This window comes from Streptomyces sp. NPDC052109, assembly GCF_040680195.1.
In the GTDB taxonomy this organism is placed as follows: domain Bacteria; phylum Actinomycetota; class Actinomycetes; order Streptomycetales; family Streptomycetaceae; genus Streptomyces.
This window is the reverse complement of sequence record NZ_JBFAWF010000007.1, coordinates 1-106686: the sequence shown is the minus strand read 5'-3', so window position 1 is coordinate 106686 and position 106686 is coordinate 1. Positions and strand designations below refer to the sequence as shown.

Sequence of the window (106686 nt, the reverse complement as noted above, 5' to 3'; positions counted from 1 at the left end):
CGTCGGGGAACAACGGCGGTAACCAGAACAACCAGGCGTCGGGGAACAACGGCGGTAACCAGAACAACCAGGCGTCGGGGAACACTGGGGGTAACCAGAACAACCAGGCGTCGGGGAACACCGGCGGTAACCAGAACAACCAGGCGTCCGGCCGTGGTGGTGTGAACCAGAACAACCAGGCGTCCGGCCGTGGTGGTGTGAACCAGAACAACCAGGCGTCCGGCCGTGGTGGCGGTAACCAGAACAACCAGGCGTCGGGCAGGACTGGCGGTAACCAGAACAACCAGGCGTCGGGCCGTCGTGGTGGTGTGAACCAGAACAACCAGGCGTCGGGCAGAACTGGCGGTAACCAGAACAACCAGGCGTCGGGCAGGACTGGTGTGAACCAGAACAACCAGGCGTCGGGCAGGACTGGTGTGAACCAGAACAACCAGGCGTCCGGGAGGTAGCGGCCTCTGCGCCGACCCGCTTCGGCAAAGCGAACTCGCCACGCAGGACAGTGGCGAGTTCGCGGGCGCAGGTCCGAGCACGCACGCCGCGGGTCACAATCGGTGGGTTACATCGGTCCGGCCGTACCCCCGCACCCGTCGCAGTTCGCAGACCTAACGTCCGCCTCCGCGGGGTGACTGCTGCTGCAGTCCGGCCACGAGCCGGCACAGCCGCTGTGTGGGACGGAGTCCCAACTCGTTGCGCAGACGTCGGGCATAGCGTTCGAAGTGGTCCAGTGCCTCGGACAGGTTGCCTTCCGCGAGGTGGGCACGGATCAACGAGACCTGGCTGGTCTCCCGCAGTGGATCTGCCTGCACAGCCGTATGAGCGGCCGTCACCGCGCCGGCGAACTGCTCGGCGTCGATGAGTTCTCCCGCCAGTTTCTCCAGGGCGTGGAGCCGGAGCTGGTGCCATGTCTCCGCTTCCAGCAAGGCCCACTCGTCGTACCACCCGGGCAGCAGGTCGGCGGAGAGCTGGTCCACGGTGGCCGCGTTGAGGACGAGGTCCTCGGCCGGCACGCGGGGGTCGAGTATGCGTTGGGCCAGCGACCGGGCGTGGTACAGGTCGACGGTGACCTCCCGCGCGAGGCGCACCTCGCCGGGAGAGACGTCCAGCGCCTTCCGGCCGACGTCGTGCAGACGGGTCAGCGCCGCCCGAAGGTTCGTGTGCGCCTTCTGCTCGGAGGCTTCTGGCCAAAGGCTTCCGGCGATCAAGGCTCGGGGGACGGAGGCGCGGTGATTGAGCGCGATGAAGGCCAGAAGTCGCTTGGAGCCGACTGGGGCTGTCACCGGGACATCGTCGACAACGAGGTCGAAACCACCAAGGAGAGCTATGCGTACGGATGGCCGGCTCTTCGCGGTCTCAGAAAGGGCAGCGAGATCATCTGAGCTCATAGCTGTGTGATCGCTCGGGATCGGTCGAACCGGGCGCCCGCGGACTGGCGGCGCCGCAATCGCCTAAGGATCCGCGATCCTCACACCTCCCAACAGGACCATGCTGCTCCGCCCGCCGGGGATTGTCTAACCGTCGCCACACGCGTGCGGTGCCCGTGAGCCGACGGCGTCTGACCAGGGAAGACCACCGGGGTTTACGATCCGCAACCGCACCGTCACGGGTTGTCTCCCCCTGCGGAAAGGCCCCGTGCCCCTCGCCGCACCCACCCATCACCGCCCAGCGGCAACGAAGCACCTCGGCTCGTACGGCGGTTCGCCGGGCCGGGCGTGCCCGAAAGCCCCGGGTGACGAAAACGGAAACACACGACGGGCCGACACGCCGGCGGCCTTCTCGGCCGCGAGGAGTGAGCAGCCCGTCGGGCGGGCCGTGAGCGTCGTAGCCGTGGGAGAGGCACGTGGGGGAGGGCCTGCCCCAGTGCCAAACTTGCCTTCCTGGTCACACTCGAACGGGGCGGAGAACATGACGGTGTGGGGGCTGGTCGTCGAGACGACCAGGAGTGTCGGCGAGCGGAAGCACATCGAGGCCGACGTGGTCGCGCACGTCCACGGAACCCGGGCCGAGGCGCTCGCGGAGTTGGAGCGGCGGGCTCGGAGCTATTCGCCCGAGCATCCCAGAAGCCCCAGGCGCCGTCGGCTTCTTCGGGACGGCGACGGGTTCCTGCTCGTCGTCGACGGGATGTGGCAGTCGTTCGCCACCCGGTTCACGGTGGCCGAACTGCTGGAGGACTCAGCCGCGCCCGTCGCCGTCCCGGCACCCGCGCGGGAAACGAGTGAGTCTGCCGCGCCGCAGGACGAGCCGGTCGGGCAGGACGAACCGGCCGGGTGGTACGACGACGGAGTGCCGGTCAAGCCGGCGTGGTGGGGACGCGACGACCTGCCGTGAGCGCTGGTCACGGACGTGACCAGCGCCTCCGCGGTGTCTCCCGACCGCCCCGGTCGGCGCCGCCCCGGCGGGTGCGGGCATCGGCGTGGCGGCCTCGGGCGAGGAACTGCCGGTCCTCATCTCTCGACGGCCCTGGTCATCCTCGACTCGGACTGCAGGCCCGTTCGTGCACCGTCGGCAGTGTCCGGCACAGGGGCGCCCCGTGACCGATTGAGGCATGGCTGACCAACTCCCGTTCCTCCTACGATGGAAGCCACCGTCGGGGGAGGGTGGACGTGACGAACAGCACGCCGCAGGGGGCCGGGCGCCGGCTGGAGAACGCGATCGCCTGGGCGGTCCGGAACCTGGACGGGGTCGTCGCCATCGGCGTCGCCCTCGTCGTCGGGCTCATGGACGTCCTCAACCAGAACATGGACGACAACATCGTCTCCGGCGCCACCCTGCTCGTCCTCGCGGCGCTCGTGTACGGCACGCTCACCGAGCGCCGCCGGCGGGTCGCCGACATCCGCGCCGCGACCGCGGGGACCGGCCGCGCCATCGAGGACCTGGCGATGGTGCGCACGCTCTCCGGCGCCGAGGTCGCGCTCGCGCACGAGCGGGCCCGGCGCGCCACCACCCGCTGGGTGTTCAAGGGCGGCACCGGCACCTATCTGCGCGCCGTGACCCTCCCCGAGTGCGTGCTGGAGGCACAGCGGCAGCGGCGCTCCCTCAGCATGAAGATCGACATCATCAACCCGGCCGACGACCACGCGTGCGCCGCCTACGCCCGCTTCCGCAGTACCTTCGGCTCCGGCGGCGACTTCGGCGAGTGGACCGTCCAGCGCACCCGCAAGGAGGCGTACGCGACCGTCGTCGCCGCGAGCTGGCACCGGCAGCGACTGGACACCCTGGAGATCGACGTCCACCTGTCCTCGGTCGCACCGGCCCTGCGTTTCGACCTCTCCGACACGTGCCTCATCATCACCCAGGACGACCCCAGCCGGGTCAGCCTCTACGTGGCGCGGGACCGGCCCCTCTACGACTACTACGTCACCGAGCTGCACCAGAGCCGCGAGCAGGCCGTCAAGCTCGACCTGCGCGAGGCCGTCCCGCTCGCCGACGAGCCGACCGTGGACGAGGTCAGACGCCTGCTGGACCGGCTCGGCCTGCCACTGCCGCCGAGCTTCACCGACCGTGACGTCGGCGACATCATCGACAAGGCGCTGCGCGCGGAGAACCCGTACCGCAGGTGAGCGTCGTGTTCCGGCCAAGGGGGGAAGGAACATGGACTACCCGGCCCTGGAACGGGCCGCCCGGCGACACGCCACCGCCGAGCTGTTACGGCACGCCGTGTCGGAACTGGACCGGATCGTCTCCGGCAGCCGCGCCCTGCGCGCGGTACGGCACCCGCTCGGTTTCGTCTGCCTGCCGGTCCTGCGCGACGGCACGGACGGCGTCTGCGTCCACGTCTTCGGCACACCGGAGGCCGAACCGGACCGGACCGTGCCCCAGGTGCACTGCCACAGCTGGGACCTGACCAGCACCGTGCTGTACGGACGGCTGGACAACCGGCGCATGGACGTCGACGACGAGACCGGAGACCCCACCCACCGCGTCTTCGAGGTGCTCAGCGATCCGTCCGGCGTCGACGAACTCCGGCCCACCGAGCGCCTGGTGCGCTGTCGGGCCGGCGCCGAACAGACCAGCGCCCGGGGCCAGAGCTATGCCCTCCCGGCGGGTGAATTCCACACCAGCGTGGTGCCGGACGGCCGCCCCACCGCCACCCTGGTCCTGGGCCGGACCCTGCCCGGCCGGCCGGACCTCTCCCTGGGGCCGCTGTCCACCCCGGGACACCGCATGGTCCGCCGGACGTGCGACGCGACCCAGACCGCCCGGATCGCTCGGGCCGCCCTCAGGAGGATCCATGAGCCCGAACCGTGACCACTGGTCCTCCGAGCGCCGTACGGCCGTGGCCGCCGCCGAGGAGGCCGGAGCGCTGCTGCGGTCCCGCTTCCCGGACGGCTTCGCCGCCCGGCAGAAGGGCGAACTCGGCGACGTCGTCACCGACTTGGACGTGGCGGCCGAACAACTGGTGGTCGGCCGGATCCGCGAGCGCTTCCCGCACGACCGGATCCTCGCCGAGGAGGCGGGGGAACTCGCCGGGGACGGCGGCGGCCGAACCTGGCTGGTCGATCCGCTCGACGGCAGCAACAACGTGGTGATCGGGCTCGCCGTCTACGTCGTCGGGATCGCGCTGTGCGTCGACGACACGCCGGTGGTGGGGGTCGTCCACGATCCGATGACCGGCCGTACCTGGTCCGCGCTGCGCGGTGGTGGGGCCCATGGCCCGGGCGGACGGCTCCCCTCCAGTGCCGTCGGCCGTCCGCTCTCCTCGGCCGGCCCCCTGCTGGCCTGGACCCAGGGCCACGGCGTCTCCCGCGACGACGCCGTGGCCTGCGCCCTGAGGCACACCCTCGAACTCCGCTCCCGGCGCCTGCTCCAGCTCTGGGCACCCCTGGTGGCGTGGGCGATGCTGGCCCGTGGCGACATCGACGGCTTCGTGGGCTACCGCGCGGAGGCGATCGACCTCCCCGCGGGTGCGTTGCTCGCCCGCGAGGCCGGTATCGCCCTACGGCACCTCGACGGCGCCGAGTTCGGGGGCGGGTTCGGCGGTCCCGACACCGGGCGCTCGTTCGTCGCCGGGCGCCCGGAGCTGCTCCCGGACCTTCTCGACCTGGTCAGCCCTTTCTCTCCCGGCACCGGGGACAGGCGCACGGCGGAAACCGTCCCGACAGGTCGAGCGGTGCCGCGTTCTTCGGCGGACGGTACGTCACCTTCGGCCCCCACGTCCGACCACCGTCCCGGGAGACCCTCAGCGTGAGGTACACCCCGACGAAGCCGTCTTCCTGGTCTTGCATGCCAACGCCTTTCACTTTCCGTGGCGATTCATGCACAGAGTGATGTGGCGGAAAGTACCTTCGGTAGATGACCGAGCGTGACAACCGGGTCTGCACCAGGGGGAGTTGCACAGGTGGCCATCGAGGACAATCCGCGTTCGCGGTTGGAGTACGGGCAGGAGCTGAAGCGGAGGAGGGAGGCGGCGGGGCTCACCCAGGAGGAACTGAGCCAACGTGTCGTGATGTCCCGCACGCACATCGCCCACATCGAGGCGGGGCGCCGACGGCCGGACGTGGAGGACGCGCGGCGGTTGGACCGGGAGCTGGGCGGGGACGGGTTCTTCGTACGGTTCCTGCCGACGCTGGATGGCAAGCAGGTGGCCGAGCACTTCGCGGAGGCGCTGGAGTTCGAAGGGCAAGCGATTGAGATCCGGGAGTACGCTCCCAAGTTGGTGCCCGGCATTCTTCAGACACCGGCGTACGCCCGTGAGGTGCTCAGTTCGGGTGCCTCTCCCAAGACGGCCGAGGAACGTGACGAGCTTCTCGCCACACGGCTCGGGCGCGCTCGCATCCTGGACAACTTCCGCTCACCCAAGGTGTGGACGCTGCTTGACGAGGCGGTCCTGCGTCGGAAGATCGGCGGTGCGGAGGTGATGTGCGAGCAGCTCCGTCACATTGCGAGTTTGGGGGAGAGCCTCCGCATCCGCGTGCACGTTCTGCCCTTCTCGGTCGGCTACCACGCCCTGCTGGAGGGCTTTGTCTCGCTCATGTGGTTCGAGGATCTCCCGCCCACTGCCTATGCGGAGGGCTTGAAGTCCGGCCGGATACTGGAACTCCCGTCCGTGGTCCGCGAATGCCAGGTGGCTTACGATCACGCGTTGGGCGACGCGCTGTCGCACCGTAAGTCCCTGGCGCTGATCAGGTCGGTTGCGGAGGATTACGAGCATGAAAGAACTGACAGGTTGGCGTAAGTCGAGCTACAGCGGCGGCAGCAGCGGCGACTGCCTCGAAGTGAACGACACCCCCGCCCCCACTCACGTCCCCGTCCGCGACAGCAAGCACCCCACCGGCCCCACCGTCGTCTTCACGGCACCGGCCTGGTCGGCGTTCGTCGGTGCCGTGAAGGCGAACTAGCGCGTCAAAGCCAGCGCAGCCACTGCCGCCCCCACCGCGCACGCGGCCAGTACCGCACCGGTCCCCGTCAACCGGGTGACCGGCACCCGGACCCCGTACGCGTGGCAGCGCTCGTACCACAGCAGCGTCGCCAGGGACGCCCACGGCGTGATCACCGGCCCGGCGTTCGTACCCACGAGCAGGGCCAGGAGCTGGTCGTGGTTGCCCAGGGGAACCGCCGCCTCGCCGGCCAGGTACACCGGGAGGTTGTTGAGGGCGTTGGACAGACCGCCGCCGACCGCCGCCGCGCGGAACATGCCGAGCGCGCCGCCGTCGGCTCCCACCGCCGAGGCCAGCAGGTGGTGCAGCCCGTGCGCGTCGAACGTCTCGACCACCAGGAACATGCCGGGCACCATCACCAGCAGCTGCCAGGGGACGAGCGACACGCGGATCGCGGACCGGTCGCGGACCGCGAACGCCGCCACGGCGACCAGCGCCGCCGTCCCGGACGCCATCCACAGCGGTACGTCGGCCACCAGGATGGCGAGGAGGAAGCCGCCGCAGGCCAGCGCGCACGCGCGGAAGAGCACCGGGTCGGCAGGCCGGTGCACGGCGGGCGGCGCATAGCGGTCGGCGGCATCCGCACGGACGTCGTCCGCACGCGCCGCGCCCGGCCCCGACACCGGCACGGCCGCCATCAGACCGGACCCGTCCACAACAGGCCCCCCACGCCGCCCCCGGCGCCAGAAGAACAGCCACAAACAAGCCATCGTCACGGCGAGCGCGGCGAGTTGCGGCGCCCACATCCGCCCGGCCAGCCCCAGCGGGGACAGCGCGACCCGGTCGGCGGCCAGCAGGTTCGTCAGGTTGGACACGGGCAGGAGGAGGCTCGCCGTGTTGGCCAGCCACACCGTGGTCATGGCCAGCGGCACCGGCGCGATGCCCACCCGGGAGGCGAGCGCCAGCATCACCGGTGTCAGCAGGACCGCCGTCGTGTCCAGGTTCAGGGCGATCGTGGTCACCGAGGCGAAGGCCACGCACAGCAGGAACAGCAGCGGGTAGCTGCCCCTGCCCGCCCGCGCCACCCGCGCCGCCACCACGTCGAACACCTCGGCCCTGCTGGTCAGTTCCGCCAGCACGATCACCGTGCCCAGGAACGCCAGCAGCGGGGCGATGCGCGTCATCGCGTCGGATGCGGAACCGGTGGGCAGCAACCCGGTGGCCACACACAGCGATCCGGTCGCCAGCAGACCGATCGCCACCCGGTCGAGCACATGCAGACGCAGCAATAAGGCACGCACGGTTGGAAGGGTCGCACACCTGTGCGCCGCTGTGACCGGGGCGCCGTCGAACGCGTGGAAACGACCGGTATCAACCTCTCTTTTCACGGCATCATCAATACATGGTGGCTCGTCAGAACATCCCGGGGGACACCGGGCCATTGGACTTCTTCATCAGCTACTCGCCGGCCGACGAACGCTGGGCGTCCTGGATCGCCTGGACCCTGGAGGAGGCCGGGTACCGCACGGTCCTGCAGGCCTGGGACTTCGTGCCGGGCACGAACTTCGTCGACTTCATGGACCGGGGCGTGAGCGAGTCCGCCGCCGTCATCGCCGTTCTCTCGCGGAACTACGAGCGCTCCCGGTACGGGCGGATGGAGTGGCAGGCCGCGCTGCGCGCCGACCCCGATGCGCCGGAGCGGCGGCTGATCACCGTGCGGGTCGAGGACATCCCCGTGGAGGGGCTGCTCGCCACCATCACGTACGTCGACCTGGTGCCCGTCGCCGATCCGGCGGCGGCTCGGGAACTGCTCCTCGCCCGAGTCCGGCAGGCCCTCGACGGGCGGGCGCGGCCCAGCCTGCCGCCCGGATACCCGGGCGCGAACGGCCGTCCCGTGGCGGCCACCCCGGCCGTCCCGAGCCCCGGCCGGCCGCTCGGCGGACCCGGGTGGGCCGGGCGCCGCAGACCGGCGGCGGCGCCGTCGTACCCGCGGGTGTCCGGCGAGGTGCGGGAGCGGGAGGCGGTCACCGTGCTCCAGCTGGCCGGCCCCGCCTTCGGCAGGGGGCAGGACCCCGCCGAGCTGCAGGCCGCCATCTGGGGCGACCTCGTCGAGCTGACCGACGCGGGGGCGCCCTCGCCCGACCTGCTGGTCGTCACCGGGGACCTGACCGCCTCCGGCAGCCGGCGCGAGTTCGAGCAGGCCCTCGCCTTCCTCACCGGGATGCGTGCCCTGCTCGGGCTCGAACCGCACCGGGTCGCCCTCGTCCCGGGCGGCCAGGACGTCAACCTGGCCGCCTGTCAGGCCTACTTCAGCACCTGCGAGGCCGACGAGATGCCGCCCCGGCCGCCGTACTGGCCCAAGTGGCGGCACTTCGCCCGGCTGTTCCGGGAGCTGTACCAGGGGCTCGACGTCGTCTTCGACAGCGACCAGCCGTGGACGCTCTTCCCCGTGCCGGAACTGCACACCGTGGTCGCCGGTCTCAACTCGTCCATGGCGTACAGCCATCGGCGCGACGACCAGTACGGGATGGTGGGGCGCGAGCAGGCTGCCTGGTTCGCGCAGGCCCTGCGGCCGCACGAGACCGAGGGATGGCTGCGGATCGGCGTCGTGCGGCACTCGCCCGGCGCCGCACGGCCCGCCGCCGGCGTGCGCCGGGCCGGTGCGCCGGGCACCGCCGCCCTGGACGGGGCCGGCCCGCTGCGCGACACCGACGTGCTGACCCGGCTGACCGCGCCCCGGCTGCATCTGCTGCTGCACGGCCCGGCCGACCCCGGCGCGCTGCCCGCCCTGACCACCGGGGCCGGTGAGGTGCCGGTGATCGGCGCGACCGGGCCCGGCGGGCACCAGCTGGTGCGGGTCGGCCGCGACGGACTGTCCGTCTGGCAGGGGCCGGGGGAGCCGCGGCGGCGGGCGCTCCAGTGGCGGCGGGCCGATCGGGCCTTCGGGCCGGAAGCCGCACCCCCCGACGACGACAACGGCGGACCCGCTCTCCCCGACCCCGAGCCGCGTGCCGTGCAGACCCCCGCCGAGATCCTGCTGGCGCGGGTCGCCGAGGTCTGCCGCACCCGGCACGAGGGCGCCCAGATCCGCCCGGTGGACGGGCCGGTGCCGCAACTGCTCGTCACCTGGACCCAGTCCGGTTTCGTCCGGCAGCAGCGGGTGGCCGTCCACAGCGGCACCCCGGACGCGCAGGACGTCGACCGGTTCGTGGCCCTCGTGCACGCCGCCGACGCCGAGACCGAGGCCGAACTCGTCCACGACGGTCCGCCGCCCGACCGCGAACTGCGCGACGCGGCCCGCCGCCGGGGCGTGCGGGTGCGCAGCTTCACCGAGTTCCAGGGACTGCTGGACCTGCGCGGCTATGTCGCCGGGCAGAGCGAGCGGCTGCGCACCGACCCCCGCTATCCCCCGGGCATGTATCTGCCGCAGCGGTACCGGGAGGTGGAGCGCCTCGACGCCGAGGACCGCGACGGGCTGGTCGACGAGATGCTCCGGCTGCTCGACTCCGACCAGGGCCGCTTCCTGCTGCTGCTCGGCGACTTCGGGCACGGCAAGACCTTCGCGCTGCGCGAGCTGGCCCGCCGCATCCCGGCCGAACTGCCGCACCTGGTCCCGCTGTTGATCGAACTGCACGCACTCGACCGGGCCTACTCCTTCGAGGGACTCGTCGCCGCGCACCTCGCCGCGCACGGCGTCGACAACATCGACCTGCGCGCCTTCCGGTACATGCTCCAGCAGGGCCGGATCGTGCTGCTCTTCGACGGCTTCGACGAACTCGTCAACCAGGTCACCTACGACCGCGCCGCCGAACGCCTCCAGGTGCTGCTGGACTCCGCCGTGGACAGCGCCAAGATCGTGATCTCCAGCCGCACCCAGCACTTCCGCTCCCAGGGCCAGGTGCTGACCGCCCTCGGCGAACGCGTCGGGCTGCTCCCGCACCGCCGGGTGCTGGCCGTCCAGGAGTTCACCCCTCAGCAGATCCGCGCCTACCTGGTCAACCGCTACGACGGCGACGACCGCGCCGCCGAGCGCCGCATCCGGCTGCTGGACGCCATCCCCGACCTGCTCGCCCTGTGCCGCAACCCCCGGCTGCTCGGCTTCGTCGCGGACCTCGACGACGACCGGTTGCGCGCGGTCGCCGGCGCCGGGCGCGCCCTCAGCCCCGCCGGGCTGTACCAGGAGGTGCTCACGGCCTGGCTCGGCTTCGAGGCGCAGCGCGGCAGCGGCGGCCCCGGCCGGGGGCCCGGGCTGTCCCTGGACCAGCTGTGGGACGCGGTCACCGCGCTCGCCCTGCGGCTGTGGGAGAGCGGGCAGGACGCGCTGCGGCTGGACGAGCTGACCGATGTCGCCGAGACCCTCACCGGGCTCGCCGAGACCCGGCTGTCGGTGCCGCAGACCGCGCACGCCATCGGCTCCGGCAGTCTGCTGGTGCGCAGCGACGACGGCGTGTTCCGGTTCATCCACGGTTCGGTGGTGGAGTGGCTGGTCGCGAGGGAGTGCGGCCGTCGGCTCACCGACGGCGACAGTACCCTGCTGAGCCGGCGCCAACTCAGTCAGCTGGCGGTCGAGTTCCTCTGTGACCTCGCCGACCACCGGCTCTGCCAGGCGTGGGCCGAGCGGGAGCTGTCCGGCACGGCCGCGGACACCTCTGCGGACGCCGCCCGCGCCAACGCCGTGAAGATCCTCAGCCGGCTCCGGGTGCCCGCCCACACCGATCTGCGCGGTGCCGCCCTGGCCGGCGAGGACCTGTCCCACCGCGACTTCTCCGGCGTCGACCTCACCCGCGCCGACCTCACCGACGCCCGGCTGGTCGGCGCCAACCTCTCCGGTGCCGTCCTGCGCGGCGCCCGGCTGACCGGCGCCCGGCTCGACGGCGCCGATCTGACCGGCGCCGACCTGCGCGGCGCCGACCTCAGACGGGCCCGGCTGATCGGCACCGACCTGACCGGCGCCCGGGTGGACGGTGGCCGGTGGCGGCGGGCGGCGCTGATCTCGGCGACCACCGGGCCCCTGGCCACGAGCCCCGAGCTGGCCACCGCCGCGCTCGCGCCCGGCATGGCCGTCGACTCCGGCTTCCGGCCCGCCGCGGTCGGGGTGCCGTACGGGTTCAGCAGCCGCACCCGGCTGCCCGAGCCCATCTCCTACAGTCCCGACGGCGAACTGCTCGCCGTGGGCAGCGAGGACGGCGGCGTCCTGGTCGCCGATGTCGCGACCGGCCTCCCGCTGCGCACCCTGCAGGGCCACACCGGCCGGGTCTACGCGGTCAAGTTCCGCGAACGGGTGCTGGCCACCGGCAGCGCCGACGGCACCGTACGGCTGTGGGACCCCGTCTCCGGGCGCTGTCTGCGCCGGCTGGAGATCCACCCGAAGGGCGTCTGGCCAGTCGTCCTCGACGCCGAGGGGCTGCTGCTGGCCACCGGGGACGCCGACGGCGTGGTCACCGTCTGGGACACGGCATCCGGTGCCGCGCTGCACCGGCTGCCCGGACACACCGGGCCCGTGTACACGGTGGCGTTCGCACCGGACGACGCCACCCTCGTCACCGGCGACGCGACCGCCGTCGTCCGCCTGTGGGACCTCACCACCGGCCGGCTCGCCGGTGAGCTGCCGGGACACCGCAACGCGGTGTACCGGGCGCGGTTCAGCCCGGACGGCACCCTGCTCGCCACCGGCGACCGGGGCGACGACTGGCGCGACGGCACGGTCCGTGTGTGGGACCTCGCCACCCGGACCGTGCGGCACGAGTTCACCGGCCACTCCGGGCGCGTCTACACACTGGACTTCCACCCGGGCGGCCGGTTCCTGGTCAGCGGCGACACCGACGGCGAGGTGCGGCTGTGGGACCTGGCCGCCGGGGGCTCCGCGGGGCTGCTCGGCGGCTGCAGCGGGGCCGTGTACCAGGTGCTGTTCGATCCCGACGGGACGCTGCTCGCCGCCGGGGACAGCGCCGGGGTGGTCCGGCTGTGGCGGATCGACCCGGCGGCCGACCCGGTCGCCGTGCCGCTGAACCGGCAGCCCGCAGAGCACCGTGGCTCGGTGTGGGTGTGCAAGTTCCGCCCGCACGGCGACACGCCCGCCCAGGGACCCGGCTCGCTGCTGGTGACCGGCGGCAACGACGGGGTCGTACGGCTGTGGGAGCCGGCCACCGGCCAGGGCCGGCGCATCCTGCGCGGCCACGGACGGCGCATCGGCACCCTGTCCTTCAGCGCCGACGGCTCCCTGCTGGCGGCCGGCGGCAACGACGGTGTGGTCCGGGTGTGGCACTCCGGATCCGGCCGCCGGCTGCGCGAACTGACCGGGCAGAGCGATCGGCTGGTCTCGGCGGCGTTCGGCCCCGTCGGGCCCCTGCTGGCCACCGCGAGCAGCGACGGCGACATCTATCTGTGGAACGCGGCCACCGGCGAGTACCAGCGCGAACTGGACGTCGAGACCGACCATGTGTGGGCGGAGGCGTTCAGCGCCGACGGCGAACTGCTCGCCACCGCCAACGACGACGACACGGTACGGCTGTGGTACCGGGCCACCGGGGCCCATCTCGCCGCCATCACCGAGCACTTCGGGCGGGTCCGGGCGATCGCCTTCCGCTCCGACGACGCGGTCCTGGCCACCGGCTGCGACGACCGCAAGGTGCGGATCTGGGACCGGGAGAGCCGCCGGATCACCGCCGTGCTCGACGGCCACACCGACCGGGTGTACGCCGTGGCCTTCGCCCCGGACGGCTCCTGGCTCGCCAGCGCCTCGTGGGACGGTACGGCGGTGATCTGGCGGGACGGCGCGGCCGACCACCGGCTGACCGGGCACGCTGGCAAGATCTGGACGGCCGCGGTCCACCCGGGGCGCCCCCTGCTGGCGACGGCCGGCGACGACCGGACCGTCCGGCTGTGGGACCCGGACACCGGGGCGCAGACGGCTGTGCTGACCGGCCACACCGGCCGGGTGCTCGCGGTGGCGTTCAGCCCCGACGGCTCCCTGCTGGCCAGCGGCGGCGAGGACGGCACGGTACGGCTGTGGACCGTCCCCGCCGACGCTCCCGCCTCCCTGCGGGCCACTCTCGTCGGCATGCCCGGCGGCTGGGCCGCCCTGTCCCCGTCCGGCGGCTACAAGTACGAGGGAGACGTCACCGGCGAGTTCTGGCACGCGGTCGGCATGTGCCGCTTCGAACCCGGTGAGCTGGACGGCCGTCTGCCGGGCGTACGGCGTGTCGCCCCGGACGACCCGCTGGAGTAGGGACCGGAGTGGCGACGGGGCCTTTTTGAACACGTTCAACTCTGGGCGTACGCTCCTGCCATGAGCGACAGAGCCGCCCTGCTGAAGGGCATCCGCGTCTGGTTGGTCCTCTTCGTCGTGTGCCTCGCGCTCAGCGGGGCCACCGCCTTCCCCCTGGTGCACGAACTGCGCTGGGCCGAGAGCGCGTTGCGCGCGCTGTCCGTGCCGGAGCACCTGCCGGCCCTGATGGACTGGATCGAGCGGGTGCGCGACGGACTCGACACCGCCGACGCCGAATACCCGTTCCTGCTCTACGGCACCGACTGGCTGGCCTTCGCCCACCTCGTCATCGCGGTCGCCTTCTACGGGCCGTACCGCGACCCCGTCCGCAACATCTGGGTGGTCGAGTTCGGGATGATCGCCTGCGCCGGGATCATCCCGCTCGCCCTGGTCTGCGGCCCGATCCGGGGAATCCCCTTCTGGTGGAGCCTGATCGACATGTCCTTCGGGGTCTTCGGGGTGATCCCGCTCTACGTCGTGCGGAAGAAGATCAAGCGGCTGGAGGCCCTTGCCTAGTTCCCGGACCGGCCCAGCAGCCGCCACGCCCCCGGCAGCAGGCCCGTCGCCACGGCCGCCTTCAGGGCGTCGCCCGGCAGGTAGGGCACGGCGCCCGGGACCAGCGCGCGGGACAGGGAGAGGTGCAGCGACACGCGAGGTACGGCACCCCGACCGCGTACACGCAGAGGCTGCCCAGCGCCATGGCACCGGCCGTGCGCAGCGGGCCGCGGTCGCCGCCGCGCCGGGCCAGGCCGCCGACCACGGCGGCGGCCAGGACCAGGCCGACGAGATATCCGAAGGTCGGCACGGCCGCGCCGGACGCGCCGCCGGCGAACCAGGGCATCAGTTGTCGCGCCGCATGAAATTGGGCCTCTACTCTGAACTGCTTTCCCCGCACGAGAGTAACCCGACCCGCCCCCGGGCTCTGAGGCCTCGGTCCGTGCCCCGGGACGACACCCCGGTCCCGCAGTACGCCACCCGGGCCACCCCGTCCGACGCGGCGACGGTGCCACGGCGGTCCCGGGCGTCCGCCGGGAACTAGCCGCCGTTGCGCAGGGCGTGCAGGACGTCGACGCGGTTGGTGGTGATCGAGTCGACTCCCAGGTCCAGCAGGCGGCTCATCGCGCGGCGGGTGTCCGGGGTCCACACGGACACCAGTTGGCCGTCGCGGTGGACGCGGGCCGCCAACTCCCGGTTCAGCAGGGAGAAACGGTAGTTGAGCCAGCGAGGGCGGATCGCGGCCAGCAGCGCGGGCCGGGGCGGGGCGAGGCTGGTCCAGGTCAAGGCGATCTCGGCGGCCGGGTCCGCGGCGCGGACGGTGAGCATCGCCTCGGGGCCCGCGCAGTAGTAGGCGCGCTCCTGGGCACCGCTCTGCCGGACCACGTCCATGACCCGGTCCACCATCCGCCGCTCGACCCGCCCGCACAGGTCCACCATCACCCGGCTGTCGCCGGTCGCGGCCAGCGCCTCCGCCAGCGTCGGCACCCCGCCCGCAGTGAGCCCGCGCACCTCCTCGGCGGACAGCGCGGCGAGCGGCCGGCCGAGTTCCCACAGCCGCTGGAGCGTGTCGTCGTGCAGCAGTACGGGGACGCCGTCGCGGGTGAGCCGTACGTCGACCTCGACCGCGTCCGCGCCCCGGTCGAGCGCGGAACGCAGCGAGTCGATGGTGTTCTCACGGAAGCGGTAGGGGTCGCCGCGATGAGCCACGGCGGTCACGGTCTGCATGCCCCCCATTGTGGGGTGCGTCAGGACGCGAGCCAGGTGCCGGTGTACGCGTCGATCTCCGCCGCGATCCGGGCCTTGCCGCCGGCGTCCAGGAACGAGGCCTCCACCGCGTTCTTGGCGAGGTCGGCCAGGCCCCGCTCGTCCAGGTCGAGCAGCCGGGCGGCCACCGCGTACTCGTTGTTGAGGTCGGTGCCGAACATCGGCGGGTCGTCGGAGTTGATCGTGACCAGCACCCCGGCCCGCACGAACTCCTTGATCGGGTGTTCGTCCAGGGTGCGGACCGCGCGGGTGGCGATGTTCGAGGTCGGGCAGACCTCCAGCGGGATGCGCTGCTCGACGAGATGCGCGAGCAGCTCGGGGTCCCGCGCGGAGCTGGTGCCGTGCCCTATGCGCTCGGCGCGCAGTTCGGTCAGCGCGTCCCACACCGTCTCCGGGCCGGTCGTCTCGCCGGCGTGCGGCACGGAGTGCAGACCGGCGGCGATGGCCCGGTCGAAGTACGGCTTGAACTGCGGCCGGGGCACGCCGATCTCGGGGCCGCCGAGCCCGAAGGAGACGAGTCCCTCCGGGCGGATGCGGTCGTCGGTGGCCAGGCGTGCCGTCTCCTCGGCGGACTCCAGGCCGGCCTCGCCGGGAATGTCGAAGCACCAGCGCAGCACGGTCCCGAACTCGGCCTCGGCCGCCTTGCGGGCGTCCTCGATCGCCGCCATGAAGGCCAGCTCGTCGATGCCGCGCCGGGTGGAGGAGAAGGGGGTGACGGTCAGCTCGGCGTAGCGCACCTGCTGCCGGGCCAGGTCGCGGGCCACCTCGTAGGTCAGCAGCCGGATGTCCTCGGGCGTGCGGATCAGGTCGACGACCGAAAGATACACGTCGATGAAGTGGGCGAAGTCGGTGAAGGTGAAGAACTCGGCCAGGGCCTCGGGGTCGGCGGGGACCTTGGAGTCGGGGTGGCGGGCGGCCAGTTCCGAGACGATGCGCGGGGAGGCGGAGCCGACGTGGTGAACGTGCAGTTCGGCCTTGGGCAGTCCGGCGATGAAGGTCCGCAGATCGCGGTCGGCGGTGCCGGCGGCGGGTACGGAGCTGTCGGTCATGGGGTCCTCCCCGGGAAGGGCGCCCGCGCGGCGAGGGGCGTGGCGCGGGCGCGGTGATCGGCTGATCGGTCGCGCGGGATCATCGTAGGCCCCGGCCCGCGCCCGCTTTGCCTGCCCTTAGCATGGCGGGACAGCCAGCAGAGGGGTTCGACCATGTCCGACGAGGCGCCGCAGTCCACGCCACAGGAACATCAGCCTGCCGGCGACGGGGCCACGTCACCCCGGGTGTCGCTGGACAAGCCGACGGGGGAGCAGGCCGCGCAGCGAGCACCGTGGTCGGCCCCGGGGCAGGACACCGGCCCCGCTCCGGTCCAGGACGCGATACCGGCGTCCCATCAGGACTCCGGTGCGCCGGGCGACTCCGTCCACCATCAGCAGACGGTCACCTCGCTGCCCGCGGCGCCGGACGGGTCCGGCGCCGCCACGCCGCCGGCCTCCTGGGCTCCGCCGGCACCCGCGGCGCCGAACCCGTTCGCGCCCCCGGCGGCCCCGCCTCCCGCCAACCCGTACGCCCCGCCGGCGACCGCCGCGCACCCGTACGCCCCGCCGGTGCCGCCCGCCCCGGCAGGCCCGTATGCCTCGCAGGCCGCACCGCAGGCGGGCCCGGAACCCGTACCCCCGCCGCCCATCGCACCCGACGGTCCCGCCCAGGTGCCGTACGGCTATCCGGGCCCGCCCTCGGCCTACGGCTACCCGGGGCAGCCGCAGCCGCCGACGCCGTACCCCGGGCCCTACCCGGCCGCGCAGGGCTACGGCTGGCCCGGCATGCAGCCGATGCCGAGCAACGGGATGGGTACGACCTCGCTGGTGCTGGGCATCGTCTCGGCGGTCTGCTTCCTGCTGTGGCCGATCGCGCTGGTACTCGGCATCCTGGCGGTGATCTTCGGGGCGCTGGGCCGTGGCAAGGCCAAGCGGGGCGAGGCCACCAACCCCGGCGTGGCCCTGGCCGGCCTCATCTGCGGAGGGGCGGGGATCGTCCTGGTGCTGGTCTTCTTCGCCTTGCTCATCGCGGTGACCAACTGAAGCGTCGGAGGGCACACCGGGACCGAGGGGCGTGGGGCCGTGCCGGGACGCGACTCGGCCGCCTGGGCGCGGCCCGCCGGAGGCGCACCGGGGTCGGCGCCGGTTCCGCACTCCCCGGGCGCTGACCCCCTGCGCTACGCCCCCGCGCCCGCCAGCCTCTCCCGCGCCTCCATCAGGGCGAACCCCAGGAGGTTCGTCCCCTTCCACCGCTGCGGATCCGACGCCGCCTCGTCGTCCGCCGCGAGCCCGATGCCCCATATACGGTCCACCGGGCTCGCCTCCACCAGCACGCGGTCACCCGTGCCCAGCAGAAAACCGCGCAGATCGTCGTCGGCCGCGAACTTGTGCACGCTGCCCTCGACCACGATCCGGAAGCGCTCCCGGCCCCATGTCGCCTCGTCGAAGCCGCGGACCAGCCGTCCCGCCTTCTTCGCCTCGGCGGGATGAGCCGCGGCCAGGACCCGGCGCTCCGCCTCGGTGTCCCCGAACAGCCGGGCCTTGCCCGCCATCATCCAGTGCTCGGCCGTCGCGTACTCCACCCCGTCCACCACGAACGGTGACGGCCACCACTGGCTCAGACAGCCCGCGCCGACACTGCCGTCCGGTCTCGGCCGGTGCCCCCAGAAGTGGAGGTACTTGATCCGGCTGCCCGCCCGGACCTCTCTGATCAGGGCTTCCACCCCGTCGATCTTGCCCATGCACGCGAGTCTGGCACGCACCACTGACACTCCGTCCGCCCTTTTCCGCCCCAACTCGACACCTGGTCGACAGATTCCGTCGCGTAACCAAAAGGCAACAACGGAATCACTTGTTGGAGTCCTATTGCTCTGTCAGGATCGGCACTCAAATCGAGCTGGAGCTACGCCACCCACCCCCCGGGACGGGGCGAACGGCGGAGGAGAGCGACATGCACAACCCGGGCACCGCCACCCCGGAACGATTCCCCGCAGAGGAACGATTCGCCGACGGCGCGCAGTTCATCGCGGGCCGGCTGACGAAGGGCACCTCGGGCCGTAACCACGCCGTGGTCGACCCCGCCACCGGCCAGGAGGTGTACACCTACGAGCTGGCCGGCACCGACGACGTCGACGCGGCCGTCGCCGCAGCTCGCGAGGCCTTCCCGGCCTGGGCCTCGGCCACCCCGGGCGAGCGCTCGGACGCCCTGCACCGGTTCGCCGCGGTGCTCGCCGACCGCGCGGAGGACTTCGCCCGCGCGGAGTCGCTGCAGTGCGGCAAGCCGCTGAAGCTCTCCCGCGGGTTCGACGTGCCGGGGACCATCGACAACACCGCGTTCTTCGCGGGCGCCGCCCGGCACCTGCAGGGGCAGTCCGCCGGTGAGTACTCCGGAGACCACACGTCGTACATCCGGCGCGAGCCGATCGGTGTCGTCGGGTCGATCGCGCCCTGGAACTACCCCCTCCAGATGGCCGCCTGGAAGATCCTCCCGGCGATCGCCGCCGGCAACACCATCGTGCTGAAGCCGGCCGAGCTGACCCCTCTCACCTCGCTGCTCTTCGCCCAGGCGGCCACGGACGCCGGCCTCCCCGACGGTGTGATCAACGTCGTCACCGGGACCGGGAGGGAGGCGGGGGAGCACCTCGTCGGCCACCCGGATGTCGCCATGACCTCCTTCACCGGCTCCACCGCCGTCGGCAAGCGCGTCGCCGAGGTCGCCACCGCCACCGTCAAGCGGCTGCACCTGGAACTGGGCGGCAAGGCGCCCTTCGTGGTCTTCGACGACGCCGATCTGGAGGCCGCCGTCCACGGGGCCGTCGCCGGCGCCCTGATCAACACCGGCCAGGACTGCACGGCCGCCACGCGCGCGTACGTGCAGCGATCGCTGTACGAGGCGTTCGTCGAGCGGACCGCCGCCCTGATGGAGACCGTGCGGCTCGGGGACCCCTTCGCTCCCGGTACCGACCTCGGGCCGCTCATCTCGCACGTCCAGCGGGACCGGGTCGCGGGGTTCGTGGACCGTGCGCGCGCCTACGCACGCGTGGTGACCGGCGGCGAGGCCCCGTTGGGCGACCTGGAGAAGGGCGCCTACTACCGGCCGACCCTGGTCGCCGACGCGGCCCAGGACAGCGAGATCGTCCAGTCCGAGATCTTCGGCCCGGTCCTGGTCGTCCTGCCCTTCGACAGCGACGACGAGGGCATCCGGCTGGCCAACGACACCCCCTACGGCCTCGCCGCCTCCGCGTGGAGCGGCAACGTCTACCGCGCGAACCGCGCCACCCGCGAGATCAAGGCGGGCTGCGTGTGGATCAACGACCACATTCCGATCATCAGCGAGATGCCGCACGGCGGATACAAGGCGTCCGGCTTCGGCAAGGACATGTCGGCGTACTCCTTCGAGGAATACACGCAGGTCAAGCACGTCATGTTCGACAACACCGCGGTCGCCCGCAAGGACTGGCACCGCACGATCTTCGGGGACCGGTAGCAGCCGTTCGTCCGGCTGCCGCCCGGTGTGACGCTCCGGCCCTCGACCAGGCCGACCACCCAACCCTCCCGAAAGGGCACCACGCGCATGGAGCAGTACGAGCCCGACCGACTGACCCCGGTCGAAGTCGCCGCCATACGGCGCAGCCTCCGTAACGGCCGGACCGCAGTGGCCCGCCGGTCGCTGTTGCGCGCCTCCGCGGGCGGCGCGCTCACGGTCGGCGCACTCGGGGCGCTGAGCGCCTGCGGTATCCCGGCGGCATCCAAGACCCAGGGTGGCGTGTCCGCCGACGACCACTCGGCCAAGGAGAAGGTCGTCAACTTCTCCAACTGGCCCGAGTACATCGACGTGGACGACAAGACCAAGCGCCACCCCACGCTCGACGCGTTCGCCCGGAGGACCAGCATCCAGGTCAAGTACACCGAGGACATCAACGACAACGACGAGTTCTTCGGCAAGATCCAGCCGGAGCTCGCCGCCGGCCACGACACCGGGCGCGACCTGGTCGTACTCACCGACTGGCTGGCCGCCCGCATGATCCGCCTCGGCTACGTCCAGAAACTGGACCCGGCCAACCTGCCGCACGCCTTCGCCAACCTCTCGGACCAGTTCCGCGCGCCCGACTGGGACCCGGGCCGGGCGTACTCGTACCCGTGGCAGGGCATCTCGACCGTCATCGCCTACAACAAGAAGGCGCTCGACGGCATCGAGGTGAAGTCGATCTCCGACCTGCTCGACAACCCCAAGCTCAAGGGCCGCGTCGGCTTCCTGACCGAGATGCGCGACAGCATCGGCATGACCATGCTCGACATGGGCAAGGACCCGGCGAAGTTCACCGACGACGACTTCGACGCGGTGATCGCCCGCCTCCAGAAGGCCGTCGACAAGGGCCAGATCCGCCGCTTCACCGGCAACGACTACACCTCGGACCTCAGCAAGGGCGACTTCGCCGCGTGCGTGGCATGGGGCGGCGACATCGTCCAGCTCCAGGCGGACAACCCGGACGTCGGCTATGTCATCCCCGACAGCGGCTACATGACGTCGACCGACAACATGCTGATCCCCAACAAGGCGCGTCACAAGACCAACGCCGAGCGGCTCATCGACTACTTCTACGAGCCCCAGCCGGCCGCCGAGCTCGCCGCGTACGTGAACTACGTGAGCCCGGTCGCGGGAGTGCAGCCCTACCTTGCGAAGATCGACAAATCGGCGGCGAGCAACCCGCTGATCCTTCCCGACAAGGCCATGCAGGCGAAGTCCCATGCCTTCCGCGCGCTGACGCAGAAGGAAGAGACGGCCTACCAGCAGAAGTTCTCGAAGCTCACAGGGGCGTGACGACGACGATGACGACACCAGACAACAGCGGCGACGTCCGCCTCTCCGGTATCAGCAAGACCTACGACAACGGCTTCACCGCCGTACAGCCGCTCGAACTGACCGTGCCGCAGGGCTCCTTCTTCGCCCTGCTCGGCGCCTCCGGCTGCGGCAAGACCACCACCCTGCGCATGATCGCCGGTCTGGAGGAACCCTCCTCCGGCACCGTGCGCCTCGGCGACCAGGACGTCACCCACCTGCCGCCGTACAAGCGCCCGGTGAACACGGTCTTCCAGTCCTACGCCCTCTTCCCGCACCTGGACATCTTCGAGAACGTCGCCTTCGGTCTGCGCCGGCGCGGCATCAAGAGCGTGAAGAAGCAGGTCGAGGAGATGCTGGAGCTGGTCCAGCTCGGCGAGCAGGCGCGCAAGAAGCCGCACCAGCTCTCCGGTGGCCAACAGCAGCGCGTCGCCGTCGCCCGCGCCCTCATCAACCACCCGAAGGTGCTCCTCCTCGACGAGCCGCTCGGCGCCCTCGACCTGAAGCTGCGCCGCCAGATGCAGCTGGAGCTCAAGCGCATCCAGACCGAGGTCGGCATCACCTTCGTGCACGTCACGCACGACCAGGAGGAGGCCATGACCATGGCCGACACGGTCGCCGTGATGAACGCGGGCCGCGTCGAACAGCTCGGCTCGCCGACCGACCTCTACGAGAACCCGAACACCACCTTCGTCGCGAACTTCCTGGGCACCTCCAACCTCATCGAGGCCGAGGTCGACACCAAGAACGGCGACGACATCGTGCTCAAGGCGGCCGGCGGCAAGCTGGTGCTGCCCCAGGCGCGCTGTTCCGCCCCGACGACCGCAGGCGGCAAGGTGCTGGTCGGCATCCGCCCCGAGAAGATCTCGCTCACGCACGCCGACGACGCGAGCGGGATACCCGAGGGCCGCAACCGCCTCACCGGCAAGATCGCCGACGCGAGTTTCATCGGCGTCTCCACTCAGTACGTGATCGACAGCCCGGTCTGCGACGAACTCTCGGTCTACGTGCAGAACGTCGAGCGCGACGGCCGGCTCGTGCCCGGCGCCGACGTCGTCCTGCACTGGAGCCCGGCGCACACCTTCGGTCTCGACGCCGCCCAGGACATCGACGCGGGCACCGAGGAAGAGGCGGCCGCCTGATGACGACCCTCACCGAAGCCGAGGCGCCCCCGCCTCTCGCCCCCGCCGTCGAGGAGAAGAAGCCCCCGCGCAAACGCGGCCGGTTCACCCCGTACTGGCTGCTGCTGCCCGGCATCCTGTGGCTGATCGTCTTCTTCGCGCTGCCGATGATCTACCAGGCCTCCACCTCCGTGCAGCAGGGTTCCCTGGAGGAGGGCTACAAGGTCACCTGGCACTTCGCGACGTACTGGGACGCCCTGTCCGAGTACTGGCCGCAGTTCCTGCGCTCCGTCGCGTACGCCGCGGCCGCGACCGTGCTGTGCCTGCTGCTCGGCTATCCGCTGGCCTATCTGATCGCCTTCCGCGCGGGCCGCTGGCGGAACCTGATCATGGTCCTGGTGATCGCGCCGTTCTTCACCAGCTTCCTGATCCGCACCCTGGCCTGGAAGACGATCCTCGCCGACAACGGGCCCGTCGTGCACACGCTGAACTCGCTGCACGTCCTGGACCTCACCAACTGGCTCGGCTGGACGGCCGGCGACCGCGTCCTCGCCACCCCGCTCGCGGTGGTGTGCGGACTGACGTACAACTTCCTGCCCTTCATGATCCTGCCGCTGTACACCTCGCTGGAGCGGATCGACGGACGGCTGCACGAGGCGGCCGGCGACCTGTACGCCAAGCCCTGGACCACCTTCCGCAAGGTCACCTTCCCGCTGTCGATGCCGGGCGTGGTCTCCGGCACGCTGCTGACCTTCATTCCGGCGGCCGGCGACTACGTCAACGCCGAGCTCCTCGGCTCCACCGACACTCGCATGATCGGCAACGTCATCCAGACCCAGTTCCTGCGGATCCTGGACTACCCGACGGCCGCGGCCCTGTCGTTCATCCTCATGGCCGCCATCCTGGCCATGGTCACGATCTACATCCGCCGGTCCGGGACGGAGGACCTGGTCTAAATGCCCTTCGTCACCTGGCTCAAGCGCCATCTCGTCGTCATCGCGGGCATCCTGACGCTCGCCTACCTCCTGCTGCCCAACGTCATCGTGACGGCGTTCTCCTTCAACAAGCCGAAGGGACGCTTCAACTACGAGTGGCAGCAGTTCTCCCTGGACGCCTGGAAGCAGCCGTGCGGCGTCGCCGACATGTGCGGCTCGCTCTCCATCAGCCTCCAGATCGCGGTCTGGGCGACGATCGGCGCCACGATCCTCGGCACGATGATCGCCTTCGCGCTGGTCCGGTACCGCTTCCGCGCCCGCGGCGCCGTCAACTCGCTGATCTTCCTGCCGATGGCGATGCCCGAGGTCGTCATGGCCGCCTCGCTGCTCACCCTGTTCCTCAACATGGGCGCGCAGCTCGGCTTCATGACGATCCTCATCGCCCACATCATGTTCTGCCTCAGTTTCGTCGTCACCGCCGTCAAGGCGCGCGTGATGTCGATGGACCCGCGCCTGGAGGAGGCCGCCCGGGACCTGTACGCCGGCCCCGTGCAGACCTTCGTGCGGGTCACCCTGCCCATCGCGGCACCCGGAATCGCCGCGGGCGCGCTGCTGTCCTTCGCGCTCTCCTTCGACGATTTCATCATCACCAACTTCAACGCCGGATCGACCGTCACCTTCCCGATGTTCGTGTGGGGTTCGGCGCAGCGCGGCACACCCGTCCAGATCAATGTGATCGGTACGGCCATGTTCCTCGTCGCCGTCCTCATCACGCTGTTCTCGATGCTCGTCAGCAATCGCCGTAACAAGCAAAAGGCGTAAGCCGTCACAAGGCGCCGCCTTTTCAGGAAAGTCCTCTGTAGGGAGTTGAAATCATGGCCCCAAGCGCCATGAGTCGTGGCAAAGACAACTGGATCGTCTCTCTCTCCGAAGCCCAGCCGGTCCCGTACTGGCTGGAAGACCCCGGCAAGCCGGCCGCCGAGCCCGCCCTCACCGGCACCGACACCTGCGACCTGCTGGTCGTCGGCGGCGGCTACAGCGGGCTGTGGACCGCGCTGGGCGCGAAGGAGCGCGACCCGCGGCGCGACGTGGTCCTGCTGGAAGGCCGCGAGGTGGGCTGGGCCGCCTCCGGCCGCAACGGCGGCTTCTGCGCCGCCTCCCTCACCCACGGCCTGCCCAACGGCCTCACCCGCTGGCCCGACGAGATCGGCAAGCTGGAGGAGCTGGGGCGGCGCAACCTCGACGAGATCGAGGCCGCGATCGTCCGGCACGGCATCGACTGCGACTTCGAGCGCACCGGTGAGATCGACGTCGCCACCGAGACCTACCAGGCCTGGGAACTGCGCGACTGGCACCGGGAGCTGGAGGAGAAGGGGCTCGCGGACGGCATCGAGTTCCTCGACGCCGACGCCGTGCGCGAGCAGGTGAACTCGCCCACCTTCGAGGCCGGCCTGTGGGACCGCACGGGCGTCGCCATGCTGCACCCCGCGAAGCTGGCCTGGGGCCTGAAGAAGGCCTGCCTGAAGCTCGGCGTGCGGATCTACGAGCACACGCCCGCGCTGACCCTGAAGCCGTACGGCGCCGGCATGGCCGTACGCACGCCGTACGGCGCGGTCCGCGCCCGCCGGGTCGCTCTCGGCACGAACATCTTCCCGAACCTGCTGCGCCGCGTGCGCTCCTACACCGTGCCGGTCTACGACTACGCGCTGATGACCGAGCCGCTGTCCGCCGGCCAGCTGGAGTCGATCGGCTGGAAGAACAGACAGGGGCTCGGCGACTCGGCCAACCAGTTCCACTACTTCCGCCTCTCGGCCGACAACCGGATCCTGTGGGGCGGGTACGACGCGGTCCACCACTACGGCGGCCGGGTGCGCGCGGAGTACGACGACCGGCCGGAGACGTACGCCAAGCTCGCGGGCCACTTCTTCACCTGCTTCCCGCAGTTGGAGGGCGTCCGCTTCACGCACGCCTGGGGCGGGGCCATCGACACCTGCTCCCGCTTCTCGGCGTTCTTCGGCACGGCCCACGGGGGCCGGGTGGCGTACGCGGCGGGCTACACCGGTCTGGGCGTCGGCGCCACCCGCTTCGGCGCGGACGTGATGCTCGACCTGCTGGACGGGGAGCGCACCGAGCGGACGGAGCTGGAGATGGTCCGCAAGAAGCCGCTGCCGTTCCCGCCCGAGCCGTTCGCCTGGACCGGGATCGCCCTCACCAAGTGGTCCCTGGCCCGCGCGGACGCGCACGGCGGCCGCCGCAATCTGTGGCTGCGGACGATGGACCGGCTGGGGCTGGGCTTCGACAGCTGAGTGACAGCCGGGCGAGGCCGAGGGACTTTCCCCCGGCCTTGCCGATGATGGCGCTGACATGTGATCCAGGTCACGAAGATTGGGGCGCGGAACCCGCGTAATGCCCGCGGAGGGCCTCCCTCTCTCCTCCCGGCACGACCGTGCGGAACGGTCGGGCGAGAGAAGAGGGAGGCCTTCTGATGACTGGGGCGAAGACGGCCGTCGAGTGGCTGGCATCCGTCGCACCGGACCCCGAGGCCTGCCGCTGGGAATGGGAGCGCAACCCCCTCGGGGTCGCGCTGCTGCCCGCCGGCAGGGCCTGGGACCTACTGATCCTGCCGGGCGACCTCGGCTCTCCGACCCTGGACGTGCTCACCCGGGTGCTCGACCGGCCCGGCCCGGTCCTCGCCGACTTCGGCGACGGCAGGGTCGGGTTCTTCGTGCCGCCGGGCACCGCCGCCCGCTGGGTCGGCACCGGAATCCGTACCGCGGGGCCCGGCACCTGGATCGTCGTGCCGTACCCGGGTCGGGCCGCCCAGGGTGTGCGCTGGCTGGTGCCGCCCGACGGCTCGGGCACGCTGACCGACCCCGCGCTGCTGGAACTGGCGATGCACGAGGCGGCGGCGCGGCTGGCCAGGGGGGGGTGGGGACGGTCGGTCGGGACGGTGAGCCCCTGATGCCTTGACAGGAGGATTGGTCTGGACCAAGTTGAGTGCGCTCCATCCTCCAACTCCCCCGACACCGGAGGCCCTTGTGGAACGCGCCCCACGCGCCGCTCGCGCACGACGTCCCAGATCCGTCCTCGCCCTGCTCACGGCCGCCCTGCTGGCCGTGCCCGGCGTCACCGCACTCTCGTCGGTCGCCCGCGCGGCCGACGCGGACATCGCCACCAACGGCGGCTTCGAGTCCGGCCTCACCGGTTGGAGCTGTACGGCGGGCAGCGGTGCGACGGTCAACTCGCCCGTGCACAGCGGCGGTTCGGCGCTGCAGGCGACCCCGGCCGGCAGTGACGACGCACAGTGCGCGCAGACGGTGACGGTCCAGCCCAACGCGCAGTACACGCTGTCCGGTTACGTCCGTGGCGCGTACGTCTACCTCGGCGCGAACGGCACCGGCACCACCGACGTCTCCACCTGGACCCAGTCCGCCCCCGACTGGCAGAAGCTGACCACCACCTTCACCACCGGCGCCGCCACCACGAAGGTGACCATCTACACGCACGGCTGGTACGGCACCGGTGCGTACTACGCCGACGACATCTCCCTCGTCGGCCCCGGCGGCAGCGGCACCACACAGCCGCCGGCCGCGCCCACCGGCCTGAAGACCACCGCCGTCACCTCGTCCTCCGTGGCCCTGTCCTGGTCGGCGGTCACCGGAGCCACGGGTTACTCGGTCTACCGGGACGGGGCCAGGGTCCAGACGGTGAGCGGCACCACGGCCACCGTCACCGGGCTGTCGGCCTCGACGGCGTACAGCTTCCAGGTCACCGCGAGCAACGACGCCGGCGAGTCCGCCAAGTCCGCGGGGGTGACGGCGACGACCAGCGCGGGCACCGGCACCGGCGGCGGCTCCACCGACCTGCCCGCCCACGCGCTCGTCGGCTATCTGCACGCCGGCTTCGCCAACGGCTCCGGCTACACCCGGCTCGCCGACGTACCCGACAGCTGGGACGTCATCGACCTGGCCTTCGGCGAGCCCACCTCGCCCACCTCGGGGGACATCCGCTTCAACCGCTGCCCGGTCACCGAGTGCCCGAACGTGGAGAGCGACGCCGACTTCAAGGCCGCGATCAAGGCCAAGCAGGCGGCCGGCAAGAAGGTGCTGATCTCGATCGGCGGCCAGAACGGCCAGGTCCAGCTGACCACCACCGCGGCCCGCGACGCCTTCGTCTCCTCCGTCTCGAACATCATCGACACATGGGGCCTCGACGGCCTGGACATCGACTTCGAGGGCCACTCGCTGTCCCTCGACACCAACGACACGGACTTCAAGAACCCCACCACGCCGGTGATCGTGAACCTCATCTCGGCACTGAAGACCCTCAAGGCCAGGTACGGCTCCACGTTCGTGCTGACGATGGCGCCCGAGACCTTCTTCGTGCAGAACGGCTACCAGTACTACGGCACCGGCAAGTGGGGCGGCCAGGACCCGCGCTGCGGGGCGTACCTCCCCGTCATCTACGCCCTGCGCGACGACCTCACCCTGCTGCACGTCCAGGACTACAACTCCGGGCCGATCATGGGCCTGGACAACCAGTACCACTCCATGGGCGGTGCCGACTTCCACATCGCCATGACCGACATGCTGCTCACCGGCTTCCCGGTGGCGGGCGACCCGAACAACGTCTTCCCACCGCTGCGCCCCGACCAGGTCGCGATCGGCATGCCGGCCTCGACCAACGCGGGAAACGGCTACGTACCGCCGTCCGAGGTCACGAAGACCCTGGACTGCCTGACGAAGAAGACGAACTGCGGCTCGTACGCGACCCACGGGACCTGGCCGTCTCTGCGGGGCCTGATGACGTGGTCGGTGAACTGGGACCGCTACTCGAACTGGGAGTTCCAGCACACCTTCGACGCGTACTTCGGCTGACGCCCGGCACCAGGGACAGGGCGGTCAGCAGTACGGTGCACAGGCACCAGCTGGCCACCACGTCCAGCGGCCAGTGCCAGCCGTGCCGGACCAGGCCGTACGACACGCCGAGCACCAGGGCCGCGCAGGCGCCGACCAGGCCCCGGCGGGCGGCCGCGGAGCGCAGCCAGGGGAGCAGGAGCAGGGTCGCGGAGCCGTAGGCGACGGCCGCCGTGGCCGTGTGCCCGGAGGGGAAGTAGCCGACGGCCGGGGGTACCACGGGGGTCCCCGGCCGTGCGGTCCAGTCCTTGAGGGGTACGACGATCGCCGGCACCAGCGCCATCACGACCGCCGCGGCGGTGGGCGGCAGCCACCACAGGTCCGTACCGGTGGCACGCCCCCGCCACAGGGCGTAGATCACCGCCGCGACGAGCACCGGCACGGCGACCTGGACGTTGCCGAGGTCGGAGAGGAGCTCGGAGAACCGGTCCGGATGGACGAGGGCCCGGCTGAGGCGGGCGTCCAGGCGCAGCAGCGGGCCGTGGGCCACGACCTGCCAGGTGATCAGGGCGAAGAGGACGGCCGGGATGCCAAGGAGCGGGGCGCGGCGGGCTGCGGTCGACACGGTGCCCAGCTTCGCAGATTCTTCCGTCCGTGCGAGGAAGGAGGTCGGCCGCCCCGGAACAGGGGGGGTGGTTCCGAGGCGGCCGTCCGGATCGGAACGTCGCGCGCCCCGGGGGGTTTGGGGCGGCGACCGTCCGATCGGTGAGGAGATCCCGGAGCCGTCAGGCGCCGGTTGTGTGCGCGAGGGCACGACCAGGTCGAAGCTGGGGAGGCCTCGGCCTGAGATCGCCCACAGTCCCCTGTGGGCGGGGTGTATCTCTCATCTGGGTAGAACCTACGGCAGGTCGAGGCGCTTGGGCAGACGGAATCGCGTCCCGCCATCCACCTCGCACACGTTCTTCACACGGCCTGCCGCAGGGCACCGTCAGAGGTGCGGAGTACTCGCTCAGATGCGCGAGAAGGCCTGCTCGATGATGTCGAGACCCTCGTTGAGGAGGTCCTCGCCGATCACCAGCGGGGGCAGGAAGCGCAGCACGTTGCCGTACGTGCCACAGGTCAGGACCAGCAGGCCCTCGGCGTGGCAGGCCTTGGCGAGCGCGGCGGTGGCCTCGGGGTTCGGCTCCTTGGTGGTCCGGTCCTTGACCAGCTCGATGGCGATCATCGCGCCACGCCCACGGACGTCACCGATGACGTCGAACTTCTCGGCCATGGCGGTGAGGCGACCCTTCATGATCTCCTCGATGCGCTTGGCCTTGCCGTTGAGGTCGAGCTCCTTCATGGTCTCGATGGCCCCGAGGGCACCCGCACAGGCGACGGGGTTACCGCCGTACGTGCCGCCCAGCCCTCCGGCGTGCGCGGCGTCCATGATCTCGGCGCGCCCGGTGACGGCGGCCAGCGGCAGACCGCCGGCGATGCCCTTGGCGGTGGTGATGAGGTCCGGGACGATCCCCTCGTCCTCACAGGCGAACCACTGCCCGGTCCGGCAGAAGCCCGACTGGATCTCGTCGGCGACGAAGACGATGCCGTTGTCGGCGGCGAACTGGCGGATCGCCGGCAGGAAGCCCTTCGCGGGCTCGATGAAGCCGCCCTCACCCAGCACCGGCTCGATGATGATCGCGGCCACGTTGTCCGGGCCGACCTGCTTGGTGATCTGGTCGATGGCCTGGGCGGCGGCCTCGGGACCGGCGTTCTCCGGACCGGTCGGCCAGCGGTACGCGTAGGCGACCGGCACGCGGTACACCTCGGGCGCGAACGGCCCGAACCCGTGCTTGTACGGCATGTTCTTCGCCGTCAGCGCCATGGTCAGGTTGGTCCGCCCGTGGTATCCGTGATCAAAGACGACCACGGCCTGCCGCTTGGTGTACGCGCGAGCGATCTTGACGGCGTTCTCGACGGCCTCGGCGCCGGAGTTGAACAGCGCGGACTTCTTGGCGTGGTCCCCGGGGGTCAGCTCGGCCAAGGCCTCCGCGACCTCCACGTACCCCTCGTACGGGGTGACCATGAAACAGGTGTGGGTGAAGTCGGCGAGCTGGGCGGAGGCCCGTCGTACGACGGCCTCGGCGGAGGCGCCGACGCTGGTCACGGCGATGCCGGACCCGAAGTCGATGAGCCGGTTGCCGTCGACGTCCTCGATGATCCCGCCACCCGCGCGCGCGGTGAAGACCGGCAGCACGGAGCCCACGCCCTGGGCGACCGCGGCGGTACGGCGGGCCTGCAGCTCCTGCGACTTCGGGCCGGGGATGGCGGTGACGACGCGGCGCTCCTGCGGAAGTGCGGTCATGGGGGCTCCTGATGATCTTGCGTACCGGGCGGTCCATGTGGCGTCCCGGACGATTCCGGGCGGTGCGTTTTCGGCCGCATACCTATCTTTCTTCGCAGGCTAGGGCCGGGGGCGGGGGGTGGGCATGCTCCATGTGGGCGTCTTGTGGGGAGGCGGTTGTCCGTAGTGGACATAGAAGAGTCGGGAGGGGAGCGCGGCGGCGTGCTCGTATCTCGCCGCGCGCCCTGCCGCGCAATCGCTGAAGTCCCTTTGAAAGGGCATTAGATTGGCTCGCTGATGGAGGACGCTGGGGCTGGTCAGGGAGCAGGGGCGATGGACAGCGACGGGACGCAGGACGCGCGGGGCACGCACGCACACCCCGTGCCCCGGCCGGCGGAGCCGACAGACGTGCCCGCAGCACCACGATACGGGCCCGCGGCCCCGTACAACGGTGCGGTGACACCGTACGACGCCCCCACCGTGCCGCCACGGCCGACGCGGGCGCCGGAGGTGCCGCCGCAGGCCGCACAACCCGGGCATGCCCCCGACCCGCCGCATCCCCGCTCAGCCGTCGCCGACTGGCTCGACCAGCCGCGCCCGGCGGTCGGCCCCGGTATCTGGCGGTACGGCTACCACCCGCCCAGGGCGGCACGCCAGGGACAGCGGCTGGCCCCCGTCACGATCGTCGGCTTCGCCGTCCCCCTCGTGGCGGGACTGCTTCTGTGGTCGCTGTGGCGGCACGGCAGCCTCCCCTACCAATGGACGGTCCTCAAGCTGCTCACCCCCGACGCATGGTGGTGGCCCGGCACCACCTCGCCGAAGGGCTACCAGGGTGCCGAGGCCATGACGGTCGCCAACGGCGTGTTCTTCGCGATCCTCGTCTACGTCATGGCACGTCTCGGCAGCTGGTCCGACATCATCCGGCACGTAGTCACCCGTCGTGACCAACCGGTTCGCGCCCTCATCGCCGCACTCGGCGCGCTGATCGCGCTGGCCTTCGTCTTTCCGAGCGCGTTCGGCCTGGGCTGGGACGCGCTGCCCGTTCAGGATCCGCTGTTCTCCCTCATCGTTCTGATCACCGGCGACTACGGCGTCTTCGCATCGGAGGCGCTCACGGACGGGTTGTACGCGCTCATCACCCTGCTGGTGCTGTGGCCGTTCGCCCGGATCGGCGGCTGGTGGCCCCTCGCGAGGGAAGCACTCGCCGCGCGGGCCCGGACGGGGACGGCCGAGGCCGTGCAGCCAGCCATCGACCGGCGGCCGTCGCAGTGGCCCGAACTGCGCGAGGCCGGCCAGCATCAGGCCGCTGACGAGCTCACTGCCGAGGTGCACGCCGGCCGGATGAACGACGTTGACTGCGCCAGGGTCGGCCACATGTGGACCGTGGCACGTGCCCGGGCCCGGCTGTCCTCCTTCACCGACACGGTGCTGCGCGAGGGCGGAGCCGCCTGGACCCACCCCTCGGGCGACCGCGACCTGCCAGGCCGGACTGCACGGCACGACCTGCTCGCCGGGCAGGTGCGCATCGGGCGGTGGGTGGCAGGGGACCGTACGCCGCTCGCCTACGGCGGCGCGGGGACGGCGCTCGCACCGGACGCCCTCGGCACCTCGCTGCTGGCCGTGGGGCCCGCGGGTTCAGGCAAGACACGCCACCTGATCCAGCCCGTCGTCGAGTCGCTGGGTCTACAGGCACTCGCCGGGCGGTGTGCTGTCGTCGCCGTGTGCGCGGTCGGCACCCCGCTCGGCCCCGACTCGGCCTACGACGTCGTCGTACGCCTGGGCGACCCGGCGTCCGTGCACGACCTGGACCCCTACGCGGACTCCGACGATCCCGACGAGGCAGCCGCCCTCCTGGCGGAGGGGCTGGCAGGCGACCTGGACACGGTGAGCGGTCAGCGGTCGGTCACCGCGCTCGCCCAGCTCCTCGGCCCTCACCGGGCGGCGTACGGACGTTTTCCGACCCTTCCGGAGCTGCGGGAACTCCTGGTGGGCGACTCCGCGGCCGTGGCCGCGCTGCGCGGTGCGCTCACAGGGGACGAGCACGCGGTCATGCGCCGAGAACTCGACGCGCGTGCCCGGCAGTCGGGCACCGCCGGGGATCCGGGGCCGGTCCTGGCCGACCGGCTCGCCGTGCTGGACCGGCCGGTGTTCGCCGAGTTCTTCGGCGGAGAAGGTGGCAGCGCTCGGCCGTTCTCCCTGCGCGCCGTGGCCCACCATCCGTTGCGCGTCCGCATCGACCTGCCCGACCGTGGGCACGAAGAGGCGTCCCGGATCATCACCCGGCTGCTGCTCGCCCAGTTCGGTGCCGTGGCGTCGGCAGGCGAACGAACCCACTTCGCCTGTCTCGTCCTCGACGACGCCACCGGTGCGGTGACGGCCGAGTCCGTCCGGCGCATTCAGCGGCTGCGCTCCCGCAACGCCGGCGTGGTGCTCGCCCTGCGCACCGTGGCCGACGTGCCCGAGGCACTGCACGGGCCGCTGTACGCGGCCGTCGGCTGCCACATGGCGTTCTCCGGGGTGACCACATGGGACGGAGGCAGGTTCGCGGAGGCCTGGGGAACCCAGTGGGTGGAGACCCGGGACGTGGCCCAGCACACCGTATTCGCCGACCAGCCGATGACGCGTGCCATCCATGCCCTGCGCAAGCTGGTGACAGGCAAGGCGGTGACGACGGAGGCCGTCACCGTTCGCCAGGTCGAGCGGGAGCGGTGGTCGGCCTCTGAGTTGGCTCATGGGGTGCCGGCGGGGCATGCCGTGTTGTCGTTGACGAGTGTGCGGGGGGAGCACGCGCCGCCGCTGCTGGTGGATTTGAGCGGGTGAGGAGGCGGCGCGGGATCGTACGGTGAGGCAGAATTCGTGTAGGTCGTTCATACGCTTCGGCCAAAAGATCACCCTGATCGCCTCAGCTCCCTCACCGTGAAGGCCTCATGCCCCCGACCCTCGCCTCGCTCGTCCACCACTCCGCGCTCAAACTGACCGTGCGCGCGGGCGAGGACCGCCTCGACGTGCCCGTCCGCTGGGCCCACGTCAGCGAGCTGGCCGACCCCGTGCCGTACATGGAGGGCGGCGAGCTGCTGCTGATCACCGCGCTCAAGCTGGACGCGGAGGATCCCGAGGCCATGCGGCGGTATGTGAAGCGGCTGGTCGGGGCGGGCGTGGTCGGGCTCGGCTTCGCCGTGGGGGTCAACTACGAGGAGATCCCCGCGGCCCTCGTAGACGCCGCGCGGGAGGAGGGGCTTCCGCTGCTCGAAGTGCCCCGCCGCACCCCCTTCCTCGCCATCAGCAAGGCCGTGTCCGCCGCCATCGCCGCCGATCAGTACCGTGCCGTCACCGCCGGGTTCGCCGCGCAGCGTGAGCTGACCAAGCAGGCGCTGAACGCCGGGCCCGAAGGGCTCCTCGGCGCGCTCGCCGGGCAGGTCGACGGGTGGGCCGCGTTGTACGACGCCTCCGGCGCCGTCGTCGCCGCCGCGCCCGAGTGGGCCGGCCGGCGCGCCGCCCGGCTGACCGCCGAGGTCGAGCGGCTGCGGGAGCGGCCCGCCCCCGCCTCCTCCGTCGTCGGCGGACCCGAGCACGAGGACCGGGTCGAGCTGCACTCCCTGGGCACCGGGCGGCGGCCGCGCGCCGCGCTCGCCGTCGGTACGGCCGCGGCCCTCGGCACCGCCGAGCGGTACGCCGTGCACTCCGCCATCGCCCTGCTCACCCTCACCACCGAACGCTCCCGTTCCCTGCACGCGGCCGAACTGCGCGTCGGCGCGGCGGTCCTGCGCATGCTGCTCGCCGGTGAGCCCGACCATGCCCGGGCCGTCGCCGGGGACCTGTACGGCGGGCTGCTCGACGCGCCGTTCCGGATGATCGTCGCCGAGTCCGTGTCCGGCTCCGCCGCACGGGCGCACGCCGATGCCCACGGCCAGGTACGGGCACCGGGTGCCGGTACCGCCGCGCGCCCCGCCGACGTCGCCGGCGATCCCCTGGGCGGGCTGGCCGAGAGCGTGGAGGCCGCGGCCGCCCGCTCCGGGGAGGCCGTGCTGGTCGTGCCCGAGGGGGAGCGGCTGGTCGTGCTCGCCGCCGACGGGGGTGCGGCGGTGGCCGCGTGTACGCGGTACGCGACGGCGCTGGAGGCGGCGCGGGCGGTGCCCGAGCAGGCGGGCGGTGACGAGGACGAACTGGTCGTCGGACTGTCCGCGCCGGCCGGGCCGATCGCCGCGGCGGCGGCCTACAAGCAGGCCGAGCAGGCGCTGTCGGTGGCCCGGCGGCGGGGGCGGGTGCTGGTGGAGCACGAGCAGCTGGCGGCGGGGTCCGTGCTGCCGTTGCTGGCCGACGACGCGGTGAAGGCGTTCGCCGACGGGTTGCTGCGGGCGTTGCACGAGCACGACGCGACGGGGCGCGGGGATCTGGTCGCCTCGCTGCGGGCGTGGCTGTCGCGGCACGGGCAGTGGGACGCGGCCGCGGCGGACCTGGGGGTGCACCGGCACACGCTGCGGTACCGGATGCGCAGGGTCGAGGAGATCCTCGGCCGTTCCCTGGACGACCCCGACGTGCGGATGGAGCTGTGGCTCGCCCTGAAGGCCACGTCGCCGGAGTGACCGCCCGCCGGGCCGGTCGAGGGGGCGCGGCCCCCGGAACCGGGCTCGCTCCGGCTCCACGTCCTCGAGCTCCCCTTCGGCCCGGACCGGGCCGGCCTTCTCGCCTCGGCTTCCGCATGATCGCCTTCGGGGCCGACCGCGGCCGCAACCGTCGGCTGTCCGCCGCCCCCCGCCTCGCCGGTGACGACAGCCGTCACCAGCGCCCCCACCCGAGGTGACCGAGGAACGCGGCCCAGGAGCCGGCGACCGCACGCGCCCCGGCCCACCGCGCCATTCCGGCGCACCCCCCACCCCGACTACTACGACTCGGACAAACGACCGCCGGCCGCCCCCGCCCTACCGTGGTGCACGAAAGCCAAGCACACCCCCAACGCGGAAGGGCCGGGACTCGCACATGACTTCCACCCACGCCTTCTGGCTCGCCGGCCGCCAGGTCACCGGCGAGGACACCTTCGACGTCACCTCCCCGTGGGACGGCCGGCTCGTCGGCAAGGTCAGCGTGCCGACCGACGCCCAGGTCGAGGAGGCCGTGGCCGCCGCGTACGCCGTGCGGGACGAGTTCGCCGCCACCCCGGCGCACGTGCGCGCCGCCGCCCTCGACCACGTCAGCAAGCGCCTGGTCGAGCGCACCGAGGAGATCGCCCAGCTGATCTCCGCCGAGAACGGCAAGCCGATCAAGTGGGCCCGGGGCGAGGTCGGCCGCGCCGTCTCCGTGTTCCGGTTCGCCGCCGAGGAGGCCCGCCGGTTCAACGGCGGCGAGGCCCAGCGGCTCGACACCGACGCCGGTGGCCAGGGCCGTCTGGCGCTCACCCGCCGCTTCCCGAAGGGCGTCGTGCTCGGCATCGCGCCGTTCAACTTCCCGCTGAACCTCTGCGCCCACAAGGTCGCCCCGGCGATCGCCGCCGGTGCGCCCATCATCCTCAAGCCGGCCCCGGCCACCCCGCTCTCCGGCCTGATCATCGGTGACCTGCTCGCCGAGACCGACCTGCCGGCCGGGTCGTGGAGCATCCTCCCGGTCCCGAACGACAAGATGCCCGCCCTGGTGCAGGACGAGCGCCTGCCGGTCATCTCCTTCACCGGTTCCGAGAAGGTCGGCTACGCGATCATGGACTCGGTGCCCCGCAAGCACTGCACGCTGGAGCTGGGCGGCAACGGAGCCGCGGTCGTCCTCGGCGACTACGCCTCCGACGCCGACCTGGACTGGGCCGCGACCCGCATCGCGACCTTCTCCAACTACCAGGGTGGCCAGTCCTGCATCTCCGTGCAGCGCGTGATCGCCGACGCGTCGGTGTACGAGCGCCTGCTGCCGCGCGTCGTCGCCGCCGTCGAGGCCCAGGTCACCGGTGACCCGTCCGACGCCAAGACGGACGTCGGCCCGCTGGTCAGCGAGGACGCCGCCAAGCGCGTGGAGTCCTGGGTGAAGGAGGCGGTCGAGGCCGGCGCCACGCTGCTCACCGGCGGCGACCGCGACGGCGCCTCCTACGCGCCGACGGTCCTCACCGATGTACCGGCGGATGTGACCCTCTCCTGCGAGGAGGTCTTCGGGCCCGTCCTCACGGTGCAGAAGGTGGACGGCGAGGCCGAGGCCTTCGCCGCCGTGAACGACTCCAAGTACGGTCTCCAGGCGGGCGTGTTCACCCACGACCTGCAGGTCGCCTTCCGCGCCCACCGTGCCCTCGAGGTCGGTGGCGTGGTGATCGGCGACGTCCCGTCCTACCGCGCCGACCAGATGCCGTACGGCGGCGCCAAGCAGTCCGGTGTGGGCCGCGAAGGCGTGCGGTTCGCGATGGAGGACTACACCTACGAGCGCGTGCTGGTTCTCACCGGTCTCGCGCTCTGACCTGCCACGGACAGGTCGGAAACAGAACGGCCGCAGCCCACTGTGCGGGGGCTGCGGCCGTTCCCGTTCCCGTTCGCGCGGACCGAGGGATAACCCTCTGTACGTTCCCCGTTTTCTGTTCCCCGGTAAAGGATTCGACATCGGCTGTTCAAGAGTCTCGCCCTGAGTCTTGTTCTGTCCATGACTCACCCGATGGGATGCGCCTGACCAGTTCGTCCGACTCGGGTTCATTCCTGCCCAGGACGTGTCAGGACCACTCAGGGGACCACATGCACATAGCCCGTTCCGGGCGCGGCGTCGCGGCGTCCGCCGCCACCGCCGCACTCGTCGCCGCCGCACTGGCGGCCACCTCCCAGGCCGGCGCCACCACCGCCGCGCCCGCCGGCGTGCCGCACACCTTCGCGCAGCCGGCCATCGCGGGGCACACCCTCGTCCGCGACGTGCCCAGCCCCCTCCCCATCGCCCAGTGCCAGGCCAAATGGCACATCAACTGCTACAACCCGCTGCAGTACAGAACGGCGTACAACCTCAACCCGCTGTACAAGAAGGGCATCACGGGCAAGGGTCGGACGATCGTCATCGTCGACTCGTTCGGTTCCCCGACCGTCCAGCACGACCTGGACGTCTACAGCAAGCAGTTCGGGCTGCGCAGCACCAAGGTCAACGTGGTCAAGTGGGGCCACGTCCCCAAGTTCGACCCCAAGAACTCGGACATGACCGGCTGGGCCGGCGAGACCACGCTGGACGTCGAGATGGCCCACGCCGTCGCGCCGGACGCGAAGATCGTGCTGGTGGAGACGGCGGTCTCGGAAACCGAGGGCACCACCGGTCTGCCGGAGATGATGTCCGCCGAGAAGTACCTGATCGACCACGGTGGCGGCGACGTCATCAGCCAGAGCTTCGGGGCCACCGAGAACACGTTCCCGGGCTTCGACAAGGGCGACTTCTCCAGCATCAAGAAGCTGCGGTACGCCTTCCAGGACGCGCAGCGCAAGCACGTGACCGTCCTCGCCTCCTCCGGTGACGGCGGCGCCACCGACATGAAGCTGGACGGCAAGACGTACTACAACAAGCGCGTCAACTCCTGGCCGTCCTCGGACCCGTTGGTCACCTCCATCGGCGGCACCCAGCTCCACCTGAACGACAAGGGCGAGCGCGTCAAGCCGGACAGCGTCTACAACGACTACGGCGCGGGCGGCGGCGGCCAGTCCCACGTGTTCACCCGCCCGGGCTTCCAGGACGGTGTCAAGAAGATCGTCGGCACCCGCCGCGGCACCCCGGACATCTCGCTGGCGGCCGCGGTCAACGGCGGTGCCTGGGTGTACTCCAGCTACGACCCGACCGCCACCGGCTGGGACGTCTCCGGCGGCACCAGCGAGGCCAGCCCGCTCTTCTCGGGCGTCGTCGCGCTCGCCGACCAGGCGGCCGGCCACCGGGTGGGCGACATCAACGCGGCCCTCTACACGCTCCTGAAGCAGAAGAGCCCGGGCATCGTCGACGTCAACGACGGCACGGACAACAGCTATCAGGGCGTCAAGGGCTACCAGGCCGTGAACGGCTACGACATGGCCACCGGCGTGGGCACGCTGGACGCCCTCCGCTTCGTGCAGGCCCTCGCCAAGGCGAGCCACGGCTGACGATCCGACGGTGTGACGAGCGCGGTCGCACGTCACCTGCGAACGGCCCGGGTCCTGGACCCGGGCCGTTCCGCGTGTCCGTGCGGGGGCAGGGGTCCGGCACCGGTGCCTTCCGGTGCCGGACCCCTGCCCGCCGTCGGTGTCCGCGTTGCGCTGCACCAGGTCCAGCACCAGTCCCTTCTGGTCGAGGCGCCCGTGCTGGTGCCGGCCGAGGCCGTACAGCTTCTCGCCCTCGTAGGCGGCGAAGCGCTGCTCCAGGCGGTGGTGCCCGTTGCCGACCGCCGTGTACAGGCGCGAGCCCGGCCACCAGAAGTGGGCCCGCTCCTCGGCGAGCAGCTCCGTACCGTCCTCGGTGCGCAGAAAGGGGGCCAGACCCTCGGCGTTCACCTCGACGGTCAGCGCGCCGACCGTCAGCCGCGCCTCGCCGTCACCGATCGCGACCGTGGCGTCCTGGGCGGGCGGGGCGTCGGCCAACGCCTCCGGCAGCCCTCCAGCACCGGGCCGCCGAGCCGGGCGCGCACCCGGACCGCGTCCGGACCCCACGGCTCGATCCGCACCGTCTCCTGGCGGCCGCTCCACTCCAGTGCCCCGTCCCGCTCATGAAGGGTGCCGACGGTGGGGGTGGACTGGGCGAGGGAGACCTCGGGTCGCGTGACGGCAGGCTGATTCACTGCATGCTCCTGAGGGGGTGCGGGACAGGGACAAGGCAGGCAGGGGCGTGCCCCAAAGGCGCCGGAGCACGGGACGGTGCGTCAGGAGGCGGCCGGTGCCGGTGCCGAACTCGCCCGTGCCAGTCAGTTCGGGCGCGACCAGGACGACCTCGTCGCCGCCCCGTCCGTCCAGCTTGGCCACCAGATGTTCGACCGCGTACCGGCCCATCTCCTGTGCCGGCACGGCGACCGAGGTCAGTCGCACCGAGGCCTGGACCGCGACCTGGTCCGGGCAGATCGCGACCACGGACACGTCCTCCGGCACGGCCCTGCCCTGCTGGCGCAGCAGCGCGAGCAGCGGCTCCACCGCCGACTCGTTCTGCACCACGAACCCGGTCGTCGCGGGGCGCTCGTCGAAGATCCGGGCCAGGGTGAGGGCCATCGCGTCGTATCCGCCCTCGCACGGCCGGTGCAGCACCCGGACGCCCGACTCGCGGGCCAGGGAGCGCAGCCCGTCGAGGGTGCGCTCGGCGAAGCCGGTGTGCCGCTCGTAGACGGCGGGGGCCTCACCGATGACAGCGATGTCCCGGTGGCCGAGCCCCGCCAGATGCTCCACGCACAGCGCGCCCGTCGCCCTCCAGTCCAGGTCCACACAGGTCAGACCTGCCGGGTCGGCGGGCAGGCCGATCAGCACCGAAGGCCGGCCCGTCCGGCGCAGCAGCGGCAGCCGTTCGTCCTCCAGCTCGACGTCCATCACGATCACGGCGTCGGCGAGACCGCTGCCGGTCACTCGGCGCACCGCGTCGGGCCCCTCCTCTCCGGTGAGCAGCAGGACGTCGTAGCCGTGCGTACGGGCCGTGGTGGCCACCGCAACGGCGATCTCCATCATCACCGGCACGTACATGTCGGTGCGCAGCGGGATCATCAGCGCGATGATGTTCGACCGCTTGCCGGCCAGGGCGCGGGCGCCGGCGTTCGGGTGGTAGCCGAGCTCCCGGATGCTCCGCTCGACCCGTTGCCGGGTGGTCGTGGAGATGGACCGCTTGCCGCTGAGGACATAGCTCACCGTGCTCGCCGAGACTCCGGCGTGCTGGGCGACCTCGGCGAGGGTGACCATCCGTGCTCCAAGCTTTGGGAAGCGCTTCGACTGACCGCGCGTTTACCGACGAGGGCGAGTGAGGGTGACTTGACCCTGGCCTCGAAGTGGGGTGTCCAGAGTTTGTCGAAGCGCTTCGACAGATTCTCGTTGGCCGATATCCCGAACAGGTCACTCGGAAGCAGTACACACCCGGGGGCCGGGGTTCCGGCAGGTCTTTCGGCCGTTCGGACGCGCGAGGGGTGGTGGGGTCGGCCCGTTTCGGGTACCAACGATCCAGTAGCACTGGTCGGTAACGAACGGTCAAATTCGTCCCTCTTCGCGGCGAGGTGAGCCTCCATGTCCGCCCCCACCACTCCACGCACCACCGTGACCGAGCGCGAGGCCCGTCAGGTGGCGGAGGCCGCCCGGCAGCAGGACTGGCACAAGCCCAGCTTCGCCAAGGAACTGTTCCTCGGGCGCTTCCGGCTCGACCTCATCCACCCCCACCCGCTCCCGGACCCCGACAGCGTGCGGCGCGGGGAGGAGTTCCTCGCCAAGCTGCGCGCGTTCTGCGAGTCCACGATCGACCCCGCACGCATCGAGCGCGAGGCCCGCATCCCCGACGAGGTCGTGGCGGGCCTGAAGGAGCTCGGCGCCCTCGGCATGAAGATCGACCCCCACTACGGCGGTCTCGGCCTCACCCAGCTGTACTACAACAAGGCCCTCGCCCTGGTCGGCTCCGCGAGCCCCGCCGTCGGCGCGCTGCTCTCCGCCCATCAGTCGATCGGCGTACCGCAGCCGCTGAAGATGTTCGGCACCCAGGAGCAGAAGGACACGTTCCTGCCCCGCTGCGCCCGCACCGACATCTCCGCCTTCCTGCTCACCGAGCCGGACGTCGGCTCCGACCCGGCCCGCCTCGCCACCACGGCCGTACCCGAGGGGGACGACTACGTGCTCGACGGGGTGAAACTGTGGACCACCAACGGGGTGGTCGCCGACCTGCTCGTCGTCATGGCGCGGGTGCCGAAGTCCGAGGGGCACAAGGGCGGCATCACCGCCTTCGTCGTGGAGGCGACCTCGGAGGGCGTCACCGTCGAGAACCGCAACGCCTTCATGGGCCTGCGAGGCATCGAGAACGGCGTCACCCGCTTCCACCAGGTACGGGTCCCGGCCGCCAACCGCATCGGCCCCGAGGGCGCGGGCCTGAAGATCGCGCTCACCACCCTCAACACCGGCCGGCTGTCGCTGCCGGCGATGTGCGCCGGCGCCGGCAAGTGGTGCCTGAAGATCGCCCGCGAATGGTCGGCGGAGCGCGAGCAGTGGGGCAAGCCGGTGGCGCTGCACGAGGCCGTCGGCTCCAAGATCAGCTTCATCGCGGCCACCACCTTCGCCCTGGAGGCCGTCCTCGACCTCTCCTCGCAGATGGCCGACGAGGACCGCAACGACATCCGCATCGAGGCCGCGCTCGCCAAGCTCTACGGCTCCGAGATGTCCTGGAAGATGGCCGACGAGCTGGTCCAGATCCGCGGCGGACGCGGCTACGAGACCGCCGAGTCCCTGAAGGCGCGCGGCGAGCGCGGGGTCCCGGCCGAGCAGATGCTGCGCGACCTGCGTATCAACCGCATCTTCGAGGGCTCCACGGAGATCATGCACCTGCTGATCGCCCGCGAGGCGGTCGACGCCCACCTCTCGGTCGCCGGTGACCTCATCGACCCCGACAAGTCCCTGTCGGACAAGGCGAAGGCGGGCGCGAACGCGGGCGTCTTCTACGCCAAGTGGCTGCCGAAGCTGGTCGCGGGACCGGGCCAGCTGCCCACGTCCTACGGGCAGTTCAAGCACGGCGTCGACCTGTCCGGGCATCTGCGCTATGTCGAGCGCACCGCCCGCAAACTGGCCCGCTCCACCTTCTACGCCATGTCCCGCTGGCAGGGCCGGATGGAGACCAAGCAGGGCTTCCTGGGCCGGATCGTGGACATCGGCGCCGAACTCTTCGCGATGAGCGCGGCCTGCGTCCGTGCCGAACTGCTGCGCAACCGGGACGAACACGGCCGCGAGGCCTATCAGTTGGCCGACGCCTTCTGCCGGCAGGCCCGCATCCGGGTCGAGGAGCTCTTCGACCGTCTGTGGACCAACACCGACGACCTGGACCGCAAGGTGGTCAAGCAGGTCCTCGGCGGGGCCTACACCTGGCTGGAGGAGGGCGTCATCGACCCGTCCGGCGACGGACCGTGGATCGCCGACGCGACCCCCGGGGCGTCGAAGCGGGAGAGCGAGCGCCGCCCCTTCGGGGGCTGAGCCGCCCTCCCGCCGGCCGACCGGGCACCTGGGGTCAGTTGCCCCAGGTGCCCTGGTCCACGGCGCAGTTCCAGCCCGAGCCGTGCAGGGTGAACTTCACCTTGTAGGCACGGGTGCTGAGCAGATGCGTCTGCACCTTCACGCCGAGGGAGGCCTTCTTGTTGAGGGCCCCGGTGTACACGGTCACCGTCTTCGACGTCTTGTAGGTCACCTTGCCGCCCGTGGCCTTGGCCGAGCCGAAGCGGATGTTCTTGACGTCCGTGACGGTGAGGCTGACCTTCTTGAAGGACTTGGTCGTGCTCGTGTTCCTGATGCCGAAGTACAGGCCTCCGTTGGTCACCCAGCCGTGCGAGTCGATGTAGAAGCGGCTCGGGTAGACAAGGTCGACGGGGCAGCCGGTGCTCTGCGGTGCCCGGGTGGCGGCGAACGCGCCGGTGGCGAGACCGAGCTGAGCGGCGGTCAGGACGCCCGCCGTCGCCAGGACGGTCGCGGTCGTACGGATGCGGTTCACGGTGGTGACTCCTCCCCCTTGAGCGCCCTGCTTGACGGGCGCCTACGGAAGGATGCCATCACCGGCGACGGGAAACCCGCGAATTCCTCGACGTCACCCGACCGGGTCGGAGCTCCACGTCCTGATCACGTCATCTTTACGTGGGCTTCACATCGAGACGACCACTCCATCCGGTGACGAACCCCTTCGGCGCACCCGCCCGGGGGACACCCTGTCCGGCCGGTCACCGGTTGCGGCAACAATGGGGGGATGACCGACAGCCCCGCCCATCCGGCACCCCTCGCCGACCCGCACCTCGTCTACGACCCCCTCGCGGGCGACGGCCCCAAGGACGTGGTGATCCTCGGCTCCACCGGATCCATCGGCACCCAGGCCATCGACCTCGTGCTGCGCCACCCCGACCGCTTCCGGGTCGTCGCCCTGTCCGCGAACGGCGGCCGGGTCGCCCTCCTCGCCGAGCAGGCGCACCGGCTGCGGGTGCGGACCGTCGCGGTCGCCCGCGAGGATGCCGTACCCGCCCTGCGCGAGGCGCTCGCCGCGGAGTACGGCGCAGGGGAGCCGCTGCCCGAGATCCTCGCCGGGCCGGACGCGGCCACCCAGGTCGCCGCCTCCGACTGTCACACCGTGCTGAACGGCATCACGGGCTCCATCGGGCTCGCCCCCACCCTGGCCGCCCTGGAGGCCGGGCGTACCCTGGCGCTCGCCAACAAGGAGTCGCTGATCGTCGGCGGGCCGCTGGTCAAGGCCCTCGCCAAGCCGGGTCAGATCATCCCGGTCGACTCCGAGCACGCCGCCCTGTTCCAGGCCCTCGCCTCCGGCGCCCGCGCCGACGTCCGCAAGCTGGTCGTCACCGCCTCCGGCGGCCCCTTCCGCGGCCGTACCAAGGCCGAGCTGGCGAACGTCACCGTCGAGGACGCCCTCGCCCACCCCACCTGGGCGATGGGCCCGGTGATCACGATCAACTCGGCGACCCTCGTCAACAAGGGCCTGGAGGTCATCGAGGCGCACCTCCTCTACGACATTCCCTTCGACCGCATTGAGGTGGTCGTGCATCCCCAGTCGTATGTCCACTCGATGGTCGAGTTCACCGACGGATCCACGATCGCCCAGGCGACGCCCCCCGACATGCGCGGGCCCATCGCCATCGGACTGGGCTGGCCCGAGCGCGTCCCGGACGCGGCGCCCGCCTTCGACTGGAGCAAGGCCTCCACCTGGGAGTTCTTCCCGCTGGACGACGAGGCCTTCCCCTCGGTGAATCTCGCCCGACACGTGGGGCGGCTCGCGGGGACCGCGCCGGCGGTGTTCAATGCGGCCAACGAGGAGTGCGTCGAGGCCTTCCGCAGCGGCGCGCTGCCCTTCAACGGGATCATGGAGACCGTCACCCGGGTCGTCGAGGAGCACGGCACCCCGGTCTCGGGAACTTCACTCACGGTGTCGGACGTCCTCGAAGCGGAGACCTGGGCCCGCGCCCGGGCCCGCGAACTCACAGCCACGACGGCGACCGCGGAGGCGCGTGCATGACGACTTTGATGTTCATCCTCGGCATAGTGGTCTTCGCGGTCGGCCTGCTCGTCTCGATCGCGTGGCACGAGCTGGGGCACCTGTCCACGGCCAAGCTCTTCGGCATCCGCGTCCCGCAGTACATGGTCGGCTTCGGCCCGACCGTCTGGTCGCGGAAGAAGGGCGAGACCGAGTACGGCATCAAGGCCGTCCCGCTCGGTGGCTACATCCGCATGATCGGGATGTTCCCGCCCGACGACGAGGGCCGCGTCTCCGCCCGCTCGACCTCCCCGTGGCGCGGCATGATCGAGGACGCCCGCTCGGCGGCCTTCGAGGAACTGCAGCCCGGTGACGAGACGCGCATGTTCTACACGCGCAAGCCGTGGAAGCGCGTCATCGTCATGTTCGCGGGCCCGTTCATGAACCTGATCCTCGCGGTCGCCCTGTTCTTCACCGTCCTCATGGGCTTCGGCATCCAGCAGCAGACCACCACGGTCGCCTCGGTCTCACCCTGCGTCATCGCGCAGAGCGAGCACCGCGACAGCTGCAAGAAGTCCGACCCGGCGTCCCCGGCCGAGGCCGCCGGCATGAAGAAGAGCGACAAGATCGTCTCCTTCGACGGCCGCCCGACCAAGGACTGGAACACCCTCTCGGACCTGATCCGGGACAGCGCGGGCAAGACCGTCCCGATCGTCGTCCAGCGCGACGGCCGGCAGCTCACCCTGCACGCCACGATCGCCACCAACCTGGTCGCCAAGAAGGACTCCAGCGGCCAGTACGTCGAGGGCAAGTACGTCAAGGCCGGCTTCCTCGGCTTCAGCTCGGCCACCGGCGTCGTCCACCAGGACTTCGGCCAGTCGGTGACCTGGATGACCGACCGGGTCGGCGACGCCGTCGACTCCCTCGCCGCCCTGCCCGCCAAGATCCCGGCGCTGTGGGACTCGGCCTTCGGCAACGCCCCGCGCCAGCCGGACTCCCCGATCGGCATCATCGGCGCCGCCCGGATAACGGGCGACATCGCCACCCTGGACATCCCCGCCTCCCAGCAGGTGGCGATGTTCGTGATGCTGCTCGCCGGCTTCAACCTCTCCCTGTTCCTGTTCAACATGCTCCCGCTGCTCCCGCTCGACGGCGGGCACATCGCGGGCGCGCTGTGGGAGGCGCTGCGGCGGAACCTGGCGCGGGTGCTCCGGCGCCCGGACCCGGGTCCGTTCGACGTGGCGAAGCTGATGCCCGTGGCGTACGTGGTGGCCGGGATCTTCGTCTGCTTCACCGTTCTGGTGCTGATCGCGGACGTGGTTAACCCGGTGAAAATCTCCTAGCCATCCGACGTTCGAGACGGCCCGGGACCATGAGAGTTCCGGGCCGCCTCCATTGAGTGGGTTTACCGGGTGGGATGTGCCCGGCCCAAGGCCCGTACCGTAATCTCGAAGCCTGGAGCCCGCCGGTCGACGGGACCGGACCTAGATCCACGACTTGGGGTTGCACAGCAGATGACTGCGATTTCTCTCGGCATGCCGTCCGTTCCGACCAAGCTCGCCGAGCGCCGGAAGAGCCGGCAGATCCAGGTCGGAAGCGTGGCGGTCGGCGGAGACGCGCCCGTCTCGGTCCAGTCGATGACCACGACCCGTACGTCCGACATCGGCGCCACGCTCCAGCAGATCGCCGAGCTGACCGCGTCGGGCTGCCAGATCGTCCGTGTGGCCTGCCCCACCCAGGACGACGCCGACGCCCTGGCGACCATCGCGAAGAAGTCCCAGATCCCGGTGATCGCGGACATCCACTTCCAGCCGAAGTACGTCTTCGCGGCCATCGAGGCCGGCTGCGCGGCGGTCCGGGTGAATCCCGGCAACATCAAGCAGTTCGACGACAAGGTCAAGGAGATCGCCAAGGCCGCCAGGGACCACGGCACCCCGATCCGGATCGGTGTCAACGCCGGCTCCCTGGACAAGCGCCTGCTCCAGAAGTACGGCAAGGCGACCCCGGAGGCGCTGGTCGAGTCGGCCCTGTGGGAGGCGTCCCTCTTCGAGGAGCACGACTTCCGCGACATCAAGATCTCCGTCAAGCACAACGACCCGGTCGTCATGATCGAGGCCTACCGCCAGCTCGCGGAGCAGTGCGAGTACCCCCTCCACCTCGGCGTCACCGAGGCCGGCCCGGCGTTCCAGGGCACCATCAAGTCGGCGGTGGCCTTCGGCGCCCTGCTCTCCCAGGGCATCGGCGACACCATCCGCGTCTCCCTGTCGGCCCCGCCCGTCGAGGAGGTCAAGGTCGGCCTGCAGATCCTGCAGTCGCTCGGCCTGCGCCAGCGCGGCCTGGAGATCGTCTCCTGCCCGTCCTGCGGCCGCGCCCAGGTCGACGTCTACAAGCTCGCCGAAGAGGTCACCGCGGGCCTGACCGGCATGGAGGTCCCGCTGCGCGTCGCCGTCATGGGCTGCGTCGTCAACGGCCCCGGCGAGGCCCGCGAGGCCGACCTCGGCGTCGCCTCCGGCAACGGCAAGGGCCAGATCTTCGTCAAGGGCGAGGTCATCAAGACCGTCCCCGAGTCCAAGATCGTCGAGACCCTCATCGAGGAGGCCATGAAGCTGGCCGAGCAGATGCAGGACGAGGGCGTGGAGTCGGGCGAGCCGTCGGTGTCGGTGTCCGGCTGACCCCTTCGGCTGTCGTGTGAGTCCCGTCACCGCTGGGTGGCGGGACTCACGTGTACCTCCGCCCAGACGGACTTGCCGGGCTGCCTCGGCGTGACGCCCCACTTGTCGGCGAGCGCCTCGACCAGCAGCAGTCCCCGGCCGGACTCGCCCCGTGGGTCCTTCGGCTCCGGCAGGCGTTCGGTGCGGGTGTCGGAGACCTCCAGGCGCAGGGTGCCCGCCGACCCGGTGAGCCGGAGGTCGAAGTCCCGCCTGGGTACGTGCCCGTGCCGGACGGCGTTCGCGGCGAGTTCGGCGGCGATCGGCGTGACGGCTTCGTTGACGGGGCCGTCGTAGGGGTGGCCCCACTCGTCGAGCCGGCACGAGACGAGCCGTCGGGCCAGACGGGCGCCACGCGGGGAGGAGGGGAACCGCGCGGCGAATTCGCCGGTGGAGATTTCCGACTTCATGCCGCTCACGGTTCCGCACGCTCAGTAACGTTGAACAGCGGCTGCACCTGGATCAACTCGCGTTGTACGAGGGTGGGGTGCCGCTGTCGGCGTGCGCGCCGTGACCTGGCCTACGAACCACCCGGGTGCGGAGGCAACGGGCCCCCGCGTCTACACGGGGACCCGCATCACCCGGGCCGGCAACGTCCGCCACGAACACGACGTCCTCGGCCGCGTCACCCTCCGCCAGAAGACCCGCCTGTCGAGAAAACCGGACACCTGGCACTACGAATGGGACGTGGAGGACCGCCTGACGTCGGTGGTCACTCCGGACGGCACCCGCTGGCGCTACACCTACGACCCCCTGGGCCGCCGCACGGCGAAACTCCGCCTGGCTGACGACGAAACGGTGCTGGAGCGGGTGGACTTCACCTGGGACGGCACAACTCTCTGCGAGCAGACGACGACGTCGTCGGCCCTTCCCAACCCGGTCACTCTCACCTGGGACCACCAGGGTCTACGTCCCCTCGCCCAAACGGAACGCATCACCGCAGCGGATGCGCCACAGGACGAGATCGACTCCCGCTTCTTCGCCATAGTCACCGACCTGGTCGGCACCCCCAACGAACTCATCGACGAACGAGGCGACATAGCCTGGCGCACTCGAAGCACCCTCTGGGGCGCCACCGCCTGGTCAGCGAACGGCACCACGTACACACCCCTGCCGGCCTCCACTACAACTACTTCCGCACCTGCGACCCCGAGACGGCCCGCTATCTGACCCTGGATCCCCTCGGACTCGGTCCGGCCCCCAATCCCTCCGCCTACGTCCACAACCCGCATACGTGGGGGGACCCTCTCGGCCTGGCGCCCAAGTGCCCCATCGAGAAGGCACAGAACGCCGCCGACAAGGTCGTCGAGAAGGCACAGGGCGGCAAGATGCGGAAGGCCACCAATTACCACCCGCATTTCGGCGACGACCGGGTGCTCGAGGTGCTCAAGAACCCGGATGCCGTCTATCTCTCCGAGGGGGGCCGCGGGAACCTGATCTTCCGGCAGGGCGAGGACATCGTGGTGACCAAGGGCGCTGGAGCGGGCGCAGGTGACGTGATCACGGGCTACGGGCCGTCCGGCATCAAGGGAGAGAGCGGAGTGAAGGCGCTGGGAGGAAACGTCGACGACCCCGGGGCGCCGATCACCCACGACGATATTGTGAACGGCAGGATTCCTGACGGCGGTGGTGGCACCCTGCCGGCCGCCAAGCAGATCAGATGAGGCGACGTTCATGGTGAAGTTCACGATCGGCGACGCCCTGCCCGTCGAAACGACGAGGAATCCACTGGCCCATACGCCCCGCTTCGACATCACCACCCCCGCCGTCACCGTTGCCCAGTACGCGGACATGGCGGGGCGTGAACGGCTGCTGGGGACGACCTTCGGCAGCACGCAATGGCTATGGGCGGCGAGCGACGACGCCTTTTTCGACCAGGAGAGCCGGGAGCTCGTCGGCATCAGCTTCTTCGTTCCCCCGCTGTTCGCCCCAGCCCACGCAGGTGTCCCATCCGCCGGACCGCCATCCCGCTCGGCCGGGCTGCGTGCGGATGCCGGGGAAGCCTTCGAGCTACCCCAGGCGACGGCTTTCCGCTGCGACCCCGAGGCCGCCGAACTGAGGTGTGTGCAGGATCCCGGTCTGATCGACGTCGTCCCGGACGCGCGCATCGGCATCGCACGGGACCTGGCGCTCCTGGTGCGAGACGGCCGGATGATCGGCTGGAGCCTCACCGACCCCGCGCGCTACGTGACGTCCGGTCTCGCCGAACCCGAGTCCGCCCCGCCGTCCCCCCTCACCCGGCTTCGGCTCGCCGAGTGCCTCGCCCTGATCTCCGAGCCGCTTGTCGAAGCGGTGAGGGACCAGGACCCGGACGCCTGGCGTACCCTCCGGCAAACCGAACGCGCGCTCCGCGAGCAGTCGGACGACCTGCGGCGGCGGGACGTGCTGTACGAGGTGGTCGGCCGGCTGATCGAGGACCATGCGTCCTGAGGCCGGAGCCACCGGCCCGCCCTCAGCGCAGAAGCCGAGTCGTCACGGGGGCCGCCCGGTGAGCGAGACAGCTGAATGGTGGGCGGGGGAGCCGAGGTCCACGTCGTCCCGGCCGACTGCGTGCCCTGGACGACGCCGTCGCCTACCGGGCGGGGAAACCCGAGCTGCCTGGGCAGGAGAACCCCACCCGGGACGTCGTCCCGCTGAGCCGTTCTCACCCACAAGCGCTCCACAAGTCCTCGGGGTAAAGTTCCACGACCAGCAGAACCCCAGGGTGAGGCCCCCGCACGTGTTGACCCAGACCACTTCTCGGGTGCTCGAACCGAGCGACCTTGACGCCGCGCTCGCCGTACTCGAACGCGAGCCGGTCGCGAACGCCTTCGTGACCTCCCGGGTGCAGATCGCCGGCCTGGACCCGTGGCGTCTCGGCGGCGAGATGTGGGGCTGGTACGAGGACGGCATGCTCACGTCGCTGTGCTACGCGGGCGCCAACCTGGTCCCCGTCTGCGCCACCCCGCGCGCCGTGCGCGCCTTCGCGGACCGGGCGCGACGGGCCGGCCGCCGCTGCTCCTCCATCGTCGGCCCCGCCGAATCCACCGCCGCGCTGTGGCGCCTGCTGGAGCCCCACTGGGGCCCCGCCCGCGAGGTCCGCGCCCACCAGCCGCTGATGGTCACCGACCGCATGCCCGCCGACATCGCCCCGGACCCCTGCGTCCGGCGCGTCCGCAAGGACGAGATCGAGACGATCATGCCCGCCTGCGTGGCGATGTTCACCGAGGAGGTCGGCGTCTCGCCGCTGGCCGGCGACGGCGGCCTGCTGTACCAGGCCCGGGTCGCCGAGCTCGTCGGCACCGGTCGTTCCTTCGCCCGCGTCGACGAGCACGGCAAGGTCGTCTTCAAGGCGGAGATCGGCGCGGCGACCAGCCAGGCCTGCCAGATCCAGGGGGTCTGGGTGGCCCCCGAGTACCGGGGAAGGGGCCTGGCGGCACCGGGCATGGCGGCCGTGCTGCGCCATGCCCTCACCGACGTGGCCCCGGTCGTGAGCCTCTACGTGAACGACTTCAACACCGCGGCGAGAAGAACGTATCTGCGCGTCGGCTTCCAGGAGGTCGGCGCGTTCATGAGCGTGCTGTTCTAGGCCCTGCTACACGTTCGGCTCCTCCACCAGAGCGGCCGCGCGGGCCACCGCGGCGAGCGCCTCGGGACGGCCCGTGCGCGCGTGCACCTCCAGGCAGGTGTCCGCGAGCTTGATGACGTGCTCGTCCCCGTGCCGGGCGGCCAGCTCGAACACCTCCTCCGCCGACCCGGGAGCGGTGGGCAGGGCATCGGCCGGCGCGGGCTCCGCGGGCGCGTACGCCGCCGTCACGGCCGCGCTCGCCGCCCACGCCGCGTGCAGGCTGTCGACCCACAGGGCGCGGGGCAGCGCGGGCAGGGTGCGCAGGACAGCCATCGGCGCGGTCGCCGCGTGCACCAGCATCACCGGTGAACCGTGCGCGTTGGGGAGGTAGTGCAGCGCCGCCGCCGCGGTCACCTCGGCCAGCAGCTCGCGGGCCTGTCCGGGATCCGTGGCCGGGCGCAGGGCGGCCAGTGCGGGGGACCAGCCGGTCAGGCCGGAGAGCTGGCCGAGCCGGTGGTTGATGCCGGCGCTCTGGTCGGGGACCCGGGGCACACCGGCCAGGGCGGCGGCGGGCCCGGCGGTTCCGGACGGGGCGGTGAGCGGGACCGGCTGCCAGCGCGCCGCCCAGTAGCCGAGGGCCTGGCCCAGCTCGGCCGGCCGGGGCGCGTCCTCGTGTCCCAGCAGGGCGTGGACGGCATGGCCGGTGCGGATCACGCCGTGGGTCGCGCCGGCCGCGACGCCCGGCAGCAGCCGCGGCCACCACGTCTCCAGCACCTCCCGCCACGGGCGTTCTGCGACCTCCCGCGCGAAGAACACGAGCCAGTCGCCGAGCCGGCCGGGGTCCCCGAGCGCGGCGCGCCAGTCCTCACCGGTGACGGGCGACAGACCGCGCGGCGGCTCGTCCAGCCGGTCCATGTAGCGGTCCAGCCAGCCATGGACACGGCGGGCGTGCCCGTGCCGGACCATCGCCTCCACGGCCATCGGGCCGTGATTGCTCAGCCATCCTTCGAACTCCGGCCCGGTCCGGTGCAGTCGTTCATAGGCCTCGTCGAGCGTGCTGTCAGCGTCCATGACAAAGGACGTTAGGCGAGCGCCGTGGCGGACTCATCGGCCGCGGGGCCGAGCCGTGTCCGTACGCCGGACCTAGGACCGTGGTCGGACCGGCCGGGGCCCGGCTGATGACACCCGCTCGGCCGCGGGCAGCCCCCTGTACGCTCCCGGCATGGACCTCGTGATCGGCCCCCTGGACCTCTCCGCCCACGTCGACGAGGCCTTGGCGGTCCAGGCCGTCGCCTTCGGGCTCGGCCCCGACGAGGTCGCCGTACGCCGCCAGATCGTCCAGCGCCACATGCAGTTCCCGGGCGCACGGGCCCTGGGCGCGACCGTGGGCGGACACCTCGTCGGCTTCGTCTACGGCATGCCCAACTCCCGTACCCACTGGTGGTCCACCGTCGTGGAGCCCTACCTCCGTGCGGGCGGCAACGACTTCTGGCTGGACGACTCCTTCGTGATCACGGAGCTGCACGTCCACCCCCACCACCAGAACCGCGGCATCGGCCGCCGCCTGATCACCGCCATCACGGACTCCGCCACCGAACCCCGCTCGATCCTCTCCGCGATCGACACCGACAGCCCGGCCCGCGGTCTCTACCACTCCCTCGGCTATGTCGACCTCGCCCGCCAGGTCCACTTCCCGAGCGCACCGAGGCCCTACGCCGTGATGGGCGCGCCTCTGCCGCTGCGCAGGCGCTGACCGATTTCCGCCCGCACAGGCCGCCCGGCTAACCTCCTGTGCCAGAACCCTTACCCGGCAGGAGTACGAGAACCATGGCCAACGCACCGGTCCAGCGCATGTCCCAGTTGATGGCGAAGACGCTGCGCGACGACCCGGCGGACGCCGAGGTCCTCAGCCACAAGCTCCTCGTCCGCGCCGGCTACGTCCGCCGCACGGCCGCCGGCATCTGGAGCTGGCTGCCCCTCGGCAAGAAGGTGCTCTCCAACGTGGAGCGGATCGTCCGCGAGGAGATGGACGCCATCGGCGCCCAGGAGGTCACCCTGCCCGCCCTGCTGCCCCGGGAGCCGTACGAGGCGACCGGCCGCTGGGACGAGTACGGCCAGGAGCTGTTCCGCCTCAAGGACCGCAAGGGCGGCGACTACCTCCTCGGCCCCACCCACGAGGAGATCTTCACCCTCCTGGTCAAGGACCAGTGCACGTCCTACAAGGACCTGCCGGTGATCCTCTACCAGATCCAGACCAAGTTCCGTGACGAGGCCCGCCCCCGCGCCGGCATCCTGCGCGGCCGCGAGTTCCTGATGAAGGACTCGTACTCCTTCGACCTGGAGGACGAGGGCCTCGCCCAGTCCTACGCCCTGCACCGCGCGGCGTACCAGCGCATCTTCGAGCGCCTCGGCCTCGACTACCGCATCTGCGCCGCCACCGCCGGCGCCATGGGCGGCTCGAAGTCGGAGGAGTTCCTGGCCCCCGCCGAGGCCGGCGAGGACACCTTCGCGGACTGCCCGAACTGCGACTTCGCCGCCAACACGGAGGCGATCACCTACGCGCTCAAGCCGGTCGACGGCTCGGAGGTGCCGGCGCTCGAGGAGATCCCGACCCCCGACACCCCGACCATCGAGACCCTGGCCGCCTCCCTCAGTGTCCCGGCCTCCGCCACGCTGAAGAACCTGCTGGTGAAGGTCGACGGCGAGATCGTCGCCGTCGGTGTGCCCGGCGACCGCGAGGTCGACCTGGACAAGGTCGAGGCCCACTTCGCGCCGGCCACCGTGGAGATGGTCACCGAGGCCGACTTCGCCGGCCGTCCCGACCTGGTCCGCGGCTACGTCGGCCCGCAGGGCCTGGGCGAGAAGGTGAAGTACATCGCCGACCCGCGCGTGGCCCCCGGCACCTCCTGGATCACCGGCGCCAACAAGGACCAGACCCACGCGAAGAACGTCGTCGCCGGCCGTGACTTCGAGGTCGACGCGTACGTGGACGTCGTGGTGGTCCAGGAGGGCGACCCCTGCCCGAAGTGCGGCACCGGTCTGAAGCTGGACCGCGCCATCGAGATCGGCCACATCTTCCAGCTGGGCCGCAAGTACACCGACGCCCTCAAGCTCGACGTCCTCGGCCAGAACGGCAAGCCGGTGCGCGTCACCATGGGCTCCTACGGCATCGGCGTCTCCCGCGCGGTCGCGGCCATCGCCGAGCAGAGCGCCGACGACAAGGGCCTGGTGTGGTCCAAGGAGGTCGCCCCGGCCGACGTGCACGTGGTCGCCGCCGGCAAGGCCCTGCAGACCGAACTGGCCCTCGACGTCGCCGAGAAGCTGGCCGCGGCCGGCGTCCGCGTCCTCGTGGACGACCGCGCCGGCGTCTCCCCGGGCGTGAAGTTCACCGACGCCGAGCTGATCGGCGTCCCGCAGATCCTGGTCGCCGGCCGCCGCTCCGGCGAGGGCGTCCTGGAACTGAAGGACCGCAAGACCGGTGAGCGCGAGGAACTGTCGGTCGAGGACGCGATCGCCCGCCTCACGGCGCAGTAGAAAAGCCCCCCGGCAAGGAAAGCCCCCTGAGGTCCGCAGAACCTCAGGGGGCTTCGCCCATGGCGCTCACAGCCACCCGGCGAACTCCAGCAGCAGTTCCGCGTCCTTCTGGCGGCCGACCCTGTGCGCACGGACCCCGGACTCCACCGCCCGGAACAACGTCCACCCCCGCAGCCGCTCCTGATCCACCTCCAGCGACTCCGCGAGCCGCTTGATACGGCGCCGGGTCGTCGCGGGGCCGGACGGCGTCGCGATCAGGTCCTCCACCCGGTCCCGCACCAACCGCGCCAGATCGAACGCGGCCTCACCGACCACCGGATCAGGGCCCACCGCGAGCCACGGCATCCGGCCCCCGGCCAGGACCTTGCTCTGCCGGAAAGTGCCGTGCAGCAACCGGTGTTCGGGCGGCGCGGCCAACAGCTCCTCGCGGGCCGCGAGCGCCGCGTCGACCAGCGGCGCCACCTCGGGGTCGGCCTCCCCGCCCGCCCGCATCGCCGTCGCCTGGCGCCCCGTGCGCTCGGCGACCGTCTCGAAGACATGACCGGCCGGCGGTTCGACCCACAGCCGCCGCAGCGTGCCCGCCGCCTCCAGGAGCGCCTTCGCCTCCGGCAGCGACCGCACCGACACGTCCGGATGCAGCCGCTCCAGCAGCAGCACGCCCTCCTCCGCGCCGGTTTCCAGCAGCTGTACGGTGCCCAGTCCGCCCCAGTGCGCCAGCGCCGCCCGCTCGCTCTCCGGGCGGGCCCTGGGCGGGGCCAGTTTCAGCACCGCCGGGGTGCCGTCGGCCCGCCGCACCAGGACCACCAGGCTGCTGCGGCCGCCCGGCACCTGGACCCGCTCCACGGTCAACTCGCGCCGGGCGACGGCCTGTTCGGCGATCGCGGGCAGCTGCGCCAGCCATTCGTCCCCGGCGGGTGCCGTCTCACCGAGCGCCTTCACCAGGCGCGGCGGCGGTTCGAAAGCCATGCGCGAGTGATTCCCTTCCAGTTCCGTGTCGTACGAGCTCTCAGCAGGTCAGCAGGTCAGCAGGTCAGCCGGGGTCACGGTGACAGCGAGGCGGAGGCCGACGGCGCGGCACCGGCCGCGCCCGCCGGCTCGTCGGCCCGTTCGGCGAGCCCGGGGAAGGCTACGCTCTCCCCTCCCCAGCGCACCGCGCGCACCGCGGCCTCCCGCAGCGCCGCGGCGGCCGAGCCGCGTCGTGCGCCCGTCGCCGCCCGCACCAGGTCGGCGTACACGTCCGCCACCCGCTCCTCCAGCCGGGCGGCGAGCCGTACGGCCGCGGTCGCGTCCGGCACCGGGAACGGCAGCGCGTACGCGGCGCTCGCGGCGACCGGCAGCCCGCCCAGGTCGCGGATCTCGAGGGTCAACGCGTCCCGGCGCGCCCGGTGGGCGTCGTACGCCGCCCGCGCCTCGGTCCGGCGCGCCGCGCCGATCCGGCCGCCGACCACGCCGTAGCCGTACACCGCCGCATGCTCCGCCGCCAGCGCCGCCTGCAGCGCCGTCAGCTCGGCCGACCTCGCCCTGTCGCTCACTTCGGCCCCTTCGTCAGCAGGTACGCGTGCGTGGCCCCGGCCGCCGCCGCCGAGGCCAGCAGCCGCGCCAGCTCGCCCGGCACCTCCAGCAGGTCCTTGGCGCGCCAGTCGGCGAGGGTGCGCTCGGCGGCGGCCAGATCGGCGAGGGCGACCTTCTCGGAGGCCGGCACGGGTGTCGTGGAGGCCGAGGAGGTTCCGGGCGTGGGCGTCGGCTTCGTGGGCGCCGACGTGGCGGGCGTGGATGCCGTACCGTCCGTGAACACCCGGAGGTGGGCCGCGACCTGGGCGCGCAGCGGGCGCAACCGCTCGGCGAGCCCCGGATGCGCGGCGAGGACGGCGTCGTACCGCTCCAGCAGGCCCCGGCTGTCCTGCGCCGCACGCGCGCGTGCCAGGTCCGTCACCGACGGGCCCTCGCCGCGGCCGGAGTCCGGACCGGCCGAGCAGCCCGCCAGCAGGGCGGCGCCGGCGGCCGAGGCGAGCAGGGATCTTCTGCGCGGCCCCGAGGGGGTGCGCGGCGGCGGGGGGTACGGCACGGCTGACGTCCTCGGGGAGCTCGTACGGAGGGAAGACCGCAAGGCGGGGTGGGCGGCACGCCCGTGATCACCGTACCCGCGCACCCGTCCCACGCCTCTCACCGGCACCGGTCGTCCACGCTCGGCCCCGTCCGTCCACAGGGATCGTCCCGGCTTGTCCACAGGTGGACGGCAACACCTCCTGCGACCGGATACCCTTTCACCAGACACGCGACCCATCCCACAACAGCACACGCGGCCGAGGAGTCACCCGGATGAGCACCACCCAGAGCGAGAGGCTGCGAGAGCTGCTGGAACCGCTCGTCACCTCCCAGGGGCTGGATCTCGAAGAGATCGCCGTGGACTCCGTCGGACGCAAGCGGGTGCTGCGCGTGGTCGTCGACTCCGACACCGGAGCCGACCTGGACGCCATCGCCGATGTGAGCCGTGCGCTCTCGGCGAAGCTCGACGAGACCAACGCGATGGGTGACGCGGCGTACGACCTGGAGGTCGGAACCCCCGGCGCGGAGCGCCTCCTCACCGAGCACCGGCACTTCGTGCGCGCCGTCGACCGGCTCGTGAAGTTCCAGCTGGCCGAGGGCGGCGAGCTGACCGCCCGGATCCTGAAGGCCGACGAGGACGGTCTCGACGTCGAGGTCCCCGGGGTCAAGGGCCGCAAGGCGACCAGCCGCAGACTCGGCTTCCCGGAGATCGCCAGGGCGCGCGTGCAGGTCGAGTTCAACCGCAAGGACAGCAGCGCCGGCACGGCCGGTACGAAGGACATGAAGGAAGAGGAGGAGGCGTAGCCGTGGACATCGACATGAGCGCCCTGCGGGGCTTGGTTCGGGAGAAGGAGATCTCCTTCGACCTGCTGGTCGAGGCGATCGAGTCGGCCCTCCTCATCGCCTACCACCGCACCGAGGGAAGCCGCCGACACGCGCGCGTGGAGCTCAACCGGGAGACCGGGCATGTGACCGTGTGGGCGAAGGAGGACCCCGAGGACCTCGAAGAGGGCCAGGAGGCCCGCGAGTTCGACGACACCCCGAGCGGCTTCGGCCGGATCGCCGCCACCACCGCCAAACAGGTGATCCTGCAGCGGCTGCGCGACGCCGAGGACGACGCGACGCTCGGCGAGTACGCGGGCCGTGAGGGCGACATCGTCACCGGCGTGGTCCAGCAGGGTCGCGACCCGAAGAACGTGCTGGTCGACATCGGCAAGCTGGAGGCCATCCTGCCGGTGCAGGAGCAGGTGCCCGGCGAGACCTACCCGCACGGCATGCGCCTGCGCTCCTACGTCGTCCGGGTGGCCAAGGGCGTGCGCGGACCGTCGGTGACCCTCTCCCGTACGCACCCCAACCTGGTGAAGAAGCTCTTCGCCCTGGAGGTGCCGGAAATCGCGGACGGCTCGGTCGAGATCGCGGCGATCGCACGTGAGGCCGGTCACCGCACCAAGATCGCCGTACGGTCCACCCGTTCGGGCCTGAACGCCAAGGGCGCCTGCATCGGCCCGATGGGCGGCCGGGTGCGCAACGTCATGGGCGAGCTGAACGGCGAGAAGATCGACATCGTCGACTGGTCGGACGACCCGGCCGAGATGGTGGCGAACGCGCTGTCACCCGCTCGGGTGAGCAAGGTGGAGGTCGTCGACATGGCCTCCCGCTCCGCCCGGGTGACCGTGCCGGACTACCAGCTGTCGCTCGCGATCGGCAAGGAGGGGCAGAACGCCCGCCTCGCCGCCCGGCTCACCGGCTGGCGGATCGACATCCGGCCCGACACCGAGCAGGTCGCAGACTAGCGCCCGGTGACCGGGCGAACCCGGGAATAGATCCAAGCCGCGGATCGCTTGGTTTACGACAACAACCGTTCGATCTTTCCCCCGGAGGAGTGAGGTCGGTACGGGGAGGTAGACTTAACTGTGTCTGGCCGGACGCACGCCCGGGCATGCCCTGAGCGCACCTGTGTGGGGTGCCGGGAGCGGGCGGCCAAGAACGATCTCCTGCGGATCGTGAGGATCGAGGACGCATGCGCCCCCGATCCTCGCGGTACGCTGCCCGGCCGGGGTGCCTATGTACACCCCGCCCTGGTCTGTCTCGACCAGGCGGTACGCCGTCGGGCGTTCCCGCGGGCACTGCGCGCCCCGGGGCCGCTCGACACAAAGGCGTTGCGCCGATACGTCGAGCAGGCAACAGTTGCCGAGCAGGCAACACCGTAAGACATGCCGTACGGAACCCCGTGCGGCCTGGTACCTCGCGAGTCGAAAGCAGGTCGAGATTGCGATGAGCACTCGATGAGTACGCGATGAGTACGCCCATGAACTAGCGACGGTCCGGCTTCACCCGGACCTCAAAGGAGCGAAGTGGCTAAGGTCCGGGTTTACGAACTCGCCAAGGAGTTCGGCGTTGAGAGCAAGGTCGTCATGGCCAAGCTCCAGGAGCTCGGTGAATTCGTCCGTTCGGCGTCTTCGACCATCGAAGCGCCCGTAGTACGCAAGCTGACCGACGCCTTCCAGGGCGGTGGCAACGGCAGGTCCGCCGCGAAGCCCGCCCCGCGCAAGGCCACCCCCAGGCCGGCCGCGCCTTCTCCGGCGCAGGCGGCCCGTCCGGCTGCTCCGAAGCCGGCCGCCCCCAAGCCTCCGACGGCGCCCGCTGCCCCGCAGCCGGCCGCCTCGTCGGCTCCTTCGGCGCCCGCGCCGGCCCCGGCTCCGCGTCCGGGTCCGAAGCCCGCGCCGCGACCGGCTCCGGCCGCCCCGGAGTTCACCGCTCCGCCGGCCGCTCCGGCCGCCCAGACCCCGCAGGCCCCGGCCGCGCAGGGTCCGCGTCCGGGCGCCCGGCCGGGTGGCCCGAAGCCCGGTGGCCGTCCGGGCGGTCCCGGCCAGGGCCAGGCGGCCCGTCCGGGCCAGGGCGGTCAGCGCCCCGGCGGTCAGGCCCCGCGTCCGGGCGCCCGTCCGGCCGGTCCCCGTCCGGGCAACAACCCCTTCACCTCCGGTGGCTCCACCGGCATGGCCCGTCCGCAGGCGCCCCGTCCGCAGGGTGCGCGTCCGGGTGGCCCCGGTGCCCCCGGCGCCGGCCCCCGTCCGCAGGCGCCCGGCGCCCAGGGCGGCGGTCCGCGTCCGCAGGCTCCCGGCGGTTCCCGGCCGTCCCCGTCCGGCATGCCCCGCCCGCAGGGCGGTCCGCGTCCCGGCCCGGCCGGTCCGCGTCCGAACCCCGGCATGATGCCGCAGCGTCCCGCTGCCGGCCCGCGTCCGGGCCCCGGCGGAGGTCGTGGTCCGGCCGGTGCCGGTCGTCCCGGCGGCGGCGGCGGTCGTCCCGGTGGCGGCGGCGGCTTCGCCGGCCGTCCCGGTGGTGGCGGCGGTGCCCGTCCGGGTGGCGGCGGCTTCGCCGGTCGTCCCGGTGGCGCCGGCGGCGGCTTCGGCGGCGGTCCCGGTGGTGGCGGCGGTGGCCGTCCCGGCTTCGGTGGCCGTCCCGGCGGTCCCGGTGGCCGCGGTGGCACGCAGGGCGCCTTCGGTCGTCCCGGTGGTCCCGCGCGTCGTGGCCGCAAGTCGAAGCGGCAGCGTCGCCAGGAGTACGAGGCCATGCAGGCCCCGAGCGTCGGCGGCGTGATGCTGCCGCGCGGCAACGGCGAGACCATCCGTCTCTCCCGCGGCGCGTCGCTCACCGACTTCGCGGAGAAGATCAACGCCAACCCGGCGTCCCTCGTCGCGGTCATGATGAACCTCGGCGAGATGGTCACCGCGACGCAGTCCGTCTCCGACGAGACGCTGCAGCTCCTCGCCGACGAGATGAACTACTCGGTTCAGATCGTCAGCCCGGAGGAGGAGGACCGCGAGCTGCTCGAGTCCTTCGACATCGAGTTCGGCGAGGACGAGGGCTCCGACGAGGACCTGGTCGTCCGTCCGCCGGTGGTGACCGTCATGGGTCACGTCGACCACGGTAAGACCCGACTGCTCGACGCGATCCGCAAGACGAACGTCATCGCGGGCGAGGCCGGTGGCATCACCCAGCACATCGGTGCCTACCAGGTCGCGACCGAGGTCAACGACGAAGAGCGCAAGATCACCTTCATCGACACCCCGGGTCACGAGGCGTTCACCGCCATGCGTGCCCGTGGTGCGAAGTCGACCGACATCGCGATCCTCGTGGTGGCGGCCAACGACGGTGTCATGCCGCAGACGGTCGAGGCGCTGAACCACGCCAAGGCGGCCGACGTGCCGATCGTGGTCGCGGTCAACAAGATCGACGTCGAGGGTGCCGACCCGACCAAGGTGCGCGGTCAGCTGACCGAGTACGGCCTGGTGGCCGAGGAGTACGGCGGCGACACGATGTTCGTCGACATCTCCGCCAAGCAGGGTCTGCACATCGACTCGCTGCTGGAGGCCGTGGTCCTCACGGCCGACGCCTCGCTCGACCTGCGGGCCAACCCGAACCAGGACGCGCAGGGCATCTCGATCGAGTCCCGTCTCGACCGCGGCCGTGGTGCCGTGGCGACGGTCCTCGTCCAGCGAGGCACCCTGCGGGTCGGCGACACGATGGTGGTGGGCGACGCCTACGGCCGCGTTCGCGCCATGCTCGACGACAACGGCAACAACGTCGCCGAGGCCGGCCCGTCGACGCCGGTCCAGGTCCTGGGCCTGACCAACGTCCCGGGTGCGGGCGACAACTTCCTCGTCGTGGACGAGGACCGCACCGCCCGCCAGATCGCGGAGAAGCGCGCCGCCCGTGAGCGCAACGCGGCCTTCGCGAAGCGCACGCGCCGCGTGTCGCTGGAGGACCTGGACAAGGTGCTCAAGGCCGGCGAGGTCCAGCAGCTGAACCTGATCATCAAGGGTGACGCTTCCGGTTCCGTCGAGGCTCTCGAGTCCTCCCTGCTCCAGCTGGACGTCGGCGAAGAGGTCGACATCCGCGTCCTGCACCGCGGCGTCGGTGCGGTCACGGAGTCCGACATCGACCTGGCGATGGGCTCCGACGCCATCGTGATCGGCTTCAACGTCCGCGCGGCCGGCCGCGCGGCGCAGATGGCCGAGCGCGAGGGCGTGGACGTCCGGTACTACTCGGTCATCTACCAGGCGATCGAGGAGATCGAGGCGGCCCTCAAGGGCATGCTCAAGCCGGAGTACGAGGAGGTCGAGCTCGGTACGGCGGAGATCCGCGAGGTCTTCAAGTCGTCCAAGCTGGGCAACATCGCCGGTGTCCTCATCCGCTCCGGCGAGGTCAAGCGCAACACCAAGGCGCGCCTCGTCCGCGACGGCAAGGTCATCGCCGAGAACCTCAACATCGAGGGTCTGCGTCGCTTCAAGGACGACGTCACCGAGATCCGCGAAGGCTACGAGGGTGGTATCAACCTCGGAAACTTCAACGACATCAAGGTCGACGACGTCATCGCGACGTACGAGATGCGGGAGAAGCCGCGGGTGTAAGGCCCACGGTTTGCTGCTGGCCGACGGGACTGCGGTCCCGTCGGCCAGCGCGCCGTTCCCGGGGCCGACGGCGCCGGGGAAACTCTGTCGAGCCAACGGCAGGTACGCGGTACCGTTCTTGGTGTCCCCGGCCATACCGACACGGGGCCATCGATCCCGTACCGGCGGGTGAATCCGGCTGAAAACATGTACGTGGGGACTCTGTCCTTCGACCTCCTCCTCGGCGACGTCCACTCGCTGAAGGAGAAGCGCTCCGTCGTCCGCCCGATCGTCGCCGAACTCCAGCGGAAGTACGCGGTGAGCGCGGCCGAGGTGGACCACATGGACCTCCACCGGCGAGCGGTCATCGGCCTCGCCATGGTCTCCGGCGACGCGGCGCACCTCACTGACGTACTGGACCGGTGCGAACGGCTGGTCGCCGCCCGCCCAGAGGTGGAGCTGCTGTCCGTACGGCGGCGCTTCCACGGCGAAGACGACTGACGACCAGACCCAACACCAACGCAAGCAGAAGAAAGAACGGGAGACGGACCAGTGGCCGACAACGCGCGGGCGAAAAGGCTGGCGGACCTCATCCGGGAGGTGGTGGCCCAGAAGCTGCAGCGCGGGATCAAGGACCCGCGGCTCGGCTCGCACGTCACCATCACGGACACCCGGGTCACGGGTGACCTGCGGGAGGCGACCGTCTTCTACACGGTCTACGGCGACGACGAGGAGCGGAAGGCCGCCGCTGCGGGCCTGGAGAGCGCCAAGGGCATCCTGCGCTCCGAGGTGGGCCGCGCGGCCGGTGTGAAGTTCACGCCGACGCTGACCTTCGTCGCGGACGCCCTGCCGGACACCGCCCGGACCATCGAGGACCTTCTCGACAAGGCCCGGCAGTCCGACGCCGCGGTCCGCGAGGCCTCGGCGGGCGCCAGCTACGCGGGCGGCGCGGACCCGTACCGCAAGCCGGCGGACGACGACGCGATCGAGACGGACGGCGACGCCGCGGAATGACCCAGAAGCACACCACGCCCGACGGCCTCGTCATCGTCGACAAGCCGTCGGGCTTCACTTCGCACGACGTGGTCGCCAAGATGCGCGGGATCGCCAGGACCCGACGCGTCGGCCACGCAGGCACCCTCGACCCGATGGCGACCGGCGTCCTCGTCCTCGGTGTCGAGCGCGCCACCAAGCTCCTCGGGCACCTCGCCCTCACCGAGAAGGAGTACCTGGGCACCGTCCGCCTGGGGCAGAACACGATCACCGACGACGCCGAGGGCGAGATCACCTCGTCCACCGACGCGTCCAAGGTGACCCGGGACGCCATCGACGCCGGGATCGCCAAGCTCACCGGCGACATCATGCAGGTGCCGTCCAAGGTCAGCGCCATCAAGATCGACGGCGTACGGTCGTACAAGCGGGCCCGCGAGGGCGAGGACTTCGAGATCCCCGCCCGGCCGGTGTCCGTTGCCTCCTTCGCGGTGTACGACGTCCGGGACGCCGTCGCCGAGGACGGCACCCCGGTCCTCGACCTGGTCGTCTCCGTCGTCTGCTCCTCCGGCACCTACATCCGCGCCCTCGCCCGCGACCTGGGCGCCGACCTCGGTGTCGGCGGCCACCTCACCGCGCTGCGCCGGACGCGCGTCGGCCCGTACCGGATCGATACGGCGCGGACGCTGGACCAGCTCCAGCAGGAGCTGACCGTGATGCCGATCGCGGAGGCCGCCGGAGCCGCGTTCCCCCGCTGGCAGGTGGACTCCCGGCGCGCCCGGCTGCTGCTGAACGGCGTCCGGCTGGAGATGCCCGACGAGTACGCGGGCGACGGTCCCGTCGCCGTGTTCGACCCCGAGGGCCGTTTCCTCGCGCTCGTCGAACACCACAAGGGCAAGGCCAAGAGCCTGGCCGTCTTCGGCTGAGAGACCTGCCATGGGTGGTGCCCGTGGAGCGGCGGCCGGCCACGGGGTGAGCCCTGCCGCCGCTCCACGGTCCCCCCTCGGTTCCCCCACCTCTAGGGTTATCCAGCGGCTCCCGCCTATTCACCCGTCCGGGCAGGCGCTCGGAGTGAACCAGGGGAGCGGAAGGGGGCGCGTTCGCCACACGATCTGTCCCGCCGATCATCGCGCGCCTACCGTCGGATCCAGGGCACACGGGGACGGGCGGGGAGGTACGGCCATGGCGGGACGGGGCCCGCGCACCGGAAGCGGTCGCCGGGTGGCGGCGGACGGTAGGCGGGAGACTGCGAACGGCTTCCCCCGGTCACATCAGGACCGCGGGGACGGCACGAGCCGCATGGACGGCGGGGGCACCCCGGGGCCCACCGGCTACACCACCGGTGCCGCAGGTGCCGGATACACCACAGGCCACGCGAGCCACACCGGTACCACCGGCATCGGGGGCCCTGCCACGGCGGGCCCGGACGGCTCTCGCCCCGGCCCCTCGCTCGTCCAGATCCGCGACCTCGCCGGTCGCCCGCGAGGCGTCGGCTTCCTCGCCGATCACGAGGGCACCCTGCTCACCAGCCACGAGACCGTCGACGGCCTGCCCCGGCTCGTGCTGCAGTCCGCGGGCGGCGACCGTACCTGTCTGGTCGCCGCGGACGCCGTCACCCCGCTGCCCGACCTCGATCTCGCCCTGGTCCGCACCGAGGGTCTGGGTCTGGAGCCGCTGCCGCTGACCGTGCGGGAGCGGATCGACGCCGGCACGTACGTGCGGATCCCCGCGGGCTGCTGGCGAGAGGCACGGGTGCTGGCGGCCACCGAGGTCACGTACACCGCCACCGACCGCTTCCATCTCCTCCAGGACGCCCTGGAGCTGGCCGTCGGCACGGCGGGACGGGACGCGCTCCGGCTGGGCGGCGGCGCGGCCGGGGGACCGGTGCTCGACGCGGAGACCGGTGCCGTCCTCGGTCTCCTGGGCACCGCCCTGCACTCCGCGCAGCGCGACACGGGCTTCGCGGTGCCGTTGCGGCCCGCCGCGGGCCCCCTCGCCGAGCTGCTCGCCCGCAACGCGGCCACCGTGCCCGCCTACGGGGCCGACCTCAACCTGGCCGGCATCCTGCAGCTGACCGCCACCTCGGTCGGCCAGGACGGCCCGCAGGGCTTCCTCGCCGGCACCGTGGAGCCGGTGGAACGTGCCGGTGTCGCCCGGGAGTTGGCCGCGTTCACGGACGGCGGCCGGGCCGTGCTCGGTCTCGTCGGCGCCCCGGGCAGCGGCCGTACGACGGAACTCGCGGCGCTTGCCGCCCGCCGGGCCCGGGGCGAGCGGCCGGCCCCGACGCTGTGGCTGCGCGGCGCCGACCTGGAGGACGCCGACCAATCCGTGGCCGACGCGGCCCGCCGCACCCTGGAGCGGGCCGTCCGGATCGTCGCAGCGGACCACTCCGTCCACCCCGAATCCCTCGGGGACCCCGGCCCCGACCAGCTGGCCCGCCTCGCGGCCCGGTCCGGCCGCCCGCTGCTCGTCCTCCTCGACGGCCCCGAGGAGATGCCCCCCGTCCTCGCCCACCGCCTGCCCGAGTGGACCAGAGGCACGGCCGTCTGGCTCCGCGAGACCGGAGCACGCCTGGTGGTGGCCTGCGGGGAGGAGTACTGGGAACGCGCGGGGACGGAATTCCCCGCAGACCTGCTCCACACCCCGGCGACCGCCCCCGCCCCCGTGCCTCCCGCGTCCCGGACAGCATCCGCGCCTCCCTCGTCCCGGACAGCACCCGCGCCTCCCACGGATCCGGCCGACCCGGTGTCTCCAGGGGGCTCCTCAGCGTCGGCCGGTTTCACGGCGCCCGCGGCCCCGCCGGCGTCCCCCGGCCCCACTGCTCCGGCCACCGCCCTCCCGCCCTGCCTCCGCCTCCCGGACCTGACGGAGGACGAAGCCCGGCCGGCACGCATCCGTCACGGGATCCCGGACGGCGTCCTCTCCGACCGCGACGCCCGGCATCCCCTCGTCCTCCGGCTGCTGTCCGAGGTCCGGGCCGCCGTCCCGGAGACGCCGATCACGGGGCCGGTGGACCGGCACGAGGTGTTCGCCGCCCATCTCGATCTGATGTGCCTGCGGATCGCGGTGCGGCTCGCAGCCGAGAGCGGTCTGCGCGGCACGGCCGTACGCCGGCTCGCCGCCCGGGTGGCCGGGCAGGTGCACGAGGCCGCCCGGCGCAGCCTCGGCCCCGGCCAGGGCGAGCTGGACCGCGCCTCCTTCGAGGCGGTGTTTCCCTGGGGCCCCGCCCCGGCCCGGCTCGGTGGCGGCTCCGGCTGGGCGTCCGCCGTGCTGACCGAGGGCCTCCTCGTCCCGGCGGGTCGCGGCTACCGGTTCGCGCACGAGGAACTGGCCGACTGGATCCAGGGCACGCACCTCGACCTCGACGAGGCCCTGCAGGCCCTCGTCCACCGGCCCCGTGCCGGGCGGGACAGTGCCCCCGTGCCCGTGCCGCACCATCGCGTCGGCCCCGTCGTGCAGGCCCTGCTGCTCCTCGCCCGGCAGTACGGCACCCAGCAACTGGCCGGTCGGCTGCGGGACTTGACGGACGCCCTGGACCGTGACCCCAGCTCCTGGTGGGCCGCCCGGCTGCTCGCCCGCACCCTGCTCCAGGTCCCCGACGCGACGCCGTACACCGAGGTGCTGCGGCTGCTCGCGGACCGGATCGTCGGCTGGCGGCGCGCACAGCGGCCCGTGCCGGCCGAGTTCGGTCCGGGCTTCTGGACCGAGCTCCCGCTCCGCGACGCCGAGCGGTTCGACCTGCTGCGCCGGCTCGTACTGGCCGACCAGGCGCCCCCGGAGGCGGGCGAACGTCACCTCGACGCGGTCGCCCGGCTGCTCGCCGCCGCGCCCACCGTCGTACAGCCTCTGCTGACGTGCTGGTTCGACGACGAGCGGCCGCTGCCCGCGACCCCGCACGCCACCGTCGCGACCGCCGCACAGGCGCTGCTGCACACCCACCGGCACGGCGCGCTGGACGATCTCACCGAGATCCTGGTGGCGAGCGCGCACCGGCGCGCCGCCGAACTGCTCGCCACGCTCGCCGAGGACGAGCCGTCGGCCCTGTGCCGGGCCGTCGACCGCTGGGCGCACGACGAACGCCCCGCCCGCCGTGCCGCGGCCGTGACCTACGGGCTGCGCGCGGCCCCCCACGTCCGCTCGGAGGCCGACCGCGAGCTGCTGCGCTACGCCGCCCTCGCCCTGCTGGCCCGCCCCGCCGACTGCACCCTGCACGGCGGCGCACTCGCCCTGCTGGTCCGCGACCCGCACACCCGCGCCCGGCACCTCGCGGCCGCCCTGCGGTACTTCGCCGAGGGCGACCCGCAGTGTCCGCCGAGCGCCCTGGCCCCCGCCCTGACCACCCACCCCGAACCGGTCATGGAGGCGTTCCGCGCCCGGCTGAGCGGCCCGGACACCGAAGAGGCGCTGCGCACCCTCGCCGACGTCCCCACTCCGGCCCTCGCCCGCCGCGTCGCGCCCCTGCTCCAGGAGGCGGTACGGCTGCGCCCGCACACCGCCGGGCACATCGCCGCCCACGTCGACCGCCGCCTCGCCCAGGGCCCCACCACCCGGCCCGTCCTGCTGCCCCTGGTCACCGGCCTGCTGGAGGACGCCCCCGAACAGCTGCGCGCGGCCCTCGCGGCCGTCCTGGCCGCCGCCGGCACCTCCGCCTCCCGACCGCTGCGCCGCGAGCTCCTGGAACTGCTGCTGGCCCGGGAACGGGAACCGTCCGTGCTGGACGCCGTCCTGCACGCGGTGGCGGAGCACGGCGACGGCCGGGAGGAGGAGGCCCGCGGGCTCGTCCACCGCACCGGCCTGCTCCTCGTGCGCACTCCCGAGGGCGCCACCCGCTTCGACCGCGCCCTGGTCGACCTGGGCCGGCACGTGCCCGGCTTCGCGGCCCGGATGGCCCGCTGGCTGGCCGCCACCCCGGAGGACTGGGCCGCCGTGGTGGGCCCCAGCACCCGCCGCATGCTGGAGAACCTCGCGGGCGTCCGCGTACCGGCGTGAGCGGTGACAGGGGGTCGCCGCAAACGTGCGCCCGGTCACAGCCCCGATACCGATGAGGGTCCGGAGCACCCGGCATGGCACCCTTAGACCTGCGCAAGTCTTAAGCGTCGATATGGACACGGGTTCGAGGAGCGGTCACAGTGCAGCGCTGGCGTGGCTTGGAGGACATCCCCCAGGACTGGGGGCGCAGCGTCGTCACCATCGGTTCCTACGACGGAGTCCACCGCGGCCACCAGCTGATCATCAGCCATGCCGTCGACCGCGCCCGCGAGCTCGGCGTCCCGGCCGTCGTGGTCACCTTCGACCCGCACCCCAGCGAGGTCGTGCGCCCGGGCAGCCATCCGCCGCTGCTCGCCCCGCACCACCGGCGCGCCGAGCTGATGGCGGACCTGGGCGTGGACGCGGTACTGATCCTCCCCTTCACCACCGAGTTCTCGAAGCTCTCGCCCGCCGATTTCGTGGTGAAGGTCCTGGTGGACAAGCTGCACGCGAAGGCGGTCGTGGAGGGCCCGAACTTCCGCTTCGGCCACAAGGCCGCCGGCAACGTCGAGTTCCTCGTCGAACAGGGCAAGGTCTACGACTTCGAGGTCGAGGTCGTCGACCTGTACGTCACCGGCGAGGCGGGCGGCGGACAGCCGTTCTCCTCGACCCTGACCCGCCGCCTGGTCGCCGAGGGCGACGTGGAGGGGGCCCGGGAGATCCTGGGCCGACCGCACCGGGTGGAGGGCGTGGTCGTCCGCGGCGCCCAGCGCGGCCGCGAACTGGGCTTCCCGACGGCCAACGTCGAGACGCTCCCGCACACCGCCATCCCCGCCGACGGCGTGTACGCCGGTTTTCTGCACGTCGACGGCGAGGCCATGCCGGCCGCTGTCTCGGTCGGCACGAACCCGCAGTTCGACGGCACGGAGCGCACGGTGGAGGCGTACGCCATCGACCGCGTCGGCCTCGACCTGTACGGCCTGCACGTCGCCGTCGACTTCCTCGCATACGTGCGTGGCCAGGCGAAGTTCGACTCGCTGGAGGCCCTGCTGGAGCAGATGGCCGCGGATGTGAAGCGGTGCCGGGAGATCGTTGCGGCGGAGGAGTAGGCCTGCGGCGGTGCTAGACGCGAGAGGGCGGCCGGTGCGGTGAGCACCGGCCGCCCTCCCGGTTACTGCTGCGGCGGCGGGGCCTGCGGCGGCTGCTGCCCCTGCGGGGGCTGCGGGTAGCCGTACGGCGGACCGGGCTGCTGTGGCTGCGGCTGCGGCTGCGGCTGCTGTGCCCCATGCGCCGGGGGCCGGCCGGGGGCCTGTGGATACGGCTGGTGCTGCTGGGGCGGGTAGGGCTGGTTCGGGACGTGCGGCGGGTAGGGCTGGCCGGGCATGGGCTGGCCGGGCATGGGCTGACCGGGCATCGGCGGGGCCGCCACCGGAGGCGGGTTGCCGTCGCTGGTCCACAGCCCGTGCGACTGCTGGTGGCGCACGAAGTCCTCGGCGATCAGCGCGGCGAGGTTGAAGTACGCCTCGCGCGTCTTCGGCCGCATCATGTCCAGGTCGACCTCGGCACCGGCGGCCAGATGCTCGTCGAAGGGCACGACCACGACCCCGCGGGTCCGCGTCTGGAAGTGCGCCACGATGTCCTCGACCTTGATCATCTTGCCGGTCTCGCGGACGCCGGAGATCACGGTGAGCGACCGGGAGACCAGGTCGGCGTACCCGTGCGCGGACAGCCAGTCCAGCGTCGTACTGGCGCTGCTCGCGCCGTCCACGGACGGCGTGGAGATGATGATCAGCTGGTCGGCGAGGTCCAGCACACCGCGCATGGCGCTGTACAGCAGGCCCGTGCCGGAGTCGGTCAGGATGACCGGGTACTGCCGGCCGAGCACGTCGATCGCCCGGCGGTAGTCCTCGTCGTTGAACGTGGTCGAGACGGCCGGGTCGACGTCGTTGGCGATGATCTCCAGACCGGACGGCGCCTGCGAGGTGAACCGCCGGATGTCCATGTAGGAGTTCAGGTACGGGATCGCCTGGACGAGGTCGCGGATGGTCGCCCCGGTCTCGCGGCGCACCCGTCGGCCGAGCGTGCCTGCGTCGGGGTTGGCATCGATCGCGAGGATCTTGTCCTGCCGCTCGGTGGCGAGGGTGGAGCCGAGCGCGGTGGTCGTGGTCGTCTTGCCGACGCCGCCCTTGAGGCTGATCACCGCGATCCGGTAGCAGGACAGCACCGGCGTGCGGATCAGGTCCAGCTTGCGCTGCCGCTCCGCCTCCTCCCTCTTGCCGCCGATCTTGAAGCGACTCGAGGCGGCGGTGGGCCGCCCGCTCTTCGCCTTCTGCTTCTTGTTGTTGAGCAGCCGGTCCGCGGACAGCTCCACGGCGGCGGTGTAACCGAGCGGCGCCGCACCGGGGTTGGTCGGCTGTCGCTGGTCGTGCTGGATGGGCTGCGGCCAGGCGGCACCGGAACGCGGATCCACCGGGGCCTGCGGGCCCTGCGCACCTTCGGCCGCCGGCGCACCCTGCGGGCTCTGCGGCGGCGGCGGGAATCCGTAACCGCCGGGCTGGGGCTGGGCGTGGGGGGAGCCGGGCGGGGGAAAGCCGTAACCGGCGGGTGGCATGGGGGAGTTGGGGTTCGGCTGCTGCGCGGGCGGCTGCGGGAAGCCGTAACCGCTCGGCTGGGGCGGGGCGTCGGGGGTGCCCGGCGGGGGGAAGCCGTAACCGGTGGGTGGCGTGGGAGCGTTGGCGTTCGCCTGCTGTGGCGATGGCGGCGGGAATCCGTAACCGCCGGGCACGCCCGGTCCCGCCGGGTTCGGCTGCGGTCCCGGTCCCGCCGCCTGTCCGGCCGGGTGCGGCCCGCCGGGGTGCGGTGTGGCGGGGACGCCCGGCTGGTTGGCCTGGTTCCCCCGGTTCCAGGCGGCGGGCGCGGGCTGCGGGGCCTGCGGCTGGAACGGCGGCTGCTGTCCGGGCATGCCACCGGGCCCCTGCGCGGCGGCCGGCTGCGGCTGACCCGGCATCGGGCCGGGGTGCGGTGGTGCGGGCGGCTGCCCGGGCCACTGGGCCGCCGGAGCGGGCGCCGCCGGCTGGTAGGAAGGCGGCAGCGGGGGCACCACCCCGCTCTGCGGCGCGGGCGGAGGCGTCCAGCCCGGCTGGGCGTCCTGGGCGGGAGCGGGCGGAACGGCGGCCTGGGGCGCGGCGGTCTGAGGCGCGACGCTCTGCTGGCTGCCGTCGGACTGGACGCCGTGCTGGGGCGTGCCCGGCTGAGACGTGCCGTGCTGGGGGGTGGCTGCCTGGGTGGCGCCGTCCTGGGCGGCGGGGTTCGCGGCCGCGGTGACCTGCGGCCCGGTGTCGGTGGACTCGGTGACACCTGTAGCGGCGTGGTCGGCGGAACCCTCCCGGGTGGCGGCCGCGTCCACGGCCTGGGCGTCGGCCTGGGCCCTGCCCTTGCCCTGGTCCTCGTCTCCGCCGGCCCCAGAGGCCTCAGCGAGCCGGTCGTCGGCCGCATCCCCCTCGGTGGCGTTCTCGGCGACCTCGCCCCCGGGCTTCTCGCCCGGCTGCTCCTCGGCGCCCTCGGCGCCCTCGGCACCGTCGGCGGCGCCTTCCGGCGCGGCCTCCTCGGACGGAGCGCCCTCGGCGCCTGCGGAGACCGCGGCCTCCGCGCCGGCCGCAGCCGTGCCCGAAGCCGTACCGGCGGCCTCCGGGGAGCCCTCGTCACCGGACCCGACCTGCTGAGCGTCTGCCGCCGCTCGCTCGGCGATCTCGGCCATCTCGCGCTTGAGGGCCACGGCGGAGAACCGCATGGTGGCCCCGCTCTCCAGGTCCCCGTTGCTCGTCTCCGGCTCGACCGCGGCGGCCGGGGCCTCCGGCTGGGCGGGCTGCGGCTGTACCGGCGGGGCGGGCTGCGGCTCTACGGGCGGGGCGGGCTGCGGCTGCTGGGCGTACTGTGCCGCCTGCGGCTCGAAGCCCTCCGGCAACCGCGGCATCGGGACGGGATTCCCGACGGGCGGCCCAGGCGGTACGGGCGGCGCGGGCGCGACATAGGGCGCGCCGTGCGGCGGGGGCGGAGGGGGCGCCGGGGCCGACGAAGACGCACCGGACGCGCCCGACGCGTTCTGCGTGTACCAGGCGGGCGGGGCGTAGTCGATGGTGAACTCGCCCGTCATCTCGATGGCGGACTCCGCGTCGGTCTGGTCGTCGTCGGGTGTGTCCCAGCCCCCGCGGATCCCGTCCCGATCGCTGTTCACAGTTCCTCCTGGTGGTCGAACACCCTCATGCCGTGCTTGGGGGCGACCGTTCCTGTCGTACGATTCGCCGGGCTTCCCCCTTGGGTCACCGGACCCCTGCGTCGCGGAGCGCGCACCACCCGCTCGCGGGGACTCGCGACGTGCCCGACCCCAGCCTAATCACCAAAGCGACGCGGCTGTCAGGCCCGGCCGCCCCTTCATGCCCGTCCGACGCGTCACACCGGGCCCGAGACCGTGGCGCCGCACACGTACGTACACCAAAACGTGACGAAGACGCGTCGGAATCAGCCGTGGACAGTGGGCGATTTCGGGCGAGAACCCACCAGGGGGCGGGAAAACCAGCCGAGTTGGACGTGGGTCAGTCCATGCGGCGTGCCACGCCCAGCAGTCCGGTCTCGGCGTCCGTCGCGCGCGTCACCACATACTGCCGGTCCCGCTCCGTGCACCACAGCGTCACACCGTCCGGAAGCGTGGGCAGTGTCTCCAGTTCGGGACGCGGCAGCCCCATCACCCGACCGATCTCCGCCGCCTCGTCCGGCGACACCCGCTGCACGCCCACCAGACGCGCCTGACGCATCAACCGCGGCGCGACCGGGCTCAGATACGGCAGCAACGTCAGCACGGACTGCCACGGCGCCGACACCACGCGTCCGCGCGGCGGCCGCATGCCGCAGTCCCGCACCACCAGCACGGGCGTACCGGCCGAGGCACCCTGCGGGGGCACGCGGCCGACGTCGTACACCGCGAGGCCGTTCTGACCGCCACCCATGGCGTGCACCATCGGCATCCATGCCTGCGGCCGGCCCGTCTCCACGGCCACCCGCGCGCCCGTCGCCGCCGCGCGCAGGGCGATGACCTGAGCGGTCCACAGGCCGCCGATGAGCACGATGTCGTACGGCGTCGGGCGGTTCACCCCGAGCACGGCGGGCTGGCCCTCGGCGTTGTCGCCGACCACCACGCCGTCGTCGCCCAGGGGCAGGGACAGCGCGTCGGCCTGCTCCACGGGCAGTGTGTGCCGGGGATGCCGGGGACCGAGCAGGCCGAAGCCGGTGCGCAGCCGCCCCTTGAGGCCCGCCGCCGACACGGTCGAGCCGGACGCGGCGGTCGCACCGGACGAGGCGGGTGAGGTCGACACGGCCATCAGCGGGCACCTCCAAGCGGAAGGGTGGCCAGAACGCCGGGGAGTTGTTCACGGTCCAGGCGCGCGAGCCCGGTCCGCGCCTGCCGCGCCGCCTGCTCCAGATCGCGCCGTGCGTCGGTCAGCTCCTGGTTGCTGCGGCCGGTGATGCGCAGATGACCGGTGATGGCCACATCCTGCTGAGTGCCCTTGGCCAGCGTCAGGCTGAAGGTCGTCGCCAGCGCGGGCACCTCGGTCAGCTGTGCCACCAACTGGGCCAACGAGCCGCCCGAGCCGCCCAGTTGGGGCCAGCGGCGAACCCAGTAAGTGGTGTGCCGGCGGTTGTCGCAGCGCCAGCTGCGGCTGGACTCCTCGGTGCGGCGTTGCGGCGCCTCACCCCGCCCGGCCTGGGCCGTCACCATCGGGTTGGCGCACGCGGAGGTGGCGATCGCGGCCGTCAGCTCCTCCTCGGTGAGCACGCTCGCCCGGAACCCGGCGCCGGTCAGCCGGCTCGACAGATGCTCGGCCGCGCGGGTCAGGCACTTCTGCGCGCCCGGCAGGCCGCCCCCACGGGCGGTCACCGCCTCCGGGCACAGCTCGGGGTCGAGCTTCAGCGCGATCCACGTGATGCGCACCGCGGGGGAGCCCGTCTGGGCCTGCAGCGGCGCGTAGTTGCTGACCACGACCGACTGCTGGGGCAGGTGCAGCGCCGGCGCGGGCTGGGTGTGCACCACGATCTGCGCCGACTCCAGCCGGATACCGTCGACTTCGAGGCCGTCGCGGACCAGCGCCAGCGGCAGCGGTCTGCGACTGCGCTCCGCGCGCAGCGCGTCGGCGTCCGACTCCACCTGGAGCACCGCGGTCAGGAAACCGCCGTCACCCACCATGCCGATCGGCCGCTGGTCGCGGTCGTCGCCGCGGCTGTAGCTGTACGTGCGCAGGGCCGGGTCGCACTCCACGGCGGGCGCGAGACCCGAGTCCGTGCCCGGCGGCACCGGGGTGTTCGCGGCACGCCGCTGTCGGGCCCGCAGCGCCAGCAGGGTGCTGAGCCATTCCGGCAGGGAGCGCCCGCGCCGTCGTACGACGGCGAGCACCACGAACAACGCGGCCACCGGCACGGCCGCGATCAGCGCCATCGTCCCCACCAGCCACCCGCACAACGCGAACGCGGCCGCGATCTCCAGCAGCACCAGCCGCTGCAGCGCGAACGAACCGCCGCGCCCCGAGCGGGACTCCAGGTGCGGAGCGAAAGCGCCGTGGTAGGTCGTCGGCGCCTGCTGGGCGGCGGGCCCGGAGGAAGTGGAGCCGCGGGCGCTCGACCGGCGTGCCCGACCAGATCGTGGTCCCGATTGCGATCGCGACCGGGTCCGCGTTGCGGAAGCCATCACTCCAAAACCCCCGAACTCACCCGGAAACCCTTTGAGGTCCGGTCCCTTCAAGCCCTGAGCACCCTACCCGTGCCACCAGCACGTCCACGCAACAGGCATAGTAGGGGGCGGGTCTGACAGTCGAGTCACCAGACGCAACGAGGGCGGGGGACGGATCTTCACAGGTCCCCCACGGCTCCGCAACGGGGAGAGAGCGGACACAGATGGCATCACGGCGGGACGAACTCAACGCCTACACCTTCGCGAAGCGCCGCACGCTCGCAGCATTCCTGCAGCCTTCGCGCACCGGCTCGGAGGAGGGCGCCCCCAAGCCGCTGGGCGCACTCGTGCCCGGGCTCGTCGTCGGCGTCGTGATCCTCGCGGTCTTCGGCGCCATCGGCATGTTCCGTCCCACGGCGCCCAAGGGCTGGGACGACCCGGAGAAGCACGTCATCGTCGCGAGCGAGTCGACCACGCGGTACGTCGTGCTGAAGACGGGCAGGCAGACGCAGCTGCACCCCGTCCTCAACATGGCCTCCGCCAAGCTCCTGCTGAGCCCCGAGAACGACAGCGTCATCACCGTCGACGAGAAGACCCTGGACAGCGGAAAGCCCCCGCACGGCGTCACCATCGGCATCCCGTACGCCCCCGACCGTCTGCCCTCCCCGGACGAGGCCTCGGCCGCCAAGCGCTGGGCGGTCTGCGAACGCCCGGGTGCCGGCGGCCGGGCCATCCAGAAGGCGGCCTTCGTCCTCGCGAAGAAGGAATGGCCCAGGACGGAGGGGCCGGACAAGCTCACCGGCGGCGACCTGATGTACGTCGTCGCCCCGGACGGCAAGACCCAGTACGTCGTCGACGCGCACGGCACGGCGTACCGGATCGCCGACCCGAACGACAAGGAACTGCTCAAGGCCCTCGACACCCAGGGCAGCGCCCCGCAGCGCGTCTCCCAGGACTGGCTCGACACCCTGCACAAGGGCGACGCGATCTCCATCCCGACGATCCAGGGCACGCCCGGCGCGAAGGCCGGCGCCGGCAGCCTGCTGGGCCAGTACGACAAGGTCGGCGAGGTGCTCAAGGCGCTCGACGGCCGGACCATGCGGTACTACGTCGTCCTGCCGGGCAAGGTGGCCCGCATCTCCGAGTTCACGGCCACCCTGCTGCTCAACAGCGGCAAGCTGGTGATCGTCGGCCAGGCCGGCGAGGCGCAGAAGGTCAGCCCCGCGGCGGTGGCCGAGGCCGCCACGTTCGAAGGCAGCAAGAACTGGCCCGCGTACAAGCCGAACGCGGTGAACGAGGGCTCCAGCGCCACCGGCGGCCGCAACACGGTCTGCAACGTCCTGCGCTCCGTCGGCGCCCAGGGCCGGACCACCCTGTCGACCTGGGCGGGCCAGGACTTCCCGGCCCAGCTGCCCACGGGCTCCTCCAGCGGGTACGTCACACCCGGCTCCGGCCAGCTCTACCGGCAGTTCCAGGGCACGGAGACCACGGTCGGCGGCGTCTTCCTGGTCACCGACACGGGCCTGCGCTACGCCCTGCAGTCCAACAGCGACAGCGACAGCAACAACGAGGGCATCGGCACCTCCGCCGAGCAGCGCAAGGAGGAGCTGCAGGAAGCCAAGATCGCCCAGACCCGACTCGGCTACGAGAAGGTGAACCCCACGCCCATCCCCATGGAGTGGTCGACGATCCTGCCGACGGGCCCGCGTCTGTCGGAGGCGGCCGCGCGGCAGCCGCAGGGCTCGTAGCGACGGGGCGGGAGGAGAACGGAATCATGCTGAAGGCAAGGACGCCGGCGGCCAGGACCTCGGGCGCCGCGGTCAGAGCGGCCGCACTGACCGCCACGGTGGTCCTCACCGCGACGACCGCGGTGCTCGCCCTCCCCGCCGCGCCGGCCCGGGCGGACGACGGCCAGTGCACGTTCCCGTCGAAGAACTACGCGGGCAGGCCGTGGGCGCTGCAACGCGTCAACCTGGACGAGCTGTGGGCGCTGTCGAAGGGCAAGGGCGTCCGGGTGGCCGTGATCGACACCGGCGTCGACGTCAAGAACCCGCAGCTCACCAAGGCCGTGGACGCCTCGAAGGGCGAGAACCTGCTGCCGCCCAAGAACTCCCAGGGCGAGGCGATAGACCGCGGCAACAAGTCGGGCACCACGGACACGGTCGGCCACGGCACGCGCGTGGCGGGCATCATCGCCGCCCGCCCGATGAAGGGAACGGGCTTCGTCGGCCTGGCCCCCGAAGCGACGATCATCCCGATCAAGCAGAACGACGCCGACGGCGACGGTACGGCGAACACGCTGGCGCAGGCGATTCGCGACGCGGTCGCCAAGGGCGCGGACGTCATCAACATCTCCCAGGACACGGCCAACGCGGTCACAGGCGGGCCGATGCTGCAGTCGGCCGTCGACTACGCCCTGCGCCAGGGGGTCGTGGTCGTGGCCTCCGCCGGCAACGACGGCCTGGGTGGCAACGTCAAGTTGACCTACCCGGCGTCGTACCCGGGCGTCCTGGCCGTGGCGGCGTCCGACCGGAACAACGAACGGGCGCCGTTCTCCCAGTCGCAGGACACCGTGGGCGTCGCCGCACCCGGTGTCGACATGATCTCCACCGTTCCCGGCGGCGGCCACTGCTCGGACAACGGCACCAGCTTCTCGGCCCCCTATGTGGCGGGCGTGGCAGCCCTGTTGAAGGCCAAGTACCCCAAGTGGACGGCCCAGGAGGTCGTCGCCCAGATCGAGCAGACCGCGGAGCGCTCGATCCCGGGCCATGACCGGCTCGTGGGCTGGGGCGTGGTCGACCCGGTGAAGGCGCTGACGGACGTGGATCCCGAGCACCCCGTCGAGTCCCCCGAACCCGAGGGCGGTGTGTCCCGGGCCGAGGCCCCGTCGGTCACGCCCCTGCACTTCGGCGAGACGGCGCAGGAACGGGACAGCCGCATGGCGACCTACGTGGTCGTGGGCGGCCTGGTCGTGGTGGCGGGCCTGAGCGGCACGGCAGTGGCGGTCCGGGACGCCCGACGACGGCGCGGGAGGCTGAGCGCGGGCGGGTGAGCGCTCTGACGAAGCGTGATGGGCTGGAGGCGGGCCGGGTGCGCGCCCGGTGCGAGAACGTCAACCCCTCGGCGGCCGACCTGCCCGGCGCCGCCTTCGTCGCCGCACGCATCGTCCTCGTGACCACGGCCGGCATCGGCTTCTGCACGTCGATCCGGCGCAGCACAGCCAGCGCAGCCGGTCGAAGGGCGACGAGCCGGTGCGTCACAGCGTGCCGAAGACCACTCCCCGCCAGCCCCAGCCCCAGCCCGACTCGAGGACGGCGTCCCGCAGACGGTTGCGCAGCTCGGCGCCGTCGAACCGGAAGGTCTGCGTCGCCTCGACCCGACCGCTCTCTCCCCGTCCGATCGTCCACGGGCGGCTGACCGTCCGGCTCGGCCCGCGTGTGTGCTCGGACGTCATCTGAAGCCTCGTCGGAGATCCGGCCCGCTTGACCTCCCACTGCTCCTCGGAGCGCGCGCACTTCGCGGTCCTGCTGGACCGGCCGCATCCGGATCCGCACGGCGTGACCGATCTGGGACTCGGCGAAGACGTGCTGCCGGGCGGGTTCCGGCAGGCGCCACTCGGCCAACAGGTCGCACCGCTCCCCGCCGCCGTACCGGACGACGTACGGAACATCGGGCTGATTGAGGCCGAGCAGCGCCGCCCGCAGCTCCTCGCGGGGGACCGGTGCAACGCCGTCCGTTGGATGCCGGGTGCCGGTCAGCCTGTCGAAGAGTCCCATGAGGCCGGCCTACGAGGGGAGTTGGCCGGTTCGCGGCCGGCGACGCCTTGCCGTCGGCCTCGACGCCGAAGTCGGCCTGGCTTTTCGTGACGGAGGACACGGTGACCGTCACGGGGCCCAAGTGCGCCGGCGATCGTCACCGGCCGGTTTCGTGTGGAAGTCCTGCAAAGATCGAAACGGTGCGGCACGCTCGGGCCGGCCGCGGTCAGGATGGGTCGGCCGACCTCAAGTGGGTACGGCCGGTGCCCTGTACTCCGCCCGGCCATACGCCAGTAAATCGGGCATAGCGCGGCGCGTCGTTCGGCCTCGTAACCGAGTCAACACATATGCCGGTTGGCCGCGTTGAACACGTTGACTAGAGTGGTCAAGTGCTGTGCGCCGCGGCTCGCTTTGCGATCGTACGGCGAGCGGTCGATCGGTCTCGCCTCGGTCGGGGCCGATGATGTACCGGGAAACGGGGAGGAACATGAGCGGGGGCGGGTCGGAGCCGAACCTCAAGGTCAGCGGTGACGCCCTGAGGCAGTTCGTCAAGACGGTGGACGGCGTTCTGCGGGATCTTGAGAAGTCGGCGGGCAATCCGGCGCGGGTCGGGGACCAGTCGATCCGGCACACGTCGCTCAGGAGCGGGTCCGCGGCCTTCCACGAGGCCGACGCCCTGTACGGGACGTTCAACGCGGTCCACCAGGCACTCACGGACCTTTCCAGGACCCTGCATCTGCAGATCGAGGCGATCGGTATCGCCGTCGAGGGGGCGAAGGGCACCTTCGACGACCTCGAGGAAGAGCAGCGTCGCCGGTTCTACGAGATCAAGTCGGAGATTCACCACCTCAATTCACAGGGTGGCGAGAACACCGGCGGCGGGGAGAAGGGAGAGCTGTGAGCATGACCGACAAGCACAAGGCGGACATGGATCGGGTCTCCGCGGAGAACAGCTTCACCGACCTTGCCCGGGGCCTTGGGGATCAACCCAGCACCGGTGGCCTCTTTCTCAATCCCGTCGAGATCCTTCGCTCTATGGCCAAGGCCACTCCGTACGGGCAGGCCATGGTCCAGCGCACGGAGTTCGACGACTATCCCCTCAACGCGATGATCGACCTGGTCGAGCAGACGGACCCGGAGGACCTGGAGTCCTCCGGTCGGGCTCTCTGGGACGCGCGCGACGCCATCAAGGCGGCTGCCGAAACGCTCAAGGGCAAGTTCGACACGGTCCCCTGGGTCGGCGAGGCCGGCCACGACTTCCGCACGTGGGGCGGAAACCTCGTCAAGCACGCACAGGGACTGGCCGACTTCGCGGGCGGAGCCGGCGACTCGATCACCGCCGCCGCCGAGGGACTGGCGTCCGTGAGTAAGGCCATGCCGCCCCGTGACGCGGTTGCCGACCGGAAGCAGCCCAAACATTGGACGGCGGCCGAGAAGGCGGCGGACAAGGACGGGTACGCCACTGCCGTAAAGGTGGAGAAGCACCGCCAAGAGGCGATCAACCAGATGAACCGGTTGGCGTCGTATTACGCGGTGTCGAACCAGTCTCTGCAGGACTTGCACAAGAACGCGCCTGACTTCGGCGGCCTTCCGAACGTGGGGGTTCCCAGGCCCTCCATTTACGCCGATCCGGCTCCGCAGGGCTCCGCTTCGCGCGGTTACCAAGGCGCGGGCTCGAGCGCGGTCGGAGGGCATCATGCGACGGTGCAGCCGGTGCGTCATGTGGATGTGAGCGGCACGAGCGACACGCCGCCACACGCGAGTGACACGCCGGCACCCGCAAAACACGTCACGGACCGAGCCGGGCACCCGGACCTGCCGGTGGGCACGCACATCGACACCACCGGCACGTTGCCGCCCCCCACGACCACCCCTCCCGGGCCCAGCCACATTCCGCCGGTCACCGGCACCCCGCCCACAGGTGGCAGCCAGCCCAACGTGTTCGACGGCGGTGGCGGGTTCCCGCTGCCCAATGCAACGTCCGGCCGGGGCCTGAGCGGTGCCGGCGGTTTCCGTACCCCGCCGTCAGCGCAGGGGCGCGCAGGTACTTCCGGTCTGTCCAACCCGGGCTCGGGGCGCGCCACGGGGCGAGGACCAATGGACCAGGTGGGCCGCGCCACCTCGACGGGCCAGTCCGCCGTCAAGGGCTCCGGCCCCGGACCGAGGTCGTCCTCGCCGATGGGCCGGGCGGTCACGGGCGGCACACCGCGCCCCGGCGGCGCGGCCGCATCCCGCACGGGCAGCGGGCCGGCCACCGGCGCCGCCCGGTCCAACGGAGTCGTCGGGGGACGGCCGTCCACCACGAATCCGTCGGCGAAGAACGGGTCGAGGATCCCCAGGGGCACGGTCATCGGTGGCGAGGAAGAGGCCAACTCCCGGCCCACGAACGGCCGGCTGGGACAGCGCGGTGTCTTCGGCGCGCCCGAGTCCTCGGCGCGGCCGGGTTCGGGTATCACCGGTTCCCGTGCCGGCGCCGGGTCGGGCGAGGCGGTCACGGGCAGGCCGGCCGCGCGCAACTCCGAGGCAGGAGCGGAACGCAACGGCATGACCCGTGGTGGGGCCGGCCTCACGCGCGGCGCCGGCCACAAGGGGAAGTCCGGCGACGAGCGGAAGACGGAGGGGGCTCCGCGTCCCGACTACCTGGTCGAGGACGAAGAGACACACCTGCCGAACAAGCCCCGGCGCGATGTGCCGCCGGTCACCAACTGAACGCAAGCGAGGACAGTCAACGCCATGAAGTCAGGGACCAGCCGACGAGCCGACCAGGCTGAGGTCCGCAGGGCGCGCCGCGGAGGACGAGTGCGCGCGGTGGGCGCGGTTGTCGGCGCCCTGACCGTCGTGACCGTCGGTTTGGCCCCAGGTGCCGCCGCGTCCGACGAACAGTCCAAGCAGTGGTACCTGGGCCCCATGCAAGCCGAACAGATGTGGAAGGTGAGCACGGGGAAGGGCGTAAAGATCGCGGTCATCGACTCCGGGGTGAACGCGAACACACCGTCACTCAAGGGGCAGGTCCTGACCGACGAGGTCCCCAAGGCGGTGGCCTACCACGCGACGGACGACTACTCGGGCCACGGTACGAGCATGGCCGAACTGATCGCAGGTACCGGCGCAGGCGGGGGACTGAAGGGGTTGGCGCCAGGCGCGAAGATCGTTCCCTACCGCGTCAAGCTCCAGGGCATCAAAGGGGCGACGGAAGAGGCCAGGACTCCGGAGCCGGCGCAGGCACTGAGGGCCGCTGCCGACACTGATGTAAAGATCATCAATTTCTCGTTCATCGGGATGAGCGGCGCGGAGGACGAGGCTGCGGTCAAATACGCGCTCTCGAAGGGCAAGCTGCTGATTGCGGGTGTCGGCAATTACGGCAAGAACAAACAGGCCGACTATCCCGCCTCGTATCCCTACGTCCTCGGCGTCGCGTCTGTCGGCAAGTCCCTCAAGGTGTCGAGCTTTTCCTCGAGTGGAGGCTATGCCGACCTGGCAGCTCCCGGCGAGGGATATCCGGGCTACTGCGACGGCGGCACCGTCCGCTATTGCGACGACCGCCAGGGTACGAGTCCGGCCACCGCGCTCACCTCAGCCGCTGCCGCTCTGATCTGGTCCGCGCACCCCGACTGGACCGTGTATCAGGTCGAGCGGGCCCTCCTCGACACCGCCGGACGCACCTGGCCGAAGGACAAACCGAGCAAGTACCTCGGTTACGGGGTCATCCGTCCCCGCGTGGTCCTGGCGGACAAGAACTACGACGCCGGCCCCGCCGATGTCGATCCGCTCCAGAAACAGGACGGGCACGAGTGGGCAAGCGTGGCCCCCGTGGCCCCCAAAGCCTCTTCTTCTCCGTCTGCATCAGCCTCGTCACAAGCCCCGGAGAAGGGTTCCACCGGCGCAACCTCGGCAGCAGGATCGAGCGCGGCGTCGAGTGGCAGCAACAGCAACACCACTTGGATCGTGTTGGGTGCCGTCGGCGCGGTCGTCGTGATCGGCGCTGCTGCCCTGGCCCTCGCGCGGGCACGACGCGCCAGGTGACATCCCAAGCCGTCAACCGCCGCAAGGCCCCTGTGCAGTTCGGGCAGGGCAGGCACCGCGTGCTCACCGCTGGGAGCACCAAGCCCCAACGGTGAGCCGACCCCATCAGATCAACAACGGACACACGAAAGGCAGGGCCGATCATGGCCGGCGGAAAGCAGAAGCTCGAAGATGCCGCAGTAGTCCATCTGGAGAAGCAGATGGTCGAGAAGTACGAGAACATCCAGAAGCGCGTGCACGCGCTGCAGGGCGTCATCGACGGCCTCGAGGGGCAGTGGCAGGGCATCGGCCGCGCCGCGTTCGACCGCAAGCAGCTGGAGATCAACGAGTCGCTGCGCAACATCGGCAACATCCTGGGCGACGTCATCGAGGCCATGACCACGACGCGCAACATCAAGGACAGCAAGGAAGACGAGGTGCGCGCGGCCGTCAACAAGATCGACGTCCAGGACGGCGCCTCCTCGATCCCGCCGTCCGCCCTGAGCTCCTACTGAGTCGAGCGAGACGCAGACAACGGCCGGGCGACCGGCACACCCACCAGCTACACACCAGCGAGACGAGGTAAACAGGCATGGCCAACAACGCTGAGGGGCTGTCAGTCACTTATGACGGGCTCGACCACGCGGCGACCAACATCGGTAACCAGGCGAGCCAGCTCGAGCAGGACCTGGCGGAGCTGCGCCGCATGGTCGTGAGCAGCCAGCAGTACTGGGAGGGCCAGGCCCAGGGCACCTTCCACGAGAAGCTGCAGCGCTGGGACAAGGAAGCGAACGACATCCACCAGGCCCTGCAGGGCATCGGCCATGTCGTCGCCCAGTCCGGCGGTACGTACATGGAAGGCGACAAGAAGGCGGCCGGCTACTTCCAGTAGAAAACGGCTCGCATAAAGCAACTCCAGGGTGGGCGCGCGCGGGAGGCGCCCACCCTGCTGTTGTGCCGAGCTGCAAAGACTGAGATGTCGAGCCAGAGGGACGAAGAGTGAGTACGCACGCGTCAGGGCCCGGCCCGAGTACCCGAGGTACCCGGCAGTTCGGCCCGTACACGGTCGTCACCCGGCTCGACACCGGCATCTCGAAGCAGACGCCGGTCCCTGAGCACCGCTTCATCGCCCGCAGCGCCGACGGCGACCGCACCGTACTGCTCAGCGCACCCCTGGCAACGGTCGACGCACAGCGGTTCATGTCCGAAGCCGACGCATCCCGCTACCTCCTCGGCTCCTGGGTCCTCCCGGCCGCCGAACTCGCCCCACCCGGCGAGCGGCCGTGGCACGCGTGCCCCTACGTGCCCGCGCTGCCGCTGCCCATCGCCGTCGCCCTCCACGGCGGCCCGCTTCCCGAGCGGACGGTCAGTGCGCTCGCCATCGCGCTGGCCGAGAACCTCGCCGTCATGCACGGGCAGAACCTGACCCACGCGGGGCTCTGCCCGTCCGCCGTGCTGATCGCCGCCGACGGGCCCCGGCTCACCTGTTTCGGGGCGGTACGGGCCGCCGCGCCTGACGGTGCCACACGGCAGGAGGCAGCCGGTCTCGATCCGGGCAGCCTGCCGCCCGAGCAGGCCGCGGGTGGGCTGCCCCGCCCGCTGGGCGACGTGTACGCGCTGGGCGCGACGCTCGCCTACGCCGCCACCGGGTACACGACGCCGGAGCGGGAGGAACTGCCGCCCGCTCTGCGCTCGCTGGTCTCGCGGTGCCTGTCCCGCGACCCGGCGCATCGTCCACAACTCTCCGATTTCATCGGCGAGTTGACGGGCGGTTCCCAACCGGACACTCCGGCGGGTTTCGCTCCACCGTCGCGCGCCGAGGCGTTCCTGGGCCCGGGTTGGCTTCCCGCCCGGCTCATCGCCGCCATCGTCCACCAGTCGGCATCCGTCCTGGCCGCGGAGGTGCGGTTGCCGGCGCCGACGCAGGCACCGGTGCCCGCGTCCTGGCCGCCCGGCGGAGCGCCGTCCCCAGCCCCCGTACCCCATCCCAGCCGTTGACCACGAGAACACCATGCCGACTCCCCTCACCCACGATGACCCCGTCGCACTCGGCCCGTACCGGCTCGTCGCCCGGCTCGGCAGCGGAGGCATGGGCACCGTCTACGCGGCGCGTTCCACCGGCGGTCGTACCGTCGCCCTGAAGACCATGCACGCCGCCATCGCCACCGATCCGGCGGCTCGCACCCGTTTCCGGCTGGAGGTGGACGCGGCCCGGGTCATCGGCGAGCAGTTCGGGGCGCGGGTGATGGACGCGGACCCGCTCGCGCGGACGCCCTGGCTGGCCACGGAGTACGTGCTCGGACCCCCGCTCGACGAGGCCGTCGAGGCCGGGGGACCGCTGCCCGAACAGTCCGTACGCGTCCTGGGCGCCGCCCTGTGCTCGGCGCTCGGCCGGCTGCACCGGTCGGACGTCGTCCACCGCGACCTCAAGCCGTCCAACATCCTCCTCACGGCCTACGGGCCCAAGGTCATCGACTTCGGTATCGCGCGGGCGATCGGCGACGACCGGCTGACCCGGGCCGGTGCCGCCGTCGGCACACCGGCCTTCATGTCCCCGGAACAGGCCACCGGGCAGGAGCACGACGCGGCCGGCGACGTGTTCGCGCTCGCGGGCGTGCTGGTCTACGCGGCCACCGGGCGCGGTCCGTTCGGAAACGGGCAGGCGGCGGATCTGCTCTACCGAGTGCGGTACGCGGAGGCGGACCTCAGCGGTGTACCGGCCGCGCTGGCGCCGGCGCTGGCCCAGTGCCTGGTCAAAGATCCGGCGGAACGGCCGACCACGGCGGAGTTCGCTGCTCGGCTCCACGACGGCACGGGGGACTTCGCCGATCACCTGCCCCATGCGCTGATCGCGGACATCGGACGGCGGGCCTCCGACGTCTGGCGGCTGGTGCCGCAGCGGCTGCCCGCGCCGGCGCCCGGGCCGGAGATCGCGGCAGGTGCCCCGGCGGCCGGCCGTCGCCCGTCGCGCCGGGGGTTTCTCGCCCTCGGCGGCGCCCTCGCCGTCGCTGCGGCGGCGGGCGGCGGCGCGTGGTGGTGGCAGAAGCGCACCCCAGCGCGGGGCGGGGGCACGACCGCGAAGGTCAGCGCCCGCAGGACGCGGAACATCGAGCCGCTGTGGACGTACACGTTCGGCACCGTGCTCCAGGCCGACTTGGGGGCGGTCGTCCCCCGGGCAGTCGGCGGAACGATCGTCGTTCCCACAGGCGGTGGGACCCAGGGCGTCAGTCCGGCGAGCGGAGCCCGCAAGTGGGACAGCTACTTCGAAGAGAGCAGTTGGCAGACGCTCGTGGCGGACGGCCGGCTCTACCGGCTCTCGATCGGTGAGGAAACCGACGACGGGATCGGGTCCGCCGTCACGCTCCAGACCGTGAACCCGGAGAACGGGAAAACGATCAAGACCCTGGCGCGGTTCGCGGGTACCAACGACGAGCTCCCGACACATCAACTCCTCTGCGTCACGAACGGCGTCGCGTACGTCGTCGCAGGCGAGGGGAAGTACGACGGAGGCGGCACCTTCTCGGCCGGGGAGACCTCCACCCTGAGGGCCGCCGACATCGAGACCGGCAAGCTCCTGTGGTCGAAGCCGCTGCCCGTCCGGTTCGAGTTGAGCACGACCCTGCACTTCCTCGCCGCGAAGGCCGTCGGCAGCCGCCTGGTGACGCTGCAGCAGGTGACGGACGAGACCGTCCACGTCGTCGTACGGGCTGCCGCGACCGGAGTCGTCCTGTGGGAGCGGCCGTACGGCATCGACGACCCGGACATCCTGCGGGGCGGTATCGCCGCGGACAGCGATCACCTGTACCTCGGCGGCAGCCGGCTCTGCGCGCTGCGGCTGAGCGACGGAGCCGTGGCGTGGAAGACCTCGACAGAGCAGGCGTACGGTCCGCCGGAGCTGAGGGCGGACACTCTGTACACCGTGGGCGACGGTGCCGGTCTGACGGCGGTGGACGCCCGCAGCGGAAAGACGCTCTGGACCGAGCGCGGCGGGGAGGTGGCCGAAGCGTCCACCGCCTGGCCCCCCGTCCTCGGCACCCGCTACGCGTACTACAGGAACGGGACCCTGCTGCGCGCGATCAGCCTGTCGAACCACACGACTTCATTGACGTACCGGACGAGCGGCAGACAGTTCTACGCGGACGCGTACGCGAAGCTGGTCCTCGGCGTGGACAGCCAGAACCTGACGGCGTATCCCCTCCAGTGACGTGACCTCGAAGCGGCACAGCACCGGCCATCCGGGACAGCGCATGACGCCGGTCTCGCCACTCGGCCGCCCCCACCGTCCCGTCTCGGGGAGAAGGACCCTCCATGAAACCGCTCGCCACCGGCGACCCACTCCGCCTCGGTCCCTATCGCGTTCTCGGCGTACTCGGGGAAGGAGGGATGGGCAAGGTCTACGTCGGCCAGGACGGCGCCGGAAGTCTGGCCGCTGTCAAGGTGCTCAGGCCGGAGCTCACCCACGACACCAACCTCGCCCAGCGGTTCGTACGCGAGGCGCAGGCCGCGCAGGCGGTGCGGAGCGACGGCATCGCGAACGTGCTGGGCGCGTGGACCGAGGGCGGACGGCCCTGGATAGCGACCGAGTTCCTCGCGGGACTCACACTGGACCAGGCCATTGACACCTACGGGCCGCTCGACGAGCCGGCTCTGCGTGCCCTTGCCGCCGCGCTCGCCCGGACCCTCGCCGACATCCACGCCGCCGGCTTCATCCACCGTGATCTGAAACCGCCCAACATCGTGCTCACCTCGGCCGGACCGCGCGTCATCGACTTCGGCATCGCCCGGCCCGAACACGGGCTGACCCTGACCACGACCGGGCAGGTGCCCGTCACTCCGGGGTACGGTGCTCCCGAGCAGGTGCTCGGCCGGCGGGTGACCCCCTCGGCGGACGTGTTCTCGCTGGGCGCGGTTCTGGCCTACGCGGCAAGTGGCAGACGGGCGTACGAGGGCTCGCACGTCGCGGCCGTGCAGTACGAAGTGGTGCATGGCGAACCGCGACTCGACGGCATCGCACCGCATGTCCGGGCGCTGATCCTGCCCTGCCTGGCCAAGGACCCGGCCGTGCGTCCTGCCCCGCCCCATGTCGTCCAGGCCATGGCGGCGCCCAGGGGAGCCGATCGGGTGTGGCGGCGCGGGCCCGTCGCCGATGCCATCAGAGAACGGGAGACCGCGGCACGCCGACTGCCCATACCGGTCACGACCGGGACCTCTCCGCCTGTCTCCCGCAGGCGCCTGCTCACCGGGCTCGCCGCCGGAGGCGTGGTCCTGGCCGGCGGAGGTGGCTCGGCGGCGTGGTGGTTCGGATCGCGGGCCGGGTCGACGAAGACGAGGAGCGGCCCCTTCGACATCCCTCCGGCTGTGCGCATGCCCGTCCAGAAGCTGGACCCCCACGGCATCAAGGACCCGATCGACAACGACGTCCAGCCGACGCCTCTGTGGGAAGTGCACGGGGAGGCGGACGCCTACTCGCAGACACTGCTGCCGATGGGGGACGTCATCGTCTTCGGGGTCGCGACCGGCGGCATCGCGGGGTTCGACATCACCGACGGCCGGCGCCGCTGGAGCGCGCCTCACCTCAGAACGAAGAGCGGTTACCTGTCGCTCTCCGATCGGCTGGTCATCGGCGCTGACGACAAGGGCGTCCTACGGACCTTCGTGCCTTCCACAGGCGAACCCAAGTGGACGTGCCCGGCAGCCGAGGCGGCGGGGCTGCTCGCGGCCGACGACGACGCGGTGTACGTCGTGACGAAGGACCACAGGCTGCGCAGCGTGAACCGCACCGACGGCAGGATCCGCTGGACTGCTGCGGTCCCCACGAAGTTCCGCGGGAATCTGCTCGCCCCTGCCGTTGCCGCCCAGGGCAGGCTGGTCGTATCGGCCGTGGACGGCACCGTGCTCGTCGTGCGCACCGGTGATGGCAGCACGGCATGGACCCGCCTCGACCAGGACGAGGACCTCACGGTCAGCCCGGCCGTCCACGGCGGCACGGTGTACATCAACGGCAAGTCCATGGACGCCCGCAGGCTCAGCGACGGATCGAGGATCTGGAACACCAAGCTGGACGACTGGCAGACCGACGGGTACAAGTGGGGCCCTGCCGCGGTCTACGCGGACGCGGTCTACACGAACGCGGGTGACAGCACCCGGAGTCTGGACAAGGACAGCGGCAAGGTGCTGTGGGAAGCGTTCCAGAACGCGAACCACGGGAGTCCTGTGGTGCGGCAGGGCCACGGAGTGTGGACGTTCGGCAGCACCACCAACGGGTATGGGCCGCAGCTGTTGATCAACGCAGTGCGCGCCTCGGACGGAAAGGACTCGCGGAGCTATACGGTCCCCCAGCCCGACTACTCCCGCCTGGCCGCCGCCGGAAACCGGGTGTTCGTCATGCACGACAGCTCGGTCATCGCTGTTTCGACGTTCTGAGTCCCGCGCAGGTCACGCCGTCGGTGAACGCCGGATGCCGCGGACCCACACGGTCCGCGGCATCCGGATCGGGCCGCGAGCAGCTGCCCGAGAACGACTCCGAAGACCAGGCTCCTAGGCCTCCACAAGCCCCACCTGCACCATGGGCTTCCCCCGCTTCCGCGACACGAAGATGCCCCGCCCCGCGGGCATCGGCCGCGGCCGGACCCCGCCCAGCAGCTCGCCCTCGGCCGGATCGCCCGCGAGGACCACGCCCTGGGCGCCGAGTTCCTTGATGCGCTGCATGAAGGTCTCGTAGCCGGCGCGGCCGGCACCCGCCGTGGAGCGGGCGATGATGAAGCGGACGCCGACGTCGCGGGCGAACGGCAGCAGTTCCGTCAGGCCCGCCAGCGGGTTGCCGCTCGACGTGGACACCAGGTCGTAGTCGTCGATGACGACATACACCGTGGGGCCCCGCCACCAGCTGCGGTTGCGCAGCTGCTCCGGCGTCACGTCGGCCGTCGGCGTGCGGCGCTGCATCAGGTCGGCCAGTGCGTCCATGTGGTGCTGCATCTGGTTCGACATGGGGATGTACTCGGCCAGGTGGGAGTCCGGGGTCACCCCGAGCAGCGAGCGACGGTTGTCGACGACGAACAGCTTGCAGGACGTGCCGTCGTAGCGCTCGGTGAGGCGCTTGATGATCAGCTTCAGCAGGTTCGACTTGCCGGACTCGCTCTCGCCGAACACCAGGAAGAACGGGTCCTGTTCGAAGTCCACGAACACCGGCTCGAGGTTGTCCTCGTCCAGGGCGAAGGAGATGCCCCGGTTCGGGAAACGATCGCCGGGCGGGAGCTGGAGCGCCGGGAACTCGCGCGGCAGCAGGCGTACCTCCGGCGCGCCGGGCTCCTGCCAGTGGCGGGTGACCTCGGCCGCGAGCGCGGTCGTCGCCTCCGCCAGGTCCGTGTCGGAGGAGAGCCCGTCGATACGCGGGACCGCCGCCATGAAGTGCTGCTTCTGCGGCGTCTGGCCGCGGCCCGGCACGCCGGTGGGCACATTGGCCGCGATCTTGCGGTCGATCTCGGAGTCCATGGGGTCACCGAGCCGCAGCTCGAGGCGATTCATCAGGTGGTCCTTGAGGTTCGCCCGGACCTCCATCGAGCGCGACGCGGTGATGATCACGTGGATGCCGTAACCGAGACCACGCGCGGCCATGTCCAGGACCAGCGGCTCCAGGGCCTCGTAGTCCGTGCGGAAGTTGCCCCAGCCGTCGACGACCAGGAAGACGTCGCCCCAGGGCTGGTCGGTCACCGAGATGTCGCCGCGCGCGCGACGGGAGCGGAACTCCGCGATGGAGGAGATGCCCGTGGCGCGGAAGTACTCCTCGCGGCGCGTCATGACGCCGTACACCTCGGCCGCCGTACGCCGGACCTTCTCGGGGTCGAGGCGTGAGGCCACGCCGCCCATGTGCGGCAGGCCGGCCACCGCGGCCATACCGCCACCCCCGAAGTCCAGTCCGTAGAACTGCACTTCATAAGGCGTGTGGGTGAGCGCGAACGACGCGATGATCGAGCGCACCAGCGTCGACTTGCCGGACTGCGGACCGCCGATGATCTGCATGTGGCCGGCCGCGCCGCCGAAATCCAGCCACAGCGGGTCGCGCCGCTGCTCGTAGGGCTTGTCGATGATGCCGACGGGGACGACGAGCCGGCCCGCGCCCTCGTAGCCCGGCTGGGTCATGCCGCGGCCGGGCACCGGGGCGAGCCCGGGCAGCAGCGTGTCGAGCGAGGGCGGGCTGTCCAGCGGGGGCAGCCACACCTGGTGGGCGGCCGGACCCTGCGCCTCCAGGCGGCGCACGATCACGTCGAGCACGGTGTCGGCGAGCGCGTCGTCCTGCTGCTCGCTCGCCGTCTCCTGACGCTGCTGCGGGATCGGCGCGTACTGCACCGCCACCTCGGCGGCGGTGAACAGGACCGGCCTGCGGTCGACGGGCAGCGGGCCGCCGAGCGCCGCGGCCTGCTGGGAACTCGTGCGGTACACGCCGGAGACGTACGCCGCCTTGAAGCGCACCATTTCGTCGGTGCCGAACTTCAGGAAGCCGGAACCCGGGACGTTCGGCAGCTCGTAGGCGTCCGGGACGCCGAGCGCGGCGCGGGACTCGGCCGCCGAGAACGTCCGCAGACCGATGCGGTACGACAGGTAGGTCTCCAGGCCGCGCAGACGGCCTTCCTCGAGACGCTGCGAGGCGAGCAGCAGGTGCACGCCCAGCGAACGGCCGATGCGGCCGATCTGCACGAACATCTCGATGAAGTCCGGCTTGGCGGTCAGCAGCTCGCTGAACTCGTCGATCACCAGGACGAGGGAGGGGATCGGCTGCAGCGCGGCGCCGGCCGCGCGTGCCTTCTCGTAGTCGTGGATGTTCGCGTAGTTGCCCGCGTCGCGGAGCATCTCCTGGCGGCGGTTGAGCTCGCCGCGGATCGAGTCGCCCATGCGGTCGACGAGCGTCAGGTCGTCCGCGAGGTTGGTGATCACGGCCGCCACGTGCGGCAGTTGGGCCATGCCCGCGAACGTGGCACCACCCTTGAAGTCGGCGAGGACGAAGTTCAGCGTCTCGGAGGAGTGGGTCACGGCGAGGCCCAGGACCAGCGTGCGCAGCAGCTCCGACTTGCCGGAACCGGTCGCACCGACGCACAGGCCGTGCGGGCCCATGCCCTCCTGCGCGGCCTCCTTGAGGTCGAGCATCACGGGCCGGCCGTCCTCACCGAGACCGATGGGCACCCGCAGCCGCTCCGACTGCGAGCGCGGGCGCCAGGTCCGCTTCGGGTCGACGGAGGCCGCGTCGCCCAGGTTCAGCAGGTCCGTGAACTCCAGGTTGGCGAGCAGCGGTTCGTCGTCGTCCCCACCCGACGCCATGCGCAGCGGCGCCAGTTGGCGGGCCAGGGCCTCGGCGGCCTCGTACGACAGGACGTCGGGCGTCCCCTCGTAGACCATGCCGTGCGCCGACTCCAGGCGCAGCTCCGTGGGCTGCACGATGACGGCGAGGTCGCCGCGGCCCGTGCTGAGGTCGCCCGGCACGACCTCCAGGACCGTCACACCCTGCAGGCCCTCGGGGTTGGCCAGCAGAGACGTGGGGGGCAGGGAGATGCCGTCGAGCACGACCACCACATGCGGCTGCTCCGGGACCGGGGCGCCACCGGGGTGGAAGCGCGGCCGGCCCTGCAGCCGTGAGGCGAGCCGGTCCTCCAGCTCCATCGGGTCGGTGGTGATCAGACGCATGCTGCCGGCGCCGTCGGCGAGGCCCGGGGCCTGCACGTGGGGCAGCCACTTGGCCCACTCCCACTCGAACACCGACTGGCGCCCGGCGACAACGGCGATGACCAGGTCCTCGGGGGAGTGCAGCGAGGCGAGGGAGGCGGCGACGGCACGGGCGGCGCCGCGCACGGTGCGCGGCTCGCCGCTGATCGTCACGTGGTAGAAGGCGCGCAGCGAGACCGCCATCGGCAGGTCGTCGAGGGTGCTGTGCGTGGCCAGGAAGCGCTGCATGGCTCCTGCGGTCAGCGGTTCCAGCTCGTCGACCGGGGCGGTCTGCGGCGGGACCAGGGGAGTGGCCAGGCCCTGCGGGCCGAGCCCCACGCGCACCTGCCCGAAGTCCTCGTCGCCGGTGCGCCGTTCCCACACCCGGCTGCCCTCGGCGACCAGCGCCCACAGTTGCTCCGGCGAAGGGTGCAGGTAGTACTGCGCGTCGCGCTGGGACTTGGCGGTGTCCAGGGCGGCGCGCCGCGTCTGGGACAGGTAACGCAGGTAGTCACGGCGCATGTCGGCCATCTGCCCCTGGTTGCCGCGCCGGTAGCGGACCAGCATCGAGATGCCCATGGCGATCGTCGAGGCCACCATCACCAGGCCCATGATCTTCATGAAGGGCTGGGCCTGGGGGTTGAAGAAGAACACCACGGACCCGCCCATGCCCAGCATGGGCAGGAGCTGCATCCAAGCGCCTTCCTGCTGACCGCGCGGTAGTTCCGGCGGCGCCTGCAGCACAACCTCGTCCGTGGGCACTTCCTTCGGCAGTGCCCGCGGCGGGCGCTTGACGACGATGTGGCTCACTACGCACCAATTCCCTTGCCGGACCGAATTTTTCGTCCGCCGCCCCGTGTCAGGCGAACGTCGATCGCGAAGCGCGATCCTACTGACAACCACTGACAACGGCTGGCGGTAGGGTGCCGGTGAGACGCGTGAGCAGTTGCGAATCGATCCGGGAAAACCCGGGCAATCCGCAACCGTTCGAAGGAGGCGCCTCCCCGCACACCCCGGATGCGACCGCCCGGTCGACCGGCTGAGCGTGTGGCGCCGCACAACCTACACAGGATTCTTACGGGCGGCGGGTACGCGGCGGCACCGCGACCGCCCACCACCGACGAGGGGGAACAGCAGGTGAGCATGACGGCCTCCGCGCCGGCCGGCGCGACGGGTGGACCGGGCTCCGGAGCCCCTTCCGGGGCGGGCATGGGATTCGGGTTCTGCCGCGTCACCATCGTGGCACCCGACAGCCGTATCGACGTGGCGCTGCCCGACGACGTACCCGTCGCCGACCTGTACCCGGAGATCCTGCGCCTGTCCCAGCAGAGTCCCGCCGAGGGCGCTCCGGTCGGCTACCACCTCGTCCGGCGTGACGGCACCGTCCTCGACGGCGCCCGTTCCTTCACCGCACAGCGCATCCTCGACGGCGAGTTGCTCACCCTGCGCCCGTTCAGCGAGTCGCTGCCGCCCGCCGTCCTCGACGACGTCTCCGAGGCGGTCGCCTCCGCCGTCACCCGCGACCGCACCCTGTGGAGCGGCGACCTCACCCGGGCCGCCGGACTCGTCGCCGGCGGCATCCTGCCCGCGCTGCTCGCGTTCGTGGCCTGGAGCTCCCAGGTCCGCCACGACATGCACAGCCTGCAGGGCATCATCGCGGGCGTCACCGGCATCCTGCTGGTCACCCTCTCCTGCGTACGCGCGCGTGTCTACGACGACCGGGGTTCCGCGGTCGCGCTGGGACTCGGCGCCCTGCCGAACATCGGTGTGGCCGGTTCCGGGCTGCTGCCGCTCGCCCACCAAGAGGGCATCGGACGCCTCCAGTTCCTGCTCGCCTGCGCCGCGGTGCTCGTGGCCGCCCTGGTGCTCACCCTGGTGTCGCCCGGCGGCGACGGCCCCTTCGTGGCGTTCCTGTTCGCCTCCGCCATCGGTCTGGTCACCACCTTCATCGCGACCCTCACCGATCTGAAGCCCATCGAGACGGCCGCCGTCTGTGCCCCGCTGTCCGTGGTGGCGCTGGCCTTCCTGCCGGGCCTGTCCATGCGTTTCGCGCGCCTGCCCATCGGCTTCGAACCGCCCAACCCCTCCCGCGGCGGCTACGACACCGGCGAGCCCGCCCCGCAGGAGCCCGTGGACGCCGAGCGTGTGGCGGCCCAGGCCCGGCGCGGTCACGAACTCCTCGTCGGCCTGGTCGGCGGCTGCGCCCTCGTCGCCGTGGGCGCCTCGATCGTCCTCGGCTTCTCCAGCGACACCTGGGCCCAGCTCCTGGCCCTAGCGACCGGCTTGGCCATGCTGATGCGGGCGCACCTGTTCCGTTACACCGCACAGGTCGGGGCCACCCTGGCCGCGGGTCTGGCGGCGATCGTCTTCCTCGGCGTCGGACTCGCCCTGAACCCGCCCCGCGGCTACTTGATCGACGCCTTCCAGGGCGACACCTCGGCCCTCGACATCCGCAGCATCTGGCTCGCCGCGGCGGTCGGCGCGGCCACGGCCCTGGTCACCGCGATCGGTCTGATCACCCCGCGGCGCGGTGTCACCCCCTTCTGGGGGCGCTTCCTGGAGATCGCCGAGAGCTTCGTCCTGCTCACTCTGATCCCGCTGGCGCTGGCCGTGTTCGACGTGTACGCGCGTGCCCGTGCGATGACCAGCTGAGGGCGGGCACCACCGAAAGAAGGGCGGCACGCACGCGTGCCGCCCTTCCTCACGTTCCGCTCACTGAGCCGCACGTTCCCCGTTGCGCTCCGTGGGCTCCAGATCGAACTCCCCGTCCCGCGCCCCCAGAACGAACGCCCGCCACTCCGCCTCCGTGTAGCGCAGCACGGTGCCGTGGTCCAGGGACGAGCGCATCGCCACCGCCCCGCCGGGCAGGTACGCGATCTCGACCCGCTCCTCGTGCTCCTCCGTACCCGGCGCGCAGTGCCACTCCACGCCGGAGATGTCGAGCGCGTACAGTTCGTCCCGCTCCCGCTCCTTGCGCGCCTTGATCTCCGCTTCGGTCTCCGTCATCGTGCAGCGATCCCTTTCCGGAGGTACGTACGGTCCCGGTGCTCACCCTAGTGGCCGCCGCCGCCCCACCTGGGCGGTTTCCGGACCGGGGTAAAGGTGCCGGACACCTGCTGGTACCCTGTGTGACGGCCGTTTGTGTACGCACCCCCGGAGCTGTCGGCTCTGGTGGCCGCGCCCAGCGGATCCCCGCCTCCCGAGTTACGGAAGCTCCCCCGAGATGAAGACCGGGGGCACTCGGTGGCCACTCACAGACTATGAGGAGTACGCGTGTCGCTCGACGCCGCTACGAAGAAGCAGATCATCGCCGATTTCGGTACCAAGGAGGGTGACACCGGCTCCCCCGAGGTCCAGGTCGCTCTGCTCTCCCGTCGGATCTCCGACCTGACGGAGCACCTCAAGACCCACAAGCACGACCACCACTCCCGTCGTGGCCTGCTGATCCTGGTCGGTCAGCGCCGCCGCCTTCTGCAGTACCTGGCGAAGAAGGACATCCAGCGCTTCCGTGCGCTGGTCGACCGCCTCGGCATCCGCCGTGGTGCGGCCGGCGCCAAGTAAGACGCCGTGAAGGGAGCGGTTCCCGGTAGCAGCCGGGGATCGCTCCCTTCGTCGTACATGCGGAAACGTGCGGAGTGTCACTGACGCTTTGTAGTGTGGTAGCACAACGCAGTACGTACGACACAGCACGACAACGAACAGCGAGAAGCGCACCTCGCCGCCGCCGGTCCTCGGTAGTGGCCCCCGGGGGAAGCGAGCCCCGGGTGCTTCGATCGAAGACCGGCCCGCACCAGACGGCGCGCTTCTCCACCACCGTCCCCCTGCCACACGGGCAGCCAAGGGACGAAAGACGATATGTAACGGAGAAAACGCTAGTGGAGAACGAGACCCACTACGCCGAGGCCGTCATCGACAACGGCGCCTTCGGCACCCGCACGATCCGCTTCGAGACGGGCCGCCTGGCCAAGCAGGCCGCCGGTTCCGCCGTGGCGTACCTGGACGACGACACCATGGTGCTGTCGGCCACCACCGCCTCCAAGAGCCCCAAGGACCAGCTCGACTTCTTCCCGCTCACGGTGGACGTCGAGGAGCGGATGTACGCCGCCGGCAAGATCCCCGGCAGCTTCTTCCGCCGCGAGGGCCGCCCCTCCGAGGACGCGATCCTCACCTGCCGCCTGATCGACCGCCCGCTGCGCCCGTCCTTCAAGAAGGGCCTGCGCAACGAGATCCAGGTCGTCTGCACGGTCATGGCGCTCAACCCCGACCACCTGTACGACGTCGTGGCGATCAACGCCGCGTCCGCGTCCACGCAGCTGGCCGGCCTGCCCTTCTCCGGCCCGATCGGCGGCGTCCGCGTCGCGCTGATCCGCGGCCAGTGGGTCGCCTTCCCGACGCACACCGAGCTCGAGGACGCCGTCTTCGACATGGTCGTCGCCGGTCGCGTCCTGGAGGACGGCGACGTCGCGATCATGATGGTCGAGGCCGAGGCCACCGAGAAGACCATCAAGCTGGTCGAGGGCGGCTCCGAGGCGCCGACCGAGGAGGTCGTCGCCGCCGGTCTGGAGGCCGCCAAGCCCTTCATCAAGGTGCTGTGCCGCGCCCAGTCCGACCTCGCCGCCAAGGCCGCCAAGCCCACCGGCGAGTTCCCGATCTTCCTGGACTACCAGGACGACGTCCTCGAGGCCCTGACCGCCGCGGTCAAGCCCGAGCTCGCCCAGGCCCTCACCATCGCCGGCAAGCAGGAGCGCGAGGCCGAGCTGGACCGCGTCAAGGGTCTCGCCGCCGAGAAGCTCCTGCCGGAGTTCGAGGGCCGCGAGAAGGAGATCTCCGCGGCGTACCGCTCGCTGACCAAGACCCTGGTCCGTGAGCGCGTCATCAAGGAGAAGAAGCGCATCGACGGCCGTGGCGTGACGGACATCCGTACGCTCGCCGCCGAGGTCGAGGCCATCCCGCGGGTGCACGGCTCCGCGCTGTTCGAGCGTGGCGAGACCCAGATCCTGGGCGTCACCACCCTCAACATGCTCCGCATGGAGCAGCAGCTGGACACCCTCTCCCCGGTGACCCGCAAGCGCTACATGCACAACTACAACTTCCCGCCGTACTCCACCGGTGAGACCGGCCGCGTCGGCTCCCCCAAGCGCCGCGAGATCGGCCACGGCGCCCTCGCCGAGCGCGCGCTCGTGCCGGTGCTGCCCACGCGCGAGGAGTTCCCCTACGCGATCCGCCAGGTGTCCGAGGCCCTCGGCTCCAACGGCTCGACGTCCATGGGCTCGGTCTGTGCCTCCACCATGTCGCTGCTGAACGCCGGTGTGCCGCTGCGGGCCCCGGTCGCCGGTATCGCCATGGGTCTGATCTCCCAGGAGATCGACGGCGAGACGCACTACGTCACCCTCACCGACATCCTCGGTGCCGAGGACGCCTTCGGCGACATGGACTTCAAGGTCGCCGGCACGAAGGACTTCGTGACCGCCCTCCAGCTCGACACCAAGCTGGACGGCATCCCGGCCTCCGTCCTGGCCGCGGCCCTCAAGCAGGCCCGTGACGCCCGCCTGCACATCCTCGACGTGATGATGGAGGCCATCGACCGGCCCGACGAGATGTCCCCGCACGCCCCGCGGATCATCACCGTCAAGATCCCGGTCGACAAGATCGGCGAGGTCATCGGCCCCAAGGGCAAGATGATCAACCAGATCCAGGAGGACACGGGCGCCGAGATCACCATCGAGGACGACGGCACGATCTACATCGGCGCCGCCGACGGCCCCTCCGCCGAGGCCGCCCGCGCCACGATCAACGGCATCGCCAACCCGACGATGCCCGAGGTCGGCGAGCGCTACCTCGGTACGGTCGTCAAGACGACCACCTTCGGCGCGTTCGTCTCCCTGCTGCCCGGCAAGGACGGTCTGCTGCACATCTCGCAGATCCGCAAGCTCGCCGGCGGCAAGCGCGTGGAGAACGTCGAGGACGTCCTCGGCGTGGGCCATAAGGTCCAGGTCGAGATCGCCGAGATCGACTCCCGCGGCAAGCTCTCCCTCGTCCCCGTGATCGAGGGCGAGGAAGAAGGCTCCTCCGACGAGGCGAAGGACGACGCCGAGCAGTGACGTCCCGTAGCTCCAAGGTGACGGCCCGCCCCTCTTCGGAGGCGCGGGCCGTCGCCCGTACCCAAACCCTCATCAAGGGCCAGAACGGCATCGGCACGGTCCGCAAGACCACCCTCCCGGGCGGCCTGCGCATCGTCACCGAGACCCTGCCCTCGGTCCGCTCCGCGACCTTCGGCATCTGGGCGCACGTCGGCTCCCGTGACGAGACCCCGGCCCTGAACGGTGCCACGCACTACCTGGAGCACCTGCTCTTCAAGGGCACGCCGACGCGCAGCGCACTGGACATCTCCGCCGCCCTCGACGCCGTCGGCGGCGAGATGAACGCCTTCACGGCGAAGGAGTACACGTGCTACTACGCGCGCGTGCTCGACACCGACCTGCCGCTCGCCATCGACGTCGTCTGCGACATGCTGACCGGCTCGCTGATCCTCGAGGAGGACGTCGACGTCGAGCGCGGCGCGATCCTCGAAGAGATCGCGATGACCGAGGACGACCCGGGCGACTGTGTGCACGACCTGTTCGCGCACACCATGTTCGGTGACAACGCCCTCGGCCGCCCCGTCCTCGGCACGGTCGACACGGTCAACGCCCTCACCGCCGATCGCATCCGCCGCTTCTACAAGAAGCACTACGACCCCACCCACCTGGTGGTCGCCTGCGCCGGCAACATCGACCACAACAAGGTCGTACGGCAGGTCCGCGCGGCCTTCGAGAAGGCCGGCGCCTTCAGGAACGGGGACGCGCAACCCATCGCCCCGCGCGACGGCAGCCGCACGATCCGCACCTCCGGCAAGGTCGAGCTGCTGGGCCGCAAGACCGAGCAGGCACACGTCGTCCTCGGCATGCCGGGTCTCGCCCGCACCGACGACCGCCGCTGGGCCATGGGCGTGCTCAACACCGCCCTCGGCGGCGGCATGTCCTCCCGCCTCTTCCAGGAGGTCCGCGAGAAGCGCGGCCTGGCCTACAGCGTGTACTCGTACACCTCGGGCTTCGCCGACTGCGGCCTGTTCGGGGTGTACGCCGGCTGCCGGCCGAGTCAGGTGCACGACGTGCTGCGGATCTGCCGCGACGAGCTCGACCACGTGGCGGACAACGGCCTCAGCGACGACGAGATCGCCCGCGCGATCGGTCAGCTCCAGGGCTCCACGGTCCTCGGCCTGGAGGACACCGGCGCGCTGATGAACCGCATCGGCAAGAGCGAGCTGTGCTGGGGCGAGCAGATGTCCGTCGACGACATGCTGGACCGGATAGCGGCGGTCACCCCGGACGAGGTCCGCTCGGTCGCCCGCGACATCCTGGGACAGCGCCCGTCGCTGTCGGTCATCGGCCCGCTGAAGGACAAGCAGGCCGCGCGGCTGCACGACGCCGTCGCCTAATCACTCCCGTAAGGAAGCACAAGAGATGAGCAAGCTGCGCGTGGCGGTCCTCGGCGCCAAGGGCCGGATCGGGTCCGAGGCGGTCAGAGCGGTCGACGCCGCCGAGGACATGGAGCTGGTCGCCGCCCTCGGCCGGGGCGACACGCTGGAGGCGCTGACGGCGGCCGGCGCCCAGGTCGCAGTGGAGCTGACCACGCCCGACTCCGTCATGGACAACCTCGACTTCTGCGTGCGCCACGGCATCCACGCGGTCGTCGGCACGACGGGCTGGACCGAGGCACGCCTCGCGCAGTTGAGGGGCTGGCTGGACCAGTCCCCGAAGACCGGTGTGCTCATCGCGCCGAACTTCTCCATCGGCGCCGTGCTGACGATGAAGTTCGCGCAGATCGCCGCGCCGTACTTCGAGTCGGTCGAGGTCGTCGAGCTGCACCACCCGAACAAGGTGGACGCCCCGAGCGGTACGGCCACGCGCACGGCTCAGCTCATCGCCGAGGCTCGCCGGGCGGCCGGGACGGCTCCGGCGCCGGACGCCACGGCCACCGCGCTGGAGGGAGCCCGCGGCGCGAACGTCGACGGGGTCCCGGTGCACGCCGTCCGCCTGCGGGGCCTCCTGGCCCACCAGGAGGTGCTGCTCGGCGGCGAGGGCGAGACCCTGACGATCCGTCATGACTCCCTGCACCACAGCAGCTTCATGCCGGGCATCCTGCTCGGCGCCCGCCGCGTGGTGACCACTCCGGGCCTGACCTTCGGCCTGGAGCATTTCCTGGACCTGAGCTGAGACCGGCTCCCCGATGCGCGCGAAGATCACCTACCTCGTCACGGCCGCCGTCCTGGTCTTCTACTTCGTCCTGGTCGGCAGCCGCGGCGTGATGCTCATCCAGTCCGGCACGGTCCTCACCGTCACCTTCGGTGTGGCGGTGCTGATCCTGCCGGTCATCGGGCTGTGGTTCCTCTGGAAGAACACCCAGTTCGTCCGGAAGGCCAACGCCCTCGCCGCCGAACTCGACGCCGAGGGCGGACTGCCCGTGGACGAGCTGAAGCGCCTGCCCAGCGGCCGGATCGACCGCGACTCGGCCGACGAGGTCTTCGCCAAGCGCAAGGCCGAGACCGAGGCGTCCCCCGACGACTGGCGCTGCTGGTTCCGCCTCGCCGTCGCCTACCACGACGCCCGCGACACCCCGCGCGCCCGCAAGGCGATGCAAACGGCCATCGCCCTGCACGACGGAAAACCGGCCGGGGCCTGAGCAGGTCGGGCGAGGTCGGCTGCGGTGCGCCCGCGACCCGAGGGGCGCGGGGGAACCGGCCGGCCTGCCACGACGGTGCCGCAGACGATCGACGGCATATCACGCCCCTTCCAGCGAAGCGCTCAGGCCGCGGTGCTCACCGCCCGGGAATGCTGCCCCCGCCGTCCACGCCGAGCTGCTGCCCGGTGACGAACCCGGCGTCCTCGCTCAGCAGGAACGCGATCGCCGCGGCCACCTCCTCCGGGCGGCCGAGGCGTCCCGCGGGCACCGAGCGCAGCACCCTGGCCTCTTCCGCACCACCCACGGGGTGCGAGGCGCGGAAGAGATCGGTCTCCACCGGACCGGGAGCCACCGCGTTGACCGTCACCCCGTCCGCCGCCAGCTCCAGCGCCCAGGTCCGGGTCAGGCCCACCAGCGCGCTCTTGGCCGCCGCGTAGCTGCTGCGCCGGCGCGCTCCGTGCACCGAGCGGCTCGTCACATTGACGATCCGGCCCCAGCCGCGCTCCCGCATCCCGCCGACGCAGGCCTGGGTGACCTGTACGGCGGCGCGCACGTTCAGGTCGTACACGGCCTGCAGGGAGCCGAGGGTGATCTCGCCCAGCGGTTCCGGCACGGCGATGCCGACGTTGTTGACGACCGCGTCCACGCGCTCCCCACGCGTCACGGTCTCCATCAACTCGCGGGTTGCTTCGGCGTCGGCGAGGTCGCAGGGGTGCAGCACTCCCGGGAAACCGCCGTCCGGGGCGCTGCGGGCGACTCCCAGCACCCGGTGTCCCCGGGTGGCGAGTCGGTGTGCGGTGGCCAGGCCGATCCCCCTCGACGCTCCGGTGATCAGCACGGTACGTCCGGACAACAGCGGTCTCCCTTCCCTGCGCGTGAACACCCCCAGCCGATCCTCGCACCGGTCCGCCGTGCCGTGCCCGGTATGCGGAAGGGGCCGTCCGTGACAGCGGGGAGCGGCCCCTCCGGGTGCGTCCGGGGTCAGCGGTTGCGGTTCTCCGCGGCCCAGGCCTCCACCGTGTCCGCGGCGCGGTCGAACGCGGCCGGGCGCCCCAGGAAGTCCAGCGTGTGCGTGGTCAGCAGCGGCGACGTGTCCTCGGCCGGCCGGTCCTTGCGCACGAGCGTCAGAGCCTGCCCCTGCACGGTCCGCGGCAGGCCCAGCCACCGCACCGGCTGCTGCACCGTCCGCACGGAGACCACCTGGGCCCACGGCACCGTACGCGTCACCAGGAAGCCGACATGGCGCAGTCCGCGCCCGCTCACCCACACGCCGATGCGCAGCAGCCGCAGCGCGCCGACGATGACCACGAGCGCCGCGATCAGGACCGCCCCTGCGGAGGACACCGAGTCGGTCAGGGCGATGGCCACCGCGGCGAACAGCACGAACGAGGCGAGCAGCAGCACCAGCGCCGCCACGCCCACACGCCAGGGGCCGGGTCGATAGGGGCGCCGCCAGCGCTCCCTGTCGTCGTACGGCAGCGCGTTCTCGGAAGCGGCCTCGAACGTGCGGTCGGCCGTCAGGAAGGACAAGGGCACGGCGGGTCCTCACTCGATCCTCGCGTGGGCTGTGCCCGGTGAGGCTATCCGCCGGTGTTCCCGCTCACCACCCTGGGGCGACCGGAAGAGTCAGTGCCCCTGCGCGGCCTGGGAGTGCTGGGTCGGCGTACTGGACGGTGTGGACAGCGCCGGCATACCGAGGATCAGGGCTCCCACCAGCCCGGCGACGAGCGTGAGTCCCAGCAGCCAGCGCCCGGCTATCTCACCGGCCGACGCCCGCGGACGGGGCGGGGGAGCGACATTGCTGCGGAACCTGTCAGCCTCGGCCAGGAAGGCGAAGGGTACGGGCTCGCGCCGACGGAACATCGGAGGTACGTCTCCTTTCGGGATGGAACGTTTTCGGGTCGAACGAGCAGACCTCACCCGTACAGACGCCCGAGTGGCACAAAAGGTGCCCATGTCGGAAAAAATCCGTGGTGGGATTTTTGAGGCGAGGTACTGCCGTGGCCCGGGCGGGTGCCCCGTAAGGTGGGCGCGAACCACAGCTGTGATGGGAAGGACCCCAACCCCCGTGACCACCCCCGAGTCGCTCACGTTCCGCAGCGACGTCACCGTCGAGCTGGTGAAGTCCAGCGCTTCGGACGCCGACGTCCTCTTCGCCGCACGGGTCTCCACCGCCGGCGAGCAGTCCCTGGACGAGCTGAAGAAGGACCCCGAGCGCTCCAAGGGCCTGATCAACTACCTCATGCGCGACCGGCACGGCAGCCCGTTCGAGCACAACTCGATGACCTTCTTCATCAGCGCCCCGATCTTCGTCTTCCGCGAGTTCATGCGGCACCGCGTCGGCTGGTCGTACAACGAGGAGTCCGGCCGCTACCGGGAGCTCGAGCCGGTCTTCTACGTTCCCGGCGCCGATCGCAAGCTCGTGCAGGAGGGCCGCCCCGGCAAGTACGTCTTCGTCGAGGGCACCCCGGCCCAGCATGAGGCGGTCAGCAGCACCCTGCGGGAGTCGTACGAGCAGGCCTACGCGGCCTACCAGAAGATGCTGGCCGAGGGCGTCGCCCGCGAGGTCGCCCGTGCGGCCCTCCCCGTCGGCCTCTACTCCTCGATGTACGCCACCTGCAACGCCCGCTCCCTGATGCACTTCCTCGGTCTGCGCACCCAGCACGAGCTGGCCAAGGTGCCGTCCTTCCCGCAGCGGGAGATCGAGATGGTCGGAGAGAAGATGGAGGCGGAGTGGGCCCAGCACATGCCGCTGACGTATGCCGCCTTCAATGCGAACGGGCGTGTGGCCCCGTAGCGAAGCCTTGTTCCCCTGCCAGGAACGGATGTACGGATCAGCCTCGCGAAGTGTCCGTATTGCGGCATTTAGAGAAGTTCATCTAGCCTGATCAAACGGACCCGGCACTGCTTGAACCCCCGAGCAGGCAGTGCCGGGCTCCGCATTTGTCCTGACTTTCCCGATACCCCACGGGCAGACCACGCATGGAGCACCGAGTAGCGTGTTACCCATGGCTCCGACCTCGACTCCGCAGACCCCCTTCGGGCGGGTCCTCACCGCCATGGTCACGCCCTTCACGGCGGACGGCGCACTCGACCTCGACGGCGCGCAGCGGCTCGCCGCCCACCTGGTGGACGCAGGCAACGACGGCCTGATCGTCAACGGCACCACCGGCGAGTCCCCCACCACCAGCGACGCGGAGAAATCGGACCTCGTACGAGCCGTACTGGAGGCGGTCGGTGACCGTGCCCACGTCGTCGCGGGCGTCGGCACCAACGACACCCACCACAGCATCGAGCTGGCCCGCGAGGCCGAGCGCATCGGCGCCCACGGCCTGCTCGTGGTGACGCCGTACTACAACAAGCCCCCGCAGGAGGGCCTGTACCGGCACTTCACGGCCGTCGCCGACGCCACCGGCCTGCCGGTCATGCTCTACGACATCCCCGGCCGCAGCGGCGTCCCGATCAACACCGAGACCCTCGTGCGGCTCGCCGAGCACCCCCGGATCGTCGCCAACAAGGACGCCAAGGGCGACCTCGGCCGCGCCGGCTGGGCCATCGCCCAGTCCGGTCTCGCCTGGTACTCCGGCGACGACATGCTGAACCTCCCGCTGCTCTCCGTGGGCGCGGTCGGCTTCGTCTCCGTCGTCGGCCACCTCGTCACCCCGGACCTGCGCGCCCTCGTCGACGCCTACGTCTCCGGCGACGTCGTCAAGGCCACCGAGATCCACCAGAAGCTCCTCCCGGTCTACACCGGCATGTTCCGCACCCAGGGCGTCATGACCACCAAGGCCGCGCTCGCGCTCCAGGGCCTGCCCGCAGGCCCGCTGCGTTCGCCCATGGTCGAGTGCTCGCCCGAGGAGATTGCACAGCTCAAGATCGATCTTGCTGCCGGCGGGGTACAGCTCTGACAACAGACTTGGCACCACACGGGCTTCACAACTGAAGAACAAGAGAAGAGTCGGGCCACCGGTGCCCGCATCCCACAACGACAACTGCTTCTGCACGAACGTCATGCGCGCCACGTGCCCGACCGGTACGTGGCGTGCGTGGTGAGGAGAGTCTTTTGAGTCATCCGCATCCTGAACTCGGCCCGCCCCCGCCGCTCCCCGAGGGTGGCCTGCGGGTCACCCCGCTCGGCGGTCTCGGTGAGATCGGCCGAAACATGACGGTCTTCGAGTACGGTGGCCGCCTGCTGATCGTCGACTGCGGAGTGCTCTTCCCCGAGGAGGAGCAGCCCGGAATCGACCTGATCCTGCCGGACTTCTCGTCCATCCGGGACCGCCTCGACGACATCGAGGGCATCGTCCTCACCCATGGTCACGAGGACCACATCGGCGGGGTCCCGTTCCTGCTCCGCGAGAAGCCGGACATCCCGCTGATCGGCTCCAAGCTGACCCTCGCACTGATCGAGGCCAAGCTCCAGGAGCACCGGATCCGCCCCTACACCCTCGAGGTGGCCGAGGGGAACCGCGAGCGCATCGGCCCCTTCGACTGCGAGTTCATCGCCGTCAACCACTCCATCCCGGACGCCCTGGCCGTCGCCATCCGCACCCCCGCCGGCATGGCGGTGCACACCGGCGACTTCAAGATGGACCAGCTTCCGCTGGACAACCGCCTCACCGACCTGCACGCCTTCGCCCGGCTGAGCGAGGAGGGCATCGACCTCCTGCTCACCGACTCCACGAACGCCGAGGTCCCGGGCTTCACGCCGCACGAGCGCGACATCTCCAACGTCCTGCGTCAGGTCTTCGCGAGCGCCCGCAAGCGGATCATCGTGGCGAGCTTCGCCAGCCACGTCCACCGCATCCAGCAGATCCTGGACGCGGCCCACGAGTACGGCCGCAAGGTCGCCTTCGTCGGCCGCTCCATGGTCCGCAACATGGGCATCGCCAGGGATCTCGGCTACCTGAAGGTCCCGCCGGGCCTGGTCGTCGACGTCAAGACTCTGGACGATCTGCCCGACGACAAGGTCGTCCTGGTCTGCACGGGCTCCCAGGGCGAGCCGATGGCGGCGCTGTCCCGCATGGCCAACCGCGACCACCAGATCCGGATCGTCGACGGCGACACGGTGATCCTGGCGTCCTCTCTCATCCCGGGCAACGAGAACGCGGTCTACCGCGTGATCAACGGCCTGACCCGCTGGGGCGCCAACGTCGTCCACAAGGGCAACGCCAAGGTGCATGTTTCCGGCCACGCGTCCGCGGGCGAGCTGCTGTACTTCTACAACATCTGCCGCCCGAAGAACCTGATGCCGGTCCACGGCGAATGGCGCCACCTGCGCGCCAACGCCGAGTTGGGAGCCCTTACGGGCGTCCCGCACGACCGGATCGTCATCGCCGAGGACGGCGTGGTGGTCGACCTGGTCGAGGGCAAGGCCAAGATCTCCGGCAAGGTCCAGGCCGGTTACGTCTACGTCGACGGCCTCTCCGTCGGCGATGTCGGCGAGCCGGCCCTGAAGGACCGCAAGATCCTGGGCGACGAGGGCATCATCTCGGTCTTCGTGGTCGTGGACTCGTCCACCGGCAAGATCACCGGCGGTCCGCACGTCCAGGCGCGCGGCTCCGGCATCGAGGACTCGGCCTTCGCCGACGTCGTCCCGAGGATCACGGAGGTGCTGGAGCGGTCCGCCCAGGACGGCGTCGTGGAGCCGCACCAGCTCCAGCAACTCATCCGCCGCACCCTCGGCAAGTGGGTGTCGGACACCTATCGCCGCAGGCCGATGATCCTCCCTGTGGTCGTGGAGGTCTGACACCTCGTCGGTGGATGACCCGAGTGGGGCACCTCGATTTGCATCGAGGCGCCCCGCTCCAGTACGTTTACGGCTCTGCCCGCCCGGGAACCCCAGCACTTCATGCGCTGGACACACGTGCCCGGAGCGGGTGGGAAAACCGACTCAGAACCTCTGATAAAGTCGGAACCGCCGGAAAGGAAACCGCGAGAGAAACGCGGGGGCCTGGAAAGCACCGAGGAAATCGGATCGAGAAAAGATCTGATAGAGTCGGAAACACCGAAGGGAAGCGCCCGGAGGAAAGCCCGAGAGGGTGAGTACGAAGGAAGCGACCGTTCCTTGAGAACTCAACAGCGTGCCAAAAATCA

The 106686-nt window shown here is 71.4% G+C and carries 78 protein-coding genes and 7 pseudogenes; 60 read left to right on the top strand and 25 right to left on the bottom strand.

Features of this window, described 5'->3' with window-relative positions; genetic code table 11:
• Positions 1-449: pseudogene (locus tag AB0L59_RS16915) on the top strand (hypothetical protein); the annotation flags it as partial.
• Positions 450-602: 153 nt separating this feature from the next.
• Here the strand turns inward: AB0L59_RS16915 and AB0L59_RS16910 are convergent.
• Positions 603-1277: a bacterial transcriptional activator domain-containing protein gene (locus tag AB0L59_RS16910; RefSeq protein ID WP_365583796.1), complete on the bottom strand. Its 675-nt coding sequence runs from the start codon at positions 1275-1277 to the stop codon at positions 603-605.
• A 625-nt stretch (positions 1278-1902) separates the two neighbouring features.
• On the opposite strand from AB0L59_RS16910, the gene AB0L59_RS16905 reads away from it, so the two are divergent.
• The 6 genes from AB0L59_RS16905 to AB0L59_RS16880 all read left to right on the top strand — a co-directional run bounded on the left by AB0L59_RS16905 (position 1903) and on the right by AB0L59_RS16880 (position 6335).
• Entirely contained in the window at positions 1903-2325 is a 423-nt protein-coding gene (locus AB0L59_RS16905) for a hypothetical protein (protein ID WP_365583794.1), read from the top strand.
• 275 nt (positions 2326-2600) lie between these two features.
• Positions 2601-3557 (top strand): hypothetical protein, encoded by a 957-nt coding sequence (locus tag AB0L59_RS16900; protein ID WP_365583792.1) that lies wholly within the window; start codon positions 2601-2603, stop codon positions 3555-3557.
• 31 nt (positions 3558-3588) lie between these two features.
• A complete protein-coding gene (locus tag AB0L59_RS16895; protein ID WP_365583789.1) occupies positions 3589-4245 on the top strand; it encodes a hypothetical protein in 657 nt (218 codons plus the stop codon).
• Positions 4229-5185 carry an inositol monophosphatase family protein gene (locus AB0L59_RS16890; RefSeq protein WP_365583787.1) on the top strand — a complete coding sequence of 319 codons (957 nt, stop codon included), beginning with the start codon at positions 4229-4231 and terminating at the stop codon, positions 5183-5185. The genes AB0L59_RS16895 and AB0L59_RS16890 overlap by 17 nt, the downstream gene beginning before the upstream one ends.
• A gap of 150 nt (positions 5186-5335) precedes the next feature.
• Positions 5336-6172, top strand: a complete 837-nt coding sequence (locus AB0L59_RS16885; RefSeq protein ID WP_365583784.1) for a helix-turn-helix transcriptional regulator — start codon at positions 5336-5338, stop codon at positions 6170-6172.
• A complete protein-coding gene (locus AB0L59_RS16880; RefSeq protein WP_365583783.1) occupies positions 6147-6335 on the top strand; it encodes a DUF397 domain-containing protein in 189 nt (62 codons plus the stop codon). Before AB0L59_RS16885 ends, AB0L59_RS16880 begins: the two co-directional genes overlap by 26 nt.
• On the opposite strand, the gene AB0L59_RS16875 is transcribed toward AB0L59_RS16880, so the two are convergent.
• Positions 6332-7615: an SLC13 family permease gene (locus AB0L59_RS16875; protein ID WP_365583780.1), complete on the bottom strand. Its 1284-nt coding sequence runs from the start codon at positions 7613-7615 to the stop codon at positions 6332-6334. The two genes, AB0L59_RS16880 and AB0L59_RS16875, sit on opposite strands and share 4 nt — an antisense overlap.
• Before the next feature lie 101 nt (positions 7616-7716).
• Here AB0L59_RS16875 and AB0L59_RS16870 point away from each other — a divergent pair, with 101 nt between their 5' ends.
• Together AB0L59_RS16870 and AB0L59_RS16865 are read left to right on the top strand one after the other, a co-directional pair.
• A complete protein-coding gene (locus AB0L59_RS16870; RefSeq protein ID WP_365583778.1) occupies positions 7717-13542 on the top strand; it encodes a TIR domain-containing protein in 5826 nt (1941 codons plus the stop codon).
• Positions 13543-13602: 60 nt separating this feature from the next.
• Positions 13603-14097 (top strand): hypothetical protein, encoded by a 495-nt coding sequence (locus AB0L59_RS16865; RefSeq protein WP_365583777.1) that lies wholly within the window; start codon positions 13603-13605, stop codon positions 14095-14097.
• Here the strand turns inward: AB0L59_RS16865 and AB0L59_RS16860 are convergent.
• From AB0L59_RS16860 to AB0L59_RS16850, 3 genes and pseudogenes are all read right to left on the bottom strand, one after another.
• Positions 14094-14422 (bottom strand): annotated as a pseudogene (locus tag AB0L59_RS16860) (biotin transporter BioY); the annotation flags it as partial. The gene AB0L59_RS16865 and the pseudogene AB0L59_RS16860 sit on opposite strands and share 4 nt — an antisense overlap.
• Positions 14423-14616: 194 nt before the next feature.
• Entirely contained in the window at positions 14617-15303 is a 687-nt protein-coding gene (locus tag AB0L59_RS16855; protein WP_365583774.1) for a glycerophosphodiester phosphodiesterase, read from the bottom strand.
• Between the two features lie 20 nt (positions 15304-15323).
• Positions 15324-16391 (bottom strand): adenosine deaminase, encoded by a 1068-nt coding sequence (locus tag AB0L59_RS16850; RefSeq protein WP_365583772.1) that lies wholly within the window; start codon positions 16389-16391, stop codon positions 15324-15326.
• 153 nt (positions 16392-16544) lie between these two features.
• On the opposite strand from AB0L59_RS16850, the gene AB0L59_RS16845 reads away from it, so the two are divergent.
• On the top strand, positions 16545-17414 hold the full coding sequence (locus tag AB0L59_RS16845) for a DUF4190 domain-containing protein (protein ID WP_365583770.1): 870 nt from the start codon (positions 16545-16547) through the stop codon (positions 17412-17414).
• Positions 17415-17548: 134 nt separating this feature from the next.
• Here AB0L59_RS16845 and AB0L59_RS16840 read toward each other — a convergent pair whose 3' ends face one another.
• Entirely contained in the window at positions 17549-18112 is a 564-nt protein-coding gene (locus AB0L59_RS16840) for an NADAR family protein (protein ID WP_365583767.1), read from the bottom strand.
• A gap of 209 nt (positions 18113-18321) precedes the next feature.
• Between AB0L59_RS16840 and AB0L59_RS16835 the strand changes: the two genes are divergently transcribed.
• The 8 genes from AB0L59_RS16835 (at position 18322) to AB0L59_RS16800 (ending at position 28143) form a co-directional block, all read left to right on the top strand.
• Positions 18322-19857: a gamma-aminobutyraldehyde dehydrogenase gene (locus AB0L59_RS16835; protein ID WP_365583766.1), complete on the top strand. Its 1536-nt coding sequence runs from the start codon at positions 18322-18324 to the stop codon at positions 19855-19857.
• A gap of 87 nt (positions 19858-19944) precedes the next feature.
• Positions 19945-21192 (top strand): spermidine/putrescine ABC transporter substrate-binding protein, encoded by a 1248-nt coding sequence (locus AB0L59_RS16830; protein WP_365583763.1) that lies wholly within the window; start codon positions 19945-19947, stop codon positions 21190-21192.
• An 8-nt stretch (positions 21193-21200) separates the two neighbouring features.
• Positions 21201-22352 (top strand): ABC transporter ATP-binding protein, encoded by a 1152-nt coding sequence (locus AB0L59_RS16825; protein WP_365583760.1) that lies wholly within the window; start codon positions 21201-21203, stop codon positions 22350-22352.
• Positions 22352-23287, top strand: coding sequence for an ABC transporter permease (locus AB0L59_RS16820; RefSeq protein WP_365583757.1), 936 nt, complete (start codon positions 22352-22354; stop codon positions 23285-23287). Before AB0L59_RS16825 ends, AB0L59_RS16820 begins: the two co-directional genes overlap by 1 nt.
• The gene (locus AB0L59_RS16815; protein ID WP_365583754.1) at positions 23288-24088 is read left to right on the top strand and encodes an ABC transporter permease; all 801 of its coding nucleotides are present in this window, start codon (positions 23288-23290) and stop codon (positions 24086-24088) included.
• Between the two features lie 53 nt (positions 24089-24141).
• Complete coding sequence (locus AB0L59_RS16810; RefSeq protein ID WP_365583751.1) at positions 24142-25572, top strand: FAD-dependent oxidoreductase; 1431 nt, start codon at positions 24142-24144, stop codon at positions 25570-25572.
• Positions 25573-25751: 179 nt separating this feature from the next.
• The gene (locus AB0L59_RS16805) at positions 25752-26228 is read left to right on the top strand and encodes a hypothetical protein (protein ID WP_365583748.1); all 477 of its coding nucleotides are present in this window, start codon (positions 25752-25754) and stop codon (positions 26226-26228) included.
• 76 nt (positions 26229-26304) lie between these two features.
• The gene (locus AB0L59_RS16800; protein WP_365583745.1) at positions 26305-28143 is read left to right on the top strand and encodes a glycoside hydrolase family 18 protein; all 1839 of its coding nucleotides are present in this window, start codon (positions 26305-26307) and stop codon (positions 28141-28143) included.
• 70 nt (positions 28144-28213) lie between these two features.
• On the opposite strand, the pseudogene AB0L59_RS16795 reads toward AB0L59_RS16800, so the two are convergent.
• Together AB0L59_RS16795 and gabT are read right to left on the bottom strand one after the other, a co-directional pair.
• A pseudogene (locus AB0L59_RS16795) lies at positions 28214-28465 on the bottom strand (hypothetical protein); the annotation flags it as partial.
• Between the two features lie 666 nt (positions 28466-29131).
• Positions 29132-30466, bottom strand: coding sequence for a 4-aminobutyrate--2-oxoglutarate transaminase (gene gabT, locus AB0L59_RS16790; protein WP_365583744.1), 1335 nt, complete (start codon positions 30464-30466; stop codon positions 29132-29134).
• Between the two features lie 312 nt (positions 30467-30778).
• Here gabT and AB0L59_RS16785 point away from each other — a divergent pair, with 312 nt between their 5' ends.
• The 4 genes from AB0L59_RS16785 (at position 30779) to AB0L59_RS16770 (ending at position 38505) form a co-directional block, all read left to right on the top strand.
• Positions 30779-33265, top strand: a complete 2487-nt coding sequence (locus tag AB0L59_RS16785) for an ATP/GTP-binding protein (RefSeq protein WP_365583742.1) — start codon at positions 30779-30781, stop codon at positions 33263-33265.
• Between the two features lie 107 nt (positions 33266-33372).
• Entirely contained in the window at positions 33373-35028 is a 1656-nt protein-coding gene (locus AB0L59_RS16780) for a PucR family transcriptional regulator (RefSeq protein WP_365583739.1), read from the top strand.
• Between the two features lie 394 nt (positions 35029-35422).
• A complete protein-coding gene (locus AB0L59_RS16775) occupies positions 35423-36868 on the top strand; it encodes an aldehyde dehydrogenase family protein (RefSeq protein ID WP_365583736.1) in 1446 nt (481 codons plus the stop codon).
• Positions 36869-37137: 269 nt separating this feature from the next.
• On the top strand, positions 37138-38505 hold the full coding sequence (locus tag AB0L59_RS16770; RefSeq protein WP_365583734.1) for a S53 family peptidase: 1368 nt from the start codon (positions 37138-37140) through the stop codon (positions 38503-38505).
• A 141-nt stretch (positions 38506-38646) separates the two neighbouring features.
• Here AB0L59_RS16770 and AB0L59_RS16765 read toward each other — a convergent pair.
• Together AB0L59_RS16765 and AB0L59_RS16760 are read right to left on the bottom strand one after the other, a co-directional pair.
• Positions 38647-39176 (bottom strand): annotated as a pseudogene (locus AB0L59_RS16765) (family 31 glucosidase); the annotation flags it as partial.
• 81 nt (positions 39177-39257) lie between these two features.
• Positions 39258-40272: pseudogene (locus tag AB0L59_RS16760) on the bottom strand (LacI family DNA-binding transcriptional regulator).
• A 318-nt stretch (positions 40273-40590) separates the two neighbouring features.
• Between AB0L59_RS16760 and AB0L59_RS16755 the strand changes: the two are divergent.
• Entirely contained in the window at positions 40591-42528 is a 1938-nt protein-coding gene (locus AB0L59_RS16755; RefSeq protein ID WP_365583732.1) for an acyl-CoA dehydrogenase family protein, read from the top strand.
• Positions 42529-42562: 34 nt separating this feature from the next.
• On the opposite strand, the gene AB0L59_RS16750 is transcribed toward AB0L59_RS16755, so the two are convergent.
• Complete coding sequence (locus tag AB0L59_RS16750) at positions 42563-43039, bottom strand: hypothetical protein (protein ID WP_365583729.1); 477 nt, start codon at positions 43037-43039, stop codon at positions 42563-42565.
• 249 nt (positions 43040-43288) lie between these two features.
• On the opposite strand from AB0L59_RS16750, the gene dxr reads away from it, so the two are divergent.
• From dxr to ispG, 3 genes are all read left to right on the top strand, one after another.
• Entirely contained in the window at positions 43289-44560 is a 1272-nt protein-coding gene (dxr, locus tag AB0L59_RS16745; RefSeq protein ID WP_365583727.1) for a 1-deoxy-D-xylulose-5-phosphate reductoisomerase, read from the top strand.
• Positions 44557-45861 carry a site-2 protease family protein gene (locus AB0L59_RS16740; RefSeq protein WP_365583725.1) on the top strand — a complete coding sequence of 435 codons (1305 nt, stop codon included), beginning with the start codon at positions 44557-44559 and terminating at the stop codon, positions 45859-45861. The genes dxr and AB0L59_RS16740 overlap by 4 nt, the downstream gene beginning before the upstream one ends.
• 171 nt (positions 45862-46032) lie before the next feature.
• A complete protein-coding gene (gene ispG / locus AB0L59_RS16735) occupies positions 46033-47190 on the top strand; it encodes a flavodoxin-dependent (E)-4-hydroxy-3-methylbut-2-enyl-diphosphate synthase (protein WP_365583722.1) in 1158 nt (385 codons plus the stop codon).
• 26 nt (positions 47191-47216) lie between these two features.
• Here ispG and AB0L59_RS16730 read toward each other — a convergent pair whose 3' ends face one another.
• Positions 47217-47636: an ATP-binding protein gene (locus tag AB0L59_RS16730; RefSeq protein ID WP_365583720.1), complete on the bottom strand. Its 420-nt coding sequence runs from the start codon at positions 47634-47636 to the stop codon at positions 47217-47219.
• Between the two features lie 103 nt (positions 47637-47739).
• Here AB0L59_RS16730 and AB0L59_RS16725 point away from each other — a divergent pair.
• The 4 genes and pseudogenes from AB0L59_RS16725 to AB0L59_RS16710 form a co-directional block, all read left to right on the top strand.
• Positions 47740-48488 (top strand): annotated as a pseudogene (locus tag AB0L59_RS16725) (RHS repeat-associated core domain-containing protein); the annotation flags it as partial.
• A gap of 66 nt (positions 48489-48554) precedes the next feature.
• Complete coding sequence (locus AB0L59_RS16720) at positions 48555-48890, top strand: hypothetical protein (protein WP_365584385.1); 336 nt, start codon at positions 48555-48557, stop codon at positions 48888-48890.
• Positions 48856-49656, top strand: a complete 801-nt coding sequence (locus AB0L59_RS16715) for a hypothetical protein (RefSeq protein ID WP_365583717.1) — start codon at positions 48856-48858, stop codon at positions 49654-49656. The genes AB0L59_RS16720 and AB0L59_RS16715 overlap by 35 nt, the downstream gene beginning before the upstream one ends.
• 289 nt (positions 49657-49945) lie before the next feature.
• The gene (locus tag AB0L59_RS16710; protein WP_365583714.1) at positions 49946-50794 is read left to right on the top strand and encodes a GNAT family N-acetyltransferase; all 849 of its coding nucleotides are present in this window, start codon (positions 49946-49948) and stop codon (positions 50792-50794) included.
• A gap of 6 nt (positions 50795-50800) precedes the next feature.
• Here AB0L59_RS16710 and AB0L59_RS16705 read toward each other — a convergent pair whose 3' ends face one another.
• Complete coding sequence (locus tag AB0L59_RS16705; protein WP_365583711.1) at positions 50801-51844, bottom strand: questin oxidase family protein; 1044 nt, start codon at positions 51842-51844, stop codon at positions 50801-50803.
• 151 nt (positions 51845-51995) lie between these two features.
• Here AB0L59_RS16705 and AB0L59_RS16700 point away from each other — a divergent pair, with 151 nt between their 5' ends.
• A complete protein-coding gene (locus AB0L59_RS16700) occupies positions 51996-52526 on the top strand; it encodes a GNAT family N-acetyltransferase (RefSeq protein ID WP_365583708.1) in 531 nt (176 codons plus the stop codon).
• Positions 52527-52600: 74 nt separating this feature from the next.
• Positions 52601-54307: a proline--tRNA ligase gene (locus tag AB0L59_RS16695; RefSeq protein WP_365583706.1), complete on the top strand. Its 1707-nt coding sequence runs from the start codon at positions 52601-52603 to the stop codon at positions 54305-54307.
• A 66-nt stretch (positions 54308-54373) separates the two neighbouring features.
• Here the strand turns inward: AB0L59_RS16695 and AB0L59_RS16690 are convergent, their stop codons facing one another.
• The 3 genes from AB0L59_RS16690 to AB0L59_RS16680 form a co-directional block, all read right to left on the bottom strand.
• A complete protein-coding gene (locus AB0L59_RS16690; protein ID WP_365583704.1) occupies positions 54374-55273 on the bottom strand; it encodes an aminoglycoside phosphotransferase family protein in 900 nt (299 codons plus the stop codon).
• 74 nt (positions 55274-55347) lie between these two features.
• A complete protein-coding gene (locus tag AB0L59_RS16685) occupies positions 55348-55839 on the bottom strand; it encodes a ferritin-like domain-containing protein (RefSeq protein WP_365583701.1) in 492 nt (163 codons plus the stop codon).
• On the bottom strand, positions 55836-56372 hold the full coding sequence (locus AB0L59_RS16680; protein ID WP_365583698.1) for a hypothetical protein: 537 nt from the start codon (positions 56370-56372) through the stop codon (positions 55836-55838). The genes AB0L59_RS16685 and AB0L59_RS16680 overlap by 4 nt, the downstream gene beginning before the upstream one ends.
• Before the next feature lie 254 nt (positions 56373-56626).
• On the opposite strand from AB0L59_RS16680, the gene rimP reads away from it, so the two are divergent.
• The 9 genes from rimP (at position 56627) to AB0L59_RS16635 (ending at position 68810) form a co-directional block, all read left to right on the top strand.
• Positions 56627-57157, top strand: a complete 531-nt coding sequence (gene rimP, locus AB0L59_RS16675; RefSeq protein WP_365583696.1) for a ribosome maturation factor RimP — start codon at positions 56627-56629, stop codon at positions 57155-57157.
• A gap of 2 nt (positions 57158-57159) precedes the next feature.
• Positions 57160-58146 (top strand): transcription termination factor NusA, encoded by a 987-nt coding sequence (gene nusA, locus AB0L59_RS16670; protein WP_365583693.1) that lies wholly within the window; start codon positions 57160-57162, stop codon positions 58144-58146.
• A 120-nt stretch (positions 58147-58266) separates the two neighbouring features.
• On the top strand, positions 58267-58563 hold the full coding sequence (locus AB0L59_RS16665; RefSeq protein WP_365583690.1) for a YlxR family protein: 297 nt from the start codon (positions 58267-58269) through the stop codon (positions 58561-58563).
• Between the two features lie 144 nt (positions 58564-58707).
• A complete protein-coding gene (infB, locus tag AB0L59_RS16660; RefSeq protein ID WP_365583688.1) occupies positions 58708-61764 on the top strand; it encodes a translation initiation factor IF-2 in 3057 nt (1018 codons plus the stop codon).
• A 186-nt stretch (positions 61765-61950) separates the two neighbouring features.
• Entirely contained in the window at positions 61951-62244 is a 294-nt protein-coding gene (locus AB0L59_RS16655) for a DUF503 domain-containing protein (RefSeq protein ID WP_228623099.1), read from the top strand.
• A gap of 51 nt (positions 62245-62295) precedes the next feature.
• A complete protein-coding gene (gene rbfA / locus AB0L59_RS16650; protein ID WP_365583685.1) occupies positions 62296-62757 on the top strand; it encodes a 30S ribosome-binding factor RbfA in 462 nt (153 codons plus the stop codon).
• Positions 62754-63659, top strand: a complete 906-nt coding sequence (gene truB, locus AB0L59_RS16645) for a tRNA pseudouridine(55) synthase TruB (protein WP_365583683.1) — start codon at positions 62754-62756, stop codon at positions 63657-63659. Before rbfA ends, truB begins: the two co-directional genes overlap by 4 nt.
• 373 nt (positions 63660-64032) lie before the next feature.
• Positions 64033-67722 (top strand): trypsin-like peptidase domain-containing protein, encoded by a 3690-nt coding sequence (locus AB0L59_RS16640; RefSeq protein ID WP_365583681.1) that lies wholly within the window; start codon positions 64033-64035, stop codon positions 67720-67722.
• Between the two features lie 140 nt (positions 67723-67862).
• A complete protein-coding gene (locus AB0L59_RS16635) occupies positions 67863-68810 on the top strand; it encodes a bifunctional riboflavin kinase/FAD synthetase (protein ID WP_365583678.1) in 948 nt (315 codons plus the stop codon).
• Positions 68811-68872: 62 nt separating this feature from the next.
• On the opposite strand, the gene AB0L59_RS16630 is transcribed toward AB0L59_RS16635, so the two are convergent.
• The 3 genes from AB0L59_RS16630 to eccE form a co-directional block, all read right to left on the bottom strand.
• Positions 68873-71935, bottom strand: coding sequence for an SCO5717 family growth-regulating ATPase (locus AB0L59_RS16630; protein ID WP_365583675.1), 3063 nt, complete (start codon positions 71933-71935; stop codon positions 68873-68875).
• Positions 71936-72293: 358 nt separating this feature from the next.
• Entirely contained in the window at positions 72294-73076 is a 783-nt protein-coding gene (locus tag AB0L59_RS16625; protein ID WP_365583672.1) for a hypothetical protein, read from the bottom strand.
• The gene (eccE, locus tag AB0L59_RS16620; protein ID WP_365583669.1) at positions 73076-74437 is read right to left on the bottom strand and encodes a type VII secretion protein EccE; all 1362 of its coding nucleotides are present in this window, start codon (positions 74435-74437) and stop codon (positions 73076-73078) included. Before eccE ends, AB0L59_RS16625 begins: the two co-directional genes overlap by 1 nt.
• A gap of 206 nt (positions 74438-74643) precedes the next feature.
• On the opposite strand from eccE, the gene eccB reads away from it, so the two are divergent.
• Both eccB and mycP read left to right on the top strand, forming a co-directional pair.
• Positions 74644-76167: a type VII secretion protein EccB gene (gene eccB, locus AB0L59_RS16615; RefSeq protein WP_365583667.1), complete on the top strand. Its 1524-nt coding sequence runs from the start codon at positions 74644-74646 to the stop codon at positions 76165-76167.
• A gap of 26 nt (positions 76168-76193) precedes the next feature.
• Positions 76194-77471, top strand: coding sequence for a type VII secretion-associated serine protease mycosin (gene mycP / locus AB0L59_RS16610; RefSeq protein ID WP_365583664.1), 1278 nt, complete (start codon positions 76194-76196; stop codon positions 77469-77471).
• Positions 77472-77675: 204 nt separating this feature from the next.
• Here mycP and AB0L59_RS16605 read toward each other — a convergent pair.
• Positions 77676-78195: pseudogene (locus AB0L59_RS16605) on the bottom strand (hypothetical protein).
• Between the two features lie 466 nt (positions 78196-78661).
• Between AB0L59_RS16605 and AB0L59_RS16600 the strand changes: the two are divergent.
• The 8 genes from AB0L59_RS16600 (at position 78662) to AB0L59_RS16565 (ending at position 88599) form a co-directional block, all read left to right on the top strand.
• Positions 78662-79075 (top strand): hypothetical protein, encoded by a 414-nt coding sequence (locus AB0L59_RS16600; protein ID WP_365583661.1) that lies wholly within the window; start codon positions 78662-78664, stop codon positions 79073-79075.
• A 2-nt stretch (positions 79076-79077) separates the two neighbouring features.
• Complete coding sequence (locus AB0L59_RS16595) at positions 79078-80883, top strand: hypothetical protein (protein ID WP_365583659.1); 1806 nt, start codon at positions 79078-79080, stop codon at positions 80881-80883.
• A gap of 90 nt (positions 80884-80973) precedes the next feature.
• The gene (locus AB0L59_RS16590; protein ID WP_365583656.1) at positions 80974-82197 is read left to right on the top strand and encodes a S8 family serine peptidase; all 1224 of its coding nucleotides are present in this window, start codon (positions 80974-80976) and stop codon (positions 82195-82197) included.
• 143 nt (positions 82198-82340) lie between these two features.
• Positions 82341-82691, top strand: coding sequence for a WXG100 family type VII secretion target (locus tag AB0L59_RS16585; protein WP_365583652.1), 351 nt, complete (start codon positions 82341-82343; stop codon positions 82689-82691).
• 77 nt (positions 82692-82768) lie between these two features.
• Positions 82769-83068 carry a WXG100 family type VII secretion target gene (locus tag AB0L59_RS16580; RefSeq protein ID WP_365583649.1) on the top strand — a complete coding sequence of 100 codons (300 nt, stop codon included), beginning with the start codon at positions 82769-82771 and terminating at the stop codon, positions 83066-83068.
• A gap of 107 nt (positions 83069-83175) precedes the next feature.
• The gene (locus AB0L59_RS16575) at positions 83176-84174 is read left to right on the top strand and encodes a serine/threonine protein kinase (RefSeq protein WP_365583646.1); all 999 of its coding nucleotides are present in this window, start codon (positions 83176-83178) and stop codon (positions 84172-84174) included.
• A gap of 13 nt (positions 84175-84187) precedes the next feature.
• A complete protein-coding gene (locus tag AB0L59_RS16570; protein ID WP_365583643.1) occupies positions 84188-86380 on the top strand; it encodes a protein kinase in 2193 nt (730 codons plus the stop codon).
• A gap of 179 nt (positions 86381-86559) precedes the next feature.
• On the top strand, positions 86560-88599 hold the full coding sequence (locus AB0L59_RS16565; protein WP_365583640.1) for a serine/threonine-protein kinase: 2040 nt from the start codon (positions 86560-86562) through the stop codon (positions 88597-88599).
• A gap of 114 nt (positions 88600-88713) precedes the next feature.
• Here AB0L59_RS16565 and eccCa read toward each other — a convergent pair whose 3' ends face one another.
• The gene (gene eccCa / locus AB0L59_RS16560) at positions 88714-92679 is read right to left on the bottom strand and encodes a type VII secretion protein EccCa (RefSeq protein ID WP_365583639.1); all 3966 of its coding nucleotides are present in this window, start codon (positions 92677-92679) and stop codon (positions 88714-88716) included.
• A 333-nt stretch (positions 92680-93012) separates the two neighbouring features.
• Here eccCa and eccD point away from each other — a divergent pair, with 333 nt between their 5' ends.
• Positions 93013-94521: a type VII secretion integral membrane protein EccD gene (gene eccD / locus AB0L59_RS16555; RefSeq protein WP_365584361.1), complete on the top strand. Its 1509-nt coding sequence runs from the start codon at positions 93013-93015 to the stop codon at positions 94519-94521.
• 60 nt (positions 94522-94581) lie between these two features.
• On the opposite strand, the gene AB0L59_RS16550 is transcribed toward eccD, so the two are convergent.
• Positions 94582-94875, bottom strand: a complete 294-nt coding sequence (locus AB0L59_RS16550; RefSeq protein WP_365583636.1) for a DUF397 domain-containing protein — start codon at positions 94873-94875, stop codon at positions 94582-94584.
• A 267-nt stretch (positions 94876-95142) separates the two neighbouring features.
• On the opposite strand from AB0L59_RS16550, the gene rpsO reads away from it, so the two are divergent.
• From rpsO to AB0L59_RS16525, 5 genes are all read left to right on the top strand, one after another.
• The gene (rpsO, locus tag AB0L59_RS16545; RefSeq protein WP_365583633.1) at positions 95143-95430 is read left to right on the top strand and encodes a 30S ribosomal protein S15; all 288 of its coding nucleotides are present in this window, start codon (positions 95143-95145) and stop codon (positions 95428-95430) included.
• Between the two features lie 314 nt (positions 95431-95744).
• On the top strand, positions 95745-97970 hold the full coding sequence (locus AB0L59_RS16540; RefSeq protein ID WP_365583630.1) for a polyribonucleotide nucleotidyltransferase: 2226 nt from the start codon (positions 95745-95747) through the stop codon (positions 97968-97970).
• Positions 97967-99346 carry a pitrilysin family protein gene (locus AB0L59_RS16535; protein ID WP_365583627.1) on the top strand — a complete coding sequence of 460 codons (1380 nt, stop codon included), beginning with the start codon at positions 97967-97969 and terminating at the stop codon, positions 99344-99346. The genes AB0L59_RS16540 and AB0L59_RS16535 overlap by 4 nt, the downstream gene beginning before the upstream one ends.
• A 25-nt stretch (positions 99347-99371) precedes the next feature.
• On the top strand, positions 99372-100124 hold the full coding sequence (dapB, locus tag AB0L59_RS16530; RefSeq protein ID WP_365583624.1) for a 4-hydroxy-tetrahydrodipicolinate reductase: 753 nt from the start codon (positions 99372-99374) through the stop codon (positions 100122-100124).
• Positions 100125-100137: 13 nt separating this feature from the next.
• Entirely contained in the window at positions 100138-100590 is a 453-nt protein-coding gene (locus AB0L59_RS16525; RefSeq protein ID WP_365583622.1) for a hypothetical protein, read from the top strand.
• A gap of 136 nt (positions 100591-100726) precedes the next feature.
• On the opposite strand, the gene AB0L59_RS16520 is transcribed toward AB0L59_RS16525, so the two are convergent.
• From AB0L59_RS16520 to AB0L59_RS16510, 3 genes are all read right to left on the bottom strand, one after another.
• Entirely contained in the window at positions 100727-101443 is a 717-nt protein-coding gene (locus tag AB0L59_RS16520) for an SDR family oxidoreductase (RefSeq protein ID WP_365583621.1), read from the bottom strand.
• Positions 101444-101571: 128 nt separating this feature from the next.
• Positions 101572-102126, bottom strand: a complete 555-nt coding sequence (locus AB0L59_RS16515) for a phage holin family protein (protein WP_365583617.1) — start codon at positions 102124-102126, stop codon at positions 101572-101574.
• A 90-nt stretch (positions 102127-102216) separates the two neighbouring features.
• On the bottom strand, positions 102217-102453 hold the full coding sequence (locus tag AB0L59_RS16510; protein ID WP_365583614.1) for a hypothetical protein: 237 nt from the start codon (positions 102451-102453) through the stop codon (positions 102217-102219).
• A 184-nt stretch (positions 102454-102637) separates the two neighbouring features.
• Here AB0L59_RS16510 and thyX point away from each other — a divergent pair, with 184 nt between their 5' ends.
• From thyX to AB0L59_RS16495, 3 genes are all read left to right on the top strand, one after another.
• The gene (gene thyX, locus AB0L59_RS16505) at positions 102638-103387 is read left to right on the top strand and encodes an FAD-dependent thymidylate synthase (RefSeq protein WP_365583611.1); all 750 of its coding nucleotides are present in this window, start codon (positions 102638-102640) and stop codon (positions 103385-103387) included.
• Positions 103388-103598: 211 nt separating this feature from the next.
• A complete protein-coding gene (gene dapA / locus AB0L59_RS16500; RefSeq protein WP_365583609.1) occupies positions 103599-104498 on the top strand; it encodes a 4-hydroxy-tetrahydrodipicolinate synthase in 900 nt (299 codons plus the stop codon).
• 155 nt (positions 104499-104653) lie between these two features.
• Positions 104654-106339: a ribonuclease J gene (locus tag AB0L59_RS16495; RefSeq protein WP_365583606.1), complete on the top strand. Its 1686-nt coding sequence runs from the start codon at positions 104654-104656 to the stop codon at positions 106337-106339.
• The last annotated feature ends 347 nt before the right edge of the window (positions 106340-106686 follow it).

What these genes read in the sequence shown, in the direction of transcription:
- AB0L59_RS16905 (WP_365583794.1), top strand. Translation starts at nt 1,903, where the DNA reads ATGACGGTGTGGGGGCTGGTCGTCGAGACGACCAGGAGTGTCGGCGAG.
- AB0L59_RS16895 (WP_365583789.1), top strand. Translation starts at nt 3,589, where the DNA reads ATGGACTACCCGGCCCTGGAACGGGCCGCCCGGCGACACGCCACCGCC.
- AB0L59_RS16890 (WP_365583787.1), top strand. Translation starts at nt 4,229, where the DNA reads ATGAGCCCGAACCGTGACCACTGGTCCTCCGAGCGCCGTACGGCCGTG.
- AB0L59_RS16880 (WP_365583783.1), top strand. Translation starts at nt 6,147, where the DNA reads ATGAAAGAACTGACAGGTTGGCGTAAGTCGAGCTACAGCGGCGGCAGC.
- AB0L59_RS16870 (WP_365583778.1), top strand. Translation starts at nt 7,717, where the DNA reads ATGGTGGCTCGTCAGAACATCCCGGGGGACACCGGGCCATTGGACTTC.
- AB0L59_RS16865 (WP_365583777.1), top strand. Translation starts at nt 13,603, where the DNA reads ATGAGCGACAGAGCCGCCCTGCTGAAGGGCATCCGCGTCTGGTTGGTC.
- AB0L59_RS16855 (WP_365583774.1), bottom strand. Translation starts at nt 15,303, where the DNA reads ATGCAGACCGTGACCGCCGTGGCTCATCGCGGCGACCCCTACCGCTTC.
- AB0L59_RS16850 (WP_365583772.1), bottom strand. Translation starts at nt 16,391, where the DNA reads ATGACCGACAGCTCCGTACCCGCCGCCGGCACCGCCGACCGCGATCTG.
- AB0L59_RS16845 (WP_365583770.1), top strand. Translation starts at nt 16,545, where the DNA reads ATGTCCGACGAGGCGCCGCAGTCCACGCCACAGGAACATCAGCCTGCC.
- AB0L59_RS16840 (WP_365583767.1), bottom strand. Translation starts at nt 18,112, where the DNA reads ATGGGCAAGATCGACGGGGTGGAAGCCCTGATCAGAGAGGTCCGGGCG.
- AB0L59_RS16835 (WP_365583766.1), top strand. Translation starts at nt 18,322, where the DNA reads ATGCACAACCCGGGCACCGCCACCCCGGAACGATTCCCCGCAGAGGAA.
- AB0L59_RS16830 (WP_365583763.1), top strand. Translation starts at nt 19,945, where the DNA reads ATGGAGCAGTACGAGCCCGACCGACTGACCCCGGTCGAAGTCGCCGCC.
- AB0L59_RS16825 (WP_365583760.1), top strand. Translation starts at nt 21,201, where the DNA reads ATGACGACACCAGACAACAGCGGCGACGTCCGCCTCTCCGGTATCAGC.
- AB0L59_RS16820 (WP_365583757.1), top strand. Translation starts at nt 22,352, where the DNA reads ATGACGACCCTCACCGAAGCCGAGGCGCCCCCGCCTCTCGCCCCCGCC.
- AB0L59_RS16815 (WP_365583754.1), top strand. Translation starts at nt 23,288, where the DNA reads ATGCCCTTCGTCACCTGGCTCAAGCGCCATCTCGTCGTCATCGCGGGC.
- AB0L59_RS16810 (WP_365583751.1), top strand. Translation starts at nt 24,142, where the DNA reads ATGGCCCCAAGCGCCATGAGTCGTGGCAAAGACAACTGGATCGTCTCT.
- AB0L59_RS16805 (WP_365583748.1), top strand. Translation starts at nt 25,752, where the DNA reads ATGACTGGGGCGAAGACGGCCGTCGAGTGGCTGGCATCCGTCGCACCG.
- gabT (WP_365583744.1), bottom strand. Translation starts at nt 30,466, where the DNA reads ATGACCGCACTTCCGCAGGAGCGCCGCGTCGTCACCGCCATCCCCGGC.
- AB0L59_RS16785 (WP_365583742.1), top strand. Translation starts at nt 30,779, where the DNA reads ATGGACAGCGACGGGACGCAGGACGCGCGGGGCACGCACGCACACCCC.
- AB0L59_RS16780 (WP_365583739.1), top strand. Translation starts at nt 33,373, where the DNA reads ATGCCCCCGACCCTCGCCTCGCTCGTCCACCACTCCGCGCTCAAACTG.
- AB0L59_RS16775 (WP_365583736.1), top strand. Translation starts at nt 35,423, where the DNA reads ATGACTTCCACCCACGCCTTCTGGCTCGCCGGCCGCCAGGTCACCGGC.
- AB0L59_RS16770 (WP_365583734.1), top strand. Translation starts at nt 37,138, where the DNA reads ATGCACATAGCCCGTTCCGGGCGCGGCGTCGCGGCGTCCGCCGCCACC.
- AB0L59_RS16755 (WP_365583732.1), top strand. Translation starts at nt 40,591, where the DNA reads ATGTCCGCCCCCACCACTCCACGCACCACCGTGACCGAGCGCGAGGCC.
- dxr (WP_365583727.1), top strand. Translation starts at nt 43,289, where the DNA reads ATGACCGACAGCCCCGCCCATCCGGCACCCCTCGCCGACCCGCACCTC.
- AB0L59_RS16740 (WP_365583725.1), top strand. Translation starts at nt 44,557, where the DNA reads ATGACGACTTTGATGTTCATCCTCGGCATAGTGGTCTTCGCGGTCGGC.
- ispG (WP_365583722.1), top strand. Translation starts at nt 46,033, where the DNA reads ATGACTGCGATTTCTCTCGGCATGCCGTCCGTTCCGACCAAGCTCGCC.
- AB0L59_RS16730 (WP_365583720.1), bottom strand. Translation starts at nt 47,636, where the DNA reads ATGAAGTCGGAAATCTCCACCGGCGAATTCGCCGCGCGGTTCCCCTCC.
- AB0L59_RS16720 (WP_365584385.1), top strand. Translation starts at nt 48,555, where the DNA reads ATGCGGAAGGCCACCAATTACCACCCGCATTTCGGCGACGACCGGGTG.
- AB0L59_RS16705 (WP_365583711.1), bottom strand. Translation starts at nt 51,844, where the DNA reads ATGGACGCTGACAGCACGCTCGACGAGGCCTATGAACGACTGCACCGG.
- AB0L59_RS16700 (WP_365583708.1), top strand. Translation starts at nt 51,996, where the DNA reads ATGGACCTCGTGATCGGCCCCCTGGACCTCTCCGCCCACGTCGACGAG.
- AB0L59_RS16695 (WP_365583706.1), top strand. Translation starts at nt 52,601, where the DNA reads ATGGCCAACGCACCGGTCCAGCGCATGTCCCAGTTGATGGCGAAGACG.
- AB0L59_RS16690 (WP_365583704.1), bottom strand. Translation starts at nt 55,273, where the DNA reads ATGGCTTTCGAACCGCCGCCGCGCCTGGTGAAGGCGCTCGGTGAGACG.
- rimP (WP_365583696.1), top strand. Translation starts at nt 56,627, where the DNA reads ATGAGCACCACCCAGAGCGAGAGGCTGCGAGAGCTGCTGGAACCGCTC.
- AB0L59_RS16655 (WP_228623099.1), top strand. Translation starts at nt 61,951, where the DNA reads ATGTACGTGGGGACTCTGTCCTTCGACCTCCTCCTCGGCGACGTCCAC.
- truB (WP_365583683.1), top strand. Translation starts at nt 62,754, where the DNA reads ATGACCCAGAAGCACACCACGCCCGACGGCCTCGTCATCGTCGACAAG.
- AB0L59_RS16640 (WP_365583681.1), top strand. Translation starts at nt 64,033, where the DNA reads ATGGACGGCGGGGGCACCCCGGGGCCCACCGGCTACACCACCGGTGCC.
- AB0L59_RS16625 (WP_365583672.1), bottom strand. Translation starts at nt 73,076, where the DNA reads ATGGCCGTGTCGACCTCACCCGCCTCGTCCGGTGCGACCGCCGCGTCC.
- eccE (WP_365583669.1), bottom strand. Translation starts at nt 74,437, where the DNA reads ATGGCTTCCGCAACGCGGACCCGGTCGCGATCGCAATCGGGACCACGA.
- eccB (WP_365583667.1), top strand. Translation starts at nt 74,644, where the DNA reads ATGGCATCACGGCGGGACGAACTCAACGCCTACACCTTCGCGAAGCGC.
- mycP (WP_365583664.1), top strand. Translation starts at nt 76,194, where the DNA reads ATGCTGAAGGCAAGGACGCCGGCGGCCAGGACCTCGGGCGCCGCGGTC.
- AB0L59_RS16600 (WP_365583661.1), top strand. Translation starts at nt 78,662, where the DNA reads ATGAGCGGGGGCGGGTCGGAGCCGAACCTCAAGGTCAGCGGTGACGCC.
- AB0L59_RS16595 (WP_365583659.1), top strand. Translation starts at nt 79,078, where the DNA reads ATGACCGACAAGCACAAGGCGGACATGGATCGGGTCTCCGCGGAGAAC.
- AB0L59_RS16585 (WP_365583652.1), top strand. Translation starts at nt 82,341, where the DNA reads ATGGCCGGCGGAAAGCAGAAGCTCGAAGATGCCGCAGTAGTCCATCTG.
- AB0L59_RS16580 (WP_365583649.1), top strand. Translation starts at nt 82,769, where the DNA reads ATGGCCAACAACGCTGAGGGGCTGTCAGTCACTTATGACGGGCTCGAC.
- AB0L59_RS16570 (WP_365583643.1), top strand. Translation starts at nt 84,188, where the DNA reads ATGCCGACTCCCCTCACCCACGATGACCCCGTCGCACTCGGCCCGTAC.
- AB0L59_RS16565 (WP_365583640.1), top strand. Translation starts at nt 86,560, where the DNA reads ATGGGCAAGGTCTACGTCGGCCAGGACGGCGCCGGAAGTCTGGCCGCT.
- eccD (WP_365584361.1), top strand. Translation starts at nt 93,013, where the DNA reads ATGACGGCCTCCGCGCCGGCCGGCGCGACGGGTGGACCGGGCTCCGGA.
- AB0L59_RS16550 (WP_365583636.1), bottom strand. Translation starts at nt 94,875, where the DNA reads ATGACGGAGACCGAAGCGGAGATCAAGGCGCGCAAGGAGCGGGAGCGG.
- dapB (WP_365583624.1), top strand. Translation starts at nt 99,372, where the DNA reads ATGAGCAAGCTGCGCGTGGCGGTCCTCGGCGCCAAGGGCCGGATCGGG.
- AB0L59_RS16525 (WP_365583622.1), top strand. Translation starts at nt 100,138, where the DNA reads ATGCGCGCGAAGATCACCTACCTCGTCACGGCCGCCGTCCTGGTCTTC.
- AB0L59_RS16510 (WP_365583614.1), bottom strand. Translation starts at nt 102,453, where the DNA reads ATGTTCCGTCGGCGCGAGCCCGTACCCTTCGCCTTCCTGGCCGAGGCT.
- thyX (WP_365583611.1), top strand. Translation starts at nt 102,638, where the DNA reads ATGGGAAGGACCCCAACCCCCGTGACCACCCCCGAGTCGCTCACGTTC.
- dapA (WP_365583609.1), top strand. Translation starts at nt 103,599, where the DNA reads ATGGCTCCGACCTCGACTCCGCAGACCCCCTTCGGGCGGGTCCTCACC.